Raw genomic sequence first — 115,343 nt, 5'->3', positions numbered from 1 at the left:
ACCTGGACAACGGCGAGGACCGCCTGCTGCTGCACATGTCCCTCAAGGCCGCCGACCCGGTGCTGCGCTGGGCGGACGCGGGCCCGTACCGCCTGCTGACCCGCCTCCCCGCGGACGCGGCCCCCGACCCGGCGGTGCACCCGCTGCTGGCCGCCGGGCACGCGGAGTTGGCGCGCACGGCGGAGGTCTACCTCGACCACGCGGGGCAGGCGGCGCGCACGGCGGCGGAGTTGGCCATCCACCGCCAGACGCTCTACTACCGCCTGCACCGCGTCGAGCAGCTGACGGGCCTGGACCTGGACAACGGCGAGGACCGCCTGCTGCTGCACATGTCCCTCAAGGCCGCCCGGTTGTGACGGCCCGGGTCGATGGGGCGGCCTCCGGGCCGACGGTGGCGGCAGGGCCGCGGGCCCGGCGATCGCTCGCCGGGCCCGCGGTCTTCCGGTGTGCGGCGGGTCCTACTCCGCCAGGTTCACCGCGCGGGCCGAGGTCGCGCCGACCTCGCCGGCGATCTCCGCCAGCACCGTCGGCGGGATCGTGGTGTCGACGGTGAGCGCGACCAGGGCCTCGCCGCCCTCCTCGGCGCGGGAGACCTGCATACCGGCGATGTTGATGCCGGCCTCGCCCAGGATGCGGCCCAGGGTGCCGACGACGCCGGGGCGGTCGGCGTACCGGAGGAAGGCCATGTGGTCGGCGAGCGCCAGCTCGATGTCGTGCTCCCCCACGCCGACGATCTTCTGCTGGTGCTTGGGGCCGGCCAGGGTGCCGGAGACGGAGACCTCCTCGCCGTCGGCCAGGGTGCCGCGCACGGTCACCACGTTGCGGTGCTCGGGCGACTCGCTGCTCGTGGTCAGCCGCACCTCCACGCCGCGCTCCTGGGCGAAGAGGGGGGCGTTGACGTAGGAGACGGTCTCGTCGACGACGTCCTCGAAGACGCCCTTGAGCGCGGAGAGTTCGAGCACCTTCACGTCGTGCTGGGTGATCTCGCCGCGGACCTCCACGTCGAGGCGCACCGCCACCTCGCCGGCCAGCGCGGTGAAGATCCGGCCGAGGCGCTCGGCGAGCGGCAGCCCGGGGCGTACGTCCTCGGCGATGACGCCGCCCTGGACGTTGACCGCGTCCGGCACCAGCTCGCCGGCCAGCGCCAGGCGCACCGACTTGGCGACGGAGATACCGGCCTTCTCCTGCGCCTCGCCCGTGGAGGCGCCCAGGTGCGGGGTGGCGACCACGGAGTCGAACTGGAAGAGCGGCGAGTCCGTGCACGGCTCGGAGGCGTAGACGTCCAGGCCCGCGCCGGCGACGCGGCCCTCCTTCAGGGCGGAGGCCAGCGCCTCCTCGTCGACGATGCCGCCGCGCGCGGCGTTGACGATGCGGACGCCCGGCTTGACCTTGTGCAGTGCCTCGTCGCCGATGAGGCCCAGGGTCTCGGGCGTCTTGGGCAGGTGCACGGTGATGAAGTCGGCGCTCTGCAGCAGCTCGTCCAGGCTGAGCAGCTTCACGCCCATCTGCGCGGCGCGGGCGGGCTGCACGTACGGGTCGTAGGCGACGACCTTCATGCCGAAGGCGGCCATCCGCTGGGCGACGAGCACGCCGATGCGGCCGAGGCCGACCACGCCGAGGGTCTTCTCGCTCAGCTCGACGCCGGTGTACTTGTTGCGCTTCCACTCGCCCTGCTTGAGGGCGGTGTTGGCCTGCGGGATGTTGCGCGCGGTGGCGATGATCAGGCCGCAGGCCAGCTCGGCGGCGGTGACGATGTTGGACGTCGGGGCGTTGACGACCATCACGCCGGCCTTGGTGGCGGCGGAGACGTCCACGTTGTCCAGCCCGACGCCGGCGCGGGCGATCACCCGCAGCCGGTCGGCGGCGGCGACGGCCTCGGCGTCGACCTTCGTCGCGCTGCGGACGAGGATCGCGTCAACGCCCTTGATCGCGCCGAGGAGTTCGGCCCGGTCGGCGCCGTTGCAGTGGCGGATCTCGAAGTCGGGGCCGAGGGCGTCGACGGTGGCGGGCGACAGCTCCTCGGCGATGAGTACGACGGGCTTCCTACCGGTTGCGCTCACAGTGCTCACAGGGCTCACAGTCCTCACAGATCCCATGCGGACGGCCGTCCCGACGGCCGCGGCGGTGGAGGGGGCGATATCAGCGCAACGGGGCCTTGCGGCCCCTGAGGACACACGACGCTGTGGGCTCCTGGCGTGCGCTTGGTGCTTCGCAGTCTATCGGGGCGCGACGGCCCCGCAGCCGGAGTCGGACAAGGATCACCCGTCCGGGGCGCGGGGCCGTACAGGGCGGCGGCGGCCCGGCGATCCCGCGCCGAAGAGCGGGATCGCCGGGCCGGCTCCGGCGGCCTACTTGTCGTCCACCCAGGACATGAGCTTGCGCAGCTCCTTGCCCGTGCTCTCGATGAGGTGGTCGCCGTCCTGCTTCTTGTACTCGTTGTACCGGGGCAGGCCGTTCGCGTACTCGGCCATCCACTCCTTCGCGAAGGTCCCGTCCTGGATCTCCGCGAGGACCTTCTTCATCTCGGCCTTCGTCGCGTCGTTGACGATGCGCGGGCCGGTGACGTAGTCGCCCCACTCGGCGGTCTCGGAGACCGACCAGCGCATCTTCTCCAGGCCGCCCTCGTACATCAGGTCGACGATGAGCTTCAGCTCGTGGAGGCACTCGAAGTACGCGATCTCCGGCTGGTACCCCGCCTCGACCAGCGTCTCGAAGCCCGCCTTCACCAGCGCGGAGGCGCCGCCGCAGAGCACCGCCTGCTCGCCGAAGAGGTCGGTCTCGGTCTCCTCGGTGAAGGTCGTCTTGATGACGCCCGCCCGCGTGCCGCCGATGGCCTTCGCGTACGACAGGGTCAGCGCGAACGCACCGCCCGTGGCGTCCTGCTCGACCGCCGCGATGCACGGCACGCCGCGGCCCTCCTCGAACTGCCGGCGCACCAGGTGGCCCGGGCCCTTGGGGGCGACCATGCAGACGTCGACGCCGGCCGGGGGCTTGATGAAGCCGTAGCGGATGTTGAGGCCGTGGCCGAAGAACAGCGCGTCGCCGTCCTTCAGGTTGTCCTTCACGGACTCCGCGTAGACCCTGGCCTGGATCGGGTCCGGCACCAGGATCATGATCACGTCGGCCTCGGCGGCGGCCTCGGCGGGGGTCACCACGCGCAGCCCCTGCTCCTCGGCCCGCACCTTGGAGGACGAGCCCTCGTGCAGGCCCACCCGGACGTCGACGCCCGAGTCACGCAGCGACAGGGCGTGGGCGTGGCCCTGGCTGCCGTAGCCGAGGACCGCGACCTTGCGGCCCTGGATGATGGACAGGTCGGCATCGTCGTCGTAGAACAGCTCGGCCACTTCGGGTCTCTCCTTGGGTCTTGCGGACTTCCCTCACCGTACGCGCGGTGCGGCGGGGCGTTCTCTGGGGTTGTTGACGGGGGTTGACCGCCGCGCCGGCCTCAGGCGGAGCGGTCGAGCGCGCGCAGTGAGCGGTCGGTGATGGAGCGGGCGCCGCGCCCTATGGCGATCGTGCCGGACTGGACCAGCTCCTTGACGCCGTAGGGCTCCAGCATCTTCAGCATCGCCTCCAGCTTGTCGGCGCCGCCGGTCGCCTCGATCGTGACGGCCTCCGGGGAGACGTCGACGGTCTTGGCGCGGAAGAGCTGGACGATCTCGGTGATCTGGCTGCGGGTCTCGTTGTCGGCGCGGACCTTCACCAGGACGAGCTCGCGCTGGATCGCGGCGGCGGGCTCGAGTTCGACGATCTTCAGTACGTTGACCAGCTTGTTGAGCTGCTTGGTGACCTGCTCCAGCGGCTGGTCCTCGACGTTCACCACGATCGTCATCCGGGAGATGTCCGGATGCTCCGTGGTGCCCACCGCGAGGGAGTCGATGTTGAAGCCGCGGCGGAAGAAGAGGGCGGAGATCCGCGCCAGGATGCCCGGCTTGTTCTCCACCAGGACCGAGAGCGTGTGCTTGGTCGAAGGTGTCAGGGATGACATGGGGTGTCGGCCTCTCGCTCGCTCAGTCGTCTTCGCCGTCGCCGAAGTCCGGGCGCACGCCGCGCGCCGCCAGGATCTCGTCGTTGGAGGTGCCCGCCGCGACCATCGGCCAGACCTGGGCGTCCTCGTGGACGATGAAGTCCACCACCACGGGCCGGTCGTTGACGGCGTTGGCCTGCTCGATCACCGCGTCCAGCTCCTCGGGCGTCTCGCAGCGCAGCGCCACGCAGCCCATGGCCTCGGCGAGCTTGACGAAGTCGGGGACCCGGGTGCCCGCGCTGGGCTTCGCGGCGGAGTCATCGGCCGAGCCGTCGGCCGAGCCGCTGTACGCCTCGGCGCCGCCGGAGTGCAGCACGGTGTTGGAGTAGCGCTGGTTGTAGAAGAGGGTCTGCCACTGGCGGACCATGCCCAGGGCGCCGTTGTTGATGATGGCGACCTTGATGGGGATGTTGTTGAGCGCGCAGGTGACCAGCTCCTGGTTGGTCATCTGGAAGCAGCCGTCGCCGTCGATCGCCCACACCGTGCTCTCGGGGCGGCCGGCCTTGGCGCCCATCGCGGCGGGGACGGCGTAGCCCATGGTCCCGGCGCCGCCGGAGTTGAGCCAGGTGGCGGGGCGCTCGTAGTCGATGAAGTGCGCGGCCCACATCTGGTGCTGGCCGACGCCCGCGGCGTAGACGGTGCCCTCGGGGGCCAGCTCGCCCAGGCGCTGGATGACCTGCTGGGGGGAGAGCTGGCCGTTGGCGGGCTTCTCGTAGCCGAGCGGGTAGGTGTCGCGCCAGCGGTGCAGCTGCTCCCACCACTCGCTGTAGTCACCGGAGTTGCCCTCGCCGGCCTCGGTCTGCAGGGCGACGATCAGATCGGCGATGACCTCGCGGGCGTCGCCGACGATCGGCACGTCCGCCTCGCGGTTCTTGCCGATCTCGGCGGGGTCGATGTCGGCGTGGACGACCTTCGCGTACGGGGCGAAGGAGTCCAGCTTTCCCGTGACGCGGTCGTCGAAGCGGGCGCCGAGGGCGATGATCAGGTCGGACTTCTGCAGGGCGGTGACCGCCGCGACCGAGCCGTGCATGCCGGGCATGCCCAGGTGCTGCCCGTGGGTGTCGGGGAAGGCGCCCAGCGCCATCAGCGTCGTGACGACCGGGGCGCCGGTCTGCTCCGCCAGCACCCGCAGCTCGGTGGTGGCGCGCGCCTTGAGCACGCCGCCGCCGACGTAGAGCACGGGGCGCTTGGCGGCGGTGATCAGCCGGGCGGCCTCGCGGATCTGCTTGGCGTGCGGCTTGGTGACGGGGCGGTAGCCGGGCAGGTCGTTCTTCGGCGGCCAGGAGAAGACCGTCTTGGCCTGCAGGGCGTCCTTGGCGATGTCGACCAGCACGGGGCCGGGGCGGCCGGTGGCGGCGATGTGGAAGGCCTCGGCGATGGTGCGCGGGATGTCCTCGGCCCTGGTGACCAGGAAGTTGTGCTTGGTGATCGGCATGGTGATGCCGCAGATGTCCGCCTCCTGGAAGGCGTCCGTACCGATGGACTTGGCGGCGACCTGGCCCGTGATGGCGACGATGGGCACCGAGTCCATGTGCGCGTCGGCGATGGGCGTGACCAGGTTGGTCGCGCCGGGGCCCGAGGTGGCCATGCACACGCCGACCCGGCCGGTGGCCTGGGCGTAGCCCGTGGCCGCGTGGCCGGCGCCCTGCTCGTGGCGGACCAGGATGTGGCGCAGCTTGACGGAGTCCATCAGCGGGTCGTACGCCGGGAGGATCGCGCCGCCCGGGATGCCGAAGACCGTGTCGACCCCTACCGCCTCCAGGGAGCGGATGAGGGACTGCGCGCCCGTCATCGCCTCGGGGGCCGGGGGGTGCGGACCGCCCAGGCGCGCTCGCGGCGGCTGGGGGTGGGGCTCACTCCTGGGGGGAGCGTGCTCGGTCATCGGGTCCTCCGTGGATACTTCCGGTTTCGGGTACTGCCGGGTCTTACGTCTACCGTGCCGGTGCCGCGTGCGTGCTGTGCCGGTGCAACAAAAAACCCCTCGTGCCGTGAGGCAGGCGAGGGGAGCGCGTCGGTGTGCGGTGTCAGCCGACGCGCCGGCCAAGTACGAGAACTCGGGTGCGCATGGCCACGACCTTGCCCCTGCCTCAAGGGGAGTGTCAAGTGGATGGGATATGCGTCTCATGATGTGGGCGCGCGGCCACTCCCCCCGGTCGCCTGCGGCCCCTCAGGTGAGGGCGATCGCCGAGGCGCCTCCCTCCGGCAGCCCGGCCGGCACGGCGAAGCCGCCGCCGCGCAGCGCCCGGCGCAGCTGCGGCTCCTCCAGCGGGCCCGTGAAGGCCAGCCCCTGCCCGTACCGGCAGCCCAGCTCCCGCAGCACGGGGATCTGCTCGGCGCGGTCGACACCGTCGGCGACGGCGTCCAGGCCGAGGTCGCGGGCGATACGCAGCAGCCCCGCGGTGATCTTGCGCAGTCGGCCGGACTCGTCGATGCTCTCGATCAGGCCGCGGTCGAGCTTCAACGCGTCCACCGGCAGCCGGCGCAGGGCGCCGATGGCGGCGTGGCCGTCGCCGAAGCCGTCCAGCGAGATCCGCACCCCCAGCCGGCGCAGGGCGACGATGCGGTGCTCCAGCTCGTCCAGGCCGACGCGGGGGTCGTGGTCGCAGACCTCCACCGTGAGCACTCCGGCGGGCAGGGCGTGGCGGGTGAGTATCGAGGCGATGGCCTGCGGGGGCAGTCCGTGGTCCGTGAGCCGCAGGGCCGGGATGCGGACGGTCACCGGCACCGCCAGTCCCTCGCGGTGGCGCTCGGCGGCCAGCCGGACGGCCTCCTCCAGGGTCCAGCCACCCAGCTCCGCCGCGCGCAGCTCGCTCTCGCCGCCCCGGTCGGCGAGGCGCAGGAACTCCGCCGGGGTGTGCACGACGCCCTGTGCGGAGCGCCAGCGGGCGTGGGCGACCACCGAGGCCGGCCGGCCGGTGTGCAGCTCCACCACCGGCTGGTGGAAGAGGAAGAACTCCCCGCCGGGCAGGGCGGCGCGCATCGGCCCCGGCGTGCGGGGCTGCCCGGGGCCCTCGCGGACGGGCCCGGCGCCGGCCGCGCGGCGCCCGCCCGCGAAGGGCTCGGCCCGCATCTGCGGGGAGTACAGCTCGACGCGGGCCTTGCCGGCCTGCTTGGCGCGGTACATCGCCAGGTCCGCGTTGCGCATCAGCTCCACCGGGGTGATGCCCGGCTCGGCGAAGGCGACGCCGATGCTGGGTGTCACCCGCACCTCCCGCCCGCTCACCGGGTAGGGCTCGGAGAGGCGCACCCGCAGCCGGTCGGCGATCTCGTAGATCCTGACCTCGCGGTCCATGGGGTGGGTCCGGTCCGGAAAGCCCTGGGGGTCCTGGAGGTCCGGTGGCTGCGAGGGGTGGCCGGCGCCGTGGCCGTGGATCAGCACCGCGAACTCGTCGCCGCCGAGGCGGGCGGCGATGTCGCCGCTGCGCACGCCCTCGCGCAGCCGCCGTCCGGCGAGGACCAGCAGCTCGTCGCCGGCCTGGTGGCCCACGGTGTCGTTGACGGACTTGAAGCCGTCGAGGTCGACGTAGAGCACGGCGGCGGCGTGCTCTACCGCGCGGCCGGTCCCGCGGTCGCCGGCGCGCCGGCCGCCCAGCGCCTGCTCGACCCGCTGGGTGAAGAGCGTGCGGTTGGGCAGGTCGGTAAGGGCGTCGTGGGAGGCGCTGTGCTGCAACCTGGCCTGCAGCCGCACCCGTTCGGTGACGTCGCGGCTGTTGAAGATGAGCCCGCCGTGGTGTCTGTTGACGGTGGATTCGACGTTGAGCCAGCCGTTGTCGCCGCCGCGGCCGTCGCCGGCCCGGAAGCGGCACTCGATCCGGGTGGACCTCACCTCGCCCGGCGGCGCGGCGAGGAACCTGCGCACCTCGTGCAGCACCCGGCCGAGGTCCTCCGGGTGGATCAGGCTGGCCAGCTCGGCGCCGACCATCTCCTCCGCCCGCACCCCGTAGACCCCCGAGGCGGCCGGGCTGACGTAGCGCAGCACGCCGGTGGGGGCGGCGATCATGATGACGTCGCTGGAGCCCTGGACCAGGGAGCGGAAGTGGTTCTCCTTCTGGGCCAGCTCCTGGGTGAGGCTGATGTTGTCCAGCAGCATGATGGCCTGGCGGACCACCAGGGCCAGGATGACCGTGCAGGCGGTGAAGAGCACCACGCGGTCGACGCTGCTCCCGCTGAGGACGTTGTAGAGGATGCCGAGCGTGCAGACCCCCGCCGCGAGATACGGCGCGAGGGCGCTGAGCTGTCCGGCCATCGGCCGCCGCGCGCGAGCGGCGGCCGCCGCGACCGCGGCGGGCGAACCGGCCGGGGCTGTCAGGGCGGGGGCGAGGGCCGGGGCGGCGGTGGAGTAGGCGTCGGCGCGGTCGGCGGGCCGCTCCTGGCGGTGGGCGGCCCGGCGGCCCCGGGGGCGGTTCACCCACGGCGCGTAGGCCAGCAGCAGCGAGCCGGCGAACCAGCCCGCGTCCAGCAACTGCCCGGAGTGGTAGCTCTCGTGGAGCAGGGGCGAGGTGAAGAGCGCGTCGCAGAGCACGGTGAGCGCGAGCGCGCCGATGGCGGTGTTGATCGCCGAGCGGTGCGCGGCGGAGCGGCGGAAGTGCAGCACCAGCACTATCGACACCAGCGCGATGTCCAGCAGCGGGTACGCCAGCGTCAGCGCGACCTCGGGGACGGACTCCCCAGTGCGCTGGGTGGTGTGCGCCAGCGCCACGCTCCAGGAGATGGTCAGCAGGGAGCCGCCGATGAGCCAGGTGTCCAGCACCAGGCAGACCCAGCCGGCCCGGGAGACCGGGCGCCTGGCGAGGATCAGCAGGCCGACGACGGCCGGCGGGGCGAAGAGCAGGAAGCAGAAGTCGGCCGGCGAGGGCGAGGGGACGCTCTGGCCGAGCACCACCTCGTACCAGCCCCAGATGGCGTTGCCCGCGCCCGCCATCGCGGAGGAGACGCCGAACATCACCCAGGCGGGACGGAAGCGGCCTCGCCTGGCCAGCGCGTAGTGCAGACAGGAGACGGCCGCGGCGAACGCGGCGGCGCTGAGCCCGAAGTCGCCCATGATCAGGGCCAGTCGGCTGGAGCCCCAGCCGAAGGCGGCACCCGCGGCATAGCCTCCGCACAGCGTCACGAGGGCCAACTGCGGGAGCAGGCCCCCGCGTCGCCCCCGGCCGCCCGGCGGCGGGCTGGGACGGGCCGTCACCGCCGCCCCGACCAGCGTACTCACCGCGCTCCCCACCGCGGGCGGGCCCCCCGGCCCCGGCGTACGGCCAAAACCGGCCCCGGAACCGGCCGACCGGTCCATTGTCCGTGCACGTCCATCGCCCCCCTCGAGTCTCCGTTGCCCCGCGGCGACACGCCGCCTTCATCGAGAGCACCCCTTGGTCCCGGACGATACACCAGTTTCGTCACTCAGGGACATACTTCTTCTACGCAGCGTAACTGAGGGGTGGGGAACGGGAGTTCGCACCGGGAAGCGGATCAACTGCTTCCGGTGGGTTTCAGCTCTCCGCGACCACGTGGCGCAGGGGGCGGTCCGCCGCGAAGCGCTGGAGCTGGTCCGCCAGCAGGCGCTTGGCGCGCGGCAGGAAGGCGGAGGTGGGGCCGCCGACGTGGGGGCTGATGAGCACACCGGGAGCATCCCAGAGCGGGTGGCCCGGCGGCAGCGGTTCGGGGTCGGTGACGTCGAGGGCCGCGCGCAGCCGGCCCGTCCCCAGCTCCGCGAGGAGGGCCCCGGTGTCGACCACGGGGCCCCGGCCGACGTTGACCAGCAGGGCGCCGTCCTTCATCCGGGCCAGGAAGGCCGCGTCGACCAGCCCCTTCGTCTGCGGCGTGAGGGGGGTGACCACGACGACCACGTCCGCCTGCGGCAGCAGCCGGGGAAGGTCGGCCACCGCGTGCACGGGACCGCGCTCCGTCTCACGGGGGGAGCGCGCGAAGCGCAGCACCCGCGCGCACTCGAAGCCCGCGAGCCGGTCCTCCACCGCGCTGCCGATGGCGCCGTAGCCGACGATCGCGACCGTCCTGTCGGCGAGCGAGGGGTGGAAGCCGGAGCTCCACTCGTGCCGGTCCTGGCGGCGTACGAACTGCGGGATACCGCGCAGCGAGGCGAGGACCAGGGCCAGCGCCATCTCGGCGGTGCTGGCCTCGTGCACGCCGCGGGCGTTGCACAGCCGTACGCCCGGGTGCAGCCGCGCCAGCGCGGGGAGGAACTGGTCGACGCCCGCGGTCAGCGTCTGGATCACCCGCAGCCCGCTCATCAGCGGCAGGGGCTGGACCTTCACGGGGGCCTGCTGCATGTAGGGCGCCACGTAGAAGACGCAGTCGGCCGGATCCGCCGGGAACTGCTCACCGGCGTTCCAGTACACGTACTCCAGCCCGGCGGGCAGGCCCTCGACCTCCTCGGGCGCGATCGGCAGCCATACCTGGGGGGTGCGCACAGAAGTCATGGTCAGAGGCTATGTCAGGCGCTCGGAAGGCAGGGGTTAGGGTTCATTGCCGCGGCAGTGGAGGAGGGGATCGGGCTCGTGGAGCGCAGAGGGATGGGCGCGGGGGCCCTGGGTGTGGGCGCGGTGGGTCTGGGCTGCATGCCGATGAGTTGGGCCTACACCGCCTCCCGGCGCAGCGGCGAGGAGTCGCTGCGGGCCCTGCACACCGCGCTGGACCTGGGCGTCAGCCTGCTCGACACGGCCGACATGTACGGGCCGTTCACCAACGAGCGGCTGCTCGGGCGGGTGTTGCCCGAGCGCAGGGCGGAGGCGTTCGTCTCCACCAAGGTGGGACTGCTGGTGGGCGAGCAGCATCTGGTCGCCGACGGCCGCCCCTCGTCCGTACGCCGGGCCTGCGACGCCTCGCTGCGGCGGCTGCGTACCGACGTCATCGACCTCTACCAGCTGCACCGGGCCGATCCCGAGGTGCCGGTCGAGGAGACCTGGGGGGCGATGGCAGACCTGGTGGCCGCGGGCAAGGTGCGGGCGCTGGGCCTGTGCGCGGTGGGCGCGCGGGCGCAGCGGCGGGCCGGGGCCGCGCTGCACGAGGGGACGATCAGCCAACTGCGGCGCGTACAGCGGGTGTTCCCGGTGACGGCCGTCGAGGCGGAGCTGTCGGTGTGGTCGCCGGAGGCGCTGGGCGCGCTGCTGCCGTGGTGTACGCAGCGCGGGGTCGCGCTGCTGGCGGCGATGCCGCTGGGCAACGGCTTCCTGACCGGCTCGCTCACGCCCGGCGAGGGCTTCGAGCCGGAGGACCTGCGGGCCCGCCATCCGCGCTTCACCGCCGAGATGATGGCCGCCAACCAGCCGATCGTGGTGGGGCTGCGGCGGGTGGCCGCCCGGCACGACGCCACACCGGCGCAGGTCGCGCTGGCCTGGGTGCTGGCGCAGGGCCCGCAGGTGGTGGCGCTGCCCGGGGCGAAGCACGAGCGCTGGGTACGGGAGAACGCGGCGGCGGCGCGGCTGCGGCTGACGCCGGCGGACCTCGCGGAGCTGGCCGCGCTGCCGGCGGCGCTGGGGTCGTGGGACTGACCCGGGCCTGTTTCGAGGAGCCCTGCGGGCCCGGAGGCCGCGGGTACGCGGTGCGCGTAGGTCACAGAGCGGACGCGGTACGACGGAAGGCCGCACCGCGGGGCCCTGCGGGCGGCAGTGTGGTGTGCTGGCCGGGTGACCGGGACCGCCGCAGGAGAGGACCCCACGTGCGCCGTCGTGTCGTGACCGCCGCGCTCGCCACCGCCGGGCTGCTGCTCGCCGGCTGTACGTCGGAGGGGGGCGACGGCCCCGGCGGCACCGACGGGCGCACACCGGGCGCCGTCTCCGGGCGGCCGAGCGGCTCCCCGGGGCCCGGCGCCGCGCCCGCGAAGGGCAGCGCCGAGGTGACCGCCACCGTCGCCGAGGGGCTCGACTCCCCCTGGGGGCTGGCGCAGTTGCCGGACGGCGGTCTGCTGGTCTCCTCGCGCGATACGGGCACGATCCTCCGGATCGACGCCGGCAGCGGTCGCAGCACCGAGCTGGGCGAGGTCCCCGGTGTGGCACCGGGCGGCGAGGGCGGGCTGCTGGGACTGGCCCTGGGCCCGGACGACCGGATGGTCTATGCGTACGTCACCTCCGACTCCGACAACCGGATCGTCCGGATGGCCTACGATCCGCAGAAGCCGAAGGGGCAGCAACTCGGCGCCCCGGACGTGGTGTTGCGGGGCATCCCACGCGGCTCCAACCACAACGGCGGCCGGATCGCCTTCGGCCCGGACCGGATGCTCTACGCGGGGACGGGCGAGACGGGCGATCCAAAGCTGGCGCAGGACCGGTCCTCCCTGGGCGGCAAGATCCTGCGGATGACGCCCGACGGGGAGCCGGCCAAGGGCAATCCCGACCCGGACTCGGTCGTGTACTCCTACGGCCACCGCAATGTGCAGGGCCTCGCCTGGGACGCCCAGCGGCGGTTGTGGGCGGCGGAGTTCGGCCAGAACACCTACGACGAGCTGAACCTGATCGAGCCGGGGAGGAACTACGGCTGGCCGGCCGTCGAGGGCGGGAGCGAGGACGAGCGCTACACCGACCCCGTCGCCCAGTGGCCGACCGAGGAGGCCTCCCCGAGCGGGATCGCCTTCGCCGAGGGCTCGATCTGGATGGCCGGTCTGCGCGGCGAGCGGCTGTGGCGGATCCCGCTGGACGGCACGCGGCCGGCCGCCGAGCCGCAGTCCTTCCTCAGCGGTGAGTACGGCCGGCTGCGCACCGTCGCGGCCACCGACGACGGCGGGCTGCTGCTGCTCACCAGCGAGACCGACAGCCGCGGCTCCCCGCAGCCCGACGACGACCGCCTGCTGCGCCTGGACGTCAGCTGACCGTCCGGATACTCCGCACCGGCGAGGCGCCCGGGGCCGCCGGAGCGCTCTGGACACTGGCGGTGCTCTGGGCGCTGGCGGTGCTCTGGGCGCTGGCGGTGCTCTGGGCGCTCTGGGTGTCGAGCACCCCCAGCCGGTGGGCCAGGGCCGCCGCCTCGCCCCGGCCGGAGGCGCCCAGCTTGGCGAGGATGTTCGAGACGTGCACGCTCGCCGTCTTCGGGGAGATGAACAGCTCCTCGGCGATCTGCCGGTTGCTGCGCCCCGCCGCGACCAGCCGCAGCACGTCCAGCTCCCGGACGGTGAGACCGAAGGACTCCGCCGGTGAGGCGGCCCGCGGCCCGCGCGGGTCCGGCGCCTGCAGCGGGATACGGGCCCGGCCCGCCAGCCGCTCGGCCCGCGCCCGCAGCGGCTCGGCTCCCATCGGACGGGCTGCTGCCTCCGCCTGGCGCAGCAGCTCGCCCGCCCGGCTGCGGCCGTCCGGACCGCCCGCGCCGATCAGGGCCTCCGCCAGGCGGATACGGAGCATCGCCAGCAGTGCCGGATTGCCCACCGGCTCGGCGGCGGCCACCGCCTCCTCCCAGCGGGCGACGGCGTCGCGCCCCTCGGCGGTGAGCAGCGCGGCCTCCGTCGCCAGCGCCTGTGCGGCCAGCAGCGGCACGAACTGCGGCAGCCCGCGCATCGCCGCCCGGATCCGCGCCACGGCAGCCTCCCGGCCCGGCTCGGCCACGGTCAGGGCGCGGGCGTCCGCCTCCGCCGCCGCGGCCTCGAAGAGCACGGGCCAGCCGTAGCGCTGCATGCCGGGCGGAATGCCCTTGCCGGCCGCCTCCTCCAGCAGGCTCCGTACGTCCAGGATGCGGCCGTCGGCGGCGGCGAGCGCGATCGCTATGCGCGCGCAGGGCAGCGTGTGCTGCAGCTCCTGATAGCCGGGGCCGAAGCGCTGGGCGCTGGTCTCCAGCAGCCGTCTGACCTCCTCGAAGTCGCCGCGGCGCAGGGCGAGTTCGGCACAGCGGCCCTCGACCTGGCCGAGAGTGCGGGAGCTGATGCCGCGGCGTTCGCGGGCGCGCCGTACCGCCTGCTCCGCCTCGTCCCAGCGGCCGAGCGCCGTCAGCGCCTCGGCGAGGTTCCCGTCGGCCCAGGCGGCCAGCTCGGGCAGCCCGTGCCGCTCGGCCAGCGCGGTGCACTCCTCGCCGGCCCGCACCGACTCGGTGAGCCGGCCGAGGCCCATCAGGGTGTCGGCGAGGATGCCGTGGGAGCGGACGATCGTGGTGAGGGTGCCGGGGCAGGTCTCTGCCGTGTTGACCTCGCGGATCAGCTCCAGTCCCTCCTCCACTCCGCCGGAGTCGATGGTGAGCCAGGCCAGGGTGAGCTGCGCGGCCAGCTCGGTGTCGCGGGCGCCCGTCAGCCGGGCCAGCTCCCTGGCCTGCTCGGCGGACGTCAGCGCGGCCGGTCCCGGCTGGTGCAGCGCGCCCCAGTGGGCGGCCCTGGCCAGCACCTCGGCGTGCACGACGGAGGGCGGCAGCCCCTGGACCAGCTCCTGCGCCCTGGCTATCTCGTCCCAGCCGTTGGAGCGGGACAGCTCGCGCATCAGCTGGTAGCGCTCGCCCCAGAACCAGGCGGCCCGGACCGGGTCCTGCGGCCCGGCGACCGTGCCGCCCCGCTCCGGGGCGCCCTCCAGCAGGCACAGGGCTCGCTTGCCGACGGCCAGGGCCCGCTCGCGCTCACCGGTGTGGCGGGCGGCCACCGCGACGGCGCCGAGCAGGTCGGCGAAGTCCCCGGCGGGCTCGCTCCCGGGGGCGACGTCCTGGCAGACGCCCCGGCCGGTGGCGGCACTGACACCGCCCAGTCCGTCCTCGATACCGCGCCGCAGCGCGGCGCTGCGGATCTCCGGCGCGGTGTCGTCCCACAGCTCCAGCGCCTGCTCCAGCAGGGCGAGTTGCTCGGCGTAGGCGTGCCGGCCGCGGGAGGCCGCGGCGGCGAGCACGGCGGGCAGCGCTCTGGCCGGGTCCCGGGCGTCGTACCAGTAACCCGCGAGGCGGGGGAGGAGCTGCTCGGCGGGCACCAGGGTGGCATCGGCCTCCAGCGCCTCGGCATAGCGGCGGTTGAGACGGGTGCGCTCGCCGGGCAGCAGGTCGCCGACGACGGCCTCACGCAGCAGGGCGTGGCGGAAGCTGAGGCTCTCTTCGTCGCAGGGCTGCAGCACGTTCGCGCCGACGGCTGTGCGCAGGGCCTCGATCAGCTCGTCCTCGCCGAGCCGGGTGACGGCGGCCAGCAGCCCGAACTCGACGCCGCAGCCGCCTCCCGCGGCCATCCGCACCACGCTCTGCACCTCCTCCGGCAGGGTCTCCACGCGCACCAGCAGCAGATCGCGCAGGGAGTCGCTGATGCCGCCGGGCGCCAGGGTGGCGCCGTCCTCCAGCGAGCAGGCCAGCTCCTCGACGAAGAAGGCGTTGCCGTCGGAGCGCTCGAAGACGCGGTCGAGGAGGCCGTCGGCGGGCTGCTCGCCGGTGATCGCGGCGAGTTGGCTGCGGACCTCGGAGCGGTCGAAGCGGGGCAGCTCGATCCGGCTGACGGTGCGCAGCCGCTCGTACTCGGCGAGGGCGGGGCGCAGGGGGTGGCGGCGGTGGAGGTCGTCGGAGCGGAAGGTGGCGACGATGAGCAGGCGGCTGTCGCGGGCGGCGCGCAGCAGATAGCTGAGCAGCTCGCGGGTGGAGCGGTCGGCCCAGTGCAGGTCCTCCAGGGCCAGCACGATCGTGCGGTCGCGGCTGAGGCCCTCCAGCAGCAGGACGGTCAGCTCGAAGAGCCGGGCGCGGCCGTCCGAGTCGGGTGGGGCGGAGGTCATCTCGCCCAGCTCGGGCAGCAGCCGGGCCAGCTCGCCCTCCTGGCCGGCGGCCGCGGTGGCCAGCTCGGGGCCGAGCTGGCGGCGCAGGTCGCGCAGGGCGCTGGAGAAGGGGTGGAAGGGCAGGCAGCCGGCGCCGATCTCGACGCAGGCGCCGAGGGCGACCACGGCGCCCTCGGCAGCCGCGGCGGCGCGGAACTCCTCCAGCAGCCGCGTCTTGCCGACCCCGGCCTCGCCGCCGACCAGCACGGCGCAGGGCTCACTCCGACCGGCCCGCTCCAGCGCCTCGCCGAGCACGCGCAACTCCTCGGCGCGGCCGACGAACACGGAACTGACCCGGGAGGTGTACACGCCGTCGAGCATGCCACGCCGGTCCGACAACCGGTCGGTGGCCTCGGTGACTTCCGGCACCAGGGCCACCGGCCCCCTCCTCACGCCGCCCTCACGAACACGTCGCGACTGCCGCGGGCGATCCGGGCCGGAGCGGCGGCTCCCGCGGCGCGGCGTGCCTCCTGGACGAGGCGGCGCTGCTCGGCGCGCTCGATCCGGGCGCGCCGGCTGGCGTTCATGAATTCGTAGTGCATGGTGGCTCCCTTGCTCGTGCCCGCTCGTGCCGGTCCGGCTGCTTCGCCGTGCCACCAGCCTCCTCGCCCAGGTGGCCCGGGCGCATCGGGCGCATGCCGCATCCCCCGTGGCGGGAGGGTCCTTAGCCGGGGCCCGGACAGTGCTTAGAGCGGTCGGGGGCAGGTCGGGGAAGGGAGGCGGTGCGCTGGAGGGATACCTGCGGAGGGGCACCGAACGGCCGAGGCCCCGCCGCCGTGGGGAAGGACGGCTGCGGGGCCTCGGGGGCAGTGCGGTGGAGAGGGACAGCGGTACGGAGCGGTGGGCGGCCCGGCGCTCGTCTCACGCCGCCCGCACCCACTGCTCGCGGTGCCCGTGTGCGACCTGGCTGTCGCGGCGGGCCTTGTCCGCCTGCTTCGCCTGGCGGGCGAGGCGGTAGGCGGCGGCCTCCCGGCGGAGCTCGGCGGCGCGGTGCTCGTGCTGCTGCTCGTGTGCGAACATCTCGGTCTCCCTGAGGTCCTGTCCGAGGCTCCCTGCCGGCCTCTTTCCTTGTGCCTCAAGCTTCGCGTCCCAGGTGGGGGCGCCGCATCGGGCAACTTCCCCAACTTCGGAGCGTGGGCGCCTTAGACGCGGCCCAGTTGGGGCCGCGGACGCCTAAGGCCCCCGGTGGGCGGGAGTCCGGATGCCTTAGAGGCTGTTGCCGAACCCCCGTCGTCCGCGCGAAGCGCGGGCGCAGCGGCGGTCGGTGCGTGCTCTCGGCGTGCGCCGTCGCAGGTCATGTGGCGGAGCCACATGACCTGCGACGGGGTGCGGCGAGAGTGCGTGCCGGGCGTCGGGGCGCAGACGGGGGTTCGGCAACAGCCTCTAAGGTCCGGTGCTCAACCGCCCGTGCGCTCCCCCGTGTTCGCCGCCGCCGGCTCGGTGAAGAGGCGCAGCCGGTGGGAGAGGGCCGCCGCCTCGACGCGGCTGGAGACGCCCAGTTTGGCCATCAGGTTCGAGACGTGCACGCTCGCCGTCTTCGGGGAGATGAACAGCTCCTCCGCGATCTGGCGGTTGGAGCGGCCGGCGGACACCAGCCGCAGGACGTCGCGCTCGCGGGCGGTGAGGCCCAGGGTGTCGCCGGCGGCCGGGGGCGGGGAGTCCTGGCCCAGCGGCAGGCGGGCGCGGGCGGCGAGGCGTTCGACCTCCTCGCGCAGGGGCCGCGCGCCGAGCCGGCCGGCGGTGGCCCACGCCTCGGTGAGCAGCTCGCCCGCCTGCGCGCGGGAGCCGCCGGTCTCCAGCAGGGCCTCCGCGCGGCGGAAGGCGAGCTGGGCGTCGGCGAGGGGGTAGCCGAACGCCGCGAAGCCCTGGGCCGCGGCGGCCAGGGCGTCGGGGTCGTACGTGCCCCGGGCGCGGGCGAGTTCGGCGCGCAGGATCAGGTCCAGCGGGGCGACCGGGCACTCCGCCAGCCGCTCGGCCTCCGCCGCCAGCCGGGCCGGCAGCGCCGCGCGGGTGTCCGGGTCGATCCCCGGCAGGCCGGCGCTGTCCGCCACCAGCCCGGCGCCGTAGGCCAGCAGCGACCAGACGTACCCGTCCTGGCCGGGCAGCGGCAGCCGGTCGAGCTGCTTTTCGAGGACGGCGAGCGCCTCGGGATAGCGGCCCTCCCCCACCGCGTGGCGCATTTCGACGACGGCCAGGGGGATCGCCCACTGCGGTATGCGGTCGTTGCGCCCCTGGTGGGCGTGGGCCGCCTCCAGCAGCTCCGGGATCGCCCCGAACTCCCCGCGCAGCACGGCGATCTCCGCCGCGTGCAGCGCCAGCGAGGTCTGCGTGCCGGAACCGAAGGCGGCCGGCCGCCAGGCGTCGAGCAGCTCCCGCGCCCGGTCCAGCTCCCCGAGGGCGATCAGCGCCTCCGCCGCGTTGGCGGCGCAGAAGGCGGCCCCGTCGTGCAGGCCGCGGCCGCGCAGCACCTCGATGCCGGCCAGCCCCTCCTCGACGGCTTCCCGGGCCCGGCCCAGCTTGAGCAGGCTGTCGGGGAGGTTGATGAGCACCCGCTGCACGGTGTTGGGGGCGCCGATACGCAGCGCCAACTCCCGCACCGCGTACATCTCCTCGATCCAGCCCGCTGTCTCGCCGGTGCGCGAGCGCAGGGTGGCGAGGGTGATCCGGGCGTGCAGCTCGACCTCCTCCGCGCCGACCTCGCGGGCCATCTCCGCGGCCCGCTCGGCGAGGGGGATCGTGTGCTCGTCCTGGGTGTGCAGCATGTGCCAGGCGGCCGTGAGGGAGAGGACGTCGGCGTGCACCGAGGACGGGGGCAGCTCGCGGACCAGCTCCATGGCCCGGGCCAGCTCCGCCCAGCCGTCGCCGCGGCCGAGCCCGGTGAGCAGCCGGGAGCGCTCCAGCCAGAACCAGGCGGCGCGCTGGGGGTCGCCGCCGGGTATCCGGTCCGTCAGCTGCAGCGCCTTCTTCACGAAGCCGAGGCCGATCTCGCGGCGCCCGTCGAGCCGGGAGGCGACGCACGCCTCCGCCAGCAGGTCCAGGAAGTGCAGCTCCAGCCCCCGGCCGTCACTCCGGCAGCCGCAGGGCGGGTAGGACTCCAGACTCACCAGTGGTGGCAGCCCGGCCCGCAGCTCCTCGGGCACCTCCTCCCACAGCTCCATCGCCCGCTCCAGCAGGTCCAGTTGCTCGGCGTAGGCGTGGCGCTCGCGGGCGGCGGCTATCGCGTCCAGCACGGCGGGCAGCGCCTTGGCGGCGTCGCGGGCGTGGTACCAGTAGCTGGCCAGGCGGGTGGCGCGCTCCTCCGGTCGTACGAGCGAGGGGTCGGCCTCCAACGCCTCGGCGTAGCGGCGCGAGAGCCGGGTGCGCTCGCCGGGGAGGAGGTCGTCCAGGGCGGCCTCGCGCAGCAGGGCGTGCCGGAAGCGGTATCCGGTGCCCTCCCACCCGCCCGCTCCTGCGCCGGCGCCTCCCCAGGAGGGCCCCTCGTCCTCGGCGACCAGGACGTTGGCACTGACGGCGGTCCGCAGCCCGGCCAGCAGCTCGTCCTCGGGCAGCCCGGCGACCACCTGCAGCAGCCGGTGCTCGACGCGGGTGTTGCGGGCGGCGATCCGCACGATGCTCTGGGCGGCCTCCGGCAGTGCTTCGAGCCGGACCAGCAGCAGGTCGCGCAGGGAGTCGCTGAGGGAGCACTGCCCGGCGTCGGTGAGGGCCAGCTCCTCGACGAAGAACGGATTGCCCTCGGAACGGGCGTGGATGTGCGCCACCCGGCCGCGCTCGGGCTCGCTGCCGCCGATGCCGGCGAGCTGCCGGCGCACCTCCTCCAGGGTCAGCCGCTCCAGCTCCACCCTGCGCACGGTGCGCAGCCGGTCCAGCTCGGCGAGGAAGGGGCGCAGCGGATGGCGGCGGTGGACGTCGTCGGAGCGGTAGGTGGCCAGGATGAGCAGGCGGGCGCTCTGGACGGAGCGCACCAGGTAGCCGAGCAGCTCGCGGGTGGAGCGGTCGGCCCAGTGCAGGTCCTCCAGCGCCAGCACGACCGTGCGCCGCGCGGTCAGCCGCTCCAGCAGCCGGGCGGTCAGCTCGAAGAGGCGGGCGCGGGCGTCGGGATCGTGTGAGGGGGCAGGGGCGAGGTCCGCTCCGGCAAAGGCGGGGGCGCCCAGGCCGGGCAGCAGCCGGGCCAGCTCCGCCTCGCGTCCGGCGACGGCCTGCGTCAGCTCCTCCCCGACGATCCGGTGCAGGGCGCGCAGGGCGGTGGCGAAGGGCGCGAAGGGCAGGCCGTCGGCGCCCAGCTCCAGGCAGCCGCCGACGACGACGTCCGCGCCGCCCTGGCCGGCGCGCGCGGCGAACTCCTCCAGCAGCCGGGTCTTGCCCACGCCCGCCTCGCCGCCGACCAGGACGAACTGCGGCTCGCCCGCGTGCGCCCGGGCGAGCACCGCGTCCAGCGTCTTGACCTCGTCGGCGCGGCCGACGAACACGGGGCTGATCGAACGGGTCTCCACGCGAGTGAGCATCGCACACGGCTCCGACACCACGTCAGGGCCTGTGGACAACCCGGGCGCCGTGACGCCGCAGGCCCCTTCACCGCAGGGTCTACCGCACTCCCGCGCTCTCCGGGACCGGCAGCGGCTCCGGGCCGCGGGGCATCCCCTGCTCGGGGACCTCGGGGAGCTCGGGGAGGGGCGCCGGCCCCTCGATGCCGATGCGCGGCAGGCGCCGCTCCAGCCAGGCCGGCAGCCACCAGTTCGCCGCGCCGAGCAGGTGCATCAGCGCCGGTACGAGCAGGGTGCGCAGTACGAAGGCGTCCAGGGCGACCGCCGCGGCCAGCGCGATGCCGAACATCGCGATGATCCGGTCGCCGCCCAGGACGAAGGCGGCGAACACCGCGATCATGATGACGGCCGCGGAGTTGATCACGCGGCTGGTCTCCGCCAGGCCGATCCGCACCGCGCGCCGGTTGTCGCGGGTGGCGAGCCACTCCTCGTACATCCTGCTGACCAGGAAGACCTGGTAGTCCATGGAGAGCCCGAAGAGGACCGACACCATGATCACGGGGAGGAAGGGCTCGATCGGCCCGGCCCCGCCCAGTCCCAGGGCCTCGCTGCCCCAGCCCCACTGGAAGATCGCGACGACAATCCCGAAGGAGGAGGCGACGGCGAGGACGTTCATCAGCGCGGCCTTCAGCGGAATGCCCACCGAGCGGAAGGCGAGCAGCAGCAGGGCGCCGCCCAGTGCGATGACGGAGCCGACGAAGAGCGGCAGCTTGCCGATGATCACCTCGGCGAAGTCGTCGTAGCCGGCGGTGATACCGCCCACGTGCACCCGCAGGGAGGTCCCCTCGGCGGCCTGCGGCAGGACCTCGCCGCGCAGCCGGTCGACCAGTGCGGAGGTCTGCTCGGACTGCGGGGCGCTCTTCGGTACGACGGTGATCACGCCGGTGCCGCCCTGGCGCAGCACCGGGGAGACCGAGGCCACGTCGTCGGTGGCGCGCAGGGTCTCGAGCAGCTTCTGGAAGGCGCTGACGTCGTCCGCGCCGTCCAGTTCGGCGACCAGCGTCAGGGGGCCGTTGGTGCCCGGTCCGAAGCCGTCGGCGAGCAGGTCGTACGCCTGCCGGGTGGTGCTGGCGGCCGGGTTGTTTCCCTGGTCGGAGGTGCCCAGGTGGAGAGAGAAGACGGGCAGGGCGAGGACTGCCATCAGCGCGACGGCCGCCGCACCGAGCACCTTGGGGTGGCGCTCGACGAACGCGGCCCAGCGGGCGGCGGGGCCGCCCGGCGCCTCGGGCCGCGGGCCGTGGAGGGCGAGGCGGGCGCGCTCGCGGCGGCTGAGGGCGCGGGGTCCGATGACGCCCAGCAGCGCCGGGAGCAGCGTGACGGAGGCGGCGACGGTCAGGACGACCGTGAGCGAGGCGGCGACGGCGACGCCGTTGAGGAAGTCCAGCCGCAGGATGAGCATGCCGAGCAGCGCTATGCACACGGTGACGCCGGCGAAGACGACCGCCCGCCCGGAGGTGGCGACGGCCCGCTCCGCGGCCTCGGCGACGGGCAGTCCCTCGCGCAGCCCGCGCCGGTGGCGGCTGACGATGAACAGGGCGTAGTCGATGCCCACGCCCAGGCCGATGAGCATGCCGAGCATGGGGGCGAAGTCCGCCACCGTCATGGCGTGGCCGAGCAGGGAGATCCCGAAGTAGGCGGTGCCGACGCTGATCAGCGCGGTGGCGATGGGCAGGGCCATCGCGGCGAGGGAGCCGAAGGCGAGGAAGAGCACCACGGCGGCGGCGGCGACGCCGATGGCCTCGCTGTAGTGGAGGGCCGGTGCCTCGGTCGTCCCGACGGCGGCGCCGCCCAGCTCGACCTGGAGGCCGTCGCCGGCCGCGGCCTTCGCAGTAGCGACGACTTTCTCCACGGCTGCCCGGTCCAGGTCGCCGGCCGGTTCGTCGAAGACGAGGGTGGCGTAGGCGGTGTGCCCGTCGGCGCTGATCTGAGCGCTGTCCGCGACGGAGCCCGATGCGGTGTAGGGGCTGGCGACCGAGGCCACCTCGGGCAGGTGGGCCAGCTTCTCCAGCGCCGGGGCCATCCGCTCGCGTACGTCCGCGGAGGCCGCGGAGGCGTCCGGATCGTGCCAGACGACCGTGCCGGAGTCCCCCGCCAGCTCCGGGAAAGCCTGCGTGAGCAGGGTCTGGGCCCGGCCGGACTCGGTGCCGGGGACCTCGTAGTCGTTGGAGTAGGCGGAGCCTGCGAGGAGGGACGCGAGGGCCGCGGCGGTGAAGGCCGCCAGCCACAGCGCGATGACGGTGAGCCGGCGCCGGAGGCACCAGCGGGCAAGACGCGCCACGGTTGGACCTGCTCCCTGAGTGGTTCATGGATCTTTCAGGGAACGAACCCCAAAGAACACAACTGGCGGAATCAACTCTTCCAGCCCGAAAAGATCATTTGCGGGTTTCGTGTCGTTATTCACAAGTCATATGAATCGCCCCTTAGGCGACATCTCTCACGGCTCGCAGCCGCCCCCTGGAACGCCGACGGGCCGGGCCGGGGATCACTCCCCGGCCCGGCCCGTACGTGCGTACGCGCGGCGCGTCAGCCCTCGACGCCCAGCTTCTCCAGGATCATCTCGCGCGCCCGCCCCGCGTCCGCCTGGCCCCGCGTGGCCTTCATGACCGCGCCGACCAGCGCGCCGACGGCGGCCGTCTTGCCGGCGCGGATCTTCTCCACGACGCCGGCGTTGGCGGCGATGGCCTCGTCCACGGCCGCGCCCAGCGCGCCCTCGTCCTTGACGACCGCGAGCCCCCGGGCGGCGACGACCTCGTCCGGGCCGCCCTCACCGTCGAGGACGCCCTCGATGACCTGGCGGGCCAGCTTGTCGTTGAGCGAGCCCTCGGCGACCAGCGCCGCGACCCGCGCGACCTGCGCCGGGGTGATGCCCAGCGCGCCCAGCTCGACGCCGTCCTCGTTGGAGCGGCGGGCCAGCTCGCCCATCCACCACTTGCGGGCCGAGGCGGTGTCCGCCCCCTCCTCGATCGTCGCGACGATCAGCTCGACCGCGCCGGCGTTGAGGATGGACTGCATGTCGTGCTCGGAGACGCCCCACTCCTCGCGCAGCCGGTTGCGCCGCGCCCGCGGCAGCTCCGGCAGCGTGGCGCGCAGCTCCTCGACCCACTCGCGCGAGGGGGCGACGGGCACCAGGTCGGGCTCGGGGAAGTAGCGGTAGTCCTCCGCCTCCTCCTTCACGCGCCCGGAGGTGGTGGTGCCGGTGTCCTCGTGGAAGTGGCGGGTCTCCTGGATGATCGTGCCGCCCGCGTTCAGGACCTCCGCGTGGCGGGAGACCTCCGAGCGCACCGCCCGCTCGACGCTGCGCAGCGAGTTGACGTTCTTCGTCTCGGAGCGGGTGCCGAACTTCGGCGCCCCGGGCAGCATCAGCGAGAGGTTCACGTCGCAGCGCATCTGGCCCTGCTCCATGCGTGCCTCGGAGACGCCGAGCGCCTTGATGAGCTCGCGCAGCTCCGCCACGTACGCCTTGGCGATCTCCGGGGCCCGCTCTCCGGCGCCCGTGATCGGCTTGGTGACGATCTCGATCAGCGGGATGCCGGCCCGGTTGTAGTCGAGCAGCGAGTGCGAGGCGCCGTGGATACGGCCGGTCGCGCCGCCCACGTGGGTCGACTTGCCGGTGTCCTCCTCCATGTGGGCGCGCTCGATCTCCACGCGGAAGACCTCGCCGTCCTCCAGCTGGACGTCCAGATAGCCGTTGAAGGCGATCGGCTCGTCGTACTGGGAGGTCTGGAAGTTCTTCGGCATGTCCGGATAGAAGTAGTTCTTCCGGGCGAAGCGGCACCACTGCGCGATCTCGCAGTTCAGCGCGAGGCCGATCAGGATCGCCGACTCGACGCCGACGGCGTTGACCACCGGCAGCGCGCCCGGCATGCCCAGGCAGGTCGGGCAGGTCTGCGTGTTGGGGTCCTGCCCCAGCTCCGTGGAGCAGCCGCAGAACATCTTGGTCTTGGTACCGAGCTCGACGTGGACCTCCAGGCCCATCACCGGCTCGTAGGACGTCAGAGCGTCCTCGAAAGTGACAGTCACAGTGCTCCTACCGCCGTCAGTCGGCGAGGACGTCGTCGTCGTTGTACTGGCGGATCTGGCGGATCAGCAGTGCCACGCTCGTCGCGAGGGCGGCGGCGGAGATCGCGGAGTCGAGCAGCCGCAGCTTGTCCTCCTCGCTGCGCGCCTGCTTCATCTGCTTGCTGACCCCGACCGCGCCGAAGAGCGTGGTGGCCAGGGAGAAGTACATACCGGCCTTCGACTTCTTGAAGCCCTTGGCCTTGGCGAGAGACTTGTTCACAGCGACGGTGCCTCCTCGAGCAGCGGATGTCCCCAGCGGTCGGCGAACGCGGCCTCGACCGCGGCACCGACCCGGTAGAGCCGATCGTCCTTCATGGCGGGGGCGATGATCTGCAGGCCCACCGGCAGGCCGTCCTCCGGCGCGAGGCCGCAGGGCAGCGACATGGCGGCGTTGCCGGCCAGGTTGGACGGGATGGTGCACAGGTCCGCGAGGTACATCGCCATCGGGTCGTCCGCCCGCTCCCCGATGGGGAACGCGGTGGTCGGCGTGGTCGGCGAGATCAGCACGTCCACCTGCTCGTACGCCTTCTCGAAGTCCTGCGCGATGAGCGTGCGGACCTTCTGCGCGGAGCCGTAGTACGCGTCGTAGTAGCCGGAGCTGAGCGCGTAGGTGCCGAGCATGATGCGGCGTTTGACCTCGTCGCCGAAGCCGGCCTCGCGGGTGAGGCTGGTGACCTCCTCCGCGGAGTGCGTGCCGTCGTCGCCCACCCGCAGGCCGTAGCGCAGGCCGTCGAAGCGGGCGAGGTTGGAGGAGCACTCGGAGGGGGCGATCAGGTAGTACGCGGCCAGCGCCTTGGTGAAGGACGGGCAGGAGATCTCGACGACCTCGGCACCCAGCTCCCTCAGCAGCTCGACGGCCTCGTCGAAGCGCTGCATCACGCCCGCCTGGTAGCCCTCGCCGCGGAACTCCTTCACCACGCCGATGCGCATTCCGGCGACCGAGCCGTTCTTCGCGGCCTCGACGACCGGCGGGACCGGGGCGTCGACGGAGGTGGAGTCCAGCGGGTCGTGGCCGGCCATCGCCTCGTGCAGCAGGGCCGCGTCCAGGACCGTACGGGCGCAGGGGCCGCCCTGGTCGAGGGAGGAGGAGAAGGCGACCATGCCGTAGCGCGAGACGCCGCCGTAGGTGGGCTTGACGCCGACCGTGCCGGTGACGGCGGCGGGCTGGCGGATCGAGCCGCCGGTGTCCGTGCCGATGGCGAGGGGCGCCATGTACCCGGCGAGGGCGGCGGAGGAGCCGCCGCCGGAGCCGCCGGGGATGCGGGTGAGGTCCCAGGGGTTGCCGGTGGGGCCGTAGGCGCTGTTCTCGGTGGAGGACCCCATGGCGAACTCGTCCATGTTGGTCTTGCCGAGGATGACGATGTCGGCGTCCTTCAGCCGCCGGGTGACCGTCGCGTCGTACGGCGGGATCCAGCCCTCGAGCATCTTGGAGCCGACGGTCGTGGGCACGCCCTCGGTGGTGAAGATGTCCTTCAGCGCGAGGGGGACGCCGGCCAGCGGGCCGAGCCTCTCGCCGCGCTCGCGCTTGGCGTCCACGGCGCGGGCCTGGGCGCGGGCGCCCTCGCGGTCCACGTGCAGGAAGGCGTGCACCTTCTCGTCGATCGCGTCGATACGGGCCAGGTGGGCCTCGGTGACCTCGACCGCGGTCAGCTCGCCGGAGGCGATCCTCGCGGCGGTCTCGGCGGCGGTGAGCTTGGTGATGTCCGTCATGGTGCTTACTCCTCCCCCAGGATCTGCGGCACCTTGAAGCGCTGCTGCTCCTGCGCCGGGGCGCCGGAGAGTGCCTGTTCGGGGGTCAGGCTGGGGCGGACCACGTCGGCGCGCATGACGTTGGTCAGGGGCAGCGGATGGGAGGTCGGCGGAACGTCGGCGTCCGCGACATCGGACACGGCGGCGACCGCGCCGATGATGTCGTCGAGCTGTCCGGCGAAGTGCTCGAGCTCCTCAGAGCTCAGCTCCAGTCGCGCCAACTTCGCCAGGTGCGCGACCTCCTCGCGCGTGATGCCAGGCATCGGCTTCCTCACGGTGGGTGTCTTGTTTCCGCCCAATCCTAATCCCCACGTACGGACGGTCCGGGCCAGTACAGAAGCCACCGGGCCGTTCGAACAGCAGGGTCCGTCATGCCCGTCCCAATCCGGGCCTGGAGGCCTTCCCATAGAGCGGCAGGCGGCCCTGATCTTGGTGGTGGCGGTTACGTGGGCGACAGGCGGATGACCCATCACTCCCGGGCCTCGATGCCTTGCCGTAGAGCGAGCACTGCTCAGCGCCTGTGTGGCCGCCACCGTCACTGTGGATGTTGATGCTCGTCGGTGCTGGACGCACGCCTTAGCCACACCTGGCTTCGATGCCCCTGACGAGACTGGCGGCGTCTAGGACCGTCGAGCGTCAACACTCCTAACTTGATCACTCGTTGGTGTTGGTGGTGCGAGCCCGCTGCATGGTGACCTCTTGCGAAGCCCGAGCCGTCTGAGCTCCCGCTTTAGACCGAGGCCCGTGGAGTGAGCTGGTGCCACGAACAGCTACTGAGGTGGCGGACCGGCCAGCGCGGCCGAGTCCTGGGATTAGGTCGCTGCGTGGTTCCGCACGAGCTCGTGACCTGGACAAACTGCACCATGGGGAGGAACATCTTGATCTACTGCGGCATCGACTGGGCCGAGCGCACGCACGACGTCGCCCTGGTCGACGACAGCGGCCAGTTACTGGCCAAGCGGCACATCACCGACGACGCGGCGGGCTACAAGATCCTGCTGGATCTGCTCGTGGAGTACGGCGACAGCGAGGACAACCCGGTCCCGGTCGCGATCGAGACCTCCCGCGGCCTGCTCGTCGCGGTCCTGCGGACCGGCAAACGGCAGGTCTTCGCGATCAACCCGATGGCCGCCGCCCGCTACCGAGACCGCCACTCCGTCTCCCGCAAGAAGTCCGACCCCGGCGACGCCCTCGTCCTGGCGAACATCCTGCGCACCGATATGCACGCCCACCGGCCTCTGCCCGACGACAGCGACCTCGGCCGTGCTGTCGCTGTCCTCGCCCGGGCTCAGCAGGACTCACTCTGGAACCGGCAGCAGCTGTCCAACCAGCTGCGTTCGCTGCTGCGGGAGTACTACCCGGCCGCCTTGGCCGCCTTCGAGCCCTGGCGCAACGGTCTGTGCCGGCCAGAGGCCCGGGAACTCTTGAAGGCGGCCCCGACACCGACCCGGGCCGCACGGTTGACCCGCACACAACTGGAGGCCGCTCTCAAGCGGGCCGGCCGCAAGCGCGGCATCACAGCCGAGGCCGAGCGGCTCCATGACGTCTTCCGCGACGACTACGCCCACCAGCCGCCCCTGGTCGAGGACGCGCTGGGCAAGCAGATGCTCGCGCTCCTGGTCCAGCTGGAGGCCGCCTGCACCGCCGCCGACGATCTCGCCGAGGCAGTCGAAGAAGCTTTCCCTCAGCACCCGGACGCTGAGATCATCCTCAGCTTCCCCGGCCTCGGCGTCCAGCTCGGCGCCCGGGTGCTCGCCGAGATCGGAGACGACAAGTCCCGCTTCGCCGACGCCCGCGGCCTGAAGGCATACGCGGGCGCCTCGCCCATCACCCGGGCCTCCGGCAAGAAGTCGAGCATCACCCGCAGGTGGGTGAAGAACGACCGGCTCAACCACGCCGGCTACCTCTGGGCCTTCGCCTCCATCACCGCCTCACCCGGCGCCAAGGCCCACTACCGGCGCCGACGCGACGACCACGGCGACTGGCACGCGGCCGCCCAACGCAACCTCTTCAACCGCATGCTCGGCCAGCTCTACCACTGCCTCCAGCATCACGAGCCGTTCGAAGAACAAACCGCGTTCCCCATCGAACTGGCCACCGCCGCTTGACACGTTGAGCGCCTGAGGTGTCTATGGGCCCGCTCCCCCCGCTCCGAACCGGATTACCCCGACGCCTGGCACGCACTCTCGACGCACGGTGGCCATGGACAGGTGGCTCCGCCACATGACCATGGCCGCCGCACGCCGAGAGCACGCACCAGACGCCGGGACATACGGGGTTTTCTGCGGATGGATAAGGGATCAGACCGGTGAGCCCGTGTCCTTCGGGGCAGGGGGGAGGGCCGGGGTGGCGCGGGTGGCGCCCACCTCGCGGGCGCGCAGCCAGGCCGTCGTCTCCTCCGCCGGCATGGCGGCCGCGACCAGCCAGCCCTGCATGGCGTCGCAGTTCAGGTCGCGCAGCCGCTCCCAGGTCTCGTCGTCCTCCACGCCCTCCGCGACGACCCGCAGGCCCAGGGAGTGCGCGAGGTCGATGGTGCAGCGCACGATCTCCGCGTCCTCGTCGTCCACGGCCAGGCGCGCCACGAAGGAACGGTCGATCTTCAGCTCGCTCACCGGCAGCCGGCGCAGGTGGACGAGCGAGGAGTAGCCGGTGCCGAAGTCGTCCAGCGACATCTTCACCCCGTGCCCGGAGAGTCCGGCCAGGGTGTCGGCCGCGCGCTGCGGGTCCTCCAGCAGCACGTGCTCCGTTATCTCCAACTGCAGTGAGCCCGGCGGCACCTTGTGCCGGGCGAGGCGGGCGGCGACCGCGCCCGCGAAGCCGGGGGTGTGCACGTCGCGCGGCGAGACGTTCACCGCGACGGGCACGTGCAGGCCCGCCGCCCGCCAGGCGGCGACCTGGGCGAGGGCCGTCTCCAGTACGTACTCGGTGAGGACCGGCATCAGGCCGGAGCTCTCGGCGATCGCGATGAACTCGTCCGGGGGGACGCGCCCGCGCTCGGCGTGCTCCCAGCGCACCAGCGCCTCCAGCCCGACGACCCGGCCGTCGAAGCCGACCTTCGGCTGGTAGTGCAGCTCCACGTCCTGCGCCTGCAGTGCCCGGCGCAGGTCGCCGAGCAGGCCCAGGCGGTCGGGGGTGTTGCCGTCGCGCCGCGCCTCGTAGACCTCGACGCCGGTGCGGTCCCGCTTGGCCTGGTACATCGCCACGTCCGCCCGGCGCAGCAGCCCCTCGGTCTCCCCCGCGTGCTCGGGGAAGACCGCGACGCCGGCGCTGGCCTCCAGCACCAGGGTGAGGCCGTCGAGGTCGAGCGGGGAGCCGAGCGCGGCGACCAGGGTGCGCGCCACGCGCTGGGCGGAGGTGGCGGAGTCGGTCGTGGGCAGCAGCACGGCGAACTCGTCGCCGCCCAGCCGCGCCACCTCCGCGCCGCGCGGCAGCGCGAGGCGCAGCCGGTCGGCGATCTGCAGCAGCAGCCGGTCTCCGGCGAGATGGCCCAGGGTGTCGTTGACCGCGCGGAAGCGGTCGAGGTCGATCAGGAGCAGCGCCGCGCGCCGGCCCGCCCGATCGGCCTCGTCCAGCGCCGTCCAGGTGCGCTCCAGGAGCCACTGGCGGTTGGGCAGTCCGGTGAGCGGATCGCGCAGCTGCTCCTCGGCGCGGGCGCGGGCGATCCAGAGGGTGGAGTCCAGGGCGATGAGCGGCACCCCGAAGAAGGGCAGCAGGACGGGCATCTCGGCCGCGATCACCACGATCAGCGGCGAGATCGCCAGCAGGGCGATCCCCACCAGCCCCTGGCGCAGCAGCGCGGTACGGGCCAGGGCGCCGCGGTGGGGCAGCGGGGTGTCGGCGTCGCGGGGGGAGAGCACCTGCCAGAGCAGCACCCGGGTGGCCACGAGGTAGACCAGCGCGGCGGCGACCAGCTCCGGCAGGGTGTGGACGTCCCAGCTGCCGGGCTGCCAGGGCTCCTCGGCCGAGGGGTGCCTGCCGAAGGCCCGCAGCACCAGGGCGGCGGCGCCCAGCCCGATCACGTCGATCGAGCCGTGCGTCAGCGCCTGCCGCCAGCGCTGCCGGCGGGCGGCGCCGACCAGCACCACGACCGACGCGCTGACCACCACCGCGGGCAGCCAGCCGTAGAGGAGGAGGGTGGCCAGGGTGAGCGCGGCCCCCGAGCCCATGCCGCCCCACCAGCGGTCCCGGCCGAGGGCCACCAGATGGCCGACGATCACGAGGGTGAGCACGGCCAGGGCGGCACCGTCCGCGCCGCCGGGGAAGAAGGCGTGGTCGTGCGCCGCCGCCGCGTACAGCCCCGCGGCCAGCACCAGGGCGGCCGACACCCGCACGGTCCGGGTGCGCGCGGCCGTCCGGACGGCTCCCGGGCGCCGGACTGCTCCCGTGCGCCGGGCCGGGGCCGGCAGCGCGGCCAGGGGCACCGCGAACCGGCGCAGCCACTGCGCCGATCCGGCCCTCACGGCCGCTACGGCCCGCGCGGCGCCGTTGCCCGCGGTGCCGGAGTCCGGAGGCCCTTCCCCGGGAAGTCGCGCCATCCCTGTCCCTCTCACAGCCAGATGTACGCACGAACGCACACCACTTTCTCAACAGTAGGCCGCGAAGGACCGGCGCGGGCGGCGATCGGCTTCGGTCGCCCGATAACCCCCGAGCTGTCCCCTCCGACCGCGGAATTGTCGCCTCCGGGCCACGGACGACCGTTCCGCACCGGTTCCTCCTCCGCCGGCGAGGGGCAGCCGGGCCCCTGCCGCGCCGCCTCCTACGCCTCCGCTTCCTGCGCCGCCTCCGCTTCCCGCGCCGTCTCCGGCTCCGCCGCCTCCGGCTCTCCCCCCTGTGCGACGGCCCGCGCCGCCTCCGGTCCCTCCGCCAGCAGGACCGCGAAGCCCGCCTCGTCCAGCACCGGCACCTTCAGCTGCACGGCCTTGTCGTACTTCGACCCCGGATTCTCACCGACGACCACGAAGCCGGTCTTCTTGGAGACCGATCCGGTCACCTTCGCGCCCCGGCTCTGCAGCGCCTCCTTCGCGCCGTCGCGGGTGTACGTCGGGAGTGTGCCCGTCACGACGACGGTGAGACCCTCCAGCGGGCGCGGGCCCTCCTCGCCGGCCGCCTCGTCCTCCATCCGCACGCCCGCCGCCCGCCACTTGGCCACGATCTCGCGGTGCCAGTCCTCGGCGAACCACTGCTTGAGCGAGGCGGCGATGACCGGGCCGACGCCCTCGGTGGCCGCCAGCTCCTCCTCGCCCGCCTGCTCGATGCGCTCCAGCGAGCGGAACTCGCGGGCCAGCGCCTCGGCGGCGACCGGGCCGACATGGCGGATGGACAGGCCGGTGAGGATCCGGGCGAGGGGGCGCTCCCGGGCGGCCCGGATGTTCTCCAGCATCGCCAGGGCGTTCTTCCTCGGCTTGCCCTCCTTGGTGGCGAAGACGTCGGCCACCTTGTCCTCGCCGGTCCTGGGATCGCGCTTGGGCAGTCCGCTGTCCTGGTCCACCACGTACGCCCTGATGGGCAGCAGCTGCTCGATCGTGAGGTCGAAGAGGTCGCCCTCGTCCGTCAGCGGCGGCTCGGCCGGCTCCAGGGGGCGGGTGAGCGCGGCGGCGGCGACATAGCCGAAGTTCTCGATGTCGAGGGACTTGCGGCCACCCAGGTAGAACAGCCGCTCGCGCAACTGGGCCGGACAGGAACGGGCGTTGGGGCAGCGCAGGTCGATGTCGCCCTCCTTCATCGGGCGCAGCTCCGTCCCGCACTCGGGGCACTCGGCCGGCATCTCGAAGGCGCGCTCGCTGCCGTCGCGCAGCTCCGCGACGGGGCCGAGGATCTCGGGGATCACGTCGCCGGCCTTGCGCAGCACCACCGTGTCGCCGATGAGGACGCCCTTGGCCCGGACCACGTCCTGGTTGTGCAGGGTGGCGAACTCCACCTCCGAGCCGGCCACCTGTACCGGCTCGACCTGCGCGTAGGGCGTCGCCCGGCCCGTACGCCCCACGCCGACGCGGATGGCGATCAGCCTGGTCGTGACCTCCTCCGGCGGGAACTTCCAGGCGATGGCCCAGCGCGGCGCCCGGGAGGTGGAGCCCAGCCGGCCCTGGAGCGCGATCTCGTCGAGCTTGACCACGACGCCGTCGATCTCGTGCTCCATGTCGTGGCGGTGCTCGCCCACCCACGCGATGTACTCCCGCACGCCCGCGAGGTCGTCGACGACCCTGTTGTGCCGGGCCGTCGGCAGCCCCCAGCGCTCCAGCAGCTCGTACCCCCGGGAGAGCCGGTCGACGGCCGGCCCCTCCCCGCGCAGCTCGCCGATGCCGTGCACCACCATCCGCAGCTGGCGCGACGCGGTGATCCTGGGGTCCTTCTGGCGGAGCGAACCGGCCGCCGCGTTGCGCGGGTTGGCGAAGGGGTCCTTGCCCTGCTCGACCAGGGAGGCGTTCAGCTCCTCGAACCTCCCGCCCGGGAAGTAGACCTCGCCGCGCACCTCCAGCAGCTCCGGGACGCTCTCCCCGGCCAGCCGGTGCGGCACCCCGCGCACCGTGCGGACGTTGGGCGTGATGTCCTCGCCGGTGCGGCCGTCGCCCCGGGTGGCGGCGCGGGTCAGCACCCCGTGCTCGTAGGTGAGGTTGACCGCGAGGCCGTCCACCTTCAGCTCGCAGAGATAGCGGTGGGCGATGCCCTCCAGCTCGCGCTCCATGCGCTCGGCCCAGACGTCCAGCTCCTCCTCCGTGAAGGCGTTGTCCAGCGAGAGCATCCGCTGGGCGTGCTCCACGGAGGCGAACTCCGTCTCGTACGCCCCCGCGACCTTCTGCGTCGGGGAGTCGGGCGTGCGCAGCGCGGGGAACGCCGCCTCCAGTGCCTCCAACTCCCGCAGCAGCCGGTCGAACTCGCCGTCGGAGATGACCGGCGTCGTCACGTAGTACCGGAAGCGGTGCTCCTCGATCTGCTCGGCCAGCAGCCGGTGCTTCTCACGTGCCGTCGCATCCGCGCTCACATGCGCCTCCCGTTTCGGTTGCGATCCTGGGTCGTTCGGTGGTTCGGTGCTTCGGTAGTGCGGCAGGGGGAGCGCCACTCGCGCCCCCGGCAGCTCACTCAGGGTTGTCGGCCAGCGCCCGAGCGGCCCGGACGCAGTGGGCGAGCGCCTCGCGGGCGTAGGCGGGCGAGGCGCCCGCCAGCCCGCAGGCGGGCGTGAGCACCACGGAGTCCGCGAGGATCCCCGGCGGCAGCCCCAGCCTGCGCCACAACGTCCTGACACCCCCGACGCTACCGGCCGGGTCTGACAATCGGGCCCCCTCGGGAGCGGTGCCGGGGATGAGCCCGGCGAAGAGCGCGGTGCCCGACTCGACGGCTTCCCCGATCAGTTCGTGCTCACGCTCCGTGAGGAGCGAGAAGTCGAAGGAGATCCCGGCCGCCCCGGCCCGGCGCAGCAGCGCGAAGGGCACGGCGGGGGCGCAGGAGTGGACCACGACCGCCGCCCCGGCGGCCTCGGCGCTCTCGACGATCCTGCGCAGCGCGCCCTCCACCACGCTGCGGTCCACCGCGCGGTAGGTGCGGTAGCCGCTGGCCGTGGCGACCTCGCCGCGCAGCACGGCGGTCAGCGAGGGCTCGTCCAGCTGCAGGACCACCTGGGCGCCGGGGATGCGGCGGCGGACGTCCGCGAGGTGGCCCGCGACGCCCTCGGCCAGCGAGGCGGTCAGGTCGCGGCAGGCGCCCGCGTCGCGCAGCGCGGCCTCGCCGCCCGGCAGCTCCAGCGCGGCGGCGAGCGTCCACGGGCCGGTGGCCTGCACCTTCAACGGGCCCTGGTAGCCCTGGGTGAACTCCTCCAGGGCGTCGAGGTCCTCCCCCAGCCAGGACCACGAGCGCCGGGTGTCCATCCCCGGGCGGGCGGCGATGCGCCAGCCGCTGGGCTCGACGGCCGCGTAGATGTCGGTCAGCATGCCGACCGTGCGCCCGATCATGTCGGCGCCGGGGCCGCGGGCGGGCAGCTCGGCGAGGAAGGGGAAGTCCCCCACCAGCTCCGTCACCATCCGCGCGGTCTCCCGCGCGTCCCCGCCGGGCATCGAACCGACTCCGGTGGCGCCGCCCCGGGCGAAACTCTTCTCGCTGTTCACCCGGCGAAGCCTACGAGGCGGCGGGGGGTGCCCGGTCCCGCTCCCCCACCCGCCTGCGGCGTCACCGCCCCGGACGTACCGTCAGGTCCTGGACCTCGGCGTCCCGCGGCAGGTCGACCGCCAGCAGGATCGTCCGGGCCACCGACTCCGCGGCGATCCAGCGCGCCGGGTCGTAGTCGCCGCCCTCCTGCCGGTGCACCTTCTCCTGCATGGGTGTGGCGGTACGTCCCGGGTAGACGGAGGTCACGCGGATGCCGTGCGGCTTCTCCTCCCAGCGCAGGGAGTCGGCGAGGGCCTTCAGCCCGTGCTTGCTGGCGGCGTAGGGGGCCCACTGGGCATGGGCGCTCAGGCCGGCGCCGGAGTTGACGAAGACCACGTGGCCGCGGGCGAGGCGGAGTTGGGGCAGCACGAGGCGGGTCAGCTCGGCGGGGCCGACGAGGTTCACGGCGAGCTGGTCGGTCCAGACCTTCGGGGTCAACTCGCCCACGCCGCCGAGTTCCACGATGCCCGCGATGTGCATCAGGGAGTCCAGCTCCTGGGGGAGGGACTGGTGGCCCAGGGCCCAGGAGAGGCGGCCGGGCTCCGCGAGGTCGCCGACGATCGTACGGGCGCCGGGGAACCGCTCGGCGAGTTCCTTGGCGCGGCCGGCGTTTCTGGCCAGCAGCCACAGGGTGTCGCCCCGGTCCAGGAGTTGCGCGGTGACGGCTGCGCCGATGCCTGAGCCCGCGCCGGTGATGAGGTGGGTCGCCATGGGGGGATCATCGCATCTTCTGTCGCGCCGGCTGACGCGGTTCGGGCTTCGCCCGAAGTCCTCAGGCGCCGGACGGGCCGGGGGTGCTGCGTTGCGTCGTTGCGATCGTGGCCGAGCCGACCACCCGCGTGCCGTCGTAGAGCACCACCGCCTGGCCGGGGGCCACGCCCCGGACCGGCTGGTCGAACGCCACGTGCAGTTCGCCGCCGTCCAGGCGCGCCGTGACCGGCGTCTCGCTGCCGTGGGCGCGCAGTTGGGCGGTGTACGGGCCGGGGGCGGCCGGGGTGGTGCCGCACCAGCGGGGGTTGATCGCGGTCAGGGCGTGGATGTCGAGGGAGGCGGCGGGGCCCACCGTGACGGTGTTCTCCACCGGTGAGATGTCCAGCACGTAGCGCGGGGTGCCGTCGCCGGCCGGGTTGCCCAGGCGCAGGCCCTTGCGCTGGCCGATGGTGAAGCCGTACGCGCCGGAGTGCGTGCCCAGCTTCGCGCCCGCCTCGTCCACGATGTCGCCCTCGGCCGTGCCGAGGTGCTTGGCGAGGAAGCCCTGGGTATCGCCGTCGGCGATGAAGCAGATGTCGTGGCTGTCGGGCTTCTTCGCGACGAAGAGCCCGCGCGCGGCGGCCTCCGCGCGGATCTCCTCCTTGGTCGTCTCGGTGTCGCCCAGGGGGAACATGGCGTGCGCGAGCTGGCGGTCGTCCAGGACGCCCAGGACGTAGGACTGGTCCTTGGCCATGTCGGCGGCGCGGTGCAGCTCGCGGGAGCCGTCGGGGCGGGTGACGACCTGGGCGTAGTGGCCGGTGCAGACCGCGTCGAAGCCCAGCGCGAGGGCCTTGTCCAGCAGCGCGGCGAACTTGATCTTCTCGTTGCAGCGCAGGCAGGGGTTGGGGGTGCGCCCCGCCGCGTACTCGGCGACGAAGTCCTCCACCACGTCGCGCCGGAAGCGCTCGGCGAGGTCCCAGACGTAGAAGGGGATGCCGATCACGTCGGCGGCGCGGCGCGCGTCGTGCGAGTCCTCGACCGTGCAGCAGCCGCGCGCTCCCGTACGGAAGGACTTCGGGTTGGCGGAGAGGGCCAGGTGCACGCCGGTGACGTCGTGGCCGGCCTCGGCGGCGCGGGCGGCGGCAACGGCGGAGTCGACCCCGCCGGACATGGCGGCGAGGACCTTCAGGCGGGGGCGCGTGGCGTCAGACATAGCCCTTACAGGGTAAGGCGGCCAGACGGGTGTCCGGACCGGGCCCGCGTCCCGGCCGCGCTCAGGACGCGCGGACCAGCTTCAGGTAGCGGTCCCAGTCCCAGTGCGGGCCCGGGTCGGTGTGGTCCGTGCCCGGGACCTCGACATGGCCGACGATGTGCTCGCGGTCGACGGGGATGCGGTGGCGGCGGCAGATGTCGGCGGTGAGGCGGGCGGAGGAGGCGTACATCACGGCGGTGAAGTTCTGGGGGCGGTCCACCCAGCCCTCGTGCTCGATGCCGATGCTGCGCTCGTTGTAGGAGCGGTTGCCGGCGTGGTAGGCGACGTCCAGCTCGCGGACCATCTGCTCGACGTGGCCGTCGAGGGCGCGCACGACGTAGTGGGTGGACGCCTGGTGGCGGGAGCTGCGGAAGACGCGCAGGGTGGTGTTCCAGTCGGCCTGGGTGACGTGGATGACGACCCGGTCTATGCGGTAGTCGGCGGGGCGGTCCGCGCGGCGCCAGTTGGCGGCGGAGGCGGCGGTCCAGGAGGCGGTGGCGTAGTCCCGCTCGCCGGCCTTGCGCGGCTTGTCCCGCCCGGGCAGCCGCCACCACCACCGGCTCAGCTCGTCGCGCTGCGAGAGCCCGACGAGGCCCAGCCCGGCGGCTCCGGAGGCGAGCAGGAAGCGGCGGCGGGTGGGCGAGCCGGTCGGGGGGCTGGGCGTTGTGGTCACACCGGGAGGAACGCGGCGGGGGCGGCGGCGGTTCCGGCGGGGCTTGAAGGGCGTGAAGGGCTTGAAGGGGGTGTCAGCTCTTGTCCCCGTAGCGCGGCAGCTCACCGGTGTCGAGTCGCCAGTCGCCGAGCTCGACGGTCTCGCCGAAGCGGTGCCTGGTCGTGTTCTCGTACGACGCCTCGCCCACCTCCGAGCCCACCGGCGACCAGTGGTGCGTCACGAGGCCCTTGCGCGGGTCCACGATCACGTAGTGGCCGATGCCCATCGCCGGGTACTCGTAGAACTTCTCGTCGTAGTCGTTGGACGGGTTGGAAGGGGAGACGATCTCGACGGCCATCACGAGGTCGCGGGCCGCCAGCGGGCCGTCGGTGTCGAAGGCCGCGGGCGTCGTGACGATGACATCCGGTCGGCGCAGTATGCCGAGCCTGCGGTCCTCGACATCTCCCCCGGTATGGGCGACAAGGCCCTCCGGCAACTGCCGATCGAGCTGTCGGCGGATGAGCCATGCCGTCTTCTCGTGGCGCCCCGACGGCGACATCATCATGTGCAGCTCCCCCCGGCTGATCTCCGGATATGCCATGTGCGGCAGCTCGGGCAGCGCCTGCGCGGCCTCGCGCAGCCGGTCGTACACCTCTGTGACGCTGGTCATAGTCCGAGTCTACGGCGGGGGTCCGACAGCCCGCAGGAGACCGGGAAGCCCCCGCTGCGACCTGCTACGACAGCCCCGCCGCCCGCGCCCGCTCCACCGCCGGGCCCAGGGCCCCGGCGAGGGCGTCGACCTCCGCGCGGGTCGAGGTGTGGCCCAGGGAGAAGCGCAGGGTGCCGCGGGCCAGGGTGGGGGCGGTGCCGGTGGCCAGGAGGACGTGGGAGGGCTGGGCGACGCCCGCCGTGCAGGCGGAGCCCGTGGAGCACTGGATGCCGGCGGCGTCCAGGAGGAGGAGCAGGGAGTCGCCCTCGCAGCCGGGGAAGGCGAAGTGGGCGTTGGCGGGCAGGCGGCCGGCGGGGTCGGGGTCGCCGCTGAGGACGGCGTCCGGCACCTCGGTGCGTACGACGTCGACCAGCGCGTCGCGCAGCGCGCCCACCTCGCGGGCGAAGTCCGCGCGCCGGGCCGTCGCCAGCTCGGCGGCGAGGGCGAAGGAGGCGATGGCGGGGACGTCGAGGGTGCCGGAGCGCACCTCGCGCTCCTGGCCGCCGCCGTGCAGCAGCGGTACGGGGGTCTGCTCGCGGCGCAGCAGCAGGGCACCGATGCCGTACGGGCCGCCGATCTTGTGGCCGGAGACCGTCATCGCGGCCAGTCCCGAGGCGGCGAAGTCCACCTCCAGCTGGCCGACCGCCTGTACCGCGTCGGCGTGCATCGGGATGTCGAACCGCGCGCAGACGGCGGCGAGTTCGGCGACCGGCTGGACGGTGCCGATCTCGTTGTTGGCCCACATGACCGTGACCAGCGCGACATCGGCCGGCTCGCGCTCGATCGCCTCGCGCAGCGCCTCGGGATGCACCCGCCCGTGGCGGTCGACGGGGAGGAACTCCACCGTCGCGCCCTCGTGCTCGGCCAGCCAGTGCACGGCGTCGAGGACCGCGTGGTGCTCGACGGGGCTGGCCAGCAGCCGGGTGCGCGCGGGGTCGGCGGCGCGGCGCGACCAGTACAGGCCCTTGACCGCGAGGTTGTCGGCCTCGGTGCCGCCGCCGGTGAGGACCACCTCGCTGGGCCGCGCGCCGAGCGCCGCCGCCAGCTTCTCCCGGCCCTCCTCGACCGTGCGGCGCGCGCGCCGCCCGGCGCCGTGCAGGGCGGAGGCGTTGCCCGTGACGGTGAGCTGCGCCGCCAGCACCGCCGCCGCCTCGGGGAGCATCGGCGTGGTCGCGGCATGGTCGAAGTAGGCGGCCTGAGTCATGGTGGGCACGATTCTACGGGCGCTCGGCACACCCCCGCCCCGCCGTCCCCCGCCGCCGCTACTCCGCCTCGACGGCCGTGGAGCGCCGCTGCCAGGCGCGCGGTGCACGCCAGCCGTAGTTCATCGCGGCCAGGCGCAGGACGAAGGCCAGGGCCGCAGCGCCGGCCGCCGTCGCCCCGTTGAGCTGGCCGAACTTGATCAGCAGCGCCGTCGCCGAGGCGCCGACGAGGGCCGGGATGGCGTACAGGTCGCGGTCCCAGCGCAGGAGTTGGGGGACGTCGCCGGCGAGGATGTCGCGCAGGACGCCGCCGCCGGCCGCGGTGGCCATGCCCAGCACCACGGAGGCGGTGAGCCCCAGTCCGTACTCGTGCGCCTTGGTCGTGCCGACGACGCAGAAGAGCCCGAGGCCGGCCGCGTCGCAGAAGTTGACGGCCTTGTTGATCCGCTCCACCTCGGGGTGCAGGAAGAAGACCAGCACCGTGACCACCAGCGGGGTCAGCAGGTAGCCGAGGTCCGTGAAGGCGACCGGGGGGATCGCGCCGATCACCAGGTCGCGGAAGATCCCGCCGCCCAGCGCGGTGACCTCGGCGAGGACGGCCATGCCGAAGACGTCGAAGTTCTTCCGTACGCCCAGCAGCGCGCCGGAGATGGCGAAGACGGAGATGCCGGCCACGTCCAGCCCGTGCTGGACGGAGGCGTTGAACAGATCGAGTGCGATGACCACCCGAGAAGTTCTACCCGTACACGCCCCGGGCCCGTGCACCGGCACACGCCGGACAGCGCGTCGGGCCCGCGGCGCGGGTGCGCTGCGGGCCCGACGGGCGTCCGGCGGTGCGGATCGTACGGACGGTGCGGCTCAGTCGACGACCTTGATCTCCGCGACCTCCGCGGCACCCGCCAGCGGCACGTCCTGCGGCACCAGGTCCACGGCGTTCTCCGGGTGGTGGCAGGCGACCTGCTGGCCGGGCTTGAGCTGCAGCAGCGGCGGCTCCTGGACCTTGCAGACCTCGGTCGCCTTCCAGCAGCGGGTGTGGAAGCGGCAGCCCGTGGGCGGCGAGATCGGCGAGGGCACGTCGCCGGTGAGGAAGATCCGCTCGCGCTCGTGGCGGCGGCGCGGGTCGGGCACGGGGACGGCGGAGAGCAGCGCCTTGGTGTACGGGTGCATGGGCGCGGTGTACAGGCTCGTGCGGTCCGCCAGCTCCACGATCTTGCCCAGGTACATCACCGCGATGCGGTCCGAGACGTGCCGAACCACGGAGAGGTCGTGCGCGATGATCACGTAGGTGAGGCCGAACTCCTGCTGGAGGTCGTCCAGCAGGTTCACCACCTGCGCCTGGATCGACACGTCCAGCGCGGAGACCGGCTCGTCCGCGACGATCATCTTCGGCTTGAGCGCGAGCGCGCGGGCGATGCCGATGCGCTGGCGCTGGCCGCCGGAGAACTCGTGCGGATAGCGGTTGTAGTGCTCGGGGTTGAGCCCCACGGTCTCCAGAAGGCGCTGGACCTCCTTCTTCACCCCGCCCTCGGGCGTGATGCCCTGCAGCTTGAACGGGGCGCTGACGATGGCGCCGACCGTGTGCCGCGGGTTGAGCGAGGAGTACGGGTCCTGGAAGATCATCTGCACGTCGCGGCGCAGCGGGCGCATCTTCGCCGTGCCGAGGTGGGTGATGTCGTGGCCCTCGAACTCGATGCTGCCGCGCGTGGGCTCCAGCAGCCGGGTGATGAGCCGGCCCATGGTCGACTTGCCGCAGCCGGACTCGCCGACGACGCCCAGGGTCTCGCCCGGGTAGACGTCGAAGTCGAGCCCGTCGACCGCCTGGACGGCGCCGACCTGGCGCTTGAGCACGCCCTTGGTGATGGGGAAGTGCTTGACCAGCCCGCGCACCCTGAGCAGCGGCTCGCCGGTACGGACCGGAGCGGCCGCGGCTGTGCCCTCAGCGGCCTCGGCGGCCTCGGCGGTCTCCCCGGCGGGCTGCGCCGGGATCTTCGCGTTGCCGGCGTCGTCGGTCGTCACGGCATCGTCCTTGTCGCTCACAGCTTCGGCGCAATCTCTTCGGTCCAGATCCTCGACCGCTGCTCGGCGGTGAGGTGGCAGGCGGCGTAGTGCCGCGGCCCGACCTCGCTCAGCTCCGGGCGCACCGTGCTGCTGAGGCCGCCGGTCTCGCCGGCGTACGGGCAGCGGGGGTGGAAGGCGCAGCCGCTGGGCACGTTGATGAGGCTGGGCGGGGAGCCCTTGACCGGGATGAGGCGCTCGGTCTGGTCGCGGTCGATGCGCGGCATGGAGCCGAGCAGGCCCCAGGTGTAGGGGTGCTGGGGCTCGTAGAAGACCGTGTCGGCCGGGCCGCGCTCCACGCACCTGCCGCCGTACATCACCAGGATCTGGTCGGCCAGTTCGGCCACCACGCCCAGGTCGTGGGTGATGACGATGACCGCCGAGCCGAACTCCTTCTGCAGGTCCCGGATCAGGTCCAGGATCTGCGCCTGGACGGTCACGTCCAGGGCGGTGGTCGGCTCGTCGGCGATCAGCAGCTCGGGGTTGTTGACCAGCGACATGGCGATCATGGCGCGCTGGCGCATACCGCCGGAGAACTCGTGCGGGTAGCTGTCGACGCGCTTGTCCGGCTGCGGGATGCCGACCCGGTCGAGCATCTCCACCGCCCGGCGCCGGGCGGTCTTCTTGTCGACCTTGTGGTGGATGCGGTACGCCTCCACGATCTGCTGCCCGATGGTGTAGTACGGGTGCAGCGCGGAGAGCGGGTCCTGGAAGATCATGGAGATCTCCCGGCCGCGCAGCTTGCGTACGTCGTCCGGCGGGGCGCTGAGCAGTTCGGTGCCGTTGAGCCAGATCTCGCCGGAGATCCGCGCCTTGCCGCGGCCGTACTGGCCGACGGTGTGCAGGCCCATGATGCCCAGCGAGGTCACCGACTTGCCGGAGCCGGACTCGCCCACGATGCCGAGGGTCTGCCCCTTCTCCAGCTGGAAGCTCAGGCCGTCGACCGACTTGACGACGCCGTCCTCGGTGGGGAAGTGGATACGCAGGTCGCGTACGTCGAGGAAGGCGGAGGAGCCCTCCCGTACGGGCTCTCCCACGGCGCCCGTGCCGGACTTGGTCAGGTCGGTCATGCCAGCCTCACTCGGGGGTCGATCACGGCGTACATCAGGTCCACGAGGAGGTTGGCGATGACCACCGCGCCGGCGGTGATCAGGGTGACGCCGATGATGATCGGGAGGTCGCGGTCGTTGATCGACTGGATCGCCGCCCGTCCGAGGCCCTGCAGGTTGAACGTGGTCTCGGTGAGGATCGCGCCGCCGATCAGGGCGCCGAGGTCCATGCCGAGGATGGTCAGGATGGGGGTCATCGCGGAGCGCATGGCGTGCTTGCCGATGACGACCGGTTCGGTGAGGCCCTTGGCGCGGGCGGTGCGGATGTAGTCCTCGCTCATCACCTCGAGCATGGTGGCGCGGGTGAGGCGGGCGTACATGGCCGCGTACAGCAGTGCCAGGGTCACCCAGGGCAGGGCGAGTCCGTCCAGCCAGCCGGTGAAACTCTCCTCGACCGGCACGTAGTTGGCGTCGAACCAGCCGAGCTTGTAGTGGAAGACCGCCAGCGCGATGGCGCCGGTGAAGTAGATGGGCAGCGAGACGCCGGCCAGGGCCAGGCCCATCGCCGTGCGGTCCACCACGGTCCCGCGCCGCAGCGCGGAGACGACACCGGTGAGCACACCGCCGAGGAGCCACAGCACACAGGCACCCGCCGCGAGGCTGAGCGTGACGGGGGCGCGGTCCTTGAGGATCGGCCAGACCGCCTGCTCGGTACGGAAGGAGTAGCCGAAGCACGGCGCGGAGCAGTGGGTGGTCGAGCCGCCGCTGGTGTAGTCGCGGCCGACGAACAGCCCGCGGACGAACTCCCAGAACTGCACCAGGATCGGGTCGTCGAGACCCATCTTCTGCCGGATGCCCTCGATGGCCGCCTCGTCCGCCTGCTTGCCGACATACATCAGCGCGGGGTCGGCTCCGACCATCTTCGGTATCAGGAAGAAGATGCCGAAGGTCACCAGGGTGACGACCAACAGCATGATGACGACGGCGAACAACCGTCGGATGAGGTAAGCGAGCACTGCTCTCGGCCCGGCGGTGGCCCGGGGAGTCTCCTCCCCGGGCCACCACGCGTGGCCCTCACCTGCCCTTCGTGCTTAGCGGCGGGTGCGCCGTGGGGGGCGTTCGGATTACTTCACAACGCCCAGGGAGGCGTAGTCGTAGCGGCCGTTGTACGCGTCGGCCGTGTAGACGTTGGTCAGGCGCGAACCGCGCCAGATCAGGTTCTTCTCGTGGGTGAAGGGCAGGTAGACCGCGGCCTCGGAGACCTTCTGGTTCATCTGCTTGTAGAACTCGTTGGCCTGCGTGATGTCCGTCGCCGCGATGGCGTCGTCGAACAGCTTGTTGATGGCCTTGTCGTTCAGCATCGAGAAGTTGTTGTTGCCGGAGTCGAGGATGAAGCGGCCGTCGACCAGCGGCTGGGAGAAGCCCTGCCCGGTCGGGAAGTCGGCGCCCCAGCCCATGATGATGATGCCGTAGCCCTTCTTCTTGACGTTGTCCGGAGCTCCGATGATGCCGGAGGTCTGGGCGCCGTCGTAGGCGTCGATCTCCGCCTCGATGCCGACCTTCTTCAGCGAGGCCTGGAGGGACTCGGCCGTGGCGACCTCAAGGGGCTTGTTGTTGCGGACCGCGATGGTGGTCTTGAACCCGTCGGGCTTGCCGCATGCCTTCAGGTGCTCCTTGGCCTTGGCGACGTCACCGGTCTCGTGCGCCTTGACCTCGTACGGGTCGTAGTTCGGGTCGGCGCCGCCGATGGCCGGGGGCAGCATGTTCGTGGCGATCTCGCCACCGGCCTGCGGGCCGCCGCGGGCGGTCTGCAGCGACTTGTGGTCGGCGCCGACGATGACGGCCTTGCGGCACTCGATGTTGTCGAACGGGGCGACCGTCTGCGGCATGACCGCGTACCGGATGAAGCCGGTCTGCGGGTTGTCGACGTTGCCGCGGCTCTTCGGGCTCAGCGCCGAGGCGCGCGCGGCCTGGCCGATGCCGGTGGCGTTGAGGTCGAGGTCGTACTCGCCGGCGATGAGGCGCTTGTCCATGTCGTCGGCGTTGGTGGTCAGCGTGACGGAGATGGTGTCCGGCAGCGCCTTGCGGACCTCGTCGGTCGCGGCGTCCCAGTTGGTGTTGCGGGAGAGCTTCAGACCCTTGGTCGGCGTGTACTCGTCGATCTTGTACGGGCCGTTGGAGAAGGGCTTGAGGGTGTACTTCTCCTTGGTGTCCATGTCCTGGCGGACCGGGGTCGCCGAGGGCATGGCCAGCATCTGCTCGAAGTCCGAGTTGGGCTTCGGGAGCTTGAAGATGATGGTCTTGTCGTCAGGCGTCTCGATCGCCTTCAGACCCAGCTTGTCCTTGCTGGTGTCCTTGTACGGGCCCTTGTACTCGCCCTCGGGGTCGAGCACCTGCTGCAGGTAGATCGGACCGCCGGAGAGCACGTCCTGCGCCCAGATGCGCTCGATGCCGTACTTGATGTCCTTGGAGGTGACGGGCTTGCCGTCCTCCCACTTCACGCCGTCCTTCAGCGTGTACTTGTACGTCTTGCCGTCGGCGGAGACCTCGGCCTTGGCCGTGGCCATGTCCGGCACCAGCTCGGTGCTCTCCTTGCCGGGGCCGGCCTTGTACGTGACCAGCTGGCGGGTGTAGTAGCGGGCGAAGTCCCACATGAAGCCGTAGTAGCCGCGCGCGGGGTCGAGGAAGTCGAAGTCCTGCGAGCCGATGAACTTCAGCTCGCCGCCCTTCTTGTCCGAGGGGTTGAAGACCTTGCCGACGGCGCCGTTGAAGGCGAGCTTGGCGGCGGACGCGTCCTTGCCCTCGTCCTTGCCGCCGTCGCCGCCACCGCAAGCTGCGGTCGACAGCAGCGCCGCGACGATGACGGCCGACGCGGCTGCCGTGCGGCGCCTCGATGAGCGATGGGTTGTCACGATGTCGCAACCTCCGTGGTTGACGGGACCCGGGGCGGGCCGCCGGTGCTGTTCCTGTCGCCGCCGGCTACTCGGACTGCCGGAGCGGTGGTGCTGGTGGAGCGGGTGGTACTGGTGGAGCGGTGATGCGGGTGGTGCGGGTGGTGCAGCAGGGCTCAGCGCGAGCCCTTCGGGTCCAGCGCGTCGCGCACGCCGTCGCCGAAGAGGTTGAAGGCCAGGACGGTGACGAAGATGGCCAGACCCGGGATGATCACGAACATCGGGTCGGTCTCGTACGTCGTGATGGCCTTGGACAGCATCTGGCCCCAGGACGCGGTCGGGGGCTTCACACCCACGCCCAGGAAGCTCAGGGCCGCCTCGGTGAGGATGTTGGTCGGGATCATCAGCGTGGTGTAGACGGTGATGGGGGCGATGAGGTTGGGCAGCAGCTCGCGGAAGATGATGTAGCCGCGCCCGGCGCCCAGGCTGGTGGCCGCCTCCACGTACTCGCGCTCGCGCAGCGAGAGGGTCTGGCCGCGCACGATGCGCGCCACGTAGGGCCAGCCGAAGAAGCCGATGACGACGATGAGCACGGCCATGCGCAGGCCCGTACCGGAGAAGCCGGCAACGCTGTTGGGGACGACGGCGATCAGGGCGATGGTGAAGAGCAGCTGCGGGAACGAGAGCAGCATGTCCATCACGCGGCTGATGACCGCGTCGACCCAGCCGCCGAAGAAGCCGGCCACCACGCCGAAGAGCGTGCCCAGCACGACGGCGAACATCGCGGCGAGGAAGGCGACCAGCAGCGAGACGCGGGCGCCGTAGACGACGCGGCTGAAGACGTCGCGGCCGTTGATCGGCTCGACGCCGAACAGGAAGTCCTTGCTGATGCCGCCCCAGTCGCCGGTCGGGGTGCCGAAGAGCGGATCGATGAGCTCCTCGTGGAACTCGTCCGGCGGGTGCCCGAAGAGGCTCACGATGAGCGGCGCGAAGACCGCGACGAGGACGAGGAAGACGACGACGATCCCCCCGGCCAGGGCGACGCGGTCGCGCTTGAGCCTGGTCCAGGCGATCTGCCAGGGAGAGCGTCCCTGGATCGCCTTGGCCGGGACGTCGGCAGCTACATCGACGGCCGCGGTCTCCGCGGCGCTGGTGTCGTGCAAAGGTGCCGTCATGGTGGTGGGGACCCCTCTCGGCCGATGGTGTCCGGCCTGGTACCTGACCGCCCTCGGGCGGCAGGTCTTCATCGCTGGTGCAAGTGGTGCGGGTGGTGCGCCGACGTCCTGTTCCGGTGCCGCGCCGGGACTCTCCTCCCTTGCTGCGGGAGTCTTCATTGCGCCTGCGATCACACACCAGACCTGGCCGGGAATGGATGCGCAACCGTGATGTCCCGTGCGTGTTCCGTTATACGGACAGCCGGGGGTCCTCAGCGGGCCCCCAACTCGGGCCGCGGCAAGGCACTCCGGGGGGAAAGCGGGAGGCCGCGGCGGGCGCGTCTCATTATGTGGACACGAGGGCGGCGGCTGCGACGCCGGGGGTGCGGAGGCGCGGGTGCCGGAGGTGGCTCAGGTGGCGGGGGCCGTGTCAGTACGGCGCCGGGGCCGCGCCCGGGTGGCGGCTCGGCGGCGGGTAGCCGTAGCCGGCGGGGGCGGCCGGGCCGCCCGGGAAGGCGCCGCGGTCGAAGAAGGGGCGGCCGTTGGCCCGCATCCACATCGCGACGGGGTCGTAGTCGTCGGCCAGGGCGACGGAGGAGACCGGCAGCCCGGCGGGGACGGCGGCGACGGAGTCCCGCATCATCGCGCGGGCGGCGGCCACCGACTGCTCGCCGGTGTCGTACAGGTCGAGCCCGATCGCCAGGTACGGCTCGCCGAGGGCCGGCTGCACCCAGGCGCGCGTCAGGGTCCGTACGGCCGGGGTGCGGTGGGCGTTCTGGCCGAGGAGGGCGTAGAACTGCTGGACGTCGACGGACGGCTCCGACAGGCGCAGGGGGCCGGCGGGGAGGGCCTCCAGGCCCGCGACGACGCGGCGCAGGTCCAGCCAGGGCACGCCCACGCCGCCGCCGGGGGCGTGCGGGTCCAGCCACAGGCCCCAGCGGTCCGGGTAGAGCGCGGCGGCGATGTCCCGGCCGGCGACGGTCTCGTGCGCGCGCCGCCAGCCGCTCGCGGCGAGCGCCTCCTCGCCGGTCACACAGGGGACGTAGCCGTGGCCGCCGACCTCCATGGCGCCGTACTGCGCGTCCGTGGAGCCCTTGCGGCCCTGCCAGAGCAGCATCCGCACCGGGCCGTCGCGCAGCGCCGTGAGCAGCCGCTCGTAGACCTCGTAGCGCCCCGGCGCCATCTCACCGACGAGCCGCCCGAGCCCCGTACCCCCGTTCACTTCCCCTCAGCCCCCTCATCCGCCGCGCCTGCCGGGCCCGTGCTCCGGTGGCACCTCACAGGTTAGAACGTCGCCTCGCGCTTGTGTGAGCCGACGGTTGTCTCTCCGTACGAATCAGTCGTGTCAGTCGTGGGCCTGTCGTGCACGGGGCGCGGACCTGTCGTGCATCGGCCGCGGATTTCAGTACGGGCCGCCGAAGAACGGCTTGACCCTGGTCCGCAGCCACTGCACCACCGGATCGCCCGCGGCGGCCTCCATGAAGACCAACTGCACCGGCCAGTCGACCGGTTGGCGCTCCAGCGCGCGGCCGAGCGCGACGAGGGCCGTCTCGCGGGCCTGGGGCGCGGCCGACAGCTCGACCCCGACGAAGAGTTGGGGCGCGCCCGCCTCCACGCTCGCCAACACCCGGCGCGCGGAGCCGACTTCGGGGGTGCGCTCGAACTCCTCGCGGGCGGCGGCCAGGAAGTCCACCGGGTCGTCCTGCCAGTCGGGCTCGTAGAGCCGCACCCGGCCGCCGCTGGGCGCCCCGGGCGCCCCCGCCTGCGCCGTGCGGTCGCGCGCCAGCTCCGCCACCGCGGCGGGCGGCAGCGGTACGCCGACCGCGCCGCCGGGGTTGACCGCGATGCCCAGCTGCGGCGGCAGCCCGCGCGCGAACTCCCGCGCGGGGGCGGCCGTGAAGGACATGTGCGAGCCGACGACGGCGAGGAACTGCTCCTTGGAGGAGAACACCGGCACGTAGGGCGCCCCGCCGATCTCGGTGGTCGCCAGCCGCAGGCGCGTGCTCTGCGGTCCGCCGCCCTGCGGCAGCGGCACCCACAGCAGGCTGCGCCCCAGCACCTCCAGCAGCCGGGGCATGGCGCCGGGCTCGCCCAGGGCGGCGCGCAGCACCTCCTCCAGCTCGTTGGCCGGGAAGGCGGGCTGGTCGAGAAGGGGCGCTTCGGGCAGATCCGGGTAGCTCACGCGGGCGAGCCTAACGGCTGGATCCGCCTCCCAGGGGGCCTCGGCTCACCCGAATCGCAGGACCGCCGATCGGGCGCGCTCGCGGTCGAGCACCACCGCCGAGTCGAACTCCCCCGCCAGCGAGCCGTCCCGCGCCGCCCGCAGCAGCCGTCCCACCGACTGCCGGTGGCGGGCGAAGGCGTACGCCGACACCGTGCGCCCGCGCGAGCGCTGCCCCTCCCAGGCCGTCGTCGCCGGTACGTCCAGGAGCAGCAGGTGCACCCCGCGCCCCTCGCGCCGCGCCGCGCGCACGATCCAGCGGCGCACCCACGCCTGGCTGCCGCAGTCGTGCACCACCAGGCCCGTGCGCGAGCGCAGCGCCCGCCACAGCCCCCGGTAGTGGGCGGCGCGCACCAGCGGCCGGTAGAGCCCGTACGGCAGCGCGCGCCCCAGCCTCGGTCCCAGGCGCAGTTCCAGCGCCCGCTCCCAGCGCTCGCGGGTGTCCTGGGAGTCCACCCGCCAGGCCCCGGGCGGCACCGCGCGCCGCATCAGCGTGGACTTGCCCGCGCCCGGCAGCCCGGAGACCACCACCACGTCCCCGGGGCAGAAGCGCAGCTCCGTGTGCTCGGTCCGCTCGGCCCTGTCAGCCCTGCCTGCCCTGTCAGCCCAGTGCTCGCGGCCGTCTCGCCCGTCGCGGCCCTCACGGCGCAGACGCTGCGCCGGCCGCTCTCCGGTCACCGCGGCGGCCCTTCGTACGGCCGGACCCGGATCCTCCACGTGTTCGTCCCCCTCCGTTCGGTCGTACCCGTGCCAGCCTCGCAAGGACGGGGCCGGGTCACAAGAACCCGCCCCGTCCCGGGGCCGGACCGGTCGTGCGATGATGTGGCCCGTCAACTGCATACCGGCCGCTCGAATCCGCGCGGGAGAGTCCTGGATCCATTGTCTCGCAAGGGATCCGGGCGCCGAAGGAGCAAGTCCCTCCCTGGAATCTCTCAGGCCCCGTACCGCGCGGGCGAGGCAGCTCTGAAAAGCGGGTTTCCGGCTGCGCAGCCCAGCTCTGCGCACCCGAGGCCCCACCCAAGGTGCAAGTCGCCCCCGTCGCGGGGTTGCGGCGAACCTCTCAGGTACCGATGACAGAGGGGGAGGAAGCGCTCGCCGCTGCCCATCCCTGCCCACCTCTGTCTGTCCGGGAGTCCAACCGTGACCACACCCGAACCCCGCCGTACGGCCCTCGACGCCACGCACCGCTCGCTCGGCGCGACGATGACCGACTTCGCCGGCTGGGACATGCCCCTGCGCTACGCCAGCGAGCGCGACGAGCACAACGCCGTGCGCACCCGCGCCGGCCTCTTCGACCTCTCCCACATGGGCGAGATCACCGTGACCGGCCCGCAGGCCGGCGAGCTGCTCGACTACGCGCTGGTCGGCCGGCTCTCCGTGCTGGGCGTGGGCCGCGCCCGCTACACGCACATCTGCCGGGAGGACGGCGGCATCCTGGACGACCTGATCGTCTACCGCCTGGGCGACGAGGAGTTCATGGTCGTCGCCAACGCCTCCAACGCCCAGGTCGTCCTGGACGCCCTCACCGAGCGCGCCCCCGGCTTCGACGCCGCCGTACGCGACGACCGCGACGCCTACGCGCTGATCGCCGTCCAGGGCCCCGAGGCGCCGGGCATCCTGGCCTCGCTCACCGACGCCGACCTCGACGGGCTGAAGTACTACGCCGGCCTGCCCGGCACCGTCGCCGGCGTCGAGGCGCTCATCGCGCGCACCGGCTACACCGGCGAGGACGGCTTCGAGCTGTTCGTCCGCCCGGCCGACGCCGTCGCCCTGTGGGAGGCGCTGACCGAGGCGGGCGCGGGCGCCGGACTCATCCCGTGCGGGCTCTCCTGCCGCGACACGCTGCGCCTGGAGGCGGGCATGCCGCTGTACGGGCACGAGCTGACCACCGACCTGACGCCCTTCGACGCCGGTCTGGGCCGGGTCGTGAAGTTCGACAAGCCGGTGGACTTCGTCGGCCGCGAGGCGCTGGAGCAGGCCGCCGAGCGCGCCGAGTCCGCGCCGCCGCGCGTGCTGGTGGGCCTGGTGGCCGAGGGCCGCCGGGTGCCGCGGGCCGGTTTCGACGTGGTCGCGGGCGGTGAGGTCATCGGCACCGTCACCTCCGGCGCCCCCTCCCCCACCCTGGGCAGCCCGATCGCGATGGCGTACGTGGACGCCGCGCACGCCGTGCCGGGCACGGCGGGTGTCGGGGTGGACATCCGCGGCACGCACGAGCCGTACCAGGTCGTGGCGCTGCCGTTCTACAAGCGCGAGCGCTAGGCCGCGTTCTTCCGTACCGCACGGCCCCGCGCCTCCGTACCGCAGCACTCCCGTACGCACCATCCTCACGTATCCAGGAGAATCACCCCCATGAGCAACCCCACGCAGCTTCGCTACAGCAAGGAACACGAGTGGCTCTCGCCCGCCGAGGACGGCGTGGCCACCGTCGGGATCACCTCCCACGCCGCCGACGCGCTCGGTGACGTGGTCTACGTGCAGCTTCCGGAGGTCGGCGACACCGTGACCGCCGGCGAGTCCTGCGGTGAGCTGGAGTCGACGAAGTCGGTCTCCGACCTGTACTCCCCCGTCACCGGTGAGGTCGTCGAGGCCAACCAGGACGTCGTGGACGACCCGGCCCTCGTCAACAGCGCGCCCTTCGAGGGCGGTTGGCTCTTCAAGGTCCGCCTCGCGGGCGAGCCCGACGACCTGCTGTCCGCCGACGAGTACACCGCGTTCACCGCGGGCTGAGGGACGTAACCGATCATGGACCTTCTCAACGGATCCCTTCACGAGGTCGACCCGGACGTCGCGGCCGCCGTCGACGCCGAGCTGCGCCGCCAGCAGGACACGCTGGAGATGATCGCCTCGGAGAACTTCGCCCCGGTGGCGGTGCTCCAGGCGCAGGGCTCGGTGCTGACCAACAAGTACGCCGAGGGCTACCCGGGCCGGCGCTACTACGGCGGCTGCGAGCACGTCGACGTCATCGAGGACCTCGCCCGCGACCGGATCAAGGCGCTCTTCGGCGCCGAGGCCGCGAACGTGCAGCCCCACTCGGGCGCCTCGGCCAACGCGGCGGCGATGTTCGCCGTGCTCAAGCCGGGCGACACCATCCTGGGCCTGGACCTGGCGCACGGCGGCCACCTGACCCACGGCATGAAGATCAACTTCTCCGGCAAGCTCTACAACGTGGCCGCCTACCACGTGGACGCCGAGACCGGGCAGGTCGACATGGCCGAGGTCGAGCGCCTCGCCAAGGAGCACCGCCCGCAGCTGATCATCGCGGGCTGGTCGGCGTACCCGCGTCAGCTGGACTTCGCGGAGTTCCGGCGGATCGCCGACGAGGTCGGCGCGCTGCTGATGGTGGACATGGCGCACTTCGCCGGCCTGGTGGCCGCGGGGCTGCACCCCAACCCGGTGCCGTACGCGGACATCGTCACCACCACCACGCACAAGACCCTCGGCGGTCCGCGCGGCGGCGTCATCCTGTCCAAGCAGGAGCTGGCCAAGAAGATCAACTCCGCGGTCTTCCCCGGTCAGCAGGGCGGTCCGCTGGAGCACGTGATCGCGGCCAAGGCGGTCGCGTTCAAGATCGCGGCGGGTGAGGAGTTCAAGGAGCGCCAGCAGCGCACGCTGGAGGGCGCGCGGATCCTCGCCGAGCGGCTGCTGGCGGACGACGCCCGCGAGGCCGGCGTCTCCGTCCTGTCCGGTGGTACGGACGTCCACCTGGTCCTCGTCGACCTGCGCGACTCCGAGCTGGACGGCCAGCAGGCCGAGGACCGCCTGCACGAGGTCGGCATCACGGTCAACCGCAACGCGGTGCCCAACGACCCGCGCCCGCCGATGGTCACCTCCGGCCTGCGGATCGGCACCCCGGCGCTGGCCACCCGCGGCTTCACGGCCGAGGACTTCCGCGAGGTCGCGGACGTCGTCGCCGAGGCGCTGAAGCCGGGCTTCGACGGGGCGAAGGCCGCGGAGCTGTCGGCGCGGGTGTCCGCGCTGGCCGCGAAGCACCCGCTGTACCCGGGGCTCTGAGCCTCCTTCGCGTGAGCTGCGCGTCGGTGCGGTGCGGGGCCGGTCTGTAACCGGTCCCACACCGCACCGATGCCGCCCTCCCGCGCCGATGGACGCACACTGGAGGAGGGCCTCCCCCGTGTCCACGTGATCCGGGCGCTCGATCCCCGCGCCCCACCGGGCCGCTGTGTCGACCTGCCGCCCGCCCCCGCCTGTCCGGCACGACCCCCGCACCACGCACGACGCACGACAGGACAAAGGAGTCCGATTCCACCGTGGCTATCTCCGTGTTCGACCTCTTCTCCATCGGCATCGGCCCCTCCTCGTCGCACACGGTCGGCCCGATGCGCGCCGCCGGGATGTTCGCGCGGCGCCTGAAGAACGACGGGCTGCTCGCGCACACCGCCGCCGTACGCGCCGAGCTCTTCGGCTCCCTGGGCGCCACCGGCCACGGGCACGGCACGCCCAAGGCCGTCCTGCTGGGCCTGGAGGGCTACTCCCCCCGTACGGTCGACGTCGCCTGGGCCGACACCGAGGTGGCGCGGATCCGCGAGAGCGGGAAGCTGCACCTGCTCGGGGCGGACATAGGGGCCGACCACGAGCTGGACTTCGACTACGACAGGGACCTGGTGCTGCACCGGCGCCGCTCCCTGCCGTACCACGCCAACGGCATGACCCTCTTCGCCTACGACGACTCCGGGGTGCCGCTGCTGGAGAAGACGTACTACTCGGTCGGCGGCGGCTTCGTCGTGGACGAGGACGCGGTCGGCGAGGACCGCATCAAGCTGGACGACACGGTGCTGGCGTACCCGTTCCGCACCGGCGACGAGATGGTGCGCATGGCGCGCGAGACGGGCCTGTCGATCTCCTCCCTCATGCTGGAGAACGAGAAGGCGTGGCGCTCGGAGGAGGAGATCCGCGCCGGGCTGCTGGAGATCTGGCGCGTGATGCAGGAGTGCGTGGCGCGCGGCATGGCCGTCGAGGGCATCCTGCCGGGCGGTCTGAAGGTACGCCGCCGGGCCGCGCAGACCGCGCGCCAACTGCGGGCGGAGGGCGCGCGCGACTCGCACGCGATGGAGTGGGCGACGCTGTACGCGATGGCGGTGAACGAGGAGAACGCGGCGGGCGGCCGGGTGGTCACCGCGCCGACGAACGGCGCGGCGGGCATCATCCCGGCGGTGCTGCACTACGCGCGCGACTTCGTCCCGGGCACGGACGACGACGCGATCGTGCGCTTCCTGCTGGCAGCCGGCGCGATCGGCATGCTCTTCAAGGAGAACGCCTCGATCTCCGGCGCGGAGGTCGGCTGCCAGGGCGAGGTCGGCTCGGCCTGCTCGATGGCGGCGGGCGGCCTGGCGGAGATCATGGGCGGCACCCCCGAGCAGGTGGAGAACGCGGCCGAGATCGGCATCGAGCACAACCTGGGCCTGACCTGCGACCCGGTCGGCGGCCTGGTCCAGATCCCGTGCATCGAACGCAACGGCATGGCGGCGGTCAAGGCCGTCACGGCGGCCCGCATGGCCCTGCGCGGCGACGGCCGCCACTTCGTCTCGCTGGACAAGGCGATCAAGACGATGAAGGAGACGGGCGCGGACATGAAGGTCAAGTACAAGGAGACGGCGCGGGGCGGGCTCGCGGTCAACGTGATCGAGTGCTGATCGAACTCGCCCTGACCTGGGAGGTCTTGCGTTTCGGAGCGCTCACGACGCGTTGTCGTTGATCGCTCCGGCGCTCCCCAATTGCTCCCCGGGAAACGCTCTGAAACGGCCACACCCTGCGTCGCGACGGTTGTCCGATGTGGGGCTAAGGGCTGTCCCGTAAACGATCTTCGAGTGGGTCGGGACGTGCTCGGCCCCGCAGTGGGCGGGCTCGTCTATCCGGCGAGGGCGAGGTTGTGCAGGCGGGCGATGCCGAGCATGGCGTGGTGGACACCGTCGCCACGTAGTCGGCAGTCGCGCAAGATCTTGTAGGTCTTCATGCGGGCGAAGCAGTGCTCGACACGGGCCCGAACCTGCTTGTGCGACTTGTTGTGCGCCTGCTTCCAGGCGGGCAGTTCCTCGCCGTTGCGGCGGCGGTGCGGCATCACGAGCCCGGTGCCCGGATAGCCGCCGTCGGCGATCGTGGTGGTGTTGCCGACGGCGGCCTTCATGCCGGACTCGGCCCAGGCCCGGCAGTCGTTGCGGTTGCCCGGCAACGGTCGGCCGACCACCACGACCCGACGGGTGTCAGCGTCGATGACTACCTGGTGGTTGGTGGAGTAGCGGTAGTTCTTCGACTGCTCGGCGACGTTGTGATCGCGGGTGGGTACCAGGGTGCCGTCCACGATCAGTACCGCGTTCTTGGCGAATCGCCGGCGGAGCTGGAGGGCGAGCTTCGGCCCGAGGTGGTCGATTACCCGGTCGGCGGCCGACTTCGATACGCCGAACAGCGGGGCCAGTTGTCGCATGGTCAGGTTCGTCCGCCAGTACGCGACGACCAGCAGTACCCGGTTCTCCAGTGACAGCTTCCACGGTCGGCCCCGACCGCCGACGTCGGCGCCTTCGCTCCGCAGTTGGGTCACCAACTTGCCGAAGAAGCGAGGGCTCAGCCCAGTGAACGGGGCTATCCAAGACGGCTCCGACGCCGTAATCACACCAGCCACGCCAAGATCATTCCAGCATCGGCCAACCGGCCGCGGCCCGCCCGCATCATGGAAATCAGGCGACCGATCTCAGCGCATCGTCCAGGATGACCTCATGAGTCAAGACCTGGTGGGGTTCCTCCACGCACGGCTGGATGAGGAGGCCGACCTGGCCCGACGCTGCGAAGGTGACGACTGCGGGGAGTGGACCGCTCGCGGGCACACGGTCGACTTCTGCCAAGGAGAACTCCCCGGCTTCCATCCCACGATTGCCCTCCATGTGGCGCTGCACGACCCGTCTCGCGTCCTGCGGGAGGTCCAGGCCAAGCGGCGCGTGCTCGCCCGCCATGCGCTCAGTCCAGCCACGGGTGACCCCGAACTGCCGTGGGACAACCGCGATGACTGCCAATACGACGGCGAGACCTGGCCATGCGACGACCTGCGCGACCTCGCCTCTCCCTACGCCGATCACCCTGACTACCCCAGACGACCCTGAGCCGAAGATCGTTTACGGGACAGCCCTTAGACTCTTATCTCGCGTTGCGTCTGCGGGAGTTGGAGGCGGACAGCTCTCGTGCTACTTACGTTGCCGACGGTGCCTGGAGCATCCCCTATCTGGACGTCGACGGTCGACGAGTCGGCCTGATGACGGATGCCTACCGGGAGGAGATCTGCGCGCCCTTGGGCGTGAGTGGCCCCAACGACCCGGCCGTTTCCCCCTACGGTTCGTGCTCTTCACCGCAGAGGCTCGGGAAGTCATGGACGATCACGATACGGTGTGGCTTCCCCAGATGCTGGCCTACCTGGCTGGCGCGATCCAGGCCAACCCCCACGACCCGGCGCTTCATGAGATCCACGCCGACGTTATGGCTCGTCCCGATCTCCACCAGCGTTACCTGCGCATCGGTCCAGACCTAGAGGGCATCTCTGACCCAAGTGTGCCCCGGTTCGTCAGCCTGCCGCACGAGAAGTGGACCCGCAGCGGCATCATGATGATCGTCGACCCACTACACCTGCTGGGCCCCTTCGGCTTCCGCCGCATCACGCCACTACCGGTCGAAAAGTTCCAGTAATCCATAAAGAGGGTCGCTATTCGGACATTTCCCGGTCGAAAGTTGGCGCATAGTCGCTGCAGCGATGCCGCCTGTGCACGCGTCATATGCCTCGTGCGATTCGCTGGAGGGCGCACGGGGCAGGATCTGCGGCCAGATACACCACACTCCAGTGCCAGAGCTGGCCGAAGGGATATTTCCTCGTGACTGCCGCCGCTGTACAGATCGAGCCCAGGCTGCCATGGCTACCCACCCCCCCATCGGCTGCCGAGCTGCCCGCATTGCGCTCACCGCTGCCCAGTCAGTGCCACCCCGCGGCCGGTCCGGCTCTCGAGGAGAGCATGCTGACCTGGGCCATGCGCTTCGACTTGGTCCGCACCTCCGCCGCAGCTGAGCACTTCCGCCAAGCGGGTTTCGGCCAATTCGCTGCCACGGTGTATCCGCGCGCTGTGTACCTGGAGTTGGTCGCACAGTGGCAGTTGTTCAACTGGATCGTGGATGATCGCTTGGACGAGGGCTACGAGGGGCTGACACCCGAGGGCCGCACGGAGCTGGCACGCAGGCTGCTCGCCCAGCTCCGGGTGGACCTGGACGCTCCCGAACCGTGGGGCCCACTGGCGGCTGCTATACGCGACCTGTGGCAGCGTACAGCCCCCTTGATGTCACCGAGGTGGCGCTCCCGCTTCATCGCGAACTTCCGTGACTGGCTCACCTTCAGCCTGCGCCAGCACCACAACTCTCACGACGCCGCCCTTCCTGTCCCCGAGCTGGTGACGTTCCTGCGCCGCCGCCGGATGAACTCGGGCTGCTTGATGAGCTTCGACCTCATCGAACCGGCGAACGGCGTGGAGGTCGCCCCGGAAATCGCCGAGAGCGAGGCCTACCGCGAGATACGGGCCGCGGCCAACGACGTGGTCAGCTGGACCAACGACCTTTACAGCATCCGCAAGGAGATCGCGCGCGGAGACCACGAACACCTCGCCGCGATCCTGCTGCTTCGTGATCCCGCCAGCGGATGGACGCAAGCACTAGCGCAGGCAGCGACCATGGTCGACCTCGTCACCGGTGACTTCCTCGCCGCGTGCGAGGACCTGCGCTCCATGAAGCCGCTGATAGACAGCGAAGCTGCCTGGAGCGGGGTCGAGGCATCCCTTGAGGACCTGTCGCTGTGGATAGCCGGCAGCCTGAGCTGGCACCGCTGGTCCCCCCGCTACCGCGACGTCGAAGAAGCCACCACTCCGATCCCCTCCTACATCGAAGCCCACCTGAAGTAGCCCGACGGGCCGAGAACCCCTGACACCCTGCGTCGCGGATCCGGCTGCACAGGTCTCCCCCGCACTGCCATCGACTGGCCCGCATGCCGCCTTGAGCGCTGGGGCGTTGACGGAGGTGCGTCGCCCGGCCGAACTGGGAGGGCGTCCTTCTACGGGCGCGGGAGTGGTGCCAATCCCTCGGGAAGGTCGCTGATGCCCTTGCGCTGGTACCACGCCCTCATCCAGGCGATGATCTCCCTGCGCTCCAGGCGCCACGCCTCCCCGGGCGGGAGGGGGAGGAGGAAGCGGACCGCGAAATCGACGCTCAGCGCACTCCAAACCGGCGTGCGGGTTTCCTCGCTCGCCGGGAGCGGCTCGTCGCGCACCTGCACCGCGTCAGTCAGCACGGCTGACGCGGTGCAGGTGGTGGAGGCGGCGATCCACCCCCAGGTGAACTCCCTCTTCCCGGCGGGCAGCACGAGGTTGCGGCACGCTCCGGACCGGCTCTCCACCATGACGCGTGCGCCGGAGGCCAGGGGACCGTCAGGAGACGGGATACCGACATAGACACGGTCCTCATCGAACGGCACGCAGTCCCCTTTATCTGTACAGGCTGGTCTGACACGGTGGCGTCCCCGCAGAGGATAGAGCTCTGCTGCGCGCCCCGGCCACGGCGCATCTGGAATCACATCCCCCTGACCCAGCGCACGAGGCTCTCCCACAGGCGGCTGCGGCTCTTCGGGGGCGTCGGCACGGCCGCCGCCTCGGCGGCTGGAGCAAGCAGAGACGGCGCAGGGGCGGTTGCCGGAGGTGTGGAGGCGGTGGCCCGGTCGGTGCGCAGCGCCGTGAACGTCACTGGGAGTTCGAGGAGTTCGCGGGAGAGCAGGGAGGTCTGCCATCGGATGTCCTCAGCCGGGACTGCCAGACTCACGTCGGGTAGGCGGGTGAGGAGGGTGTCCACGCCGACTTCGGCGATGGCGCGGCCGATGTCCTGGCCGGGGCACTCGTGCGGCCCGCCGCTGAAGGCAAGGTGGGAGCGGTTGCCGTGGACAGGCACCGTCAGGTCGGGGCGGACCTGCGGGTCGGCGTTGCCCGCGGCCAGCCCCAGAACGAGCATGTCGCCGGCCTTGATGTGGTGTCCGGCGAGTTCGGTGTCGGCGGTGGCCCAGCGGCCGTAAACCGCGCTGAAGGGCGGGGTGTCCCACAAAACCTGCTCCAGCGCGTCGGGCAGGGTCATGTGGCCTCCGGCAAGGTTGCCGCGGAAGCGCGAGTCGGTCAGCGTCATGTGCAGGGTGCTCGCGATGAGGTTCGCGGTGGTGGAGTACGCGGCGATCAGCACCAGACGTAGGTGCTGCACCAGCTCCGCGTCCGTCAAGGCAGACCCGTGGGCGATGAGCCAGGTGGCGAAGTCCTCCCCCGGGCGCTCCTTCTTCTCCGCAACGAGGTCTGCGAGGGCCTGTTCGACGAAGGCGTTGCTCTCGATGGCGGTCTCAGTTGCTTTGATCATGTCACGGGCCGCCTCGAGGAGGCGGGGCCCATAGGAGTCGGCCATACCCAGCAGCTTCGTCATCACCAGCATCGGCAGCGCGTCCGCGAACTCCTTCACCAGGTCCGCCTCGCCGCGCTCGCGGAACCCGCTGATGAGCAGGTCGGCGTAGCGGACGATGTAGCGGCGCACCCCTCGATGGTTCAGCTGCTTCATGGTGTCTGTCACTGCGGCGCGCAGCCGCGTGTGCTCCGCCCCTTCGACGAAGGAGCACATCGGTACCCACGTCGTCAGCGGCAGCAGCGGGTTGTCCGGGGCCACGAGGCCCTCGGCAGGTGCGCGCCACAGACGTGAATCGCGACTGAAGCGGGTCGGGTTGCGGGCCACCTCCAGGACCTCCCGGTACCCCAGGACCAGCCACGCTGGCACATCGCCGTGAACCAGCACGGGAGCGACGCCGCCGTGCGCGGCACGCAGGGCCTCATGCAGTTCAGTCGCCTTCTCCTGCGCCTCTGGGCCGTAGATGCGGCGGGCATCGGTGTGCGCCCCATAGGCAGGACAGACAGGGGAAAGAGCGGTTGGCACCGCAGTGGGGTCGGGAGTCACCAGCATCTCCAAGAAGGTGGGCCGGGTATCCCCGGCATTGGCAGGGGGTGTGCGTATGGAGCGTCCGGCCGGTACGGCTCGCTTGCAGTACCGGAAACGCGACCTTCGGGTGAAGTAGTCGTCTATTACAGCGAGTTGAGCGTCCTAGTGTCCGTGTGAACGTCAATGTAGTTCACGATCGACGTACTTCAGGGCGTTCACTGTGTTTGTGCTGCGCGTGCTAGCGCCTACGACCTCTCGTCTGATGCCGCACTCACCAGCCGACGACCAAGGCGATGACAGAGGAAGCGCCCTCAGCAAGGAGTGCGCCGCGCCTCGCCTGGGCCCTTTCGCATCGGTACGGGCTTCCAGGTCGGCGTGCGACTCCATTGCGGAGGGCTTCGAATCTGGCCCGGACGGTAAGCGGGAGGTCCCTAGTGGTGGGGTGAGCGGCATAAACGCCCTGCGCCTCGCGGCCAGTCGCCAACCGGTCCAGCAGTAGGGACGCTTTCGGCCGACAGGGTCTGTCCTGAAGTTGGCTCTTACAAGATTTTCGTAGCCGTTGATCGTGGAGTTTGCTGATCAGTTGAGCAGGATGCGCTGGCGGAGAAGCGGGAAACCGGCCCGGCCGTAGGTCTGGCGCTTGAGCAGTTTGATCTTGTTGTTGACGCCTTCGGTGCGTCCGTTGTGCCAGGGCAGGGTGAGGGCGGCGTCGACAGCGGCCCGGTCGCGTTCCAGGCCGGTGGCGAAGGAGTGCAGGAAGGGCGGGTCGGCCGCGCGGGTCTGGGCGATCCAGGCGGTCAGCCGTTCGGGGTTTCCCGGCGCGGGGGTCAGTAGTGCGGCGAAGTCGCCGATCTGGGTGTGCAGGGCGGTCATCTGCGGGCAGGCGGCGGCCGGTTTGTCGCGTAGTTCGACCTGGTCCGTCTTGAGGTGGGCGGGGGCGGTGAGTATCAGGCGTGCGGTGCGTCGTGGGGAGAGGGTGGCGTGGTCGGCCTCGACGCGGCCCTGGGTGATGTAGCGGACCAGCAGGTTGGCGCTGCCGGTGTAGCCGAGTTCGCGGATCTCGGCGAGCAGGTGGGTGACGGGGACGGCGCAGCCGGACCTCTGCGACCGACAAGGCGACCACCGACCTCGGCCGGATGGCCCGGACAGCACCGAGGATGCCGCCGTTGGAGAAAGTCCAAGGGATGGGGTCGTTTCGTCTATGGGACCGGTGGGGGGTGCGGCGGGAGCATGCGCATGCCAGCTCGTTGCCCGGGGTCGGGTGGCGGGGTCTTTCGGATCTCCTGGGAGTACGCGTGCCTCGTCTTCACTCAGGTCGGCTGCGGGCAGCCGGCGTCGTCTGCGCGGTGCTCGCCGTGCTCGTGCCCGGTGCGGGCGCCTCGGCGGCCTCCGGTGACAGTGACTCCGCGGTCGCCGCCGCGGCCACGTACACGGTCAACGTCGGCGCCAAGGGGCGCTGGTCCCACCCCGACGACACCCCCGCCGCCCCGTACATCGACAAGGACGGCACCTTCTACTTCCAGTCCGCGCACGCGCTGTACGGGGCGAGCGACCCGCGCAAGTGGAACTTCTACTCCGGCACCGACCTGGACACCGCGACCGCCAACAGCACCCTCAGCAACTACGTCAACCCGGCCAACGCCAACGACCGCAACAACGACACCACCTGGCGCTGCAACAACAGCCCCACCGGCCTGGAGTCCACGTTCGCGCCCGCCGGTTCCGGCTACTCGCAGCGCAACTTCTGCGACCTGGCCGGGGTGTGGGTCGACCCGGACACCGGCGACTGGTACGGCCTGGTGCACAACGAGTTCACCCCGCAGCCCTTCGGCGACAGCTCGCACTTCGACGGCATCGACTACGCCGTCTCCAAGGACCAGGGCCGCACCTGGTCCATCAAGGACCACGTGATCACCTCGCCGTACAGCACGGTCCGGGGCGACACCGCCGCCTTCCCGCAGCAGACCTACCACTACGGCGACGGCGACCCGCGCCTGTTCGTCGACACCGCCTCCGGCTACTTCTACGTCTTCTACGGCTCGCGGATCATCGACAAGAACGGCGGCTGGCGGGTCTTCCACGGCCATGTCGCGCGCTCCCCCATCTCCGCGAAGATGGCGCCCGGTTCGTGGCGCAAGTGGTACGACGGCGCCTGGTCCCAGCCGGGCACCGGCGGCCAGGAGAGCAACATGGTCCCCGTCGACGCCGCGCATCCCACGGGCTACACCCCCGCGGCGGACGAGTACGACCCGGCGACCCCGGGGACGGCCAACCAGCAGGTCGCGGCCGGTCAACTGCCGCCCACCTCCCCGATGTTCGTCATGGACATCACGTACAACGCCCACCTGGGGCTCTACATCGGCCAGCCGCAGAACGTCGACCAGAGCGGCAACGCCCCACAGGAGATCTACGCCACCGACAACCTGGCGACGCAGAAGTGGCGGCTGCTCGGGGACACCGGCGGCTACACCAACGCCTCCTGGTACCGCTGGTTCCTGGACAGCGCGAACAGGACCCGCACCGGCATCGTCGGCCGTGACTTCCGCTCCTACTGCTCCTTCGGCTGCTCCAACGGCTCCGCCTCGGAGTACGTCAACCTCAGCATCACCACCGACAGCCCCTCCCTCCCGGTGGCCGCCGGTTCCGGCTACCGCATCGCCAACGGCGGCGGCCGGGTCCTGGCCCAGGCCGCGGGCGGCTCGGGCACTCTGTCCGTGCCGGCGGGCACCGGTTCCGCCCGCGAGTCGTGGACCTTCACCCCGGTCGGCGACGGCTCGTACCGGATCAGCAACGACGCCACCGGCGCCCGGCTCGGCGTGAGCGCCTCGTCCAACAGCGGCCGGGCCTGGGGCGCGGCGCCCACCGTGACCACGCTGCGCAAGAACCAGCCGGCGGTCGGCCAGCAGTGGTTCGTCATCGCCGACACCACCGTCGACGGCGCCCCGACGGGCACCTACCGGCTGGTCAACCGCTACAGCGGCCTGGTCCTGGGCCTCTCCGCGGACGCCTCCCGCTCCGCCGAGACCACCCCGCTGCGCTCCTGGAGCGCCACGGGCGGCGTCGGCGGCACCCGCACTCCCGCCGAGCAGACCCTGACGCTCAGCCGCTGAACCGGCGGGGTGCGCCCCGTCGCGACGGGGCGCACCCCGCCGCGTGGTACCGCTCGACCGGCCCCTCAGCCCCGCTTCGCGCGGAAGGCTGTGGGGCCGTTGCGCAGGGCCATCGCGGTGGCGGTGCGCAGGACCGACCGGGCGGGGTCGGGGTGGTGGCCCGCGCCGATGCGGTGGAGCTGGTCGGTGTGCCAGGAGAGGTCCAGGATGCCGTCCAGCTGGCGGAGGTTCGTCACACGGCCCAGGAGGGGGCGCATGCCCGCGCGGATGTTCGCGCTGGGCAGGGAGTGCGCGCCGGCGTGCAGGATGCGGCGGGGGGCGTCGGGCAGTACGCAGGTGGGGCGGCCCAGGCCGATCACGTCGCACTCGCCGGCGGCCACCGCCTCGTCCATCGCGCTCACCGTGCGGAAACCGCCGGTGACGGCGATCGGGACGTCGCCGGCGAGCTTGCGCACCGTGGCCGCGTACTCCAGGAAGTACGCCTCCCGCGCCGCCGTCGAGGGGCGCATGACGCCCATCATCGCGGGGGCCTCGTACGAGCCGCCGCTGATCTCGATCAGGTCGATGCCCTCGGCGACCAGCGCCCCGACGACCTCCTGGGACTCCTCCTCGCTGAAGCCGCCGCGCTGGAAGTCGGCCGAGTTGAGCTTGATGCCGATGGCGAAGTCGGGGGCGGTGGCCGCGCGGGTGGCGCGCAGCACCTCCAGGACGAAGCGGCGGCGGCGCTCGGGGTCGCCGCCCCAGGCGTCGGTGCGGCGGTTGCTCAGCGGGGAGAGGAACTGGGTGATCAGGTAGCCGTGGGCGCCGTGGAGCTGGACGCCGTCGAAGCCCGCGCTGCGGGCGAGGGCGGCGGCGGTGGCGTAGCGGTCGATGATCTCGCGGATCCCGGTGTCGCTCAGTTCGCGGGGCTTCACCGCGCCGGCCACGCGGGCGGCGACGGCGCTGGGGGCGACGGGGCGGTGCTTGCCGACGAGGGCGTTGGCCTGGCGGCCGGGGTGGTTGATCTGCATCCACAGCGGGGTGCGGTCGGCCGGGGCGGGGCTGTCGGGGGCGTTCTCGGGGGCGTTCTCGGAGGCGTCCGGGAGGGCACCTTGGAAGGCAGCAGCCCAGCGCTTCAGGCCCTCGATATGGCGGTCGTCCTCGATCACCACGTTGCCGGGCTCGCCCCGGTGGCGGCGGTCGACCATGACGTTGCCGGTGACGACCAGTCCGTAACCGCCCTGCGCCCAGCGGCGGTAGAGGCGCTCCAGTTCCGGGGAGGGTCCGCAGTCGGGGGCGCCGAGGGACTCGCTCAGCGCGGACTTCATCAGCCGGTTCGGCAGCCGCCGGCCATTGCGCAGGTCGAGCGGGGCGCTGAGATGGGCCACGGAGGGGCGGTCCGTGTGGCGGGGGTCTTCCGGCATGGCGGACCATCCTCGGCTCGGCGGTATTCGTACGAACGGAAGTACGAGTGTAGTGACACGCCGTCTCGCAGGTCCGCCGCCCGTGCCCACTCCCGGCCCGGGCCGCCCGTCCGGCCCGGGCCGCCCGCGCTACTTGCTCGCCGCGAAGCGCATCAGGGCGCGCTCGTCGCCCTGCTTGATCTTCCCGGTGGTGTTGAGCACTTCGAGCTTCCAGCCGGTGCCGACGCGGATCGCCTTGGCCACCGCGCAGCCGTTGTCCGCGCTGAGCAGGCTCGGCCAGATGTCGGCGACCTGCTGGGCGCTGCCGCCCGTCGCGTCGTAGACCTTGAAGCTGATGTTGCGGGCCTTCTGGAAGCTGCTGCCCTTCTTGTAGGCGGCGGCGACGAAGACGACGGCGGTGACGTTCTGCGGCACCCGCGCGAACTCCACGGTGACCGTCTCGTCGTCGCCGTCGCCCTTCCCGGTCTGGTTGTCACCGCTGTGCACCAGCGCGCCGTTGCCCAGCGGGTCCAGGGAGTCCAGGCCGGCCAGCCGCACCGGGTCGGCGCCGGCCATGGCGATGGCGATCAGGTCGAGGTCCGTGCCGACCTTGCGGTTGAGCTTGCCCAGCAGTCCTCCGCTGCTGCCGGACGTGGGGTCCCAGGAGACCCCGATGGACAGGTGGGTGATCCCGTCCAGGTCCGCCGGGCCGTCTTCCTTCTTCAACGTGATCATTTCGCGTTCCCCTGAGTGTCGAGACTGTGCCGGTCCAACTATCGGAAAGGGTAGGCCGGTTCCCGACCGGCGGGGAGGGCCGGGTGAAAGCGCGGCCCTCCCCGGGCTCACTCCGGGCCGACACCCGCCAGCGCCGGCGGCTCCCGCGTGCCCAACTTCAGCAGCTGGTCCAGGAGATCGGCGCGCCGCAGCAGCCAGCGCACCGTGTGCTCGCGATCGTCGCGCGACGCCTCCGGCCAGGCAGGGGAGCAGTATCCCCGGCCCGTCCACGGGAGTGGAGGCCCGTTGTCATTCCGCGCCATCGGACGCCACCTAGTCCTTCCTGACCTCGACTCGACCCCGCGACAGCAGGACCCGCCAAGGGCGCGAAAGGTTGTACAGGTGCGATCCACCCCACAGCGGTCAGGGGCGCCCACTTCGGGCGGTGAGCGCGCCGTCTCAGCCCGTCAGCGATCCGTCCCGCAGCTCCTTGACCAACTCCCTGGGCAGGCCGTGGGTGTCGTGCAGATAGGCGTAGTCCTCCGGGGTCAGCAGCCGGTTCGTGAAGCGCGGGCGCGACAGCACGCTCCGGCCCCGGCCCAGCAGAGCGCGAAAGCGCCGCTCCTCCTTCAGCAGTACCGTGCGTACCTCCTCGGGCAGGGGGGCGGTACCGAAGTGCCGCCTGGTGTGCTCCAGCAGTTCCTCCGGCAGGTCGGTGAGGGTCCGCAAGGGATCGCCGCGCCAGAGCAGCGCGAGGACGCGCCGCAGCAGTCGGCGCAGTACATACCCCCGGCCGGTCGGGGCGGGCCGTACGCCCTCGCCGATCACCACGAGGCCGGCGCGCAGGTGGTCGCAGACGATCCGCAGTGACTCCCCGTCCAGCGGCCCCCACAGCCCGGGGAGCAGCCGCGACCACGGCTCGAAGAGGTCGGACTCGTAGACCGAGCGCTTCCCCTGCAGCAGCGCGGCCAGCCGCTCCAGTCCCATCCCGGTGTCCACGCTCGGGCGCGGGAGCGGGGTGAGGGTGCCGTCCTCGTGGCGCCGGTAGGCCATCAGTACGTGGTTCCAGACCTCGACCCAGCGCTCGTCGCCCGTCGGTGTCGACACCGGTGGCCCCTCGCCGGTCCAGACGAAGATCTCCGAGTCGGGGCCGCAGGGGCCGGTCGGTCCGTTGGACCACCAGTTGTCCTCGTCGGTCCGCTCGACGGGGACTCCCAACTCCTCCCAGGTGCGCAGGGATTCGGTGTCCGGGCCGAGGTGTCCGTCGCCGCCGAAGACCGTGGCGTGCAGCCGTTCGGGCGGGAGGCCGAATCCGCCGGTCAGCAGGTCGTAGCCCCAGCGCAGGCTCTGCTGGTGGCCGTAGTCGCCGAGCGACCAGGAGCCGAGCATCTCGAAGACGGTGAGGTGGGTGCGGTCGCCGACCTCGCCGAGGTCGGTGGTACGCAGGCAGCGCTGCACGTTCACCAGCCGACTCCCCTGCGGATGCGGACGGCGGCCTTCGAGGTACGGGGTCAGCGGGTGCATGCCGGAGGTGGTGAAGAGCACGGGGTCGCCGGGCGGTGGCAGCAGGGTGGCGCCCTCGACGGGGTGGTGGCCGCGCTCGTGGAAGAAGGACCGGAAGGTGTCGATGATCTGGTCGGATCGCATGGCCGGGGTTCCGTTTCGGCTCGGGTACGGCGAGACGGAAACGGGGCGGGCACAGGAAACCGGCGAGCCGTTTCCGGTCGCCGGCGAAGGGTGGGTACGTCAGGCAGCGGCTACCGGCGAGCTGGTCGCTCGCGCGGCTGCGGTGTGCACACTGGGGCTGACGTTCATGGGCGCGACCGTAGCAGGGAGGGTACCGGCGGGGCAGCCGGTTTTCCGCCGGACGCCGGGCGCCCGACCCCGTACGGACCGGGGGCGACGCCTCACATCAGCCCGTGCTCGCGGCGCCAGTGCGGGCCCACCCGGGCCCATTCGTACGCCCAGGTGTCCAGGCGGTGGCGGTCCAGGCGGTGGGCGGCCCAGCGGCGCAGCAGCCAGCACACGGCGGTGATCGCGGCCGCGGTCGCCACGCCGGCGAAGGTGCCCTGGAGCGCCGCGTCGGAGCGGGTGGGCGGGGCGGGGAGGATGCGGGTGCCGGTGGGGTCCGTCCAGAGCAGCGCCGTGTCGCCGGCCTTCAGCTCGCGCGGGACGCGGGCGGTGGCGGTGAGCCGGCGGCCGTCGTCGGCGCGCCAGCTCACGGTGGCGGGGCGGTGGCCCTGGGGGACGTCGGAGGAGGTGGCGTGGGCCGCGCGGGGGTCGGCGGCCAGCACGGCCCGTACCGGCTGGCGGCCCTCGCGCTGGCGCAGCAGCTGGTGCTGCACGCCGCTGCCGGCCGCGACGCCCAGCAGCACGCCGCCGACCAGGGCGAACAGCGCCGTGAGCAGTACGGCCCAGGCTTCGAGCACATCGGATCGGCGCTTGAGCGCATTGCGCCGCCAGCGCCACAGACGGACGGTCGTCATCATCGCCACGCTCCCCTGCGAGTGTCGCACCGCAGGGGCGGGGTCACATCTCGGCGGGGGCGGGGAGGGTGGCAGGGGCGCCGTACAGGGGGCGTACGGGGCGGCCGTACGGGAAGGCGCCGCCCTCAGCGCTGCGGGACGCGCATCTCGAACCAGGTGGACTTGCCGCGCGGCAGCAGGTCCACCCCCCAGCGGTCGGCGATGCGGTCCACGTGCGCCAGCCCCCGGCCGCTGGTGTCCAGGTCGCGCACCGGCAGCAGGCACGGCAGCCCGCGCGAGGGGTCGCGCACCTCGACGCGGATACGGCCCTGCTGGCGGTGGATGCGCAGGCCGAAGGCGCGGGCGCCGGTGTGCCGGACGGCGTTGCCCACCAGCTCGGAGACGAGCAGGACGGCGGCGTCGGCGCGCTCGGCGCTCAGCCCCCAGGAGTCCCGCAGTAAGGCGTGGGTGAGGCGGCGGGCGGTGGCGGCGGACTCGGGGCGCGAGGGCAGCCGGACCTCTCCGACGGAGGGGTCGCCGCACAGCTCCAGCACGGAGGCCCCGTCCGGGAGCGGCTGCGGGGAGGGCTGCGCGGACAGCTGCGAGGACGCCTGCGGGCGCCCCTGCCGCACAGGCTGCTGCATTCCCTCCGGTCCCGCCATGCCCCCATCATGGCCGGGCCGCAGGCTCCGCGTGGGGGTTCCGCATGATTCGCGGCGGGCGAACTCCCCTCCGCATCACGGCAGTTGGGCATATGCCAGCAGCATCATCCACCCACCGGGGCTCGTTGACCTGCCACAACGCTCAGGTCCCGAGCGATCGCCGAGTGTGATCACCCGGGACGGGCGGCCGGGAAAATCTTCCAGCGGACCCCTACGTGAACGCGGCCTTTACTTGAACGTGGCCTTGCCCGGCCCCTCCTCCACGAAGCTGCGCATGCCGATCTCGCGGTCCTCGGTGGCGAACAGGCCCGCGAACCAGGTGCGTTCGATGGCCAGGCCCGTCTCCAGGTCGGTCTCCAGACCCGCGTCCACCGACTCCTTCGCCGCGCGCAGCGCGATCGCGGGGCCCTTCGCCAGCCTGGCCGCCCAGGCGTGCGCCTGCTCGTAGACCTCGGCGTCCGGGACGACCCGGTCGACCAGGCCCATCGCGAGGGCCTCGGGGGCCTTGACCATCCGGCCGGTGAAGATCAGGTCCTTGGCCTTCGAGGGGCCGACCAGCCGCGCCAGTCGCTGGGTGCCGCCCGCGCCGGGGATGAGGCCGAGCAGGATCTCCGGCTGGCCGAGTCTCGCGGACTCGCCGGCGAAGCGGACGTCCGCGCAGAGCGCCAGCTCGCAGCCGCCGCCCAGGGCGTAGCCGGTGATCGCGGCGACGACGGGCTTGGGGATACGGGCCACCGCGCCCAGGGACTCCTGCAGGGGGCGGGCCCGCGCGACCATCGCCGCGTGGTCCATGACCTGCATCTCCTTGATGTCCGCGCCGGCCGCGAAGACCCGCTCGCCGCCGTACAGGACGACCGCGCGCACGTCCTCGCGGCGGGTCGCCTCCTCGGCGAGTTCGCGGATGCGGTCCTGGGTGGCGATGTCGAGCGCGTTCATGGGCGGGCGGTCCAGGCGGATCGTGCCGACGCCCTCGGAGACCTCAAGGTGTGCAGTCATGGCCCTGAGGTTAGCGGCCGCGACTGCGCACCTTGAGGTCTCCGAAGGCGTCGGCCCCGGTGCGCTTGCTCACACCGGGGCCGACGAGGAGACGCTGCGGACTCAGCTCTGCGGAGCCGTCCACTCCGACCAGGACAGGTTCCAGCCGTTGAGGCCGTTGTCCGGGCGGACCGTCTTCTCCTTGGAGTTCTTCACGACCACCACGTCGCCGATGATCGAGTTGTTGAACATCCAGGCCGCCGGCATCGCGTTGTTGCCCGCGCCCCGCACGTCCTGCAGGCCGACGCAGCCGTGGCTGACGTTCGCGGAGCCGAAGGTCGGCGCGCCCGCCCAGTAGTTGCCGTGCATGAAGGTGCCGGAGGTCGTCAGGCGCATGGCGTGCGGGACGTCCTTGATGTCGTACTCGCCCTTGCCGTCGTTGTCCGTGAAGCCGACCGTCGCGCCGTTCATGCGCGTGACCTTCAGCTTCTCGGTGATGACCATCCGGCCGTTCCAGGTGGGGTTGCCCGGGGCGCCGGAGGTGATCGGGATCGTCTTGATCACGCTGCCGTCGCGCTCCACCGTCATCTTGTGGGTGGCGGCGTCGACCGTGCTGACCTGGCGGCGGCCGACCGTGAAGCTGACGTCCTTGGCCTGCTTGCCGTAGACGCCGTCGGCGGCCTGGACGCCGTCCAGGCGCAGGCTCAGCGTGACCTTCGTGCCGGCCGCCCAGTAGTCCTCGGGGCGGAAGTCCAGGCGCTGGTTGCCGAACCAGTGGCCCTGCACGTCCACGGGCGGGTCGGCGGTGACCTCGATGCCCTTCTCGACGGCCTCGCGGTTCTGGATCGGCCGGTTGAAGTTGATCGAGACCGGCATGCCGACGCCGACGGTCTGGCCGTCCTCCGGTGTGAAGTAGCCGACGAAGGTGTTGGCCGGGACGACGGTGGTGAAGGTCGCGGTCTTCGCGGACTGCAGTCCGGCGGCGTCCTTGGCGATGGCGTTCACCGTGTACTTGGTCTGGGTACGCAGCGTGCCCTTGGGCTTCCAGACGGTGTCGCCCCCGCTCAGCTCGCCCTCGACGGGCTTGCCCGCGCTGTCGGCGACCTTGACGGTGACGAGCGTGCCCTTGCTCGCGGTGATCTTCAGTGCGTTCTCGGTGGCGACGCCGTCGGCGCCGTCCTTCGGCGAGATGGAGACGACGGCCTGGGAGACCTTCTTCGCGGCAGGGGCCGCGTCGCCGTTCTTGCCGTCGTTCTCACCGGAGTCCGAGTCTCCGCCACCGCAGGCGGTCACCAGCACCAGCACCAGCCCGGTGAGCGCGGCGGATATCCCACGCCGCGTCCGCGAGCTGCGCCGGGCCGCACCGGACCCCGCTATCGGATTCCTGTTCAAAGCCGCGCTCTCCCCTCGACCGTCTCGAAAGACATGCCCCCGCGCGCCTGGCGCGCACGAACAATAGATAACCACACCGGTGAGGCGGCTCCGGTCGCCGCCGTGTCACCGTTCGGTCCCAAGTGGCAGGTGGGGTGCGAGGAGCGGCCCGGCGGCCCCGGCGCCCTCAGCTCCGCAGCGCCGATCCGGCCCGCCACCTGGGCCAGGGCAGGTTCCAGCCGCCGTAGCCGTTGTCCGAACCGACCGTCTTCTGCGGGGAGTTGACGACGCGTACGAGATCGCCCGGCAGCGTGTTGCGGAAGAACCAGCCGGCCGGCGAGGCGGGGCTGCCGCCCTTCTCGTCCGGCAGTCCCACGCAGCCGTGGCTGGCGTTGACCGAGCCGAAGGCGGAGCGGGGCGTCCAGTAGTTGCCGTGCAGGAAGGTGCCGGAACGGGTGAGGCGGACGGCGTGGGGTACGTCCGAGATGTCGTACTCTCCGGCGAATCCCACTGTTTGACCGTTCATGCGGGTGGTCCTGAGGCGTTCCATCACCACCATGTAGCCGCTGTACGTGGGGGTGGCCGCCGCCCCCGCCGAGACGGGGAGGGTGCGCAGCAGGCGGCCGTCGCGGCGCACCTCGATGGTCTTGGCGCGGGCGTCGACCGTGCTGATCACGCTGCGGCCGATGGTGAATTCGAGTTTTTTGTCCTGAATGCCGTAGTAACCCCCGCCGCCGTGCACGCCCTTGAGCCGCAGGGCGACGGTGACGGCCGTGCCCGGCCGCCAGAACGCGCGCGGGCGCAGGTCCAGGCGGCCGTCGCCGAACCAGTGCGCGGCGACCTCCACCGGCGGGCGCGCGGTGACGGTGACGGCGCGCTCCACGGCCGCGCGGTCCGCCACGGGGCGGCTGAAGACGAGCGAGACGATGGTGCCGACGCCGGCGGTGGAGCGGTGCTCGGGGCTGAAGTGGGCGACGAAGCGGCCGGCGGGGGCGCGGGTGCTGAAGGTGGTCTGCCGGGAGTGGCGGCGGCCGTGGCCGTCGAGCGCCACGGCGTGCACGGTGTAGCTGCTGGCGACCGCGAGGCGCCCGGCGCTGGGGCGCCAGCTCAGGCCGTCGCCGGCGATGGCCCCGGCGACGGGGGTGGACTCGCCGTCGGCGGTGCGCACGACCCGTACCCGCTCCAGGCGCCCGTCCAGTACGGCGACCCGCAGCCGGGCGTCCTCCCGTACGTTCACCGCGCCCGCCCCCGGGGTGACGCGGATCTCCTGGCCGTCCCCGCCGCCCGTACAGCCCGCGCCGCCCAGGCCCAGCAGCGATCCCAGCAGCGCGATGATCGAGGCGCGACGACGGCGCCCGCTTCCACGTCTCACGCCTGTCCTCAACGAGCGGGAGGGGGCGGGGGAAACGCGCAAAGGGCCGCGGTCGTACCGCAACGGTGTTCGGGCAGGGCCTCGCTGGGAAGAACAGGTGGGAGGACGGGACTCCTCGTTCCTACGGAACTCCTCGTCAGTGACAGGGCAGTTGGGTGCGAGCCGCCGGAGGCCGATACGTGTCGAGCGCGACCGAGGGGCGGCACGCGCTGTCCGCAGCGGGGAGCACGGCGGTGCGCGGCGAGCGGGGCGGCGGCGGGCTGTGGCCGGGGGAGCCGCAGCCGCTGGGGGCGTCCTTCGGGCGCGGGCCCGGGGGTGTGGAGGGGACGAACTTCGCGCTGTGGGCGGCGGGCGCGGAGGCGGTGGAGGTGTGCCTCTTCGACGAGGCGGGGCGTGAACAGCGGCTATCCCTGCGTGAGTTGACCAACGAGGTGTGGCACGGCTTCGCACCGGGCGTGCGGCCGGGGCGGCGCTACGGCTACCGGGTGCACGGGCGGTGGGATCCGTGGACGGGGGCGCGCTGGAATCCGGCGAAGCTGCTGCTGGACCCGTACGCCCGCGCGGTGGACGGGGAGTTCGGGCGGGCGGGGGACGCGCCGGCGCTCTACGGGCACGTCGCCGGCTGGCCGCAGGCCCCGCCGGCCGACACGGTGCGCGACGAGCGCGACTCGGCGCCGTACGTGCCCAAGGGCGTGGTAACGGCCCCCTTCGACCCCGGCGCCCCGGGCGGCGACTGGCGCCGTCCCCGCACGCCGTGGGCCGAGACCGTCCTCTACGAGCTGCACGTGCGCGGCTTCACCCGGCGCCATCCGGGGATCCCCGAGCCGCTGCGGGGGACGTACGCGGGCCTGGGGCATCCGGCGGCCGTGGAGTACCTGTCGCAACTGGGCGTGACGGCGGTGGAGTTGCTGCCGGTGCACCAGTTCGCCCCGGAGGGTCCGCTGCTCGCGCGCGGGCTGACCAACTACTGGGGCTACAACTCGATCGGCTACTTCGCCCCGCACGCCGGCTACGCCTCCGGCGGCACGCGCGGGCAGCAGGTGGCGGAGTTCCGCGCGATGGTGCGGGCGCTGCACGCGGCCGGTATCGAAGTCGTCCTGGACGTGGTCTACAACCACACCGCCGAGGGGGGTGAGCTGGGGCCGACGTACAGCATGCGCGGCATCGACAACCGCGGCTACTACCGCCTGGCGCCCGACGCGCGCCGCTACACCGACTTCACCGGCTGCGGCAACACCCTGCACGCCGGGCACCCGCAGGTGCTGGCGCTGATCACCGACAGCCTGCGCTACTGGGTGACCGAGCTGGGCGTGGACGGCTTCCGCTTCGACCTGGCCACCGCGCTGGCCCGCGGCGCGCACGGCGACCAGGGGGTCGACATGCTCTCCCCTTTCCTCGCCGTGCTCGCGCAGGACCCGGTGCTGCGCGAGGTCAAGCTGATCGCGGAGCCCTGGGACGTGGGCGCGGGCGGCTACCGCGTCGGGGGCTTCCCGCCGCCGTGGAGCGAGTGGAACGACCGCTACCGGGGGGCGGTGCGGGACTTCTGGCGCGGCGCGCTGGCGGACGTCCGCGATCTGGGCTACCGGCTCTCCGGCTCCTCCGACCTGTACGACCGGGGCGGGCGGCGCCCGTACGCCTCGGTCAACTTCGTCACCGCGCACGACGGTTTCACGCTGCGCGACCTCGTCTCGTACGACCGCAAGCACAACGCGGCCAACGGGGAGGGCAACCGGGACGGCACCGACGACAACCGCTCCTGGAACTGCGGGCAGGAGGGCGAGACCTCCGACGCCGCCATCGCGGCGCTGCGGCGGCGCCAGGTCCGCAACCTGCTGGCCACGCTGCTGCTCTCCACCGGGGTGCCGATGCTGGTCGCGGGCGACGAGCTGGGGCGCACGCAGGGCGGCAACAACAACGCCTACTGCCAGGACAACGAGGTCAGTTGGCTGGACTGGTCGCTGCTGGACGACCCCGGCTGGCGCTCGGTGCACCGGCTGGCGGTGCGGCTGATCGCGCTGCGCCGCGCGCATCCGGTGCTGCGGCGCGGGGCGTTCTTCTCGGGGCGGGCGCGGGACGGGGACGGGCTGCGCGACCTGGCCTGGTTCACGCCGCAGGGGCGGGAGATGACGGAGTCCGACTGGTACGGCCCCACGGAGACCTTCGGCATGTACCTCTCGGGCCAGGACCTGGCCCAGCGCGATCCGCACGGCGTGCGGGTGGCGGACGACAGCTTCCTGGTCCTGCTGCACGCGGGGTCGGAGCCGGTCGACGTCCGCCTGCCGGGGGCGCCGTGGGCCGCCTCGTACGAACTACTGGCCGACACCGCCCGGGAGGACCAGACCGAGTCCCCGGGGACCCGGCACCCGGGCGGCGCGACGGTGACGCTGCCGGGGCGGGCGGTGTGGGTGCTGCGGGCGGGATGAGGGGGGGCGGCGGTGCTCGCAGGGAAGGCCGGCTGGGCGCCGGAAAACCAGGTGAAGAGGTCAGGACCCGGCCCGTATGGTCGAAAAGATGCCTGGAAATTCGCTGCCCGAAGCACCCACCGATACCGAGCCGCCGTCCGAACAGCCCGCCGGAAAGCCCGCCGAACGGTCCGCCGTGCGCTCCCTGCTGCGCCTGTGGCCCTACGTGCGTCCCGTCCGCGTCCGGCTGGGGACCGCGGCCCTCACCGCCATCGCCGCCTCCTGTACGGGGCTGCTCATCCCCCTCGTCCTGAAGTGGATCGTCGACGGCCCGGTGGCCGGCGGCGATCCCGCCGGGGTCTGGCTGGGCGGGGCGCTGCTGCTCGTGCTCGGCTGCGCGGAGGCCGCGCTCTTCGGGCTGCGGCGCTGGCTGGTGGCGCGCCCGCTCGCCGGGGTCGAGGCGGCGATGCGCGCCGACCTCTACCGGCATCTGCAGCGGCTGCCCGTGTCCTTCCACGACCGCTGGGCCTCCGGGCAGCTGCTCTCGCGCGGCACGGCCGATCTGATGCTGCTGCGGATGTTCCTGGCCTTCCCGCTGACGTTCCTGCTGGTCAACGCGGTAACGATCGTGGTGGGTTTCGCGATCCTGCTGGCCCAGGAGTGGACGCTGGGGCTGATCCTGCTGGTCCCCGTCCTGCCGCTGATGCTGCTGCTGTCCGCCTTCGAGAAGCGCTTCGCGCACGCCGCGCGCACCGCGCAGGACCAGGTCGGCGATCTGACCACGGTGGTCGAGGAGTCGGTGCTCGGCATCCGGATCATCAAGGGCTTCGGCCGCCACCGCAGCCAGGCCCGCGCCTTCCGCGAGCTGGCGCACCGGCTGCGCGGGACGGAGCTGCGCAAGGCGCAGCTGCTGGCCTGGATCTGGGGGCTGATCATGGCGCTCCCCGAGCTGGCCGTCGGCACGGCGCTGATCGTGGGCACGGTGCAGGTCGCGGACGGGGAGCTGTCGGCGGGTACGCTGGTGGGCTTCCTGTCGCTGGCGATGGCGCTGCGCTGGCCGGTGGAGTCGATCGGCTTCCTGCTGGCGATGAGCAACGAGGCGGCGACGGCGACGGACCGCTTCTTCGAGGTGATGGACCAAGCCGAGGCCGACGAGGGCGACAGAAGCACAGCCGAGGCGGACGAGGGCGACAGTCCGGCTCCTGCTCCCGTACGGGCCGACAGCACCGGCCTGCGCTTCGAGGACGTCACCTTCCGCTTCCCCGACGCCGAGCAGCCCACCCTGCGCGGCATCGACCTGCACGTCCGCTCCGGCGAGACGATGGCGCTGGTCGGCGCCACCGGTTCGGGCAAGACGGCGCTGACCGCGCTCGTCCCCCGGCTGCACGAGCTGACGTCGGGGCGCATCACGCTGGACGGGCGCGACATCCGCGACCTGCCGCGCGACGAGCTGCGCACGCTGGTGTCGGTGGCCTTCGAGGAGCCGACGCTCTTCTCCGCGACGGCCGCCGAGAACGTGCTGATGGGCGGGGACTTCGACCCCGCCGAGCAGGAGGCCGCCCTGCGCCGCGCCCTGGACGTCGCGCAGGCCGGTTTCGTCGACGACCTCCCCCAGGGCGCCGCCACCGAGGTCGGTGAGCAGGGGCTGAGCCTCTCCGGCGGTCAGCGCCAGCGTCTCGCGCTGGCCCGCGCGATCGTCGGGGAGCCGCGTTTCCTCGTACTGGACGATCCGCTCTCGGCACTGGACGTGCACACCGAGGCGCTGGTGGAGGCGGCGCTGCGGCGGGTGCTGGCCGGCACGACGGCGCTGGTCGTGGCGCACCGGCCGTCGACGGTGCTGCTCGCCGACCGGGTGGCGCTGCTGTCGCGGGGGCGGATCGCGGCCGTGGGGACGCACGAGGAACTGCTGCACGGCAACGACGAGTACCGCCGGCTGATGTCCGGCTCAGAGCTGCCGAAGGAGTACGCCCGATGACCACCACCGCCCCCGAGCACCTGGCCGGAGACGAGGACGGCGCGAGCGGCGAAGGCGTCGACGGTACGGCCGGCCCCGCGCAGGACCTCTTCGACCAGGACCTGCTGCCCGCGCCGCCGCACGCCTCGAGGCGGCTGCTCGGCTCGCTGCTCGCCCCCCTGCGCGGCCGGGTCGCCGTCGCCGCGGTGCTGATCATGCTGCAGCAGGCGGCCGTGCAGGTGGGCCCGCTGCTGGTGGCGTACGCCATCGACCGGGCGGTGCCCGCCCTGCGCGGCGGCTCCTACGGGCCGCTGATCGCGGTGGGCGCGGGCTATCTGGGCTGCGCGCTGGCCGCGGGCGTGCTGCAGTACGTCTTCGTACGGGCCTCCGCGCGCATCAACCAGAGTGTGCTGCTGGACCTGCGCGGCCGGATCTTCCGGCACGGGCAGGCGCTCTCGGTCGACTTCCACGACCGCTACACCTCCGGCCGGCTGATCTCGCGGGCCACCAACGACGTGGAGGCGCTGCGCGAACTCCTCGGCGAGGGGCTGCAGGAGCTGATCGCGCTGGTGCTGGCGACGGTCTACATCGGCGTCATGCTGCTGGTGCTGGACTGGGAGCTGGGCGCCGCCGCGCTGGCCTCGTTCGTCCCGCTGGCCCTGCTGGTGCGCCGCTTCCAGCGGCGTTCGGCGCGGATCTACGACGAGCGCTCCACGGCCGTCGCCGCGGTGATCGTGAAGTTCGTCGAGACGATGAACGGCATCCGCCCGGTGCAGGCGTTCCGCCGCGAGCAGGCCAACGACGGGGAGTTCCACCGCCTCAACCGCACCCACGAGAAGGTCAACGGCGACTCCATCCTGGAGATGGCGCGCTATGTCGTCTCCTCGCGGCTGACGGCCAACACCATCCTCGCCGCGATCGTGCTGTGGGGCGCCTACCGGGTCGCGGCGGGCGAGCTGGCGCTGGGGGTGCTGGCGGCGTCGGTGCTCTACCTGCGGCGGCTGTACGACCCGATCGACCATCTGGGGATGTTCCTCAACTCCTACCAGTCGGCGGCCTCTTCACTCCAGAAGATCGCGGGGCTGCTGGCCCAGCGGCCGTCCGTCCCGGAGCCGGCGGCGCCGCGCGCGCTGCCGGAGCCCGCGGAGGGGGTGCGCGGCCGCGAGGTGGTCTTCGACGGGGTGGGCTTCGGCTACCGCACGGGCGGTGAGGTGCTGCCGCACGTCGACCTGGTGATCCCTGCCGGTCAGACGGTGGCGGTGGTGGGCTCCACGGGCGCGGGGAAGTCGACGCTGGCGAAGCTGCTGGCGCGGTTCTACGACGCGAGCGCGGGCCGGGTGCTGCTCGACGGGGTGGACGTGCGGGAGGTCGCGGGCGCCCAACTGCGGCGCGACGTGGTGATGGTGACGCAGGAGGCGTTCCTCTTCTCCGGCACGGTGGCGGAGAACATCGCGATCGGCCGTCCGGAGGCGACGCGCGCGCAGGTCGAGGCGGCGGCGCGGGCGATCGGGGCGCACGAGTTCATCGCGGCGCTGCCCGAGGGCTACGACACGGACGTCCGCAAGCGCGGTGGCCGGATCTCGGCCGGTCAGCGCCAACTGGTCTCCTTCGCCCGTGCGTTGCTGGCCGATCCGGCGGTGCTGATCCTGGACGAGGCGACCAGTTCGCTGGACATCCCCGGCGAGCAGGCGGTCCAGCGGGCGATGCACACGGTGCTGCGGGGCCGTACGGCGGTGGTGATCGCCCACCGGCTCTCGACGGTGGAGGTCGCGGACCGGGTGCTGGTGATGTCGCGGGGGCGGGTGGTGGAGGACGGCCGCCCGCAGGACCTGATCGCGGACCGCGGGCACTTCGCCCAGCTGCACCAGGCCTGGCAGGACAGCGTGGTGTAGGCGGGGGCTCCAGGCGGGGACTCCAGGCGGCGACAAGCGCCCGGCGGGCGGACCTTGCGAGGTTCCGCCCGCCGGGCGTCCGCATGTCGGACGTCGGTTTTATTTCAACGGACAGGATCCGGCCAACCTGCCGATGCCTTGATGACATGTACTCGACTAAGTGTCAGGCTACCGGAAGCCCCCCGGGGTCTGCGCATGTCCGCACCACCACTTGTTCTGCCCGGACGGCACCACCGACCGTCCGGCTCACTCGGCCGGCGCCCTACTCCCGCGCCCGGCCTCGCAGAAGGAGTTCCGTGTGAGAACCCCCCACCGCCTGACGGCTGCCCTTGCCGTACTGGCGGCGTCCGCCCTCGCGATGACCGGCCTCAGCGCCGCCACCGCCGCCCCCACCCCCGACTCCGCCCCGGCCTCCCGGATCGGCAAGCCGGCCTTCGAGCAGCCCGACCCCGGCGCCCTGCCGGTCAAGCTCTCCCCCGCCGAGCGCACCGCGCTCGTGCGGGCCGCCGACGCCGGCAAGGCCGCCGAGGCCAAGCGGCTCGGACTCGGCGCCAAGGAGCGGCTCGTCGTCCGCGACGTCACCAAGGACGCCGACGGCACCACCCACACCCGCTACGAGCGCACCTACGCCGGACTGCCCGTCCTGGGCGGCGACCTCGTGGTCGCCGAGAGCAGGGGCGGCAAGCTGGAGGGCGTCACCCGCGCCCGCAAGTCGTCCATCGCCCCCGCCACCCTCACCGCCGCCAAGAGCGCGGCGGGCGCCGAGGGTTACGCCCTCGCGCAGGCCCGCGAGGAGGGCAGCGCCAAGACCGCCGCCGACAGTGTGCGCAAGGTCGTCTGGGCCGCGAGCGGCACGCCCGCCCTGGCCTGGGAGACCGTCGTCGGCGGCCTGCAGCACGACGGCACGCCCAACGAGCTGCACGTGATCACCGACGCGGTCAGCGGCAAGGAGCTCTTCCGCTACCAGGGCGTGGAGACCGGCACCGGCAACACCCAGTACAGCGGCACGGTGACGCTGGGCACCGCGCAGTCGGGCAGCACCTACACCCTCACCGACACCGCGCGGGGCAGCCACAAGACGTACAACCTCAACCGGGGCACCTCCGGGACAGGCACGCTCTTCTCCGGCCCCGACGACACCTGGGGCAACGGGCTGCCGTCCAACCTGGAGACCGCCGGCGCCGACGCCCACTACGGCGCCGCGCTGACCTGGGACTACTACAAGAACACGCATGCCCGCAACGGCATCAGGGGCGACGGCGTGGGCGCGTACTCCCGGGTCCACTACGGCAACAACTACGTCAACGCCTTCTGGCAGGACTCCTGCTTCTGCATGACCTACGGCGACGGTGCGGGCAACGCCAAACCGCTCACCTCGATCGACGTCGCCGCGCACGAGATGACGCACGGCGTCACCGCCAACACCGCGGGGCTGGTCTACTCCGGCGAGTCCGGCGGCCTCAACGAGGCGACCTCGGACATCTTCGCGGCGGCGGTGGAGTTCGCGGCGAACAACTCCTCCGACGTGGGCGACTACCTGGTCGGCGAGAAGATCGACATCAACGGCAACGGCACCCCGCTGCGCTACATGGACAAGCCCTCCAAGGACGGCTCGTCCAAGGACTACTGGTACTCGGGCATCGGCTCGGTGGACGTGCACTACTCCTCCGGCCCGGCCAACCACTGGTTCTACCTCGCCTCCGAGGGCAGCGGCGCCAAGACGGTCAACGGCGTCTCCTACAACAGCCCCACCTCCGACGGGCTGCCGGTGACGGCGATCGGCCGGGCGAACGCGGAGAAGATCTGGTACCGCGCGCTGACCACCAAGTTCTCCTCCAACACCAACTACGCCGGGGCGCGCACCGGCACCCTCGCCGCGGCGGCCGAGCTGTTCGGCCAGGGCAGCGCCACGTACAACAACGTGGCCAACGCCTGGGCCGCGATCAGCGTCGGCGCCCGCATCGTCAACGGCGTCACGGTCACCAACCCGGGCCCGCAGACCTCCACGGTGGGCCAGGCCGACTCCCTTCAGATACAGGCCACTTCCACCAATGCGGGCGCGCTGACCTACGCGGCCTCCGGGCTGCCGGCGGGGCTGAGCATCAACTCCGCCACCGGTCTGGTCTCGGGCACCCCCAGCACCCTCGGCAGCTTCAACGTGACGGTCACGGTGACCGACTCCGCGAGCCAGACCGGCACCGCGGCCTTCGCCTGGACGGTGGGCGACGGCAGCCAGAACGTCTTCGAGAACACCACCGACTACACCATCAACGACAACTCCACGGTGGAGTCGCCGATCTCGGTCTCCCGGGCGGGCAACGCGCCCTCGACCCTGAAGGTCGACGTCAACATCGTCCACACCTGGCGCGGTGACCTGGTCATCGACCTGGTGGCCCCGGACGGGACGGCGTACCGCCTGAAGAACTCCTCGTCCTCCGACTCCGCCGACAACGTCGTCGCCACCTACACCGTCAACGCCTCGGCCGAGGCGGCGTCGGGCACCTGGAAACTGCGGGTGCAGGACGTGGCGACATACGACACGGGTTACATCAACAGCTGGAAGCTGACCTTCTGACGAAGGCCGGCCGGCCCCGCCCCACCTAGGGGCCGCACATCGCACCGCACCGCACCGGCGCCGCCCGAGTCCTCTCGGGCGGCGCCGGATTGCGTCATGCTGAGGGGATGCGGAGCGCCGCCGGCGCGAGGAGAAGGCCGATCGTTGATCCAGCTGCTCGACACCGTCCTCGCCCGTACGAAACCCGCGCGCGGAAGGTTCGGAAAGCACACGCTCGACACGTCGTAATACGCGTCATACACTCATGGCATGGCAAAGACGAGAATCAGCATCAGCCTCGACCGCGACCACGCCGAACGTATCCGGGCCCATGCCGAGCGCGCGGGGATGGATGTCTCGGCCTACCTGGTCAACGCGGCCACGCGGCAGATGGCGGAGGTGGAGGCCGCCGAAGCGCAGTTCGCCCGGATCGACGCGGTGATCGCCGCCGCGGAGGCGGAAGCCGCTTCCCTGCCCGCCCTGCCGGACGCCCCCGAAAACGACCTCACGGAAGAGGAGCGGCGGGAGGTACGGAAGGCGCTTGAACTCGTCTACGGAGCCGAGGGCCCGACCGCCCTTCCGGGCAGTGCCGCGTGACGGTACGGGTGCCGGTCTACGACACCGGCATGCTCATCGCGCTCTGCGACCGGAAGACCAAGGCCGTACGCCTGCACGCCGGGCTCAGGGACACACCGCACCGGGCGGTCGTACTGGGGCCCGTGCTGGCCCAGGTGTGGCGGCCCAGTCCCGCTACCGTGCACGCCCTCTCCGGCGCCCTGAAGGACTGCACGGTGCCGCGGGCCCGCAGCTCCGCCCCGGCGATGCGCCCCACCAGCGCGGGCCAGACCGTCTGCATCAGCTGCGCGTCCGGGCCCGACCTCACCGAGTGGCAGCGCATCGGAAGCGCGCTCGGGGCGGCGGAGCTGCCGCCGAAGAAGCGCCCCGACGCGGTGGACGCACTGGTCGCACTGACCGCCGCCCGGCATGGCAGCGCCGTCGTCTTCACCAGCGATCGGGCGGACATCGAGGCGTATCTGCAAGCGCTGGACGCCCAGGACGTCCATGTGGTCCAGGTGTAGGCTCCCGGCCGCCATCCCTCGAACGGGCGGCCGGTGCGCGGTCCGCTACCGCATGATCAGCCCCGCCTGCTCCCCCGAGCCCTCCGCGGGTACCGCCATCAGCCCCAACTCGGCCGGTGAGGCGAGCAGTCGGTGTGCGGGCAGTACGCGCACCGTGTAGCCGAAGGGGCCGGTACGGTCCAGGGCGAGCGGCCCCTCGTACAGCCAGCGGCCGTCCGCGTCCGGTCCGGCGGCCGGTTTGAGCCCGGCGGTGCGGGAGTCGGTGAGCCGGTCGCCGTCGTCCACCCGGCCGGCGACGGCCTGCACCTCCACGTCGTCGGGCCCCAGTTCGCCCAGGCGCACGCGCACCCGCAGGCCCAGGACGGCGCCCAGCCGCGCGGTGCCCGCCGGGTCGCCCGCCTCGACGTGCTCCACGGCCACCTGCGGCCAGGCGGCGCGTACCCGCTCCTTCCACTGCGCCAACTCCCGGGCGGCGGGCGGGTGCAGGGCGCGGTGGGAGCGGGCGGCGGGGGCGTAGAGGCGCTCGACGTACTCGCGCAGCATCCGCGCGGCCAGGACCTTGGGGCCGAGGTGGACGAGGGTCTGGCGGACCATGCCGATCCACCGGTCGGGCAGCCCGCCGGCGCCGCGCTCGTAGAAGCGGGGGGTGACGCGCTCGGCGAGGAGGTCGTAGAGCGCGGTCGCCTCCAGCTCGTCGCGGCGCGCCTCGGGGGTGTGGGAGCCGTCGGCGGTGGGGATGGCCCAGCCGAAGTCCGGCTCGTACCACTCCTCCCACCAGCCGTCCAGGACCGAGAGGTTGAGGCAGCCGTTGAGGGCGGCCTTCATCCCGGAGGTGCCGCACGCCTCCAGCGGGCGCAGGGGGTTGTTGAGCCAGACGTCGCAGCCGGTGTAGAGCTTCTGCGCCATCGCCATGCCGTAGTCGGGCAGGAAGACGACGCGGTGGCGCACCCGGGGGTCGTCGGCGAAGCGCACCAGCTCCTGGATGAGCCGCTTGCCGCCGTCGTCGGCGGGGTGCGCCTTGCCGGCGACGACGATCTGCACCGGTCGCTCGGGGTGCAGCAGCAGCTCCATCAGCCGGTCGCGGTCGTTGAGCATCAGGGTGAGGCGTTTGTACGAGGGGACGCGGCGGGCGAAGCCGATGGTCAGCACGCCGGGGTCGAGCACCCCGTCGATCCAGCCCAACTCGGCCTCACCCGCGCCGCGTTCGCGCCAGGAGGCGCGCAGCCTGGCCCGTACCTCCGTGACCAGCTGCTCGCGCAGGACGCGGCGCAGCTGCCAGACGTCGGCGTCGGGGATGGCGGCGACGGCGTCCCAGCGGGGCGCGTCGCCGACGGCGAGGGCCTCCTCGGCGCGCTGGGCGCCGATCTCGCGGGCGCCGAGGGCGGCGACCTCGGGGGCGACCCAGGTGGGGGCGTGGACGCCGTTGGTGACGGAGTCGATGGGCACTTCCTCGGGGTCGAAGCCGGGCCACAGGCCGTTGAACATGGCGCGGCTGACCTCGCCGTGGAGGGTGGAGACGCCGTTGGCGCGCTGGGCCAGGCGCAGGCCCATCACGGCCATGTTGAAGCGGCCCGGCTCGCCGCCCGGGTAGGACTCCAGGCCCAGGGCCAGCACGCGTTCGACGTCGATGCCGGCCAACTCGCCGTCCTCGCCCAGGTGGTGGGCGACCAGTTCGCGGTCGAAGCGGTCGATGCCGGCGGGGACGGGGGTGTGGGTGGTGAAGACGGTGCCGGCGCGCACGGACTCCAGCGCGGCGTCGAAGTCCAACCCGGCGCTGTCAGTGGTGAGTTCGCGGATGCGCTCCAGGCCCAGGAAGCCGGCGTGGCCCTCGTTGGTGTGGAAGACCTCGGGCGCGGGGTGGCCGGCGAGGCGGCAGTACGTGCGCACGGCGCGCACCCCGCCGATGCCGAGCAGCATCTCCTGCAGCAGCCGGTGCTCGCTGCCGCCGCCGTAGAGCCGGTCGGTGACGTCGCGTTCGCCCGGGGCGTTCTCGTCGACGTCGGAGTCGAGCAGCAGCAGCGGTACGCGGCCGACCTGCGCCAGCCAGATCGCGGCGTACAGCGCGCGGCCGCCGGGGAGGGCGAGGCGGATGCGGCTGGGGGTGCCGTCGGGCTCCTCCAGCCGGGTCAGGGGCAGCTCGTTGGGGTCCAGTACGGGGTAGCGCTCCTGCTGCCAGCCGTCGCGGGAGAGGGACTGGCGGAAGTAGCCGTGGCGGTAGAGGAGCCCCACGCCGATCAGCGGGACGCCCAGGTCGCTGGCCGCCTTGAGGTGGTCGCCGGCGAGGATGCCCAGGCCGCCGGAGTACTGCGGCAGGGCGGCGGTGACGCCGAACTCGGGGGAGAAGTAGGCGACGGCGGCGGGGAGTTCACCGCCGGCCCGCTGGTACCAGCGGGGCTGGGAGAGGTAGTCGCGCAGTGCGGTGGCGGTGGCGTCCAGCCGGCGCAGGAAGTCCGGGTCGGCGGCGAGGGCGTCGAGCCGCTCGCGGGGGACGCCGCCCAGGAGGCGCACGGGGTCGCCGCCGGTGGCGCGCCATGCCTCGGGATCCACGGACTCCAGCAGCGCCCGGGTCTCCGGGTGCCACGACCACCGCAGATTGCGGCTCAACTCGCCGAGCGCGCGCAGCGGCTCGGGCAGTACGGGTCGGACGGTGAACCTGCGGATAGCCTTCACGCTTCGACGGTAGGGCGGGAAGCCGCCGCGCGACAGGAGGCGTCCGAGGTGCGAAACGCAGAACTCTCATCGGCCAACCTCCTTCCACTGTCTGAAAGTTGACGCTTCCCTTCCGCCATCGGGGCAGCTCAGGAGAATCGCCGGTGGACTGGACCACCGGGGGCGGGCCCGGCCCCTTCCCAACGCGGCGAACCCGTGGGTAACTCGTCTCGTGCCTCTTCGCAGGCACCCCGCACAGCCCGCACAGCACGTACCGCTCGCACAGCCCGTACAGCACATCGGCACCGCCTCGCACCCGCACTCACCCCACTGAGCGTCCCCCGGAGGCCCCCGTGATGCATCTGAACGGACCGCTGCCCACCCGCCGACCGACTCCCCCGCCCGCACACCGCCGCACCCTCGCCCGCCGCTGGGCGACCGGGGCCGGCATGCTGGGCGCCGCGTTCGCCCTGCTCCTGGGCACACCCGGCACGGCCACCGCGGCGGCGAAACTGCCACCCAAAAACGAGGTGCGCCCCGGCGAGGCGTGGATGGGCTCGGGTGTACGCGAGGAGCAGCAGCCGCCCGGCGGCATCGGCACCCTCAGCCACGGCGACGGGGTGCAGGGCATCGACGTCTCGCACTGGCAGGGGGCGATCAACTGGAACTCGGTGCGCGGTTCGGGCATCCAGTTCGCCTGGACCAAGGCGACCGAGGGAACGAGCTACAAGGACTCCCGGTTCAGCGCCAACTACTCCGGCGCGTACTACGCCGGCGTCATCCGCGGCGCCTACCACTTCGCCCGGCCCAACTCCTCCAGCGGCGCCACCCAGGCGAACTTCTTCGCCTCCAACGGCGGCGCCTGGTCGCGCGACAACCTGACGCTGCCCGGCGTGCTGGACATCGAGAACAACCCCTCGGGCGCGATGTGCTACGGCCTCTCGCAGACCTCGATGCGCAGCTGGATCCTGGACTTCTACAACACCTACAAGGCGCGCACCACCCGCGACGTGGTGATCTACACCAGTCCCTCGTGGTGGAACACCTGCACAGGCGGCTGGAGCGGGATGGCGACGCGCAGCCCGCTGTGGGTGGCGCACTGGACCTCCAACCACACGCCGACCAAGCCCACCGGCTTCACGGCCTGGACGGTCTGGCAGTACACCAGCTCCGGCTCGGTGCCGGGTGTCGCGGGGAACGTGGACCGCGACAAGTTCAACGGCGACCGCTCGCGCCTGCTGGCGCTGGCGAACAACACGCCGTAACGGCCGAGGGGCCGGGTGGGGTCGGACGCGCGGCGTCCGGCCCCACGCGCGCGTTCCCCCGCGCGCCCGGATCCGTATACGAATCGATACGTTCCGGGGGATCCCCAGAACATGAACATTGTTCTACTCTTCCGCCATGTCGAGGATCCGTAAAGCCCTGGCCGCGCTGGCGGCCTGCCTGGTCGTGCTCGCCGGCGCCGCGCCCGCAGCCGCGCACGAGGAACGTCCGGTGGAGTTCCCCGACGGCTCGGGGAGCGTGCCGGCCTACCGGGCCGGGGAGCCCGACCTGCTGGTCTGCAAGACCGACCGCGCGGACTTCGATCGGCGGATCGCCGGCTTCCCGGCCGAGCTGAAGGAGCGCAACGCGCGCCTCTTCCGGCTCTGCCAGGACAAGGGCTACCGCCATCTGCAGGAGGCCGTCGACGCGGTGGACGAGCCGGGGATGACCATCGCCATCCTCCCGGGCCTCTACCTGGAGGAGCCCACCCAGCCCGAACCCACGGGCGAGTGCACCACGTTGAAGGCGCCCAAGTCCTCCTTCGGCTACCAGATCCTCTCCTACGAGCAGCAGCGCCGATGCCCCACCAACCAGAACCTGGTGGCGATCCTCGGCAAGAAGAACCTGCAGATCGAGGGCACGGGGGCGAGCCGCGGCGACGTCATCGTCGACGGCCAGTACCGCAAGCTCAACGTGATCCGCGCCGACGCCTCCGACGGCGTCTACTTCCGCAACTTCACCGTGCAGCGCTCCACCTTCAACTCGATCTACGTACTGGCCTCCGACGGCTTCGTCATCGACGACATGCTGACCCGCTGGAACGACGAGTACGGCTTCCTGACCTTCGCCTCCGACCACGGCCTGTACAAGGACTGCGAGTCGTACGGAAACGGCGACTCCGGCCTCTACCCGGGCAGCGCCTCGGACATCAACAGCGACCGGGGCTACGGCGTCGACCGCTACGCGATCGAGATCAGGAACTGCCGCAGCCACCACAACATGGTCGGCTACTCGGGCACGGCCGGCAACTCGGTCTGGGTGCACGACAACGAGTTCGACCACAACATGGCCGGCGCCACGATGGACAGCGCCTTCCCCGACCACCCCGGACTCCCGCAGGACCACGCGACGTTCGAGCGCAACCTGATCCACGACAACAACCTCGACTACTACCGCCACATCCGCGACGGCACCTGCAACAAGCCCCCGGCCGAGCGCGGTTACGAGAAGGGCGTGGTCTGCCCGCAGATCTCGGTGCCGGTGGGCTCGGGCGTCATCGTGGCGGGCGGCAACCACAACACCTTCCAGGACAACTGGATCTACGGACAGCAGCGCGCGGCCTTCGTCCTGCACGCGGTCCCGGCGTTCATCCGGGGCGAGGAGCGCCTCACCAAGCAGTGGGACACCTCGCACGACAACCGCTACGTCGGCAACCACCTGGGCACCGACCGTACGGGAGCCTCGCGCCCGAACAAGACCTCGGTCTGGTGGGACGGCCAGGGCGAACGCAACTGCTGGTCGGACCTGGCCGGTTCGAGCAACCCGCCCGCCCTCCCCTCCTGCGGCGACACCCCCGGCGAGGTCTCCGGCGGCGGCGCCCGGATCGCGGGCGAGCCGCTGAAACTGGCGCAGCTGCTGGTCTGCGCGGACTACAACGCGCAGGAGCGCCGGATGCCGGCGGGCTGCGACTGGTACGGAGCGCGCGGCATCGAGCGGATCGAGACCCAGGTGTCGCTGGCGGTCGCGGCGGTACTGGCACTGGTGGGCGGCGTGCTGTGGTGGCGGACACTGCGCCGCGACCGCTGGGGCACGGCGGCAGCGGCGGCGGGCGCGGCCGGCCTGGTCCTGGACGTGGTGGGCTCGGCCGGCTCGTACGCGCACACGGCGATCCCCCAGCTCGCCCTGCTGCTGCTCGGCCTCGGCTGGCTGGGGCTGGGCCTGCGCCTGCGCACCCGCCGCCCGGTCTTCGCCTGGGTGACGGTGGCGATGGGCGCCCTCACCCTGCTGGACCTCTTCGACAAGACGGTCGTGATGGTGCCGTGGCTCCCCCTCAGCCCGGCCTGGCTGCGCACCTTCCTGGGCGTGGTCTGGCTGCTGTGGGCGGTGGTGGCGGCAGCCCGCCACCCCCTGCACACCGACGAGCCGGAAACGGCGGCGGACACGACCGAGCCGACCGAGACCCCTGCCACGGGCCCGAAGGCGGCAACGGCGTGACACCGACCCACCCCGGCGCGCGTGGAGCCGCCCGCTCCACGCGCGCCCCCCGCACCCCCACCCTCGCGACCGTCCTGTCCCTCACCCTCGCCCTCGCCCTCGCGGCGGCCGGCTGCTCACGCCCCACCACCCACCACCGCCCGGGGACCAACCACGACACCACCACCAACTCGGTGGCCCCCGCCACCCAGCCCCCGGACGACGCGGGCAGCGACCTGCCCGGCACAAAGGTGCCCGGCTCGGACGGCAGCGAGGGCGGCGAGTCGACCACGCCCCACAAGACGGTGGAGATCGAGATCGCAGACGGCCGGGTCAGCCCACCCCCCGGCCGGGTGGAGCTGCGCAAGGGCGTCCAGGTACGCCTGACGGTCACCAGCGACCGGGACGACGAACTCCACGTCCACGGACTGGACGTCGGCACGGAACTCCCCGCCGGAGAAACAACCACCTACGCCTTCACCCCCACCCGCACCGGCGTCTTCGAGGTCGAAACCCACGCATCGCACCTGGTCCTCACCCAACTGGTAGTGCGCTGACCACCCCATGCCACCTGCCCTGACCGCCCTGACGACCACCCTCACGGCAGATATGACGACCCCCCTCCCCACCCCCCTCCTGCTGGCCCACGGCGTCGGCTCCCGCCAGGACCTCCCGCTCTCCCCCTTCTACGCCTACGCCGGCGCCTTCACCGCCCTCCTCGTCTCCTTCCTGGCCCTGGGCCTCCTGTGGCCCACCCCCCGCTTCACCGGAGACACAGCGGGCCGCCCCCTACCCGCCCCCCTCCAACGGGCCGCGAACTCCCGGGTGCTGCGCACCACCCTGCGGACAGCCGGCCTGGCCGCCGCCCTCTTCACCCTCGCCCACCTCCTCCTGGGCCCCGACGACCCCGACCGCAACCCGGCCCCCGGGCTCGTCTACGTCCTGCTCTGGGTCGGCCTGGCCCCCGCCTCCCTCCTCCTGGGCCCCGTCTGGCGCCTGCTCAACCCCCTGCGCACCCTGCACGCCGCGCTCTGCCGCCTACGCCACCGCACCCCCGGCGCCGGCCGCCCACTACCCCCCTGGCTCGGCTACCGCCCAGCGGCCCTCGGCCTCCTGGCATTCACCTGGCTGGAGCTGGCCTCACCCGCCCCCGCCTCCCGCACCACGCTCCTCACCTTCCTAGCCCTCTACGCCACCCTCCACCTCACAGCAGCAGCGATCTACGGCACCGCCTGGTTCGACAAAGCCGACGCCTTCGAGACCTACTCCACCCTCCTAGGCCACCTCTCCCCCCTGGGCCGCCGCCCCAGCGACAGCCGCCTGGTCCTACGCAACCCCTTCCACAGCCTGGACACCGTCCCCGCCGCCCCCGGCCTGACCGCCGTCGTCTGCATCCTCCTGGGAAGCACCGCCTACGACGGCCTCTCCTCCGCCCCCTGGTGGATCAACACCCTCCAGACCTCCCCCCTGGGCCGCACCACCGTCGCCACCCTCGGCCTCACCACCACCTGCCTCCTGGTCGCCACCCTCTACGCGACCTGCGCCCAAGCAGCCCACCTCATCTCGCGCCCCCACCCCCGCCCGACCTCCCCCCACCGCCCCACCACAGCCTTCGCCCACTCCCTCCTCCCCATAGCCACCGGCTACCTGATCGCCCACTACTTCTCACTCCTCGCCACCGAAGCACCCCGCACAGTCACCATGGCACGGGGCACTGACAACCCACCCCCCCCCCCCGACCTCCTCACCCCCGCCGGCCTGGCCACCCTCCAGGTCACCGCGATCGTGGTGGGCCACGTCCTGGGCGTCATAGCCGCCCACGACCGCTCGATCCGCCTCTTCCCCCCGGCCCGCGCAGTAGCCGGCCAGGTCCCCCTCCTCATCCTGATGATCTGCTACACCACAGGCGGCCTGACCCTGCTCCTGGCCACCTGACCGACGAAGCGGCCCGCGAGGTGACGCACAATGGACGGGATGGACGCACCGACCCCCGCCCCCCTCCGCCGCACCCCGGTCCAGCAACGCAGCACCGAACGCCTGGCCCGCATCCTCGACGCCTGCGCCGAGCTGCTCGACGAGAGCGGCTACGAGGCGCTCTCCACCCGGGCCGTGGCCGAGCGCGCGGGAGTGCCGATCGGCTCGGTCTACCGCTTCTTCGGCAACAAACGCGCACTGGCCGCCGCCCTGGCCCACCGCAACCTGGAGGAGTACACCACCCGCGTCCAGCAGCGCCTGGCAGGCGACACCACGCCCAAGAACTGGCGCGGAACGATCGACGCGATGCTCACGGAGTACCTGGAGATGAAGCGCTCGGTCCCCGGCTTCACCCTGATCGACTTCGGCGTCCCCGGCCCCCCCGACGAACCGGTCCCCGCCAACGAACGCGTAGCGGCCAGCCTCTGCGACCTCCTCACCACCCGCCTGGACATCCCCGCCACCACACACCTGCAACGAGCCTGCCTGGTAGCCGTGGAAGCAGTGGACGCCCTACTCAAACTGGCCTTCCGCACCAACAAATCAGGCAACCCAGCCCTGATCAAAGAAACCCGCACCCTGATCCACGCCTACCTGTCCGGCGTACTGGACGACTAAGCACAACAGGAGCCGACAGCCCGAGCAGGCCCCCAGAGCGACGCGCCCCCGAGCACGACAGGAAGCCGGCAGCCCGCGTGAGGGGCCCGGAGCGACGACTCCGAAAAGACGCACCGCAACGCAGGCCCCCGACAGAGCAGCAAATCGACCGATGGCAAGTCAATCCCTATGGCTTTTCGGAGTTGTCGCGGAGAGGCCCCGCCCCACAAGCACGAAGCCCCTCGCCGCATCCCCCCGCGTCGGTTAATGTCGCACCGTGGCACCACACCACCCCGCAGCGTAACTCCCCCCTACGCACCAGTAGTTCACCCACGACCGGATTGCGCCGACTCCGCCCGTGGAAGGCTCACCGCATCTCCTCCGCACACCCCGGCACGACACCCCCGAACCGTGACGCCAGGTGATCCCAATTGTCCCCGCAGATCGGCCGCATACCCATACGTGACATCCACCCCCGCATCGACTGCGGCACCCTCCCCGCGAAGGCGGTAAGCGGCGAGTCCTTCGACATCACAGCCACGATCTTCCGCGAGGGACACGACGCCGTAGCCGCCAACGCGGTGCTCCTGGACCCCGAGGGCAGACCGGGCCCGTACACCCCGATGCGCGAGGAAGCCCCCGGCACCGACCGCTGGACCGCCGAGGTGACCCCGACGCACGAGGGCCGCTGGTCCTACCGGATAGAGGCGTGGAGCGACCCCCTGGCAACCTGGCGCCACCACGCCGAGATCAAGATCCCCGCCGGCATCGACGCGGAACTGGTCCTCGAAGAAGGCGCGTTGCTGCACGAACGCGCCGCCCAGGGAATGCCCAAGGCCCACCGGGGCGCCCTCGCCGCAGTGGTGCAGGAGCTGCGCAGCAACAAGCGACCCATAGCCGAGCGGCTGGCCGCCGCCCTCGACCCCGCCCTCCTGGGACTCCTGGACCGCCACCCCCTACGGGAACACGTCACAGCCTCACCCCCCCTCCCCCTCCTCGTAGAACGCCCCCGCGCCCTCTTCGGCTCCTGGTACGAACTCTTCCCCCGCTCCGAGGGCGCCCGCACCACCCCCGACGGCCACCCCGCCAGCGGCACCCTGCGCACCGCGTCCCAACGCCTCCCGGCGATCGCGCAGATGGGCTTCGACGTGGTGTACCTGCCGCCGATCCACCCCATCGGAACGTCCCACCGCAAGGGCCCGAACAACACCCTCTCCCCCACCCCCCACGACGTAGGCAGCCCCTGGGCGATCGGCTCACCGGACGGCGGCCACGACGCGGTCCACCCGGACCTGGGCACGCTCGCGGACTTCGACCACTTCGTCGCCACCGCCCGCGACCTGGGCATGGAGGTGGCCCTCGACTTCGCCCTGCAGTGCTCCCCGGACCACCCCTGGGTGGCCAAGCACCCGGAGTGGTTCCACCACCGCCCCGACGGCACGATCGCCTACGCGGAGAACCCCCCGAAGAAGTACCAGGACATCTACCCGATCGCCTTCGACGCGGACTTCGACGGCATCGTCACCGAAACGATCCGCGTCCTGCGCCACTGGATGGACCACGGAGTAAGAATCTTCCGCGTCGACAACCCGCACACCAAGCCAGTGGTGTTCTGGGAAGAAGTCATCAACCACATCAACAAAGCAGACCCGGACGTCATCTTCCTGGCCGAGGCGTTCACCCGCCCGGCGATGATGCGCACCCTCGCCCAGATCGGCTTCCAGCAGTCGTACACGTACTTCACCTGGCGCAACTCCAAGCAGGAGCTGACCGACTACCTCACCGAGCTGTCGACCGAGTCGGCCGCGTACCTGCGCCCCAACCTCTTCGTGAACACCCCCGACATCCTGCACGCCCACCTGCAGCACGGCGGCCGCCCGGCCTTCGCCGCACGGGCCGTGCTGGCGGCGACGCTCTCCCCGAGCTGGGGCGTCTACGCGGGCTACGAGCTGTGCGAGAACACGCCCGTACGCCCCGGCAGCGAGGAGTACCTGGACTCGGAGAAGTACCAACTGCGCCCACGCGACTGGGAGAAAGCCGAGACGGAGGGCCTGGCCCCCCTGCTGCGTACCCTCAACACCGTCCGCCGCGCGCATCCGGCGCTCCAGCGGCTACGCAATCTGCGCTTCCACCATGTCGACAACGAGCACGTCATCGCCTATTCCAAGCGCAAAGGGCACGACACCGTCGTCGTGGTGGTCAACCTCGACCCGCACCACACCCAGGAGGCTACGGTCTCGTTGGACGTGACGCGGCTCGGCGCCTCGCCGACCCAGCTGGCGGGGGCCGAACCACTGCTGATGCGCGACGAGTTGACCGGCGAGACGTACCACTGGGGGCGGAGCAACTACGTACGCCTGGACCCCGGACACGCACCCGCCCCCGCCCACGTCCTCACGCTCCTGCACGATCGGAGGGTCCCCCGCACATGATGGTCAACGAACCCGTCCCCGACACCTTCGAGGACACCCCGGCCGAGGACCGCGATCCGGAGTGGTTCAAACGCGCGGTCTTCTACGAGGTCCTGGTGCGCTCCTTCCAGGACAGCAACGGCGACGGGACAGGCGATCTCAAGGGCCTCACCGCCAAGTTGGACTACCTGCAGTGGCTGGGCGTGGACTGCCTGTGGCTGCCGCCGTTCTTCGCCTCGCCGCTGCGCGACGGCGGCTACGACGTCTCCGACCACACCGCCGTGCTGCCCGACTTCGGCGACCTGGCCGACTTCGTGGAGTTCGTGGACTGCGCGCACCAGCGCGGGATGCGGGTGATCATCGACTTCGTGGTGAACCACACCAGCGACCAGCACCCCTGGTTCCAGGAGTCGCGCCGGGACCCCGAAGGGCCGTACGGCGACTACTACATGTGGGCCGACGACGACAAGCAGTTCCAGGATGCCCGCATCATCTTCGTCGACACCGAGTCGAGCAACTGGACGTACGACCCGGTGCGCAAGCAGTACTACTGGCACCGCTTCTTCTCCCACCAGCCGGACCTCAACTTCGACAACCCGAAGGTCCAGGAGGAGCTGCTGGCGTCCCTGCGCTTCTGGCTGGACCTGGGCATCGACGGCTTCCGCCTGGACGCGGTGCCCTACCTGTACGCCCGCGAGGGCACCAACTGCGAGAACCTCCCCGAGACGCACGACTTCCTGCGGCGCATCCGCCGGGAGATCGACGCCGCCTACCCGGACACCGTGCTGCTGGCGGAGGCCAACCAGTGGCCGGAGGACGTGGTCGACTACTTCGGCGACTACCCCTCCGGCGGCGACGAGTGCCACATGGCCTTCCACTTCCCGGTGATGCCGCGGATCTTCATGGCGGTACGGCGGGAGTCGCGCTACCCGGTCTCCGAGGTCCTCGCCAAGACCCCGCAGATCCCCGCGGGCTGCCAGTGGGGCATCTTCCTGCGCAACCACGACGAGTTGACCCTGGAGATGGTCACCGACGAGGAGCGCGACTACATGTACGCGGAGTACGCCAAGGACCCGCGGATGCGCGCCAACATCGGCATCCGCCGCCGGCTGGCGCCGCTGCTGGACAACGACCGCAACCAGATCGAGCTGTTCACCGCGCTGCTGCTCTCGCTGCCGGGCTCGCCGATCCTCTACTACGGCGACGAGATCGGCATGGGCGACAACATCTGGCTGGGCGACCGCGACGCGGTGCGCACCCCGATGCAGTGGACGCCCGACCGCAACGCCGGCTTCTCCTCCTGCGATCCGGGGCGCCTCTTCCTCCCGACGATCATGGATCCGGTGTACGGCTACCAGGTCACCAACGTCGAGGCGTCGATGTCCTCCCCGTCCTCGCTGCTGCACTGGACGCGCCGGATGATCGAGGTGCGCAAGCAGAACCGGGCGTTCGGCCTGGGCTCGTACCAGGAGCTGCCCTCGTCCAACCCGGCGGTGCTGGCCTTCCTGCGCGAGGCGCCGGCGAACGGCGACGGCACGGACGACCTGGTGCTCTGCGTCAGCAACTTCTCCCGCTTCGCCCAGCCCACCGAGCTGGACCTGAGCGCCTACGCGGGACGCCATCCGGTGGAGCTGATCGGCGGGGTGCGCTTCCCGGCGGTCGGGAAGCTGCCGTACCTGCTGACGATGGCGGGTCACGGCTTCTACTGGTTCCGGCTGCGCCAGGAGTAAGTCTCCCCAGCAGAGCGCCTGTTCAGAAGCCCGCCGACGGGGCAGGCGCTCGTACGAGAGCACACGGCACCACCGCACACGGCACCACCGCGCACCGCACCACCGCAGGCCCGTACAAGCCGAGGGGAGTGCAGCAGATGGCGGAGAGCAGGCACAGGGCGGTGCACGCCGCCGACCGGACCGAACCTCCGCCTGACCTGCGGGGGTTGGCGCTCTCCCTCACCCCTCTGCTGCTGCCCTGGCTCCCCCGGCAGCGCTGGTTCGCGGGCAAGGACCGCCCCATCGGCGCGGTCCGCCTCGTCTCGGTCACCGAGCTGCTGCCGTACGGGGCCCCCGCCACCCCGGCCGCCGGCAATGCGCCCGGTCTGCTCCACCTGCTCGTACGGGTGGAGCAGCCGGGGCCTGCGGTGGACGTCTACCAGCTGCTGCTGGGCCTGCGCCCGGCCCCGCTGCCCGCGCGCCTCGCGCCCTGGTCGCTGGGGACGGCGGCGGACGGCCCGCTGCACGGGGCGGCGGCCTACGACGCGCTGGGCGACCCCCGGCTGGCCGGCGTCCTGCTGGAGCGGCTGCGGCTGCCGGGGCGGCTGGGTCCGCTGGTCTTCTCCCGCGAGCCCGGGACGGCGATACCGGAGCGGGCACCGGCGCGCCCGCTCGGCGCCGAGCAGTCCAACTCCTCGGTGGTCTACGGCGATCAGCTGATCCTCAAGCTCTTCCGGCGGGTCTTCGCCGGCCCGAACCCGGATCTGGAACTGCCGCTCGCACTGGCCCGCGCGGGGGCGGACTGCGCGCCGCCGCCGGCGGCCTGGTTCAGCACGGACCAGACAACAGGATTCGCCGAGGCAGCCGGCGAAGAGGGCGGCGGGAGGGCGGCGACCCTGGGAGTGCTCTCCCCCTTCCTGGCGGGCGCGGCGGACGGCTGGGAGCTGGCGCTCGCGGCGGCGGCGCGCGGCGCCTCCTTCGGCGGCGAGGCGCGGGCGCTGGGCGCGGCCACCGCGCGGATGCACACGGCGCTGGCGCGGGCGCTGCCCACGGCCGTCCTGCGCCGCCCGCAGATCGAGCACCTGGCGGCGCTGATGACGCGGCGCCTGGACGCCGCTGCCGCCGCCGTCCCGGCGCTGCTGCCCTACCGCGACGCCCTCGCCGCGCGCTTCACCCGCCTCACCGAGGGGGGCGGCCAGACCTGGGCGGCCCAACGCGTCCACGGCGACCTGCACTTGGGCCAGGCCCTCGCCTCGGCCGGACACTGGACGATCATCGACTTCGAGGGCGAGCCCTCCCGCCCCGTCGCCGAGCGCCGCCATCCGCAGCCCACCGCCCGCGACGTGGCCGGGATGCTGCGCTCCTTCGACTACGCGGCCCGCTCCTCCCGGGCCGCCCCGCACTGGGCGGCGGCCAGCCGCGCGGCGTACTGCGCGGGGTACGCCGAGGAGTCCGGCGCCGACCCGCGCGAGCAGCCCGGACTGCTGGACGCCTTCGAGGCGGACAAGGTGGTCTACGAGGTCCTCTACGAGGCCCGCCACCGGCCGGACTGGCTGGACGTCCCGCTCGCCGCGATCCGCCGGCTGGCGGCGTGATGCCCGCGAAGCCCCCTGCCCCCAAAAGCCCGCAACGCCCGCGCCCGCGCCTCCCGCAAGGCCCGCACCTCCCGGAGACCCCCAGCACCCGCAGCCGAGGAGCCCCACCCGTGACCGTCCCCCCCAAACCCCGATCAGCAGCGGCGGCGCAGGCGCGCGAGCCCAAGTCCCCGGCGGCGCAGGTCCGTACGCCCAAGGCCCCCGCCCCGCCCCGCCCCGCGCCCCCGCTCCCCGCCGACGACCGCGCCCGCCTCCTGTCCGGTACGCACCACGACCCGCACGGCGTGCTGGGCGCCCATCGGGTGCGCGGCGGTGTGGTGATCCGGGTGCTGCGCCCGTACGCGCGGGAGGTCGGCGCCCTGTGCCGGGAGCGCGGCGGGGAGCGGGCGGTGGAGCTGTTCGACGAGGGCGACGGCTTCTTCGCCGCCCTCCTGCCGCGCAAGCGCGCCCTCCCCGACTACCGGCTGCGGATCACCTACGGCGAGGACGACGTCCTGCGGATACCCGACGCCTACCGCTTCGCGCCCACCCTGGGCGAGCTGGACCTGCACCTGATCCGCGAGGGCCGCCACGAGCGCCTCTGGGAGGCCCTGGGCGCGCACCCCGTCGTCCTGGACGGCGTACCGGGCACCCGGTTCGCGCTCTGGGCGCCGGACGCGCGGGGGGTGCGGATCGCGGGCGGCTTCAACTACTGGGACCCCGCCGCCGCCCCGATGCGCTCGCTGGGCGGGTCCGGTGTCTGGGAGCTGTTCCTGCCGGGCGTCGGCGCCGGGGAGGCGTACAAGTTCGACATCGCCACCCCGGACGGCGGGCACACCCTGCGCGCCGACCCGATGGCGCGGTGCACCGAGGTGCCGCCCGCCACCGCCTCGGTGGTCACGGCCAGTTCGTACGAGTGGGGCGACGCGCACTGGATGGCGCACCGCGCCGACCGCCCCGTGCACGAGGCGCCGTTCTCGGTCTACGAGGTCCACCTCCCCTCCTGGCGCCCCGGCCTGGGCTACCGCGAGCTGGCCCGCCAACTCACCGCCTACGTCAGCGATCTGGGCTTCACGCACGTGGAGCTGATGCCGCTGGCCGAGCACCCCTACGGCGGCTCCTGGGGCTACCAGGTCACCGGCTTCTACGCCCCCACGGCCCGCCTGGGCGGCCCCGACGACTTCCGCCACCTGGTCGACACGCTGCACGCGGCCGGGATCGGCGTCCTGATGGACTGGGTGCCGGCCCACTTCCCGCGCGACGACTGGGCGTTGGCGCGGTTCGACGGCCGGCCGCTGTACGAGCACGCGGACCCGGCGCGCGCGGCGCACCCCGACTGGGGGACGCTGGAGTTCGACTACGGGCGCCCGGAGGTGCGCAACTTCCTGGTCGCCAACGCGGTGTACTGGTGCGAGGAGTTCCACATCGACGGCCTGCGCGTCGACGCGGTCGCCTCCATGCTCTACCTCGACTACTCGCGCGAGGAGGGCCAGTGGACGCCCAACGCCCACGGCGGGCGGGAGAACCTGGACGCGGTGGCCTTCCTCCAGGAGATGAACGCCACCGTCTACCGCCGCTGCCCCGGCGTCGTCACCATCGCCGAGGAGTCCACCGCCTGGGACGGCGTCACCCGCGCCACCGACCACGTCGGCGCCTCGGGGCTGGGCGGGCTGGGCTTCGGGCTGAAGTGGAACATGGGCTGGATGCACGACTCGCTGGACTACTTCGCCCGCGACCCGGTGCACCGCCGCCACCACCACGGCGAGCTGACGTTCTCGATGGTCTACGCCTACAGCGAGAACTACGTGCTGCCGATCTCCCATGACGAGGTGGTGCACGGCAAGCGCTCCCTGGTCTCGAAGATGCCGGGCGACTGGTGGCAGCAGCGCGCCGACCTGCGCGCGTACCTGGGCTACATGTGGAGCCATCCGGGCAAGCAACTCCTCTTCATGGGCCAGGAGTTCGCCCAGGGCGCGGAGTGGGCGGAGGCGCACGGCCCCGACTGGTGGCTGCTCGACCCGGCCTACGCGGCCGAGGCCGACCACCGGGGCGTACGCGATCTCGTCCGCGACCTCAACCGCGTCTACCGCGCCACCCCCGCCCTGTGGGAGCGCGACACCGCCCCCGAGGGCTTCACCTGGGTGGAGGGCGGCGCGGCGGAGGACAACGTCCTGGCCTACCTCCGCCACGCGGCCGACGGCACGCCCCTGCTGGCGGTCGGCAACTTCTCCCCCGTGGCACGCCCCGGCTACCGCCTGGGCGTCCCCGACCAGTACACCGCCTGGCAGGAGGTCCTCAACACGGACGACACCCGCTACGGCGGCAGCGGCGTCGCCAACCCCGACCCCCTGAAGCCGGAGTCGACCCCCTGGCACGGCCAACCGGCCTCCCTCACCCTGGTGCTGCCGCCGCTGGCGACGGTGTGGCTGCGCCCCGCCGGGTGACCGGGCCCGGCGGGGGCGCCGCCCCTCACTCCGTCCGCAGCGCCGTGGCCGTCCGGACCTTCGCCGCCCAGCCGGCCGGCGCCAGCGCGCCCAGCACGGCGATCACGACCCCGGCCAGGGCCAGCAGCGCCAGCTGCTCCGTGCCGTAGACGTCGAGGATCGACGGCGGCAGCCCGGTGCCCGCCGAGCGCCCCATCACCGGCAGCACGTAGCCGTGCAGGGCGTACCCGAGCGGCAGCCCGACCAGGCCGCCGACCAGGCCGATCCCGGCGACCGAGGCGAGCACCAGGCTCAGGGTCTGGCGCGGGGTCATGCCGACCGCCTTGCACACGCCCAGGTCGTGGACGCGTTCGCGGGTGTCCAGGACGACGGAGTTGAGCACGCCCAGGCCCGCCACGGAAACCAGCATGAGGGTGAGCAGCACCGCCATCGCGTCCAGGAGGAGGATCATGTTCTCCTCCTGCGAGGACGGGTTGGCGAAGACCTCGCCGCCCAACGGCCCTACCACCGCGGCGAGTTCCTCCGCGTACGCGGCGGCGGAGACGCCCGGCTTCACCGCGATCAGGAAGGTCTGGGGCGCGACCCCGGTGAAGGTGGCCATGTCCGCGTTGAGGTGCAGCCCGTCGTCGGAGGTGTCGAAGGCCTCGCCGACGATCCGCAGGGTCCGCACCTCTTTCCGGTCCGGGGCCTTCCGGTACGTGACCCGCACCGTGTCGCCGACGCCGCTGCCGGTCCGCTCCAGGAACCCGGTCGGCACGACGGCCTCCCCGGGCGCGGTGAACCACCGCCCGGAGATCATCTCGTAGCGGCCGTCGCTCGTGTCGCCCTGGTACAGGCTGGCCTCCAGCGCGCCGGAGAGCCCGGTCACCTGGACCCGCACCCGGCTCAGCCCGTAGTACGAGGCGGTGCCCGCCTGCGCCCTGACCGCGGCGGCGACCTTCGCCGGGTCGGCGGACGGCGCCTGCGGGGCCTGCTGCCCGGGGGGCGGTTCACCGCCGCCCCTCCCGGGTACCGGTCCGCCGCCCTCCCCCTGGGGCATCCCGCTGATGGCGGTGACCGCCGCGCGCTCCTCGGGGTCCGCAGCGGCGCCGATCGCGTTGAGGGACTGCGTCAGGCCGACCGCGAAGGTCGCCGCGACCGTACCGAAGGCCACCGCCAGCAGCAGCGCGAGCGTGCGGACCGGATGGGCGAAGGGGCTGGCGAGGCCGTACGTCACCGCCCTCGGCAGCGGCAGCCGGCCCATCGCCCGGTGCGCCCACTGGCCGCGCCCGGTGCGCGGTGCCCGGCCGACCGCGATGGCCTCGACCGTACGCAGCCGCCCGGCCCGCAGCGCGGGGAGCAGCGCGGCGAGCCCGACGACCGCCAGCGCCGCGAGCGGCACCACGACGTCCACCCACCACGCCACGCTCAGCGAGGCCGTGCCGTACACCTGCTCGGTGTCCGCCAGCAGCGGCAGGGCGAGCACGTTGCCCAGGGCGACGCCGAGCACGATGCCCACGCCGGCCGGGATCAACGCCTGGGCCACGTAAGCCCGTACGACCTCGCGCGGGGTGAAGCCGACGGCCTTCAGGATGCCGATCCGGCGCAGGCCGGTACCGACCGAGCCGCTCACCACACTGCCGATGATGATCACCGACATCGCCAGGCCCAGCACGCCGAAGGCGAGGAGGAAGGGGACGGTCGCCCGCGCGCCCGCGTCGGCGGCCCGCTTGGTGTCCAGGTACGACTGGGTCGCCACCAGCGCCCCGGCCGGTACGGCGGCGGTGAGCGCCCGGCGGTCGGCGGCGAGCTGCCCCTTCGTACCGGCGGAGCTGAACCGGTAGAGCATCTGGCTGGTGACGGGGCTGTCCTTCGAGCCGAGCGAGCGGACCTGGGCGGGCGCCGCCCACGCCTCGGCGGTCCGCGCCACCGAGGTGGCGAAGCCCACGACCGTCAGCACGGGCGCGTCGGCGGCGTCCGACAGCTTCAGGGTGGAGCCGGCCTTGAGGAAGGGTCCGGCGAACGACGCCGACAGGACGATCTCGCCCGGATCGGCGGCCCAGCGCCCGGACTTGAGGTCCAGGTCGTCCACCTCGGCGTGCGGGCCGGACCGACCGGCCAGGGTCATGCTCGGCAGATGCCCGCCCTGGGAGTCCACCGGCTGGATCGACGTGACGGGGTACGGGCCGCCGCTCGCGGTGACCCCCGCCAGCCGCCCGGTCTCCTCCAGTCGCGCCCCGCTCACCTTCTGCGGGTCGAACTGCGCGGTCAGATGGGCGCCGTTCTGCTTCGCGAAGGCATGGTCGAAGGGCGCGTTCGTCGCGACCACGAGCGAGCCGGCGACGACGGCCGAGGCCACGGCCATCAGCGTGGCGACGGCGATCACCACCGTCTGCACCCGCCGCCGGCCCACCCCGGAGCGTACGACCCGGGCGATGGGCGACCCCCGGCCCCTCATCCAGCCCCTCATCGGACGGCCTGCGCACGGGAGTCGGCCGCCAGGTGCCCGTCGACCAGGTGGATCGTGCGGCTCGCGCAGTCCTGGGCGAGCGCCAGGTCGTGGGTCACCAGCACGATGGTCTGCCCGCCGCGGTGCAGGTCCACCAGCAGCTCGCGCACGTCGTGCCCCGAGGCGGTGTCGAGCGCGCCGGTCGGCTCGTCCGCGAGCAGCAGCGCGGGCTTGTTGACCAGCGCGCGGGCCACCGCGACCCGCTGGCGTTCGCCGCCGGAGAGGCGGCCCGGGTAGGCGCGGGCGTGCTGGGCGATGCCCAGTACCTCCATGAGTTCGGCGGCGCGGGCCGCGGTCTTCTTCCGCGTGGTGCCGGTGAGTTGGGCGGGGAGCTGGATGTTGTCGGCGACGGTGAGGTCGTCGAGCAGGTTGAAGAACTGGAAGACGATGCCGATCTGCTCGCGGCGGAAGCGGGCCAGTCCGTGCTCGCTCAGCTGGTCGACCCGCCGGCCGGCCACGGTGACCGCGCCCCCGGTGGGCTTGTCCAGGCCGGCGACGAGGTTCAGCAGCGTCGACTTGCCGCTGCCGGAGGGTCCGGTGACGGCCAGTGCCTCGCCCTGGGCGACGCTGAGGTCGATCGGTCCGAGGGCGGGCGGGCCGGCGCTGTCGTAGCGCTTGGCCGCACCTGCCAGTTCGATCACGTAGGTCATGGGAGTCGTCCGTCCGTCGGGGTCGGGAGGGGCTCGTCGCGCTGCCGGCTCGGCGAAGGTACGGGCGGCCGGTCGGCCCGCGCGTCCGTCGCGGCACCGACATCGGGCCCTTCGCGCGGAGGATCCGGCCGCGGGGTCATCCCTGCGACGTACGCCTGCGGGGCGGCTGCGTGGTCGTCCAGGGGGATGTGGGCCGGGGCGGGCGGGCCGCACAATGTGCGCATGGAGACGGAGAGGTCGCACGGTTGGCGCCGGCAGCTGCGCGACGTACTGCGCCCGGACGCGGAGCGCACCCCGCTGTCGCGGCGCGCGGTGCGTCTCGACGTGCTGCTGGCGGTGCTGCTGACGGCCGTCTCGCTGATCGTGGCGGCGCGCTACTCCGACGGCGACCTGGTCCGCTTCAAGCAGGACGTGCACATACCGCCCCCGGTGCCGGGACTGCCCGACGGCGGCCCGGCCCCGCGCACCGTGGCCGTGGGGGAGGGCCACTCGCGGATGAGCTGGCCGTTCGTCGTGCTGTCGTCGCTGCCGCTGGCCTACCGGCGCCGCTATCCGCTGACCGCGTTCGCGGTGGTGATGGGCGCGACGCTGGTCATGGTCGACGACGCCACCTGGATGAACGTGGTGGCCTGCGTCCTGGGCGCCTACAGCGCCGTCATGTACAGCCGCCACCGCACCCGCGCCATCGCCGGCATGGTCCTCGCCGCCGTCCTGGCCGGCCTCGCGTTCCGGGACACCGAACCCATCCTGCCCGGCTGGTCCAGCCCGGCCGTCGTCCTGCTCATCGGGGGCACGCTGGCCGGCCTGATGCGGTTCTGGCAGCGGCAGTTGGCGGCGAGCCGGGACCGCTACACGCGGTTGGAGCAGGCGCAGCAGGAGGCCACGCGGCGGGCGGTGGCGGAGGAGCGTTCCCGGATCGCCGCCGAACTGCACGACGTGGTGACCCACAATGTGAGCGTGATGGTGATCCAGGCGGGAGCGGCCCGCAAGGTGATGGACACGGCGCCCGAGCGGTCCAAGTCGGCGCTGCTGGCGGTCGAGTCGGGCGGCAGGGCGGCCATGGCCGAGCTGCGCCACGTGATGGGCCTGCTCGCCGCCCCCGACCACGAGCGCCCCGACGGCTTCGAGCCGCAGCCGGGCCTCGGGCAGCTCGACTCCCTGGTCGAGCGGGTACGGGCCGCGGGCACCCCCGTGTCGCTGTCGGTGTCGCTGCCGGCGGACCCGCTGCCCACCGGGGTGGACCTCGCCGCGTACCGCGTCGTCCAGGAGGCCCTCACCAACACCATCAAGCACGCCTCCGGCGCCGAGGCCGCCGTCGTGATCGGCTGTGCCGGGGACCTGCTGGCGATAGCGGTCACGGACACCGGCGGGGTGCGCGAGGCGGTCCCGGCCGGCGGAAACGGCCGCGGCCTCATCGGCCTGCGCGAGCGACTCGCGGTCTACCAGGGCGAGTTGGCCTGCGGCCCCACCCTGGCCGGCGGCTTCAAGGTCACGGCCCGCATCCCCTGGCGGTCCGCGTGAGCGCGCCGGCGCCGCTGCGCGCCGTCATCGCCGACGACCAGGCCCTGGTGCGTACGGGCTTCGGGATGATCCTCGCCGCCGACGGGATCGAGGTGGCGGCCGAGGCGGCCGACGGGGCCGAGGCCCTCGCCGCGGTCCGCCGCACCCGGCCCGACGTCGTCCTCATGGACATCCGGATGCCCGGGATGGACGGCATCGAGGCGACCCGGCGCATCCTCGCCGACGCCGGCCCCCACAGCCCGGCCGGCCCCCGGATCATCATCCTGACCACGTACGACCTCGACCACTACGTGTACGCCGCGCTCACCGCCGGCGCCAGCGGCTTCCTGCTCAAGGACGTCAGCCCCGAGCACCTGGTCGCCGCCGTACGCCTGGTGCGCTCCGGCGACGCCCTGCTCGCCCCCGCGATCACCCGCCGCCTGATCGAACGCTTCGCCCAGCGCACCGAGGCCCCCGCCGCCCCCGCCCACCGCGACCTGCCCGCCCTGACGCCGCGCGAGCTGGAGGTGCTCCGCCTCCTGGGTACGGGCCTCAGCAACGCCGAGCTTGCGGAACGCCTCTTCCTCAGCCCCACCACGGTCAAGACCCACATCGGCCGCATCCTGTCGAAGCTGGGCCTGCGCGACCGCGTTCAGGCCGTCGTCCTGGCCTACGAGACCGGCCTGATCGCACCGGGGGGCGGCGGCGGGGAGCGGACGGGCTGAGGGCCCCGGCGGCGCGGCTACGCCCCGCCGGACGAGCGGATCATCCCCAGCAGCTCCGCGTGCGTGGCCCCGTCCGCCGCCGCCAGCAGGCCGCGGCCGTGCGCGCCGAGCGGCGCCCCGTCGATGCCCGTGACCACGCAGCCCGCCGCCCGGCACAGGGCGATTCCGGCGGCGAAGTGGACGCTGGTGGTGAGGTCGCCGCCGTCCGTCACGTACGCGGCGCGCCGGCCGGCGGCGACCCAGGCCAGCGCGAGGGTGGTGGAGAGGACGCGGGGGCGGAAGGCGGCCACGAAGTCGTCGCGGGCCAGCAGCTCCACCGCCCGGAAGCCGGGGGCGCCGGGGAAGGGCGGATCGAGGTTGACGTCCACCAGTCGCGTCGCGGACGTGGGCGCCAACGCGACTTTTCCGCCCTCGTGTTGCAGCCACGCCGTCTCGCCGTCGGTGACGTGGACCTCCCCGCCGAAGGGATCCGCCACCGCCGCCGCCCCGCCGTCGGACAGCGCCACGTTGACGGCCGTCAGCATGCCCCCGGAGGCGTAGTTGAGCGTGCCGCACAGGGGGTCCACCAGCCACTGCCGTACGGACCGCGCCGCCCCCTGCCGCCCGCCCTCCTCGCCGAGCACGGAGTCCGCCGGCCGCGCGGCGCTCAGCACGTCGAGGATCGCCGCCTCGGCCGCCAGGTCGGCGGCGGTGGCGAAGTCCCCGGCGCCCTTGTCGATCCGGTCGAGCCGCTGCCCGTACAGACCGCGCACCACGTCGGCGCCGGCCCGGGCGGCAGCCGCTGCGACGCCGGAATCATCAAGTCCCGCATACGAGTTGACCATGGCAGGCACGGTAGCGGCGGCAGGAGGCCCCACCGCCGCCGCCCCCCGCCTCACACCGCCGTGACCTGCTTCGGTACGGGCGCCGCGGCCGCCGGATGGTCGTCCAGCAGCGTCTGCTCGTCGAACGGCAGCCGCCCGGCGAGGACTTCCGCCGCCCGCTCCTTGTCGATCTCCTTGGTCCAGGTGCCGACCAGTACGCAGGCCACCGCGTTTCCCGCGAAGTTCGTCAGCGCCCGCGCCTCGCTCATGAAGCGGTCGATGCCCACGATCAGCCCCACGCCGTCGACCAACTCCGGCCGGTGCGACTGCAGTCCGCCCGCCAGCGTGGCCATGCCGGCGCCCGTGACGCCCGCCGCGCCCTTCGAGGCGACGATCATGAACAGCAGCAGCGAGATCTGCTGGCCCAGGCTGAGCGGGTCGCCCATCGCCTCGGCGATGAAGAGCGAGGCCATCGTCAGGTAGATGGCCGTGCCGTCGAGGTTGAAGGAGTAGCCCGTCGGCACCGTGATCCCGGCGACCGGCTTGGAGACGCCCAGGTGCTCCATCTTCGCGATCAGCCGGGGCAGCGCCGACTCCGAGGAGGAGGTGGAGAGGATGAGGAGGAACTCCCGTGCCAGGTACTTCAGCAGCATCAGCAGGTTGATGCCGGCGACCACCCGCAGCAGCAGCCCCAGCACGCCGAAGACGAAGACCAGGCAGGTCGCGTAGAAGCCGAGCATGATCACGGCGAGGGACTTCAGCGCGTCCACGCCCGTCTCCCCCACCACGGCGGCGATCGCGCCGAAGGCACCCACCGGCGCCACCCACATGATCATCGCCAGTACCCGGAAGACCAGCCGCTGGATGTGCTCCACCCCGCGCAGCACCGGCTCCCCGACGGCGCCCATCATCTGCAGCGCGAAGCCGCACAGCAGCGCCACCAGCAGCGTCTGCAGCACCTCGCCCTCGGTGAAGGCCGAGACCAGCGTGGTCGGGATGATCCCGAGCAGGAAGTCCGCGGTGGACTCCGAGGCGCCCGCCGCCTGCGCGGCGCCGGCGCTCTTCGCCGCCTCGGTCAGGTGCAGGCCGCTGCCCGGGTCGAGCAGGTTGCCCACCAGCAGGCCGATGGCCAGCGCGACGGTCGACATCACCATGAAGTACGCGAGCGCGAGGCCGCCCACGGCGCCGACCTTGGCGGCCTTGCGGACCGAGCCCACGCCCAGCACGATCGTGCAGAAGATGATCGGCGAGATCATCATCTTGATGAGGTTGACGAAGCCGCTGCCGATCGGCTTCAGCTCCTTGGCGACGTCGGGCGCCGCGAAGCCGACGGCGATGCCGGCCAGCACCGCCGCGATCACGGCCAGGTAGAGGTAGTGGGTACGGTCCCGGCCGGCGCCTTGCGGCGCGGTCGTCGTCCCGGGCGGCTGCGCGGACACGGGTGCCTCCTTGAGGGGGTGGGGGATGTCCCGGCGACTATCCCGCCCGCTGTGACGGGCGTCACGGTTTCGTTCATTGAGTTCTCCGCCGGGCCGGGAGCCCGGGCCGGGAGGCAGACTGGCCCCATGCGCGCCCCCCGTCCCCGCAGCCTCGCCGGCCAGCTCTTCGCCATGCAGGTGGTGCTGATCGCCGCGGTCGTGGCGGGCTGCGCGGTCTTCGTCTACTACAGCGACAGCGCCCGCGCCGAGCGCTCCGCCGCCGCGCAGGCCCGCGCGGTCGCCGTCTCGGTGGCGGACTCGCCGCTGGTCGCCGCCGCCCTCGCGGACGCCGACCCCTCGCGCCGCCTGCAGCCGTACGCGGAGGACGTACGCCGCGACGCCCGCGTCACCTTCGTCACGATCATGGCGCCGGACGGCACCCGCTACACCCACCCCCGCGCGGACCGCATCGGCGGCACGTTCGTCGGCCACCGCGAACAGGCCCTGCGCGGGCGGACGTTCAGCGAGACCTACACCGGCACGCTGGGCCCCTCCGTGCGCGTGGTCACGCCCGTCACCGGTGAGCGGGGGGAGGTCGTCGCCCTGGTCAGCGCCGGCATCCTGCTGGAGCGGATCAGCGCCGAGGTGCGCCGCCAGGTCGTCTCGATGCTCTGGGTCGCGGTCGGCGCGCTGGTGCTCTGCGGCGCGGGCACGTACGTCATCAACGCCCGGCTGCGCCGCCACACGCACGGCATGAACGCCGCCGAGCTGAGCCGACTCTACGAGTACCACCAGGCCGCGCTGCACGGCGTACGCGAGGGGCTGCTCCTCCTCGACGGGCAGCGGCGGGTCGCGCTGATCAACGACGCGGGCCGCGAACTGCTCGGCCTGCGCGCCAGCCCCCTCGGCCGCCCGGTCACCGACCTGGGCCTGCCGCCCCCGCTCAACGGCGCCCTGCTGGCCGCCGACCCCCGGGTGGACGAGTTGCACCTCACCGACGACCGGGTACTGGTGGTCAACACCTCCCCGGTGAGCGGCGGCGACCGGCGCGGCTCGGTGGTGACCCTGCGCGACCACACCGAACTCCAGGCGCTCTCGGGTGAGTTGGACTCGGTACGGGGCTTCGCCGAGGCGCTGCGCTCCCAGGCCCACGAGGCGGCCAACCGCCTGCACACGGTCGTCTCGCTCATCGAGCTGGAGCGCACCGGGGAGGCCGTCGACTTCGCCGTCCAGGAGCTGGCCCTGGCCCAGGCGCTCACCGACCGGGTGGTGGCGGCGGTGGCGGAGCCCGTACTGGCGGCGCTGCTGCTGGGCAAGGCGGCGCAGGCCAACGAGCGCGGGGTGGAGCTGGAGCTGGACGCCCGCAGCCGGATCGACGACGGGGTGCTGCCCGCCGCCCTCCCGCCCCGCGAGCTGGTGACGGTGCTGGGCAACCTGATCGACAACGCGATCGAGGCGGCCCAGAGCGCCGGGGCGGGCGCCCGGGTGACGGTGACGGCCCGCGCCACCGACGAGGAGCTGGAGCTGCGGGTCTCGGACACCGGCCCCGGCGTGGACCCGGCGGCGACGGCGGAGGTGTTCACCCGGGGCTGGACCACGAAGGGCGGCAACCGGGGGCTCGGCCTGGCGCTGGTCCGCCAGGCGGTACGCAGGGCCGCGGGCACGGTGTCGGTGGCCCAAGGCCCGCAGGGGGGCGCGGAGTTCACCGTACGGATACCGCGCGGCGGGGAGGCGTCCGCGTGAGCGGCCCCGTGGACAACCCGGCGAACCCGGTCCGGGTGCTGATCGTCGAGGACGACGCGATCGCCGCCGACGCCCACCGGCTGTACGTCTCACGGGTGCCGGGGTTCACCGTCACGCACGTGGCCCGTACCCGCGCGGAGGCGGTGCGCGCGCTGGAGCGCGACCCGGTCGACCTGATCCTGCTCGACCTCTACCTCCCCGACGGCCACGGCCTGCACCTGCTGCGCGCCCTGCGCGCGGCCGGCCACCGCGCGGACGTCATCGCGGTGACCTCGGCCCGCGATCTGGCGGTGGTGCGCGAGGGCGTCTCGCTCGGCGTCGTGCAGTACGTCCTCAAGCCCTTCGCCTTCGCCACCCTGCGCGACCGCCTGGAGCGCTACCTGGACTTCCGTACGGCGGCGGGCGGCGAGGCCTGCGGCCAGGAGGAGGTGGACCGCGCCCTGTCGGCCCTGCGCAGCCCGCAACCCCCCGCTCTCCCCAAGGGCTTGAGCGCCCCCACCCTGACCGCGGTCGCAACGGCCCTGCGCCTGGCGGACACCACCGGCCTGACGGCCGCCACCACCGCCGCCGAACTGGGCATCTCCCGCATCACGGCCCGCCGCTACCTGGAACACCTGGTGGACACGGCCCGCGCACAGAGGTCCCCCCAGTACGGCCAGATAGGCCGCCCGGAACTGCGCTACCACTGGTCCCCCGAACGCCAGGAGCGGGAGTAAGGGCGCCTTCACCCCGCCGCCTCACGCCGCCTCACGCCGCCTCACGCCGCCTCACGCCGCCTCACGCCGCTCCGCGGCGGAGACGCTTCGCCGCTCCGCGGCGCCCGCGGCCCGGCCCCCCACAGGTTTCGACGGCGACGGATAGAGCCGCAGCCGGGGAGTCCCCCACGTGGGACCGGGTGACGCTGCGCCGCTACGCGCCGCCGCCGGGAGAAACGGGCGCCTGTGCGAAAGCCGATGCGGCAAGTCCCACCCGGCCCGCCCGGTGAGGCGACCGGAGCGACGACTTCGAAAAGAGCCCGCAGAGTCCAGCCCCGGAACAACGGCTCAACCAGCCGATGGCCGGAGAAGCCCTATCGCTTTTCGGAGTTGTCGCGGAGAGGCGCCGCCCCCGGCCGAGCAGCGCACACGGGCAAGCCCAACCCCACCAGCCAGTCCGGCACTTGAGGACTCCCAGGTTGTCGCGGAGAGGCGCCAACCCCGGCCGAGCACCGCACCCGGGCAAGCTCCCCAGCCCGTCCGGCGTTTGAGGACTCCCGGCGAAGCCGGGAGCGCGCCAGCCGACGCAGCCGGCGCCATGAGACGCAACCGGCCCCCGTGCTCAGAACACCGACTCCGCCTCGTCCATCCGATCCTCCGGCACCCGCTTCAGCTCCGTGACCGCCGCCGCCAGCGGCACCATCTCGATGTCCGTGCCCCGCAGCGCCGTCATCATGCCGAAGTCACCGCGGTGCACCGCCTCCACCGCGTGCCAGCCGAAGCGCGTGGCCAGCACCCGGTCGGACGCGGTGGGGGTGCCGCCGCGCTGGACGTGGCCGAGGATGACCGGCTTGGCCTCCTTGCCCAAGCGGCGCTCCAGCTCCACGGCCAGCCGGTTGCCGATGCCGGCGAAGCGCTCGTGGCCGAACTGGTCGATCTCGCCCTTCTCGTAGTCCATCTGGCCGGGCGCGGGGTGCGCGCCCTCCGCGACACACACGACGGCGAACTTCTTGCCCCGCTCGAAGCGCTCCTCGACCATCGCGCACAGCGCGTCGACGGAGAAGGGCCGCTCGGGCAGGCAGATGCCGTGCGCGCCGCCGGCCATCCCCGACTCCAGCGCGATCCAGCCCGCGTGCCGGCCCATCACCTCCACGACCATGACCCGCTGGTGGGACTCGGCGGTGGTCTTCAGCCGGTCGATGGCCTCGGTGGCGACGCCGACGGCCGTGTCGAAGCCGAAGGTGCGGTCGGTGGCGGAGATGTCGTTGTCGATGGTCTTGGGTACGCCGACGACCGGCAGCCCGGCCTCCGCGAGCATCGACGAGGCGGTCAGCGTGCCCTCGCCGCCGATCGGGATGAGGGCGTCCAGGCCCAGTTCGCGGCTGAGGTCCTCGGCCTCCTCGCAGGCCTGGCGCAGCCGCGCGCGCTCCAGCCGGGAGGAGCCCAGGATGGTGCCGCCGCGGGCGAGGATGCCGCTGACGGCCTCGATGTCGAGCTTGCGGTAGCGGCCCTCCAGCAGTCCGGCGAAGCCGTCCTCGAAGCCGATGACCTCGTCCCCGCGCCCGACCACGGCCCGGTGGACCACCGACCTGATGACGGCGTTGAGGCCGGGGCAGTCGCCGCCCGCGGTGAGCACTCCGATACGCATTACTTACTCCCGGATCCCGGAATAGCCGTGTGGATGGATGCGGTGCGTTACGTCGAGGGTCCGCGGCGGAGATTCTTCCACGTGGGCGCGGTGCGTTCCCGTAGCCGCCCACGGAGTGGGACCGCGACCGCTCCTCTGGGACAGGCCCCGCTCTATCGCGCGCACAGGGCCTGTACGCACGCTTCTCCGTCGCGCGGGGGCCGCGGACCCGACGGTATGGTCTGGTCAGAGGACCGCCCACGGGTGCGACAGGCACGACAGACACACGTGACACTACGTAACGGAGATCATCGGTGACTCGCAGCGTCTATGTGGCGGGCGTCGGCCGGGGGGACGGCCGCCAGGTGGTCGAGCTGGGCATGATGGAACTGCTCAGCCGCCAGGTGGACCGGGTGGGTGTCTTCCGCCCGCTCGCCCACGACGGCGCCGACCCGGTCTTCGACCTGCTGCGCGCCCGCTACCGGTTGTCGCAACCGCCGGGCTCGGCGGTCGGGATGAGCTACGCGGAGGCGTCCGCGGTGCAGGCCGAGCACGGTGTGGACGAGCTGGTCTCGCGGCTGGTGGAGCGCTACCACAAGGTCGCCGAGGACTACGAGGCCGTGCTGGTCCTCGGCAGCGACTACGCCGACACGAACCTCCCCGCGGAGCTGGGCCTCAACGCCCGCCTCGCCAACGAGTGCGGCGCAGTGGTCATCCCGGTGGTGGGCGGCCAGGGCCAGAGCGCGGACACCCTGGTGCCGGAGGTGCGCAACGCCCACCACGCCTTCACCTCGCTGGGCTGCGACGTGCTGGCGATGATCGCCAACCGGGTCGACGACGCGCACGCCCGCCGGGCCGCCCGCGAGCTGGGCGCCCACCTGCCCGTCCCGGTCTACGTACTGCCGGAGGACCCGGCGCTCTCCGCCCCGACGGTCGCGCAGATCAGGGCCGCGCTGGGCGCCGACGTGCTGGCGGGCGACGCGGCGGGGCTGGCGCGGGACGTACGGGACTACGTCTTCGGCGGTGCGATGCTCCCGGCCTTCCTCCCGGCGCTGACCCCGGGGGCGCTGGTGATCACGCCGGGCGACCGGGCGGACCTGATCATCGGCGCGCTGGCCGCGCACTCCGCCGGCGCTCCCCCGATCGCCGGGGTGCTGCTGACGCTGGGCGAGCGGCCGGGCGGGGAGACGATGGCGCTGGCCGAGCGGCTGGCGCCGGGGACGCCCGTACTGGCGGTGGCGGGCGGCTCGTTCCCGACGGCGGCGGAGCTGCTGACGCTGGAGGGCAAGCTGACGGCGGCGACGCCGCGCAAGGCGGACATCGCGCTGGGGCTCTTCGAAACGCACGTGGACTCCACGCAGTTGACCAGCCGGCTGAGCGTGGCGCCCAGCGGGCGGGTCACGCCGATGATGTTCGAGCACATGCTGATCGAGCGGGCGCGTTCGCAGCGGCGCCGGGTGGTGCTGCCGGAGGGCAGCGAGGAGCGGGTGCTGCGCGCGGCGGAGGTGCTGCTGCGGCGCGGGGTGTGCGATCTGACGCTGCTGGGCGAGGAGGCGGCGATCCGCAGGGCCGTCGCGGAGCTGGGCATCAGCCTGCCGATCAGCGAGGACGGCGTCCCGGCCGGCGACTCCCCCACCGGCAAGGGGACTCCCGCCACCGCGCGGATCATCGACCCGGCGGTCTCCCCGCTGCGCGACGGGTTCGCCGAGGTGTACGCCGGGCTGCGCGCCCACAAGGGGGTCTCGCTGGAGCTGGCCTACGACGTGGTGGCCGACCCCACCTACTTCGGCACCCTGATGGTCCGCGAGGGGCTGGCCGACGGGATGGTGTCGGGGTCGGTGCACTCCACGGCGGCGACGATCCGCCCGGCCTTCGAGATCATCAAGACGGCGCCGGGCTGCTCGATCGTCTCCTCGGTGTTCTTCATGTGCCTGGCCGAGCAGGTGCTGGTGTACGGGGACTGCGCGGTCAACCCCGACCCGGACGCCGAGCAGTTGGCGGACATCGCGATCGAGTCGGCGGGCACGGCGGCGCAGTTCGGGGTGCCGCCGCGGATCGCGATGCTCTCGTACTCCACGGGCACCTCGGGCAGCGGCGCGGACGTCGACAAGGTGCGCCGGGCGACGGAGCTGGTGCGCGAGCGCCGCCCCGACCTGCTGATCGAGGGGCCGATCCAGTACGACGCGGCGGTGGACGCCTCGGTGGCGCGGACCAAGGCGCCGGGCTCGCCGGTCGCCGGGCAGGCCACGGTGCTGGTCTTCCCCGACCTCAACACCGGCAACAACACGTACAAGGCGGTGCAGCGTTCGGCCGGGGCGATCGCGGTCGGCCCCGTACTGCAGGGCCTGCGCAAGCCGGTGAACGACCTCTCGCGCGGCGCGCTGGTGCAGGACATCGTCAACACGGTCGCCATCACGGCGATCCAGGCCCAGAACGAGAACCACAGCGAGAACGGCAGCCCCGCATGAGCGAGCCCACGACCGCCCCCGCCGCCGAGAAAACCCGCGCGCTGGTCCTCAACTCCGGTTCCTCCTCCCTCAAGTACCAGCTCTTCGACATGCGCACCGGCGAGCGCCTCGCGCAGGGCCTCGTGGAGCGGATCGGCGAGGGCCCGGTCGCCGACCACGCGCAGGCGCTGGAGATCGCCGCCGAGGAGCTGGCGGCGGCCGGATACGGGCTGGACGACCCGGAGTTGGCGGTGATCGGCCACCGCGCGGTGCACGGCGGCACCCGCTTCACCGAGCCGACGCTGATCGACGACGAGGTCGTCGCGGAGATGGCGAAGCTGGCCACGCTGGCCCCCCTGCACAACCCGGCGAACATCACCGGCATCGAGGTGGCGCGCGCCCTGCGCCCGGACCTGCCCCAAGTGGCCGTCTTCGACACGGCGTTCCACGCCACGATGCCCGAGGCCGCCGCCCGCTACGCCATCGACACCGCCACCGCCGACCGCCTGGGCATCCGCCGCTACGGCTTCCACGGCACCAGCCACGCCTATGTCGCCCGCGCCACCGCCGAGTTGCTGGGCACCCCCCTCGCCGAGACCAACACGGTGGTGCTGCACCTGGGCAACGGGGCCAGCGCCACGGCCGTACGGGGCGGTCGCTCTGTCGACACGTCGATGGGGATGACCCCGCTGGAGGGCCTGGCGATGGGCACCCGCAGCGGCGACGTCGACCCGGGCGTGCTGCTGCACCTGGCGCGTACGGGCGGGATGTCGACGGACGGGATCGACGAGCTGCTCAACCACCGCAGCGGAATGCTGGGCCTGGCCGGCGCCAACGACATGCGCGAGATCACCCGCCGGGCCGAGGCGGGGGACGCCGCCGCGCGGCTCGCCCTCGACGTGTACTGCCTGCGCGTACGCAAGTACGTCGGCGCGTACATGGCCGTCCTGGGCCGGGTCGACGCGGTGGCCTTCACGGCGGGCGTGGGCGAGAACTCGGCGGCGGTGCGCGCGACTTCACTGGCGGAGCTGCCCTCGCTGGGCATCGAGGTGGACCCGGAGCTCAACGCGGTGCGCTCCACCGCGCCCCGGCTGATCTCCACCGCTGCCAGCCGGGTGAAGGTGGCCGTCGTCCCCACCGACGAGGAGCTGGAGATCGCCCGGCAGGCGTACTCCCTCGCCCGCGGGCCCGCCCCCAGCCCTTCCGATATCCGATAAATCTCCGTACGGAACCAACCCGATAGGATCGCCGTCATGCGCCGAGCGAAGATCGTCTGCACTCTGGGGCCCGCTGTCGACTCGTACGAGCAGCTGCACGCGCTCGTCGAGGCGGGGATGAACGTAGCCCGCCTCAACTTCAGCCACGGCAGCCACGCGGAGCACGAGGAGCGCTACCGCAAGGTGCGCAAGGTCTCCGAGGAGACGGGCAAGCCGATCGGCATCCTCGCCGACCTGCAGGGCCCCAAGATCCGCCTGGGCACCTTCGCCGAGGGCCCCGTGGAGCTGGAGCGCGGCGACGAGTTCACGATCACCACCGAGGACGTCCCCGGCGACAAGCACCTGTGCTCCACCACCTACAAGGGCCTGCCCGGCGACTGCTCCCCCGGCGAGCGCATCCTGATCAACGACGGCGCGGTGGCCCTGGAGGTCGTCGACGTGGTCGGCCCCCAGGTGCGCTGCATCGTCCTGGAGGGCGGTGTGATCTCCGACCACAAGGGCATCAACCTGCCCGGCATCGCGGTCAACGTCCCCGCGCTCTCGGAGAAGGACATCGAGGACCTGGAGTTCGCGCTGCGGATGGGCGTGGACTTCGTGGCGCTGTCCTTCGTCCGGGACGCCTCCGACGTGCGCGACGTGCACCGGGTGATGGACCGGGTGGGCCGCCGGACCATGGTCATCGCCAAGGTGGAGAAGCCGCAGGCCGTGGAGAACATGGAGGAGATCGTCCACGCCTTCGACGGCGTGATGGTCGCCCGCGGCGACCTGGCGGTGGAGTACCCGCTGGAGCGGGTGCCGGTGGTGCAGAAGCGCCTGGTGGAGCTGTGCCGGCGCAACGCCAAGCCGGTGATCGTGGCGACCCAGATGATGGAGTCGATGATCCACGCCTCGCGCCCCACCCGCGCGGAGGCCTCCGACGTGGCGAACGCGATCCTGGACGGCGCGGACGCGGTGATGCTCTCGGCGGAGTCCTCGGTCGGCAAGTACCCGGTCGAGACGGTCAAGACGATGTCGCGGATCCTGGCGGCGGCCGAGCAGGAGCTGTTCTCGCGCGGGCTGCAGCCCCTCGTCCCGGGCAAGAAGCCGCGTACGCAGGGCGGTTCGGTGGCGCGGGCGGCCTGCGAGATCGCGGACTTCCTGGGCGCGACGGCGCTGGTGGCGTTCACCAAGTCCGGCGAGACGGCCCGCAAGCTCTCCCGCTACCGCGCCCCGCAGCCGATCCTGGGCTTCACCACGGAGGTCCTGACCCGCAACCAGCTCACCCTGAGCTGGGGCGTCGACCCGATCCTGGTGCCGTACGTCGACAACACCGACGCGATGGTGGACCTGGTGGACGCGGAACTGCTGAAGCTGGGCCTCTTCAACCGCGGCGACATCATGATCATCACCGCCGGCTCCCCGCCCGGCGTCCCCGGCACGACGAACATGGTCCGGGTGCACCACCTGGGCGGCGAGGATGCGTCGGCTGACGCCTGAGTCTGTGGCGACGTCCGGCACACGCCCCCAAGCTCTCCGAGCAGGGGGCACCCCCGCCAAGCTCTCCGAGCAGGGGGTGCCCCGCTGTCCGCCCCGGGTTACGGCGGTATGGCGGTGCGCCGGCCAGGCTCCCACGACCGCATCGAGTGCGTCGGCGTCAAGGCGGGCGAGCACTCTTCCGATCGCCGACCTGGAGGGCGCGTGCCGCCAGCACAGCAGGTGGCGGCGCACGCCGAGCGTGGCGAGCAGTCCGGCATCGGCGCGCTCGCCCCACTCGGCGAGTTCATCGATGGCCCGCGCTCCGGAGGCCGCGGCTGCCGCGCAGACCAGCAGGATCGAAGTCAGTGAGCGTTTTCCAACCTCAGTTTGAGCAGGTCAGGTGCAGGGTGAGGACTGCCTGAGCGAGGTTGGTGATGCGGGTGGTGGAGCATCGCAGTTTGCGCAGGAGCCGCCAGGTCTTGAGGGTGGCCATGGCCTGCTCGACGAGTGTGCGGATCTTCGCGTGCGAGCGGTTTGCGGTCTGCTGGCCTGCGGACAGCGTCTCCCATCGGCCCCGGTAGGGCATCCGTATGGTGCCGCCGGCACCTCGGTAGCCCTTATCGGCCCAGCACTCCACGCCCGTTTCGGTGAGGGCATCGATGATGCCGTGGGTTCGCGCGGCCTTGATGTCGTGAACCGCTCCGGGCAGTGCGGGCGAGGCCCGCAGCAGACGACCGAACGGATCGGTGATGACCTGCACGTT

The 115,343-nt window shown here is 72.5% G+C and carries 86 protein-coding genes, 1 pseudogene and 1 riboswitch (1 of these 88 running past the window's edge); of the genes and pseudogenes, 34 read left to right on the top strand and 53 right to left on the bottom strand.

Going from position 1 to position 115,343, the window contains the following annotated elements:
- The coding region annotated (locus tag ACFQLX_RS13075; RefSeq protein ID WP_386414615.1) for a PucR family transcriptional regulator crosses the window boundary (this coding region is incomplete at its 5' end): on the top strand, positions 1-356 show 356 of its 358 nt. The annotated region extends 2 nt beyond the left edge of the window.
- Between the two features lie 102 nt (positions 357-458).
- Here the strand turns inward: ACFQLX_RS13075 and serA are convergent.
- The 6 genes from serA to ACFQLX_RS13045 all read right to left on the bottom strand — a co-directional run bounded on the left by serA (position 459) and on the right by ACFQLX_RS13045 (position 10,455).
- Complete coding sequence (gene serA, locus ACFQLX_RS13070) at positions 459-2,060, bottom strand: phosphoglycerate dehydrogenase (RefSeq protein ID WP_386414621.1); 1,602 nt, start codon at positions 2,058-2,060, stop codon at positions 459-461.
- A 288-nt stretch (positions 2,061-2,348) separates the two neighbouring features.
- Positions 2,349-3,344, bottom strand: a complete 996-nt coding sequence (gene ilvC, locus ACFQLX_RS13065) for a ketol-acid reductoisomerase (protein ID WP_386414613.1) — start codon at positions 3,342-3,344, stop codon at positions 2,349-2,351.
- Positions 3,345-3,445: 101 nt separating this feature from the next.
- Positions 3,446-3,988: an acetolactate synthase small subunit gene (gene ilvN / locus ACFQLX_RS13060; protein WP_386414612.1), complete on the bottom strand. Its 543-nt coding sequence runs from the start codon at positions 3,986-3,988 to the stop codon at positions 3,446-3,448.
- A 22-nt stretch (positions 3,989-4,010) separates the two neighbouring features.
- A complete protein-coding gene (locus tag ACFQLX_RS13055; protein WP_386414611.1) occupies positions 4,011-5,909 on the bottom strand; it encodes an acetolactate synthase large subunit in 1,899 nt (632 codons plus the stop codon).
- A gap of 285 nt (positions 5,910-6,194) precedes the next feature.
- Positions 6,195-9,233 carry a putative bifunctional diguanylate cyclase/phosphodiesterase gene (locus ACFQLX_RS13050; protein WP_386414609.1) on the bottom strand — a complete coding sequence of 1,013 codons (3,039 nt, stop codon included), beginning with the start codon at positions 9,231-9,233 and terminating at the stop codon, positions 6,195-6,197.
- Positions 9,234-9,507: 274 nt separating this feature from the next.
- Positions 9,508-10,455 (bottom strand): 2-hydroxyacid dehydrogenase, encoded by a 948-nt coding sequence (locus tag ACFQLX_RS13045; protein ID WP_386414607.1) that lies wholly within the window; start codon positions 10,453-10,455, stop codon positions 9,508-9,510.
- 78 nt (positions 10,456-10,533) lie between these two features.
- On the opposite strand from ACFQLX_RS13045, the gene ACFQLX_RS13040 reads away from it, so the two are divergent.
- Both ACFQLX_RS13040 and ACFQLX_RS13035 read left to right on the top strand, forming a co-directional pair.
- Complete coding sequence (locus tag ACFQLX_RS13040; RefSeq protein ID WP_386414605.1) at positions 10,534-11,526, top strand: aldo/keto reductase; 993 nt, start codon at positions 10,534-10,536, stop codon at positions 11,524-11,526.
- Positions 11,527-11,693: 167 nt separating this feature from the next.
- Positions 11,694-12,839, top strand: coding sequence for a PQQ-dependent sugar dehydrogenase (locus tag ACFQLX_RS13035; protein WP_386414604.1), 1,146 nt, complete (start codon positions 11,694-11,696; stop codon positions 12,837-12,839).
- Here ACFQLX_RS13035 and ACFQLX_RS13030 read toward each other — a convergent pair.
- The 9 genes from ACFQLX_RS13030 to gatC all read right to left on the bottom strand — a co-directional run bounded on the left by ACFQLX_RS13030 (position 12,832) and on the right by gatC (position 26,329).
- Positions 12,832-16,038, bottom strand: coding sequence for a helix-turn-helix transcriptional regulator (locus ACFQLX_RS13030; protein WP_465270546.1), 3,207 nt, complete (start codon positions 16,036-16,038; stop codon positions 12,832-12,834). The genes ACFQLX_RS13035 and ACFQLX_RS13030 overlap by 8 nt on opposite strands.
- A 68-nt stretch (positions 16,039-16,106) precedes the next feature.
- The gene (locus ACFQLX_RS13025) at positions 16,107-16,259 is read right to left on the bottom strand and encodes a hypothetical protein (RefSeq protein ID WP_386414600.1); all 153 of its coding nucleotides are present in this window, start codon (positions 16,257-16,259) and stop codon (positions 16,107-16,109) included.
- Positions 16,260-16,578: 319 nt separating this feature from the next.
- Positions 16,579-16,737: a hypothetical protein gene (locus tag ACFQLX_RS13020; RefSeq protein ID WP_386414599.1), complete on the bottom strand. Its 159-nt coding sequence runs from the start codon at positions 16,735-16,737 to the stop codon at positions 16,579-16,581.
- 377 nt (positions 16,738-17,114) lie between these two features.
- Positions 17,115-20,219 (bottom strand): helix-turn-helix transcriptional regulator, encoded by a 3,105-nt coding sequence (locus ACFQLX_RS13015; RefSeq protein WP_386414597.1) that lies wholly within the window; start codon positions 20,217-20,219, stop codon positions 17,115-17,117.
- A 79-nt stretch (positions 20,220-20,298) separates the two neighbouring features.
- On the bottom strand, positions 20,299-22,536 hold the full coding sequence (locus tag ACFQLX_RS13010) for an MMPL family transporter (RefSeq protein WP_386414595.1): 2,238 nt from the start codon (positions 22,534-22,536) through the stop codon (positions 20,299-20,301).
- Positions 22,537-22,781: 245 nt separating this feature from the next.
- Positions 22,782-24,278, bottom strand: coding sequence for an Asp-tRNA(Asn)/Glu-tRNA(Gln) amidotransferase subunit GatB (gene gatB / locus ACFQLX_RS13005; protein ID WP_386414594.1), 1,497 nt, complete (start codon positions 24,276-24,278; stop codon positions 22,782-22,784).
- 16 nt (positions 24,279-24,294) lie between these two features.
- Positions 24,295-24,537: a hypothetical protein gene (locus tag ACFQLX_RS13000; protein ID WP_386414592.1), complete on the bottom strand. Its 243-nt coding sequence runs from the start codon at positions 24,535-24,537 to the stop codon at positions 24,295-24,297.
- A complete protein-coding gene (gatA, locus tag ACFQLX_RS12995) occupies positions 24,534-26,027 on the bottom strand; it encodes an Asp-tRNA(Asn)/Glu-tRNA(Gln) amidotransferase subunit GatA (protein WP_386414591.1) in 1,494 nt (497 codons plus the stop codon). The genes ACFQLX_RS13000 and gatA overlap by 4 nt, the downstream gene beginning before the upstream one ends.
- Positions 26,028-26,032: 5 nt before the next feature.
- Entirely contained in the window at positions 26,033-26,329 is a 297-nt protein-coding gene (gene gatC / locus ACFQLX_RS12990) for an Asp-tRNA(Asn)/Glu-tRNA(Gln) amidotransferase subunit GatC (RefSeq protein WP_386414589.1), read from the bottom strand.
- Between the two features lie 600 nt (positions 26,330-26,929).
- Here gatC and ACFQLX_RS12985 point away from each other — a divergent pair.
- Entirely contained in the window at positions 26,930-28,174 is a 1,245-nt protein-coding gene (locus ACFQLX_RS12985; protein WP_386414587.1) for an IS110 family RNA-guided transposase, read from the top strand.
- A gap of 192 nt (positions 28,175-28,366) precedes the next feature.
- Here ACFQLX_RS12985 and ACFQLX_RS12980 read toward each other — a convergent pair whose 3' ends face one another.
- The 17 genes from ACFQLX_RS12980 to ACFQLX_RS12900 all read right to left on the bottom strand — a co-directional run bounded on the left by ACFQLX_RS12980 (position 28,367) and on the right by ACFQLX_RS12900 (position 48,755).
- Positions 28,367-30,601, bottom strand: coding sequence for a putative bifunctional diguanylate cyclase/phosphodiesterase (locus ACFQLX_RS12980; RefSeq protein WP_386414586.1), 2,235 nt, complete (start codon positions 30,599-30,601; stop codon positions 28,367-28,369).
- Between the two features lie 221 nt (positions 30,602-30,822).
- Positions 30,823-33,045, bottom strand: a complete 2,223-nt coding sequence (gene ligA, locus ACFQLX_RS12975; RefSeq protein WP_386414585.1) for an NAD-dependent DNA ligase LigA — start codon at positions 33,043-33,045, stop codon at positions 30,823-30,825.
- A gap of 94 nt (positions 33,046-33,139) precedes the next feature.
- The gene (locus ACFQLX_RS12970; protein WP_386414584.1) at positions 33,140-34,162 is read right to left on the bottom strand and encodes a methionine synthase; all 1,023 of its coding nucleotides are present in this window, start codon (positions 34,160-34,162) and stop codon (positions 33,140-33,142) included.
- A gap of 61 nt (positions 34,163-34,223) precedes the next feature.
- Complete coding sequence (locus ACFQLX_RS12965; protein WP_386414583.1) at positions 34,224-34,913, bottom strand: SDR family oxidoreductase; 690 nt, start codon at positions 34,911-34,913, stop codon at positions 34,224-34,226.
- Positions 34,914-34,974: 61 nt separating this feature from the next.
- Complete coding sequence (mnmA, locus tag ACFQLX_RS12960; protein ID WP_386414582.1) at positions 34,975-36,105, bottom strand: tRNA 2-thiouridine(34) synthase MnmA; 1,131 nt, start codon at positions 36,103-36,105, stop codon at positions 34,975-34,977.
- Between the two features lie 61 nt (positions 36,106-36,166).
- Positions 36,167-36,817 (bottom strand): N-acetylmuramoyl-L-alanine amidase, encoded by a 651-nt coding sequence (locus ACFQLX_RS12955; RefSeq protein ID WP_386414581.1) that lies wholly within the window; start codon positions 36,815-36,817, stop codon positions 36,167-36,169.
- A 73-nt stretch (positions 36,818-36,890) separates the two neighbouring features.
- The gene (locus tag ACFQLX_RS12950; RefSeq protein WP_386414579.1) at positions 36,891-37,466 is read right to left on the bottom strand and encodes a Uma2 family endonuclease; all 576 of its coding nucleotides are present in this window, start codon (positions 37,464-37,466) and stop codon (positions 36,891-36,893) included.
- Positions 37,467-37,530: 64 nt separating this feature from the next.
- Positions 37,531-38,709, bottom strand: a complete 1,179-nt coding sequence (locus ACFQLX_RS12945) for a cysteine desulfurase family protein (RefSeq protein WP_386414578.1) — start codon at positions 38,707-38,709, stop codon at positions 37,531-37,533.
- 58 nt (positions 38,710-38,767) lie between these two features.
- Positions 38,768-39,427 carry a trimeric intracellular cation channel family protein gene (locus ACFQLX_RS12940; protein ID WP_386414620.1) on the bottom strand — a complete coding sequence of 220 codons (660 nt, stop codon included), beginning with the start codon at positions 39,425-39,427 and terminating at the stop codon, positions 38,768-38,770.
- Positions 39,428-39,565: 138 nt separating this feature from the next.
- The gene (locus ACFQLX_RS12935) at positions 39,566-40,723 is read right to left on the bottom strand and encodes an ABC transporter ATP-binding protein (protein WP_386414577.1); all 1,158 of its coding nucleotides are present in this window, start codon (positions 40,721-40,723) and stop codon (positions 39,566-39,568) included.
- Between the two features lie 17 nt (positions 40,724-40,740).
- A complete protein-coding gene (locus ACFQLX_RS12930; RefSeq protein ID WP_386414575.1) occupies positions 40,741-41,832 on the bottom strand; it encodes an ABC transporter ATP-binding protein in 1,092 nt (363 codons plus the stop codon).
- Positions 41,829-42,827 carry an ABC transporter permease gene (locus ACFQLX_RS12925; protein ID WP_386414574.1) on the bottom strand — a complete coding sequence of 333 codons (999 nt, stop codon included), beginning with the start codon at positions 42,825-42,827 and terminating at the stop codon, positions 41,829-41,831. The genes ACFQLX_RS12930 and ACFQLX_RS12925 overlap by 4 nt, the downstream gene beginning before the upstream one ends.
- 108 nt (positions 42,828-42,935) lie before the next feature.
- Positions 42,936-44,723: an ABC transporter substrate-binding protein gene (locus ACFQLX_RS12920; protein ID WP_386414573.1), complete on the bottom strand. Its 1,788-nt coding sequence runs from the start codon at positions 44,721-44,723 to the stop codon at positions 42,936-42,938.
- Positions 44,724-44,878: 155 nt separating this feature from the next.
- Entirely contained in the window at positions 44,879-45,877 is a 999-nt protein-coding gene (locus ACFQLX_RS12915) for an ABC transporter permease (RefSeq protein WP_386414572.1), read from the bottom strand.
- Between the two features lie 409 nt (positions 45,878-46,286).
- Positions 46,287-47,039, bottom strand: coding sequence for an enhanced serine sensitivity protein SseB C-terminal domain-containing protein (locus ACFQLX_RS12910; RefSeq protein ID WP_386414619.1), 753 nt, complete (start codon positions 47,037-47,039; stop codon positions 46,287-46,289).
- A 219-nt stretch (positions 47,040-47,258) separates the two neighbouring features.
- Positions 47,259-48,038, bottom strand: coding sequence for an enhanced serine sensitivity protein SseB (locus ACFQLX_RS12905; protein ID WP_386414571.1), 780 nt, complete (start codon positions 48,036-48,038; stop codon positions 47,259-47,261).
- A 45-nt stretch (positions 48,039-48,083) separates the two neighbouring features.
- Positions 48,084-48,755 carry an AAA family ATPase gene (locus ACFQLX_RS12900; RefSeq protein WP_386414570.1) on the bottom strand — a complete coding sequence of 224 codons (672 nt, stop codon included), beginning with the start codon at positions 48,753-48,755 and terminating at the stop codon, positions 48,084-48,086.
- 172 nt (positions 48,756-48,927) lie between these two features.
- Positions 48,928-49,034: riboswitch (glycine riboswitch) on the top strand.
- Positions 49,035-49,217: 183 nt separating this feature from the next.
- Here ACFQLX_RS12900 and gcvT point away from each other — a divergent pair.
- The 4 genes from gcvT to ACFQLX_RS12880 all read left to right on the top strand — a co-directional run bounded on the left by gcvT (position 49,218) and on the right by ACFQLX_RS12880 (position 53,725).
- Positions 49,218-50,336 carry a glycine cleavage system aminomethyltransferase GcvT gene (gene gcvT / locus ACFQLX_RS12895; protein ID WP_386414568.1) on the top strand — a complete coding sequence of 373 codons (1,119 nt, stop codon included), beginning with the start codon at positions 49,218-49,220 and terminating at the stop codon, positions 50,334-50,336.
- A gap of 90 nt (positions 50,337-50,426) precedes the next feature.
- Positions 50,427-50,804, top strand: a complete 378-nt coding sequence (gcvH, locus tag ACFQLX_RS12890; RefSeq protein WP_386414567.1) for a glycine cleavage system protein GcvH — start codon at positions 50,427-50,429, stop codon at positions 50,802-50,804.
- Positions 50,805-50,819: 15 nt separating this feature from the next.
- Positions 50,820-52,088: a serine hydroxymethyltransferase gene (glyA, locus tag ACFQLX_RS12885; protein WP_386414565.1), complete on the top strand. Its 1,269-nt coding sequence runs from the start codon at positions 50,820-50,822 to the stop codon at positions 52,086-52,088.
- A gap of 254 nt (positions 52,089-52,342) precedes the next feature.
- Positions 52,343-53,725, top strand: coding sequence for an L-serine ammonia-lyase (locus ACFQLX_RS12880; RefSeq protein ID WP_386414564.1), 1,383 nt, complete (start codon positions 52,343-52,345; stop codon positions 53,723-53,725).
- Between the two features lie 215 nt (positions 53,726-53,940).
- On the opposite strand, the gene ACFQLX_RS12875 is transcribed toward ACFQLX_RS12880, so the two are convergent.
- Entirely contained in the window at positions 53,941-54,708 is a 768-nt protein-coding gene (locus ACFQLX_RS12875; RefSeq protein WP_386414563.1) for a transposase, read from the bottom strand.
- A gap of 94 nt (positions 54,709-54,802) precedes the next feature.
- Between ACFQLX_RS12875 and ACFQLX_RS12870 the strand changes: the two genes are divergently transcribed.
- The 3 genes from ACFQLX_RS12870 to ACFQLX_RS12860 all read left to right on the top strand — a co-directional run bounded on the left by ACFQLX_RS12870 (position 54,803) and on the right by ACFQLX_RS12860 (position 57,013).
- Positions 54,803-55,183 carry a DUF6221 family protein gene (locus ACFQLX_RS12870; RefSeq protein ID WP_386414562.1) on the top strand — a complete coding sequence of 127 codons (381 nt, stop codon included), beginning with the start codon at positions 54,803-54,805 and terminating at the stop codon, positions 55,181-55,183.
- Positions 55,184-55,415: 232 nt separating this feature from the next.
- Positions 55,416-55,760, top strand: coding sequence for a hypothetical protein (locus ACFQLX_RS12865; protein ID WP_386414561.1), 345 nt, complete (start codon positions 55,416-55,418; stop codon positions 55,758-55,760).
- Between the two features lie 320 nt (positions 55,761-56,080).
- A complete protein-coding gene (locus tag ACFQLX_RS12860; protein ID WP_386414560.1) occupies positions 56,081-57,013 on the top strand; it encodes a terpene synthase family protein in 933 nt (310 codons plus the stop codon).
- Between the two features lie 149 nt (positions 57,014-57,162).
- Here the strand turns inward: ACFQLX_RS12860 and ACFQLX_RS12855 are convergent, their stop codons facing one another.
- The 3 genes from ACFQLX_RS12855 to ACFQLX_RS12845 form a co-directional block, all read right to left on the bottom strand.
- On the bottom strand, positions 57,163-57,582 hold the full coding sequence (locus ACFQLX_RS12855; RefSeq protein WP_386414559.1) for a hypothetical protein: 420 nt from the start codon (positions 57,580-57,582) through the stop codon (positions 57,163-57,165).
- 95 nt (positions 57,583-57,677) lie between these two features.
- Entirely contained in the window at positions 57,678-59,090 is a 1,413-nt protein-coding gene (locus ACFQLX_RS12850) for a cytochrome P450 (RefSeq protein ID WP_386414558.1), read from the bottom strand.
- 555 nt (positions 59,091-59,645) lie between these two features.
- Positions 59,646-60,218 carry a transposase gene (locus ACFQLX_RS12845; RefSeq protein WP_386414557.1) on the bottom strand — a complete coding sequence of 191 codons (573 nt, stop codon included), beginning with the start codon at positions 60,216-60,218 and terminating at the stop codon, positions 59,646-59,648.
- A gap of 143 nt (positions 60,219-60,361) precedes the next feature.
- Here ACFQLX_RS12845 and ACFQLX_RS12840 point away from each other — a divergent pair, with 143 nt between their 5' ends.
- The gene (locus ACFQLX_RS12840) at positions 60,362-62,176 is read left to right on the top strand and encodes an RICIN domain-containing protein (RefSeq protein ID WP_386414556.1); all 1,815 of its coding nucleotides are present in this window, start codon (positions 60,362-60,364) and stop codon (positions 62,174-62,176) included.
- A 65-nt stretch (positions 62,177-62,241) separates the two neighbouring features.
- On the opposite strand, the gene ACFQLX_RS12835 is transcribed toward ACFQLX_RS12840, so the two are convergent.
- From ACFQLX_RS12835 to ACFQLX_RS12795, 9 genes are all read right to left on the bottom strand, one after another.
- Complete coding sequence (locus ACFQLX_RS12835) at positions 62,242-63,579, bottom strand: NADH:flavin oxidoreductase/NADH oxidase family protein (protein WP_386414555.1); 1,338 nt, start codon at positions 63,577-63,579, stop codon at positions 62,242-62,244.
- A gap of 129 nt (positions 63,580-63,708) precedes the next feature.
- The gene (locus ACFQLX_RS12830; RefSeq protein ID WP_386414554.1) at positions 63,709-64,293 is read right to left on the bottom strand and encodes a TerD family protein; all 585 of its coding nucleotides are present in this window, start codon (positions 64,291-64,293) and stop codon (positions 63,709-63,711) included.
- Between the two features lie 107 nt (positions 64,294-64,400).
- Positions 64,401-64,595 carry a hypothetical protein gene (locus tag ACFQLX_RS12825; protein ID WP_386414553.1) on the bottom strand — a complete coding sequence of 65 codons (195 nt, stop codon included), beginning with the start codon at positions 64,593-64,595 and terminating at the stop codon, positions 64,401-64,403.
- A gap of 136 nt (positions 64,596-64,731) precedes the next feature.
- Positions 64,732-65,919 (bottom strand): alanine--tRNA ligase-related protein, encoded by a 1,188-nt coding sequence (locus tag ACFQLX_RS12820; RefSeq protein ID WP_386414552.1) that lies wholly within the window; start codon positions 65,917-65,919, stop codon positions 64,732-64,734.
- A 260-nt stretch (positions 65,920-66,179) separates the two neighbouring features.
- On the bottom strand, positions 66,180-66,761 hold the full coding sequence (locus ACFQLX_RS12815; RefSeq protein ID WP_386414551.1) for an Rv1733c family protein: 582 nt from the start codon (positions 66,759-66,761) through the stop codon (positions 66,180-66,182).
- 122 nt (positions 66,762-66,883) lie between these two features.
- Complete coding sequence (locus tag ACFQLX_RS12810; RefSeq protein ID WP_386414550.1) at positions 66,884-67,399, bottom strand: ATP-binding protein; 516 nt, start codon at positions 67,397-67,399, stop codon at positions 66,884-66,886.
- Between the two features lie 228 nt (positions 67,400-67,627).
- Positions 67,628-68,395 carry an enoyl-CoA hydratase/isomerase family protein gene (locus tag ACFQLX_RS12805; RefSeq protein WP_386414549.1) on the bottom strand — a complete coding sequence of 256 codons (768 nt, stop codon included), beginning with the start codon at positions 68,393-68,395 and terminating at the stop codon, positions 67,628-67,630.
- A gap of 102 nt (positions 68,396-68,497) precedes the next feature.
- Positions 68,498-69,766, bottom strand: coding sequence for a L,D-transpeptidase (locus ACFQLX_RS12800; protein ID WP_386414548.1), 1,269 nt, complete (start codon positions 69,764-69,766; stop codon positions 68,498-68,500).
- Between the two features lie 166 nt (positions 69,767-69,932).
- On the bottom strand, positions 69,933-71,117 hold the full coding sequence (locus ACFQLX_RS12795; RefSeq protein ID WP_386414547.1) for a L,D-transpeptidase: 1,185 nt from the start codon (positions 71,115-71,117) through the stop codon (positions 69,933-69,935).
- A 209-nt stretch (positions 71,118-71,326) separates the two neighbouring features.
- Here ACFQLX_RS12795 and glgX point away from each other — a divergent pair, with 209 nt between their 5' ends.
- The 6 genes from glgX (at position 71,327) to ACFQLX_RS12765 (ending at position 80,998) form a co-directional block, all read left to right on the top strand.
- Positions 71,327-73,540: a glycogen debranching protein GlgX gene (gene glgX, locus ACFQLX_RS12790; RefSeq protein ID WP_386414618.1), complete on the top strand. Its 2,214-nt coding sequence runs from the start codon at positions 71,327-71,329 to the stop codon at positions 73,538-73,540.
- 88 nt (positions 73,541-73,628) lie between these two features.
- Positions 73,629-75,494, top strand: a complete 1,866-nt coding sequence (locus tag ACFQLX_RS12785) for an ABC transporter ATP-binding protein (protein ID WP_386414546.1) — start codon at positions 73,629-73,631, stop codon at positions 75,492-75,494.
- Positions 75,491-77,365, top strand: a complete 1,875-nt coding sequence (locus ACFQLX_RS12780; RefSeq protein ID WP_386414544.1) for an ABC transporter ATP-binding protein — start codon at positions 75,491-75,493, stop codon at positions 77,363-77,365. The genes ACFQLX_RS12785 and ACFQLX_RS12780 overlap by 4 nt, the downstream gene beginning before the upstream one ends.
- 358 nt (positions 77,366-77,723) lie before the next feature.
- Positions 77,724-79,940 (top strand): M4 family metallopeptidase, encoded by a 2,217-nt coding sequence (locus ACFQLX_RS12775; RefSeq protein ID WP_386414617.1) that lies wholly within the window; start codon positions 77,724-77,726, stop codon positions 79,938-79,940.
- Positions 79,941-80,189: 249 nt separating this feature from the next.
- Positions 80,190-80,516, top strand: coding sequence for a hypothetical protein (locus ACFQLX_RS12770; protein ID WP_386414543.1), 327 nt, complete (start codon positions 80,190-80,192; stop codon positions 80,514-80,516).
- Positions 80,513-80,998 carry a hypothetical protein gene (locus ACFQLX_RS12765; RefSeq protein ID WP_386414542.1) on the top strand — a complete coding sequence of 162 codons (486 nt, stop codon included), beginning with the start codon at positions 80,513-80,515 and terminating at the stop codon, positions 80,996-80,998. Before ACFQLX_RS12770 ends, ACFQLX_RS12765 begins: the two co-directional genes overlap by 4 nt.
- A gap of 45 nt (positions 80,999-81,043) precedes the next feature.
- Here the strand turns inward: ACFQLX_RS12765 and glgP are convergent, their stop codons facing one another.
- Positions 81,044-83,668, bottom strand: a complete 2,625-nt coding sequence (gene glgP, locus ACFQLX_RS12760) for an alpha-glucan family phosphorylase (protein WP_386414540.1) — start codon at positions 83,666-83,668, stop codon at positions 81,044-81,046.
- A gap of 335 nt (positions 83,669-84,003) precedes the next feature.
- Here glgP and ACFQLX_RS12755 point away from each other — a divergent pair, with 335 nt between their 5' ends.
- The 9 genes from ACFQLX_RS12755 to glgB all read left to right on the top strand — a co-directional run bounded on the left by ACFQLX_RS12755 (position 84,004) and on the right by glgB (position 97,812).
- The gene (locus ACFQLX_RS12755; RefSeq protein WP_386414616.1) at positions 84,004-84,912 is read left to right on the top strand and encodes a GH25 family lysozyme; all 909 of its coding nucleotides are present in this window, start codon (positions 84,004-84,006) and stop codon (positions 84,910-84,912) included.
- A 136-nt stretch (positions 84,913-85,048) separates the two neighbouring features.
- Positions 85,049-87,124, top strand: a complete 2,076-nt coding sequence (locus ACFQLX_RS12750) for a right-handed parallel beta-helix repeat-containing protein (RefSeq protein ID WP_386414539.1) — start codon at positions 85,049-85,051, stop codon at positions 87,122-87,124.
- Positions 87,121-87,660 carry a cupredoxin domain-containing protein gene (locus ACFQLX_RS12745; RefSeq protein WP_386414537.1) on the top strand — a complete coding sequence of 180 codons (540 nt, stop codon included), beginning with the start codon at positions 87,121-87,123 and terminating at the stop codon, positions 87,658-87,660. Before ACFQLX_RS12750 ends, ACFQLX_RS12745 begins: the two co-directional genes overlap by 4 nt.
- 52 nt (positions 87,661-87,712) lie before the next feature.
- Positions 87,713-89,038 (top strand): hypothetical protein, encoded by a 1,326-nt coding sequence (locus tag ACFQLX_RS12740; RefSeq protein ID WP_386414536.1) that lies wholly within the window; start codon positions 87,713-87,715, stop codon positions 89,036-89,038.
- Positions 89,039-89,077: 39 nt separating this feature from the next.
- A complete protein-coding gene (locus ACFQLX_RS12735) occupies positions 89,078-89,695 on the top strand; it encodes a TetR/AcrR family transcriptional regulator (RefSeq protein WP_386414535.1) in 618 nt (205 codons plus the stop codon).
- Between the two features lie 410 nt (positions 89,696-90,105).
- Positions 90,106-92,106, top strand: a complete 2,001-nt coding sequence (locus tag ACFQLX_RS12730) for an alpha-1,4-glucan--maltose-1-phosphate maltosyltransferase (protein ID WP_386414534.1) — start codon at positions 90,106-90,108, stop codon at positions 92,104-92,106.
- Positions 92,103-93,815 (top strand): maltose alpha-D-glucosyltransferase, encoded by a 1,713-nt coding sequence (treS, locus tag ACFQLX_RS12725; RefSeq protein WP_386414533.1) that lies wholly within the window; start codon positions 92,103-92,105, stop codon positions 93,813-93,815. Before ACFQLX_RS12730 ends, treS begins: the two co-directional genes overlap by 4 nt.
- Before the next feature lie 137 nt (positions 93,816-93,952).
- Entirely contained in the window at positions 93,953-95,389 is a 1,437-nt protein-coding gene (locus ACFQLX_RS12720) for a maltokinase N-terminal cap-like domain-containing protein (protein ID WP_386414531.1), read from the top strand.
- Positions 95,389-97,812 carry a 1,4-alpha-glucan branching enzyme gene (gene glgB, locus ACFQLX_RS12715; protein ID WP_386414530.1) on the top strand — a complete coding sequence of 808 codons (2,424 nt, stop codon included), beginning with the start codon at positions 95,389-95,391 and terminating at the stop codon, positions 97,810-97,812. The genes ACFQLX_RS12720 and glgB overlap by 1 nt, the downstream gene beginning before the upstream one ends.
- A 25-nt stretch (positions 97,813-97,837) precedes the next feature.
- Here glgB and ACFQLX_RS12710 read toward each other — a convergent pair whose 3' ends face one another.
- Together ACFQLX_RS12710 and ACFQLX_RS12705 are read right to left on the bottom strand one after the other, a co-directional pair.
- Positions 97,838-100,249 carry an ABC transporter permease gene (locus ACFQLX_RS12710; protein WP_386414528.1) on the bottom strand — a complete coding sequence of 804 codons (2,412 nt, stop codon included), beginning with the start codon at positions 100,247-100,249 and terminating at the stop codon, positions 97,838-97,840.
- An 8-nt stretch (positions 100,250-100,257) separates the two neighbouring features.
- The gene (locus ACFQLX_RS12705) at positions 100,258-100,950 is read right to left on the bottom strand and encodes an ABC transporter ATP-binding protein (RefSeq protein ID WP_386414526.1); all 693 of its coding nucleotides are present in this window, start codon (positions 100,948-100,950) and stop codon (positions 100,258-100,260) included.
- A gap of 222 nt (positions 100,951-101,172) precedes the next feature.
- Here ACFQLX_RS12705 and ACFQLX_RS12700 point away from each other — a divergent pair, with 222 nt between their 5' ends.
- Positions 101,173-102,471, top strand: coding sequence for a sensor histidine kinase (locus ACFQLX_RS12700; protein WP_386414525.1), 1,299 nt, complete (start codon positions 101,173-101,175; stop codon positions 102,469-102,471).
- Positions 102,468-103,175, top strand: a complete 708-nt coding sequence (locus tag ACFQLX_RS12695) for a response regulator (RefSeq protein WP_386414523.1) — start codon at positions 102,468-102,470, stop codon at positions 103,173-103,175. Before ACFQLX_RS12700 ends, ACFQLX_RS12695 begins: the two co-directional genes overlap by 4 nt.
- 17 nt (positions 103,176-103,192) lie before the next feature.
- Here the strand turns inward: ACFQLX_RS12695 and ACFQLX_RS12690 are convergent, their stop codons facing one another.
- Positions 103,193-103,999, bottom strand: coding sequence for an inositol monophosphatase family protein (locus ACFQLX_RS12690; protein ID WP_386414522.1), 807 nt, complete (start codon positions 103,997-103,999; stop codon positions 103,193-103,195).
- A 50-nt stretch (positions 104,000-104,049) separates the two neighbouring features.
- Positions 104,050-105,417 carry a cation:dicarboxylate symporter family transporter gene (locus tag ACFQLX_RS12685; protein ID WP_386414520.1) on the bottom strand — a complete coding sequence of 456 codons (1,368 nt, stop codon included), beginning with the start codon at positions 105,415-105,417 and terminating at the stop codon, positions 104,050-104,052.
- Between the two features lie 126 nt (positions 105,418-105,543).
- On the opposite strand from ACFQLX_RS12685, the gene ACFQLX_RS12680 reads away from it, so the two are divergent.
- Both ACFQLX_RS12680 and ACFQLX_RS12675 read left to right on the top strand, forming a co-directional pair.
- Entirely contained in the window at positions 105,544-107,139 is a 1,596-nt protein-coding gene (locus tag ACFQLX_RS12680) for a sensor histidine kinase (protein ID WP_386414518.1), read from the top strand.
- Complete coding sequence (locus ACFQLX_RS12675) at positions 107,136-107,855, top strand: response regulator (RefSeq protein WP_386414516.1); 720 nt, start codon at positions 107,136-107,138, stop codon at positions 107,853-107,855. The genes ACFQLX_RS12680 and ACFQLX_RS12675 overlap by 4 nt, the downstream gene beginning before the upstream one ends.
- A 601-nt stretch (positions 107,856-108,456) precedes the next feature.
- Here ACFQLX_RS12675 and ACFQLX_RS12670 read toward each other — a convergent pair.
- A complete protein-coding gene (locus ACFQLX_RS12670) occupies positions 108,457-109,482 on the bottom strand; it encodes a 6-phosphofructokinase (protein WP_386414514.1) in 1,026 nt (341 codons plus the stop codon).
- A gap of 293 nt (positions 109,483-109,775) precedes the next feature.
- On the opposite strand from ACFQLX_RS12670, the gene pta reads away from it, so the two are divergent.
- Genes pta through pyk form a run of 3 tightly spaced genes read left to right on the top strand, consistent with a single transcriptional unit; the run spans position 109,776 to position 114,601 of the window.
- Positions 109,776-111,929, top strand: a complete 2,154-nt coding sequence (gene pta / locus ACFQLX_RS12665; protein WP_386414512.1) for a phosphate acetyltransferase — start codon at positions 109,776-109,778, stop codon at positions 111,927-111,929.
- Positions 111,926-113,125, top strand: coding sequence for an acetate/propionate family kinase (locus ACFQLX_RS12660; RefSeq protein ID WP_386414511.1), 1,200 nt, complete (start codon positions 111,926-111,928; stop codon positions 113,123-113,125). The genes pta and ACFQLX_RS12660 overlap by 4 nt, the downstream gene beginning before the upstream one ends.
- 36 nt (positions 113,126-113,161) lie before the next feature.
- Complete coding sequence (gene pyk, locus ACFQLX_RS12655) at positions 113,162-114,601, top strand: pyruvate kinase (RefSeq protein WP_386414510.1); 1,440 nt, start codon at positions 113,162-113,164, stop codon at positions 114,599-114,601.
- A 135-nt stretch (positions 114,602-114,736) separates the two neighbouring features.
- On the opposite strand, the pseudogene ACFQLX_RS12650 reads toward pyk, so the two are convergent.
- A pseudogene (locus ACFQLX_RS12650) lies at positions 114,737-114,937 on the bottom strand (transposase family protein); the annotation flags it as partial.
- 25 nt (positions 114,938-114,962) lie between these two features.
- Positions 114,963-115,343, bottom strand: a 381-nt coding sequence (locus tag ACFQLX_RS12645) for a transposase family protein (protein WP_386414508.1), incomplete at its 5' end; no start/stop codon positions are given.

Origin of the sequence: Streptomyces polyrhachis (assembly GCF_042663125.1) — a bacterium.
Taxonomy (GTDB): Bacteria; Actinomycetota; Actinomycetes; order Streptomycetales; family Streptomycetaceae; genus Streptomyces; species Streptomyces polyrhachii.
The sequence above is the reverse complement of the archived record's forward strand: the minus strand, read 5'-3'. Positions and strand labels throughout refer to the sequence as shown.

Excerpts from the sequence above, each read along its gene's own strand:
- ilvN (WP_386414612.1), bottom strand. The coding sequence starts at position 3,988 with ATGTCATCCCTGACACCTTCGACCAAGCACACGCTCTCGGTCCTGGTG.
- ACFQLX_RS13055 (WP_386414611.1), bottom strand. The coding sequence starts at position 5,909 with ATGACCGAGCACGCTCCCCCCAGGAGTGAGCCCCACCCCCAGCCGCCG.
- ACFQLX_RS13045 (WP_386414607.1), bottom strand. The coding sequence starts at position 10,455 with ATGACTTCTGTGCGCACCCCCCAGGTATGGCTGCCGATCGCGCCCGAG.
- ACFQLX_RS13030 (WP_465270546.1), bottom strand. The coding sequence starts at position 16,038 with ATGCTCGACGGCGTGTACACCTCCCGGGTCAGTTCCGTGTTCGTCGGC.
- ACFQLX_RS13025 (WP_386414600.1), bottom strand. The coding sequence starts at position 16,259 with ATGCACTACGAATTCATGAACGCCAGCCGGCGCGCCCGGATCGAGCGC.
- ACFQLX_RS13020 (WP_386414599.1), bottom strand. The coding sequence starts at position 16,737 with ATGTTCGCACACGAGCAGCAGCACGAGCACCGCGCCGCCGAGCTCCGC.
- ACFQLX_RS13015 (WP_386414597.1), bottom strand. The coding sequence starts at position 20,219 with ATGCTCACTCGCGTGGAGACCCGTTCGATCAGCCCCGTGTTCGTCGGC.
- gatA (WP_386414591.1), bottom strand. The coding sequence starts at position 26,027 with ATGACGGACATCACCAAGCTCACCGCCGCCGAGACCGCCGCGAGGATC.
- gatC (WP_386414589.1), bottom strand. The coding sequence starts at position 26,329 with ATGCCTGGCATCACGCGCGAGGAGGTCGCGCACCTGGCGAAGTTGGCG.
- ACFQLX_RS12985 (WP_386414587.1), top strand. The coding sequence starts at position 26,930 with ATGGGGAGGAACATCTTGATCTACTGCGGCATCGACTGGGCCGAGCGC.
- ACFQLX_RS12980 (WP_386414586.1), bottom strand. The coding sequence starts at position 30,601 with ATGGCGCGACTTCCCGGGGAAGGGCCTCCGGACTCCGGCACCGCGGGC.
- ACFQLX_RS12965 (WP_386414583.1), bottom strand. The coding sequence starts at position 34,913 with ATGGCGACCCACCTCATCACCGGCGCGGGCTCAGGCATCGGCGCAGCC.
- mnmA (WP_386414582.1), bottom strand. The coding sequence starts at position 36,105 with ATGTCTGACGCCACGCGCCCCCGCCTGAAGGTCCTCGCCGCCATGTCC.
- ACFQLX_RS12950 (WP_386414579.1), bottom strand. The coding sequence starts at position 37,466 with ATGACCAGCGTCACAGAGGTGTACGACCGGCTGCGCGAGGCCGCGCAG.
- ACFQLX_RS12945 (WP_386414578.1), bottom strand. The coding sequence starts at position 38,709 with ATGACTCAGGCCGCCTACTTCGACCATGCCGCGACCACGCCGATGCTC.
- ACFQLX_RS12930 (WP_386414575.1), bottom strand. The coding sequence starts at position 41,832 with ATGACCGACCTGACCAAGTCCGGCACGGGCGCCGTGGGAGAGCCCGTA.
- ACFQLX_RS12915 (WP_386414572.1), bottom strand. The coding sequence starts at position 45,877 with ATGACGGCACCTTTGCACGACACCAGCGCCGCGGAGACCGCGGCCGTC.
- ACFQLX_RS12910 (WP_386414619.1), bottom strand. The coding sequence starts at position 47,039 with ATGGCGCCGGGGCGCTACGAGGTCTACGAGCGGCTGCTCACGGCGCTG.
- gcvH (WP_386414567.1), top strand. The coding sequence starts at position 50,427 with ATGAGCAACCCCACGCAGCTTCGCTACAGCAAGGAACACGAGTGGCTC.
- glyA (WP_386414565.1), top strand. The coding sequence starts at position 50,820 with ATGGACCTTCTCAACGGATCCCTTCACGAGGTCGACCCGGACGTCGCG.
- ACFQLX_RS12870 (WP_386414562.1), top strand. The coding sequence starts at position 54,803 with ATGAGTCAAGACCTGGTGGGGTTCCTCCACGCACGGCTGGATGAGGAG.
- ACFQLX_RS12860 (WP_386414560.1), top strand. The coding sequence starts at position 56,081 with ATGCTGACCTGGGCCATGCGCTTCGACTTGGTCCGCACCTCCGCCGCA.
- ACFQLX_RS12850 (WP_386414558.1), bottom strand. The coding sequence starts at position 59,090 with ATGCTGGTGACTCCCGACCCCACTGCGGTGCCAACCGCTCTTTCCCCT.
- ACFQLX_RS12835 (WP_386414555.1), bottom strand. The coding sequence starts at position 63,579 with ATGCCGGAAGACCCCCGCCACACGGACCGCCCCTCCGTGGCCCATCTC.
- ACFQLX_RS12830 (WP_386414554.1), bottom strand. The coding sequence starts at position 64,293 with ATGATCACGTTGAAGAAGGAAGACGGCCCGGCGGACCTGGACGGGATC.
- ACFQLX_RS12825 (WP_386414553.1), bottom strand. The coding sequence starts at position 64,595 with ATGGCGCGGAATGACAACGGGCCTCCACTCCCGTGGACGGGCCGGGGA.
- ACFQLX_RS12820 (WP_386414552.1), bottom strand. The coding sequence starts at position 65,919 with ATGCGATCCGACCAGATCATCGACACCTTCCGGTCCTTCTTCCACGAG.
- ACFQLX_RS12815 (WP_386414551.1), bottom strand. The coding sequence starts at position 66,761 with ATGATGACGACCGTCCGTCTGTGGCGCTGGCGGCGCAATGCGCTCAAG.
- ACFQLX_RS12810 (WP_386414550.1), bottom strand. The coding sequence starts at position 67,399 with ATGGCGGGACCGGAGGGAATGCAGCAGCCTGTGCGGCAGGGGCGCCCG.
- ACFQLX_RS12805 (WP_386414549.1), bottom strand. The coding sequence starts at position 68,395 with ATGACTGCACACCTTGAGGTCTCCGAGGGCGTCGGCACGATCCGCCTG.
- ACFQLX_RS12785 (WP_386414546.1), top strand. The coding sequence starts at position 73,629 with ATGCCTGGAAATTCGCTGCCCGAAGCACCCACCGATACCGAGCCGCCG.
- ACFQLX_RS12780 (WP_386414544.1), top strand. The coding sequence starts at position 75,491 with ATGACCACCACCGCCCCCGAGCACCTGGCCGGAGACGAGGACGGCGCG.
- ACFQLX_RS12775 (WP_386414617.1), top strand. The coding sequence starts at position 77,724 with ATGACCGGCCTCAGCGCCGCCACCGCCGCCCCCACCCCCGACTCCGCC.
- ACFQLX_RS12770 (WP_386414543.1), top strand. The coding sequence starts at position 80,190 with ATGGCAAAGACGAGAATCAGCATCAGCCTCGACCGCGACCACGCCGAA.
- ACFQLX_RS12755 (WP_386414616.1), top strand. The coding sequence starts at position 84,004 with ATGCATCTGAACGGACCGCTGCCCACCCGCCGACCGACTCCCCCGCCC.
- ACFQLX_RS12750 (WP_386414539.1), top strand. The coding sequence starts at position 85,049 with ATGTCGAGGATCCGTAAAGCCCTGGCCGCGCTGGCGGCCTGCCTGGTC.
- ACFQLX_RS12740 (WP_386414536.1), top strand. The coding sequence starts at position 87,713 with ATGACGACCCCCCTCCCCACCCCCCTCCTGCTGGCCCACGGCGTCGGC.
- ACFQLX_RS12735 (WP_386414535.1), top strand. The coding sequence starts at position 89,078 with ATGGACGCACCGACCCCCGCCCCCCTCCGCCGCACCCCGGTCCAGCAA.
- treS (WP_386414533.1), top strand. The coding sequence starts at position 92,103 with ATGATGGTCAACGAACCCGTCCCCGACACCTTCGAGGACACCCCGGCC.
- ACFQLX_RS12720 (WP_386414531.1), top strand. The coding sequence starts at position 93,953 with ATGGCGGAGAGCAGGCACAGGGCGGTGCACGCCGCCGACCGGACCGAA.
- glgB (WP_386414530.1), top strand. The coding sequence starts at position 95,389 with ATGCCCGCGAAGCCCCCTGCCCCCAAAAGCCCGCAACGCCCGCGCCCG.
- ACFQLX_RS12710 (WP_386414528.1), bottom strand. The coding sequence starts at position 100,249 with ATGAGGGGCCGGGGGTCGCCCATCGCCCGGGTCGTACGCTCCGGGGTG.
- ACFQLX_RS12705 (WP_386414526.1), bottom strand. The coding sequence starts at position 100,950 with ATGACCTACGTGATCGAACTGGCAGGTGCGGCCAAGCGCTACGACAGC.
- ACFQLX_RS12700 (WP_386414525.1), top strand. The coding sequence starts at position 101,173 with ATGGAGACGGAGAGGTCGCACGGTTGGCGCCGGCAGCTGCGCGACGTA.
- ACFQLX_RS12690 (WP_386414522.1), bottom strand. The coding sequence starts at position 103,999 with ATGGTCAACTCGTATGCGGGACTTGATGATTCCGGCGTCGCAGCGGCT.
- ACFQLX_RS12680 (WP_386414518.1), top strand. The coding sequence starts at position 105,544 with ATGCGCGCCCCCCGTCCCCGCAGCCTCGCCGGCCAGCTCTTCGCCATG.
- ACFQLX_RS12670 (WP_386414514.1), bottom strand. The coding sequence starts at position 109,482 with ATGCGTATCGGAGTGCTCACCGCGGGCGGCGACTGCCCCGGCCTCAAC.
- ACFQLX_RS12660 (WP_386414511.1), top strand. The coding sequence starts at position 111,926 with ATGAGCGAGCCCACGACCGCCCCCGCCGCCGAGAAAACCCGCGCGCTG.
- pyk (WP_386414510.1), top strand. The coding sequence starts at position 113,162 with ATGCGCCGAGCGAAGATCGTCTGCACTCTGGGGCCCGCTGTCGACTCG.